General features: G+C 73.2%; 84 protein-coding genes and 3 tRNA genes. 26 read left to right on the forward strand and 61 right to left on the reverse strand.

Features of this window, described 5'->3' with window-relative positions; translation table 11 throughout:
• Window positions 1–5,070, reverse strand: a 5,070-nt coding sequence (locus tag K304_RS0109710; protein WP_027763590.1) for a type I polyketide synthase, incomplete at its 3' end; no start/stop codon positions are given.
• Window positions 5,071–5,476: 406 nt separating this feature from the next.
• Between K304_RS0109710 and K304_RS0109715 the strand changes: the two genes are divergently transcribed.
• Entirely contained in the window at window positions 5,477–5,770 is a 294-nt protein-coding gene (locus tag K304_RS0109715) for a DUF1905 domain-containing protein (RefSeq protein WP_027763591.1), read from the forward strand.
• Window positions 5,771–5,817: 47 nt separating this feature from the next.
• Here K304_RS0109715 and K304_RS0109720 read toward each other — a convergent pair whose 3' ends face one another.
• The 20 genes from K304_RS0109720 to K304_RS33315 all read right to left on the reverse strand — a co-directional run bounded on the left by K304_RS0109720 (window position 5,818) and on the right by K304_RS33315 (window position 44,728).
• Window positions 5,818–7,029 (reverse strand): cation:proton antiporter, encoded by a 1,212-nt coding sequence (locus K304_RS0109720; RefSeq protein WP_027763592.1) that lies wholly within the window; start codon window positions 7,027–7,029, stop codon window positions 5,818–5,820.
• A gap of 168 nt (window positions 7,030–7,197) precedes the next feature.
• Window positions 7,198–16,614, reverse strand: a complete 9,417-nt coding sequence (locus K304_RS28195; protein WP_078528863.1) for a non-ribosomal peptide synthetase — start codon at window positions 16,612–16,614, stop codon at window positions 7,198–7,200.
• On the reverse strand, window positions 16,611–23,852 hold the full coding sequence (locus K304_RS31670) for a non-ribosomal peptide synthetase (protein ID WP_051308198.1): 7,242 nt from the start codon (window positions 23,850–23,852) through the stop codon (window positions 16,611–16,613). Before K304_RS31670 ends, K304_RS28195 begins: the two co-directional genes overlap by 4 nt.
• Window positions 23,845–24,753, reverse strand: coding sequence for a 3-hydroxyacyl-CoA dehydrogenase family protein (locus K304_RS0109735; RefSeq protein ID WP_486591615.1), 909 nt, complete (start codon window positions 24,751–24,753; stop codon window positions 23,845–23,847). The genes K304_RS31670 and K304_RS0109735 overlap by 8 nt, the downstream gene beginning before the upstream one ends.
• A gap of 33 nt (window positions 24,754–24,786) precedes the next feature.
• Window positions 24,787–30,423, reverse strand: coding sequence for a condensation domain-containing protein (locus K304_RS28205; RefSeq protein WP_051308200.1), 5,637 nt, complete (start codon window positions 30,421–30,423; stop codon window positions 24,787–24,789).
• A 49-nt stretch (window positions 30,424–30,472) separates the two neighbouring features.
• The gene (locus K304_RS28210; protein WP_051308202.1) at window positions 30,473–32,410 is read right to left on the reverse strand and encodes a non-ribosomal peptide synthetase; all 1,938 of its coding nucleotides are present in this window, start codon (window positions 32,408–32,410) and stop codon (window positions 30,473–30,475) included.
• Window positions 32,411–32,425: 15 nt separating this feature from the next.
• Window positions 32,426–33,502 (reverse strand): HAD-IIIC family phosphatase, encoded by a 1,077-nt coding sequence (locus K304_RS0109750; RefSeq protein WP_051308241.1) that lies wholly within the window; start codon window positions 33,500–33,502, stop codon window positions 32,426–32,428.
• A complete protein-coding gene (locus K304_RS28215; RefSeq protein ID WP_486591616.1) occupies window positions 33,499–34,683 on the reverse strand; it encodes an acyl-CoA dehydrogenase family protein in 1,185 nt (394 codons plus the stop codon). The genes K304_RS0109750 and K304_RS28215 overlap by 4 nt, the downstream gene beginning before the upstream one ends.
• Entirely contained in the window at window positions 34,680–34,937 is a 258-nt protein-coding gene (locus K304_RS0109760) for an acyl carrier protein (protein WP_027763595.1), read from the reverse strand. Before K304_RS0109760 ends, K304_RS28215 begins: the two co-directional genes overlap by 4 nt.
• On the reverse strand, window positions 34,934–35,914 hold the full coding sequence (locus K304_RS0109765; RefSeq protein WP_051308243.1) for a 3-oxoacyl-ACP synthase: 981 nt from the start codon (window positions 35,912–35,914) through the stop codon (window positions 34,934–34,936). The genes K304_RS0109760 and K304_RS0109765 overlap by 4 nt, the downstream gene beginning before the upstream one ends.
• A 182-nt stretch (window positions 35,915–36,096) precedes the next feature.
• Window positions 36,097–36,315, reverse strand: coding sequence for an MbtH family protein (locus tag K304_RS0109770; RefSeq protein ID WP_027763597.1), 219 nt, complete (start codon window positions 36,313–36,315; stop codon window positions 36,097–36,099).
• 46 nt (window positions 36,316–36,361) lie between these two features.
• Window positions 36,362–37,183, reverse strand: a complete 822-nt coding sequence (locus tag K304_RS0109775) for a hypothetical protein (protein WP_027763598.1) — start codon at window positions 37,181–37,183, stop codon at window positions 36,362–36,364.
• Window positions 37,180–38,661, reverse strand: coding sequence for a phytoene desaturase family protein (locus K304_RS0109780; protein ID WP_027763599.1), 1,482 nt, complete (start codon window positions 38,659–38,661; stop codon window positions 37,180–37,182). Before K304_RS0109780 ends, K304_RS0109775 begins: the two co-directional genes overlap by 4 nt.
• A complete protein-coding gene (locus tag K304_RS0109785; RefSeq protein ID WP_027763600.1) occupies window positions 38,658–40,382 on the reverse strand; it encodes an ABC transporter ATP-binding protein in 1,725 nt (574 codons plus the stop codon). Before K304_RS0109785 ends, K304_RS0109780 begins: the two co-directional genes overlap by 4 nt.
• Window positions 40,379–41,137, reverse strand: a complete 759-nt coding sequence (locus K304_RS0109790; RefSeq protein ID WP_051308203.1) for a class I SAM-dependent methyltransferase — start codon at window positions 41,135–41,137, stop codon at window positions 40,379–40,381. The genes K304_RS0109785 and K304_RS0109790 overlap by 4 nt, the downstream gene beginning before the upstream one ends.
• 67 nt (window positions 41,138–41,204) lie before the next feature.
• Window positions 41,205–41,786 carry a hypothetical protein gene (locus tag K304_RS0109795; RefSeq protein WP_027763602.1) on the reverse strand — a complete coding sequence of 194 codons (582 nt, stop codon included), beginning with the start codon at window positions 41,784–41,786 and terminating at the stop codon, window positions 41,205–41,207.
• Window positions 41,783–43,516, reverse strand: coding sequence for an alpha/beta fold hydrolase (locus tag K304_RS28220; RefSeq protein ID WP_078528867.1), 1,734 nt, complete (start codon window positions 43,514–43,516; stop codon window positions 41,783–41,785). Before K304_RS28220 ends, K304_RS0109795 begins: the two co-directional genes overlap by 4 nt.
• Before the next feature lie 349 nt (window positions 43,517–43,865).
• Window positions 43,866–44,057, reverse strand: coding sequence for a hypothetical protein (locus tag K304_RS0109805; RefSeq protein WP_027763603.1), 192 nt, complete (start codon window positions 44,055–44,057; stop codon window positions 43,866–43,868).
• Between the two features lie 71 nt (window positions 44,058–44,128).
• Complete coding sequence (locus K304_RS0109810) at window positions 44,129–44,323, reverse strand: hypothetical protein (protein ID WP_027763604.1); 195 nt, start codon at window positions 44,321–44,323, stop codon at window positions 44,129–44,131.
• A 102-nt stretch (window positions 44,324–44,425) separates the two neighbouring features.
• A complete protein-coding gene (locus K304_RS33315; RefSeq protein ID WP_158687324.1) occupies window positions 44,426–44,728 on the reverse strand; it encodes a hypothetical protein in 303 nt (100 codons plus the stop codon).
• An 87-nt stretch (window positions 44,729–44,815) separates the two neighbouring features.
• Here K304_RS33315 and K304_RS0109815 point away from each other — a divergent pair, with 87 nt between their 5' ends.
• From K304_RS0109815 to K304_RS28230, 4 genes are all read left to right on the forward strand, one after another.
• Window positions 44,816–46,396, forward strand: coding sequence for a hypothetical protein (locus K304_RS0109815; protein ID WP_158687325.1), 1,581 nt, complete (start codon window positions 44,816–44,818; stop codon window positions 46,394–46,396).
• A 96-nt stretch (window positions 46,397–46,492) separates the two neighbouring features.
• The gene (locus K304_RS28225; RefSeq protein ID WP_037789827.1) at window positions 46,493–47,431 is read left to right on the forward strand and encodes an ABC transporter ATP-binding protein; all 939 of its coding nucleotides are present in this window, start codon (window positions 46,493–46,495) and stop codon (window positions 47,429–47,431) included.
• Window positions 47,432–47,572: 141 nt separating this feature from the next.
• The gene (locus K304_RS0109825) at window positions 47,573–48,376 is read left to right on the forward strand and encodes an ABC transporter permease (RefSeq protein WP_027763606.1); all 804 of its coding nucleotides are present in this window, start codon (window positions 47,573–47,575) and stop codon (window positions 48,374–48,376) included.
• Window positions 48,377–48,421: 45 nt separating this feature from the next.
• Window positions 48,422–49,717, forward strand: coding sequence for a histidine kinase (locus tag K304_RS28230; RefSeq protein ID WP_051308207.1), 1,296 nt, complete (start codon window positions 48,422–48,424; stop codon window positions 49,715–49,717).
• Between the two features lie 43 nt (window positions 49,718–49,760).
• Here the strand turns inward: K304_RS28230 and K304_RS0109835 are convergent, their stop codons facing one another.
• On the reverse strand, window positions 49,761–50,423 hold the full coding sequence (locus K304_RS0109835; protein WP_027763607.1) for a potassium channel family protein: 663 nt from the start codon (window positions 50,421–50,423) through the stop codon (window positions 49,761–49,763).
• On the reverse strand, window positions 50,416–51,783 hold the full coding sequence (locus tag K304_RS0109840; RefSeq protein ID WP_037789830.1) for a potassium transporter TrkG: 1,368 nt from the start codon (window positions 51,781–51,783) through the stop codon (window positions 50,416–50,418). Before K304_RS0109840 ends, K304_RS0109835 begins: the two co-directional genes overlap by 8 nt.
• A 551-nt stretch (window positions 51,784–52,334) precedes the next feature.
• On the opposite strand from K304_RS0109840, the gene K304_RS0109845 reads away from it, so the two are divergent.
• Together K304_RS0109845 and K304_RS0109860 are read left to right on the forward strand one after the other, a co-directional pair.
• The gene (locus K304_RS0109845) at window positions 52,335–52,586 is read left to right on the forward strand and encodes a hypothetical protein (RefSeq protein WP_027763609.1); all 252 of its coding nucleotides are present in this window, start codon (window positions 52,335–52,337) and stop codon (window positions 52,584–52,586) included.
• A 1,852-nt stretch (window positions 52,587–54,438) separates the two neighbouring features.
• Entirely contained in the window at window positions 54,439–54,648 is a 210-nt protein-coding gene (locus K304_RS0109860; protein ID WP_158687326.1) for a helix-turn-helix domain-containing protein, read from the forward strand.
• 51 nt (window positions 54,649–54,699) lie between these two features.
• On the opposite strand, the gene K304_RS0109865 is transcribed toward K304_RS0109860, so the two are convergent.
• The 5 genes from K304_RS0109865 to K304_RS0109890 all read right to left on the reverse strand — a co-directional run bounded on the left by K304_RS0109865 (window position 54,700) and on the right by K304_RS0109890 (window position 56,529).
• Window positions 54,700–54,945 carry a hypothetical protein gene (locus tag K304_RS0109865; protein WP_027763612.1) on the reverse strand — a complete coding sequence of 82 codons (246 nt, stop codon included), beginning with the start codon at window positions 54,943–54,945 and terminating at the stop codon, window positions 54,700–54,702.
• A 14-nt stretch (window positions 54,946–54,959) separates the two neighbouring features.
• The gene (locus K304_RS0109870; protein ID WP_027763613.1) at window positions 54,960–55,415 is read right to left on the reverse strand and encodes a hypothetical protein; all 456 of its coding nucleotides are present in this window, start codon (window positions 55,413–55,415) and stop codon (window positions 54,960–54,962) included.
• 76 nt (window positions 55,416–55,491) lie between these two features.
• On the reverse strand, window positions 55,492–55,893 hold the full coding sequence (locus K304_RS28235) for a hypothetical protein (protein WP_037789835.1): 402 nt from the start codon (window positions 55,891–55,893) through the stop codon (window positions 55,492–55,494).
• 109 nt (window positions 55,894–56,002) lie between these two features.
• Complete coding sequence (locus tag K304_RS0109885) at window positions 56,003–56,191, reverse strand: hypothetical protein (RefSeq protein ID WP_027763614.1); 189 nt, start codon at window positions 56,189–56,191, stop codon at window positions 56,003–56,005.
• Window positions 56,188–56,529 (reverse strand): DUF6415 family natural product biosynthesis protein, encoded by a 342-nt coding sequence (locus tag K304_RS0109890; protein ID WP_027763615.1) that lies wholly within the window; start codon window positions 56,527–56,529, stop codon window positions 56,188–56,190. The genes K304_RS0109885 and K304_RS0109890 overlap by 4 nt, the downstream gene beginning before the upstream one ends.
• A gap of 106 nt (window positions 56,530–56,635) precedes the next feature.
• Here K304_RS0109890 and K304_RS28240 point away from each other — a divergent pair, with 106 nt between their 5' ends.
• A complete protein-coding gene (locus K304_RS28240) occupies window positions 56,636–57,826 on the forward strand; it encodes a helix-turn-helix domain-containing protein (protein ID WP_037789838.1) in 1,191 nt (396 codons plus the stop codon).
• The gene (locus K304_RS0109900) at window positions 57,820–58,266 is read left to right on the forward strand and encodes a GNAT family N-acetyltransferase (protein WP_037789840.1); all 447 of its coding nucleotides are present in this window, start codon (window positions 57,820–57,822) and stop codon (window positions 58,264–58,266) included. Before K304_RS28240 ends, K304_RS0109900 begins: the two co-directional genes overlap by 7 nt.
• A gap of 514 nt (window positions 58,267–58,780) precedes the next feature.
• Here K304_RS0109900 and K304_RS33320 read toward each other — a convergent pair.
• Window positions 58,781–58,876, reverse strand: a tRNA-Sec gene (locus tag K304_RS33320).
• Between the two features lie 90 nt (window positions 58,877–58,966).
• Here K304_RS33320 and selD point away from each other — a divergent pair.
• The 7 genes from selD to K304_RS0109935 all read left to right on the forward strand — a co-directional run bounded on the left by selD (window position 58,967) and on the right by K304_RS0109935 (window position 63,764).
• Window positions 58,967–59,965, forward strand: a complete 999-nt coding sequence (selD, locus tag K304_RS0109905; protein ID WP_027763617.1) for a selenide, water dikinase SelD — start codon at window positions 58,967–58,969, stop codon at window positions 59,963–59,965.
• Window positions 59,966–60,162: 197 nt separating this feature from the next.
• Complete coding sequence (locus K304_RS0109910) at window positions 60,163–60,864, forward strand: hypothetical protein (protein WP_027763618.1); 702 nt, start codon at window positions 60,163–60,165, stop codon at window positions 60,862–60,864.
• A gap of 13 nt (window positions 60,865–60,877) precedes the next feature.
• On the forward strand, window positions 60,878–61,507 hold the full coding sequence (locus tag K304_RS28245) for a MauE/DoxX family redox-associated membrane protein (RefSeq protein WP_486591617.1): 630 nt from the start codon (window positions 60,878–60,880) through the stop codon (window positions 61,505–61,507).
• On the forward strand, window positions 61,504–62,061 hold the full coding sequence (locus tag K304_RS0109920; RefSeq protein WP_486591624.1) for a hypothetical protein: 558 nt from the start codon (window positions 61,504–61,506) through the stop codon (window positions 62,059–62,061). The genes K304_RS28245 and K304_RS0109920 overlap by 4 nt, the downstream gene beginning before the upstream one ends.
• The gene (locus K304_RS0109925) at window positions 62,058–62,996 is read left to right on the forward strand and encodes a peptidoglycan-binding domain-containing protein (protein ID WP_027763620.1); all 939 of its coding nucleotides are present in this window, start codon (window positions 62,058–62,060) and stop codon (window positions 62,994–62,996) included. Before K304_RS0109920 ends, K304_RS0109925 begins: the two co-directional genes overlap by 4 nt.
• On the forward strand, window positions 62,997–63,179 hold the full coding sequence (locus K304_RS0109930) for a hypothetical protein (RefSeq protein ID WP_027763621.1): 183 nt from the start codon (window positions 62,997–62,999) through the stop codon (window positions 63,177–63,179).
• A gap of 117 nt (window positions 63,180–63,296) precedes the next feature.
• Window positions 63,297–63,764, forward strand: a complete 468-nt coding sequence (locus K304_RS0109935; RefSeq protein WP_106965563.1) for a hypothetical protein — start codon at window positions 63,297–63,299, stop codon at window positions 63,762–63,764.
• 57 nt (window positions 63,765–63,821) lie between these two features.
• Here K304_RS0109935 and K304_RS28250 read toward each other — a convergent pair whose 3' ends face one another.
• The gene (locus K304_RS28250) at window positions 63,822–64,871 is read right to left on the reverse strand and encodes a penicillin-insensitive murein endopeptidase (RefSeq protein ID WP_078528869.1); all 1,050 of its coding nucleotides are present in this window, start codon (window positions 64,869–64,871) and stop codon (window positions 63,822–63,824) included.
• A gap of 292 nt (window positions 64,872–65,163) precedes the next feature.
• Between K304_RS28250 and K304_RS0109945 the strand changes: the two genes are divergently transcribed.
• Complete coding sequence (locus K304_RS0109945; protein ID WP_027763623.1) at window positions 65,164–65,910, forward strand: M15 family metallopeptidase; 747 nt, start codon at window positions 65,164–65,166, stop codon at window positions 65,908–65,910.
• Window positions 65,911–66,048: 138 nt separating this feature from the next.
• On the opposite strand, the gene obgE is transcribed toward K304_RS0109945, so the two are convergent.
• The 16 genes from obgE to folC all read right to left on the reverse strand — a co-directional run bounded on the left by obgE (window position 66,049) and on the right by folC (window position 87,249).
• Complete coding sequence (gene obgE, locus K304_RS0109950) at window positions 66,049–67,488, reverse strand: GTPase ObgE (protein ID WP_027763624.1); 1,440 nt, start codon at window positions 67,486–67,488, stop codon at window positions 66,049–66,051.
• A 178-nt stretch (window positions 67,489–67,666) separates the two neighbouring features.
• Window positions 67,667–67,924: a 50S ribosomal protein L27 gene (gene rpmA / locus K304_RS0109955; RefSeq protein ID WP_027763625.1), complete on the reverse strand. Its 258-nt coding sequence runs from the start codon at window positions 67,922–67,924 to the stop codon at window positions 67,667–67,669.
• Window positions 67,925–67,938: 14 nt separating this feature from the next.
• Entirely contained in the window at window positions 67,939–68,262 is a 324-nt protein-coding gene (rplU, locus tag K304_RS0109960) for a 50S ribosomal protein L21 (protein ID WP_027763626.1), read from the reverse strand.
• A 261-nt stretch (window positions 68,263–68,523) separates the two neighbouring features.
• Window positions 68,524–72,705, reverse strand: a complete 4,182-nt coding sequence (locus tag K304_RS28255; RefSeq protein WP_037789844.1) for an Rne/Rng family ribonuclease — start codon at window positions 72,703–72,705, stop codon at window positions 68,524–68,526.
• Between the two features lie 251 nt (window positions 72,706–72,956).
• Entirely contained in the window at window positions 72,957–73,739 is a 783-nt protein-coding gene (locus K304_RS0109970) for a TIGR03936 family radical SAM-associated protein (RefSeq protein ID WP_027763627.1), read from the reverse strand.
• 225 nt (window positions 73,740–73,964) lie between these two features.
• Complete coding sequence (locus tag K304_RS0109975; protein ID WP_027763628.1) at window positions 73,965–74,498, reverse strand: GNAT family N-acetyltransferase; 534 nt, start codon at window positions 74,496–74,498, stop codon at window positions 73,965–73,967.
• Between the two features lie 99 nt (window positions 74,499–74,597).
• Window positions 74,598–76,526 (reverse strand): TIGR03960 family B12-binding radical SAM protein, encoded by a 1,929-nt coding sequence (locus tag K304_RS0109980; protein ID WP_027763629.1) that lies wholly within the window; start codon window positions 76,524–76,526, stop codon window positions 74,598–74,600.
• A 94-nt stretch (window positions 76,527–76,620) separates the two neighbouring features.
• Entirely contained in the window at window positions 76,621–78,153 is a 1,533-nt protein-coding gene (locus K304_RS0109985) for a CYTH and CHAD domain-containing protein (protein WP_027763630.1), read from the reverse strand.
• A 70-nt stretch (window positions 78,154–78,223) separates the two neighbouring features.
• Entirely contained in the window at window positions 78,224–79,423 is a 1,200-nt protein-coding gene (rodA, locus tag K304_RS0109990; RefSeq protein WP_027763631.1) for a rod shape-determining protein RodA, read from the reverse strand.
• Window positions 79,420–81,603, reverse strand: a complete 2,184-nt coding sequence (gene mrdA, locus K304_RS28260) for a penicillin-binding protein 2 (RefSeq protein ID WP_078528870.1) — start codon at window positions 81,601–81,603, stop codon at window positions 79,420–79,422. Before mrdA ends, rodA begins: the two co-directional genes overlap by 4 nt.
• A 55-nt stretch (window positions 81,604–81,658) precedes the next feature.
• The gene (gene mreD / locus K304_RS0110000) at window positions 81,659–82,387 is read right to left on the reverse strand and encodes a rod shape-determining protein MreD (protein ID WP_027763632.1); all 729 of its coding nucleotides are present in this window, start codon (window positions 82,385–82,387) and stop codon (window positions 81,659–81,661) included.
• A 5-nt stretch (window positions 82,388–82,392) separates the two neighbouring features.
• A complete protein-coding gene (gene mreC / locus K304_RS28265; RefSeq protein WP_051308209.1) occupies window positions 82,393–83,463 on the reverse strand; it encodes a rod shape-determining protein MreC in 1,071 nt (356 codons plus the stop codon).
• 96 nt (window positions 83,464–83,559) lie between these two features.
• Window positions 83,560–84,579: a rod shape-determining protein gene (locus tag K304_RS0110010; RefSeq protein ID WP_027763633.1), complete on the reverse strand. Its 1,020-nt coding sequence runs from the start codon at window positions 84,577–84,579 to the stop codon at window positions 83,560–83,562.
• Window positions 84,580–84,881: 302 nt separating this feature from the next.
• Entirely contained in the window at window positions 84,882–85,295 is a 414-nt protein-coding gene (gene ndk / locus K304_RS0110015) for a nucleoside-diphosphate kinase (protein WP_027763634.1), read from the reverse strand.
• A gap of 80 nt (window positions 85,296–85,375) precedes the next feature.
• The gene (locus tag K304_RS0110020; protein WP_027763635.1) at window positions 85,376–85,723 is read right to left on the reverse strand and encodes a DUF4233 domain-containing protein; all 348 of its coding nucleotides are present in this window, start codon (window positions 85,721–85,723) and stop codon (window positions 85,376–85,378) included.
• 5 nt (window positions 85,724–85,728) lie between these two features.
• Entirely contained in the window at window positions 85,729–87,249 is a 1,521-nt protein-coding gene (gene folC, locus K304_RS0110025) for a bifunctional tetrahydrofolate synthase/dihydrofolate synthase (protein WP_027763636.1), read from the reverse strand.
• Between the two features lie 257 nt (window positions 87,250–87,506).
• Between folC and K304_RS0110030 the strand changes: the two genes are divergently transcribed.
• A complete protein-coding gene (locus tag K304_RS0110030) occupies window positions 87,507–88,154 on the forward strand; it encodes a helix-turn-helix transcriptional regulator (RefSeq protein ID WP_486591618.1) in 648 nt (215 codons plus the stop codon).
• A gap of 47 nt (window positions 88,155–88,201) precedes the next feature.
• Here K304_RS0110030 and K304_RS0110035 read toward each other — a convergent pair whose 3' ends face one another.
• The 3 genes from K304_RS0110035 to K304_RS0110045 all read right to left on the reverse strand — a co-directional run bounded on the left by K304_RS0110035 (window position 88,202) and on the right by K304_RS0110045 (window position 93,674).
• Complete coding sequence (locus tag K304_RS0110035) at window positions 88,202–88,774, reverse strand: hypothetical protein (protein ID WP_051308211.1); 573 nt, start codon at window positions 88,772–88,774, stop codon at window positions 88,202–88,204.
• A gap of 10 nt (window positions 88,775–88,784) precedes the next feature.
• Complete coding sequence (locus tag K304_RS0110040) at window positions 88,785–90,734, reverse strand: alpha/beta fold hydrolase (protein WP_486591619.1); 1,950 nt, start codon at window positions 90,732–90,734, stop codon at window positions 88,785–88,787.
• 300 nt (window positions 90,735–91,034) lie between these two features.
• The gene (locus tag K304_RS0110045; RefSeq protein ID WP_027763640.1) at window positions 91,035–93,674 is read right to left on the reverse strand and encodes a valine--tRNA ligase; all 2,640 of its coding nucleotides are present in this window, start codon (window positions 93,672–93,674) and stop codon (window positions 91,035–91,037) included.
• A gap of 129 nt (window positions 93,675–93,803) precedes the next feature.
• On the opposite strand from K304_RS0110045, the gene K304_RS0110050 reads away from it, so the two are divergent.
• Window positions 93,804–94,760, forward strand: a complete 957-nt coding sequence (locus K304_RS0110050) for a hypothetical protein (RefSeq protein WP_027763641.1) — start codon at window positions 93,804–93,806, stop codon at window positions 94,758–94,760.
• A gap of 77 nt (window positions 94,761–94,837) precedes the next feature.
• Here the strand turns inward: K304_RS0110050 and K304_RS0110055 are convergent, their stop codons facing one another.
• The gene (locus K304_RS0110055; RefSeq protein ID WP_027763642.1) at window positions 94,838–96,301 is read right to left on the reverse strand and encodes an aminotransferase-like domain-containing protein; all 1,464 of its coding nucleotides are present in this window, start codon (window positions 96,299–96,301) and stop codon (window positions 94,838–94,840) included.
• Window positions 96,302–96,374: 73 nt separating this feature from the next.
• Between K304_RS0110055 and K304_RS0110060 the strand changes: the two genes are divergently transcribed.
• The gene (locus K304_RS0110060) at window positions 96,375–97,202 is read left to right on the forward strand and encodes a DMT family transporter (protein ID WP_037789896.1); all 828 of its coding nucleotides are present in this window, start codon (window positions 96,375–96,377) and stop codon (window positions 97,200–97,202) included.
• Between the two features lie 92 nt (window positions 97,203–97,294).
• On the opposite strand, the gene clpX is transcribed toward K304_RS0110060, so the two are convergent.
• The 5 genes from clpX to K304_RS0110085 all read right to left on the reverse strand — a co-directional run bounded on the left by clpX (window position 97,295) and on the right by K304_RS0110085 (window position 102,072).
• Complete coding sequence (gene clpX / locus K304_RS0110065; RefSeq protein WP_027763644.1) at window positions 97,295–98,584, reverse strand: ATP-dependent Clp protease ATP-binding subunit ClpX; 1,290 nt, start codon at window positions 98,582–98,584, stop codon at window positions 97,295–97,297.
• Between the two features lie 137 nt (window positions 98,585–98,721).
• Window positions 98,722–99,411 carry an ATP-dependent Clp protease proteolytic subunit gene (locus tag K304_RS0110070; RefSeq protein WP_027763645.1) on the reverse strand — a complete coding sequence of 230 codons (690 nt, stop codon included), beginning with the start codon at window positions 99,409–99,411 and terminating at the stop codon, window positions 98,722–98,724.
• 68 nt (window positions 99,412–99,479) lie between these two features.
• On the reverse strand, window positions 99,480–100,085 hold the full coding sequence (locus tag K304_RS0110075; protein ID WP_106965565.1) for an ATP-dependent Clp protease proteolytic subunit: 606 nt from the start codon (window positions 100,083–100,085) through the stop codon (window positions 99,480–99,482).
• 403 nt (window positions 100,086–100,488) lie between these two features.
• Window positions 100,489–101,889: a trigger factor gene (tig, locus tag K304_RS0110080; protein ID WP_027763647.1), complete on the reverse strand. Its 1,401-nt coding sequence runs from the start codon at window positions 101,887–101,889 to the stop codon at window positions 100,489–100,491.
• Window positions 101,890–101,995: 106 nt separating this feature from the next.
• A tRNA-Pro gene (locus K304_RS0110085) sits at window positions 101,996–102,072 on the reverse strand.
• Between the two features lie 118 nt (window positions 102,073–102,190).
• Here K304_RS0110085 and K304_RS0110090 point away from each other — a divergent pair.
• A tRNA-Gly gene (locus K304_RS0110090) sits at window positions 102,191–102,261 on the forward strand.
• A gap of 46 nt (window positions 102,262–102,307) precedes the next feature.
• Here the strand turns inward: K304_RS0110090 and K304_RS0110095 are convergent.
• Window positions 102,308–102,502, reverse strand: coding sequence for a hypothetical protein (locus K304_RS0110095; protein ID WP_027763648.1), 195 nt, complete (start codon window positions 102,500–102,502; stop codon window positions 102,308–102,310).
• A gap of 501 nt (window positions 102,503–103,003) precedes the next feature.
• Here K304_RS0110095 and K304_RS28270 point away from each other — a divergent pair.
• Window positions 103,004–104,230 carry an acyltransferase family protein gene (locus tag K304_RS28270; protein ID WP_486591620.1) on the forward strand — a complete coding sequence of 409 codons (1,227 nt, stop codon included), beginning with the start codon at window positions 103,004–103,006 and terminating at the stop codon, window positions 104,228–104,230.
• A gap of 108 nt (window positions 104,231–104,338) precedes the next feature.
• Here the strand turns inward: K304_RS28270 and K304_RS0110105 are convergent, their stop codons facing one another.
• Entirely contained in the window at window positions 104,339–105,496 is a 1,158-nt protein-coding gene (locus K304_RS0110105; protein WP_027763649.1) for a PP2C family protein-serine/threonine phosphatase, read from the reverse strand.
• A gap of 160 nt (window positions 105,497–105,656) precedes the next feature.
• Between K304_RS0110105 and K304_RS0110110 the strand changes: the two genes are divergently transcribed.
• Window positions 105,657–106,898, forward strand: coding sequence for a GNAT family N-acetyltransferase (locus K304_RS0110110; RefSeq protein WP_027763650.1), 1,242 nt, complete (start codon window positions 105,657–105,659; stop codon window positions 106,896–106,898).
• Between the two features lie 46 nt (window positions 106,899–106,944).
• On the opposite strand, the gene K304_RS0110115 is transcribed toward K304_RS0110110, so the two are convergent.
• The 3 genes from K304_RS0110115 to K304_RS0110125 form a co-directional block, all read right to left on the reverse strand.
• Window positions 106,945–107,757 carry a DNA-formamidopyrimidine glycosylase family protein gene (locus K304_RS0110115; protein ID WP_027763651.1) on the reverse strand — a complete coding sequence of 271 codons (813 nt, stop codon included), beginning with the start codon at window positions 107,755–107,757 and terminating at the stop codon, window positions 106,945–106,947.
• 19 nt (window positions 107,758–107,776) lie between these two features.
• Window positions 107,777–108,268: a ribose-5-phosphate isomerase gene (locus K304_RS0110120; RefSeq protein ID WP_027763652.1), complete on the reverse strand. Its 492-nt coding sequence runs from the start codon at window positions 108,266–108,268 to the stop codon at window positions 107,777–107,779.
• A gap of 278 nt (window positions 108,269–108,546) precedes the next feature.
• On the reverse strand, window positions 108,547–109,155 hold the full coding sequence (locus K304_RS0110125) for a biotin transporter BioY (protein WP_037789852.1): 609 nt from the start codon (window positions 109,153–109,155) through the stop codon (window positions 108,547–108,549).
• A 273-nt stretch (window positions 109,156–109,428) separates the two neighbouring features.
• Here K304_RS0110125 and K304_RS28275 point away from each other — a divergent pair, with 273 nt between their 5' ends.
• On the forward strand, window positions 109,429–111,024 hold the full coding sequence (locus tag K304_RS28275; protein WP_199779588.1) for an amino acid permease: 1,596 nt from the start codon (window positions 109,429–109,431) through the stop codon (window positions 111,022–111,024).
• 129 nt (window positions 111,025–111,153) lie between these two features.
• The gene (locus tag K304_RS0110135) at window positions 111,154–111,795 is read left to right on the forward strand and encodes a superoxide dismutase (protein WP_027763654.1); all 642 of its coding nucleotides are present in this window, start codon (window positions 111,154–111,156) and stop codon (window positions 111,793–111,795) included.
• 145 nt (window positions 111,796–111,940) lie between these two features.
• Here the strand turns inward: K304_RS0110135 and K304_RS0110140 are convergent, their stop codons facing one another.
• Complete coding sequence (locus K304_RS0110140; protein ID WP_027763655.1) at window positions 111,941–112,570, reverse strand: mycothiol-dependent nitroreductase Rv2466c family protein; 630 nt, start codon at window positions 112,568–112,570, stop codon at window positions 111,941–111,943.
• A 167-nt stretch (window positions 112,571–112,737) separates the two neighbouring features.
• On the opposite strand from K304_RS0110140, the gene pepN reads away from it, so the two are divergent.
• Window positions 112,738–115,341, forward strand: a complete 2,604-nt coding sequence (pepN, locus tag K304_RS0110145) for an aminopeptidase N (RefSeq protein WP_027763656.1) — start codon at window positions 112,738–112,740, stop codon at window positions 115,339–115,341.
• Window positions 115,342–115,343: the final 2 nt, after the last annotated feature.

A 115,343-nucleotide genomic window follows, 5' to 3' on the forward strand; every position in this document is an offset into this window, starting at 1 on the left:
AACCGACGAAGCAGCGGAAGCAGCAGCCGGCGCGGCAGCGGCCGGAGCGGCGACAGGTGCGGCGGCGGGCAGCGCCGCCGGGGCGACGGCGGGCTGCGGCACGGCGGGGGTGAACTCCCCGGCGCCCAGGTAGCCGAGCAGGACGTCACGCTGGGCGCTGACCATCTCCCGGCTGGTGCGCAGGAACTCGGCGATCAGCGCGTCCGGACCGGACTGGGGGGCGCCGGTGGTGGCGGGGGTCTCCGACACGATCACTCCCGTGATGGGGCGGGCGGGTTGCAGGGCGTTGGGCGGGTAGGTGCCGTCGGCGCGGCGGACGAGGTGGCCGTCGACCGTCCAGCCCGCCGGGGGAAGGGCGGTCTCCGTCTCGGGGTCACGGGTGTCGCGCCCCTGGAACAGCCGCCCGGTCCGCACGTCGGTCCCGGCGACGGCCAGCTGGGCCAGAGCGGTGAGGAAGTCGGTCAGCCCCGAGTTCGGGGAGCCCTGGAGGGGGACGGTGCGGTGCGGCCGGTCTCCGAGCACGTCGTCGACCAGGCGGGAGAGCACGCGCCCGGGGCCCACTTCGAGGAACGTCCGTGCTCCGGCGGCGTACATGGCCTCGACCTGGTCGGCGAACCGCACCGGCGCGCCGATCTGGGCGGCGAGCCCGGCCCGTACCGCGTCCGCGTCGGCCGCGTAGGGCTCGGCGGTGCGGTTGGCGAAGACGTCGAGGCCGGGCGCGCGGACCGTCAGCGCGTCCAGCCGCTCGGCGAAGGCGGCTCCCGCACCGGCCACGAGCGGGCTGTGGAAGGCGCAGGCCACCTGGAGCTGCTTCACGGAGTAGCCGGCGTCCCGCAGCCGGCCGACTGCGGCGGCCACCGGCTCCGACGGCCCGGAGATCACGGTCTGCCGGGGGGAGTTGCGGTTGGCGGCGACGACGTCCCCGTCCAGCTCCGACAGCCGCAGCACCTCGGTGACCTGCTCCGGTGTGGCGGTGACGGCCGCCATCGACCCCGGATCGCCCTCGCGGACCTCCGCCAGTATGGCCTCCGCCCGCTGGGCGCTGGCCGTCAGCAGGTCCTGCGGCGACAGCGCGCCGGAGACGGCGAGCGCGACCAGTTCGCCGTAGCTGTGGCCGGCCGCCATGCCGGGACGCACCCCGACGCCCGACAGCAGTTCCGCCGCGGCGAGTTCGACGATGCCGAGCGCGGGCTGGGCGACGGCGGTGTCGGTGATCCGGGCGAGCTGCTCGGCGCGCGCCCGCTCGTCGAAGGCCGCCGGCGGATAGAGCGCCTCCGCCCAGTCCGCACCCAGGTGGAGGTAGCGCTGGAGTTCGGGGAAGGAGACGAACAACTCCGCGAGCATGCCGGGACGCTGGCTGCCCTGCCCGGGGAACAGGAAGGCGAGCGGCCCGGCGCCCGTCGTGTCCCCCTCCGGGGTGAGGTCCGCGGTGAACACGCCCTCGGGCGGGGTCCCGGAGCCGTCGCCCGCCGCGTGGCGCAGCTGCGCGGCCAGCATGTCCAGGTCCTTCGCGACCAGGGCGATCCGTACCTGCTCGCCGCGAGCGGCCGCCAGGTCGCTGCGCCGGGAGGCGCAGCGTGCGTAGTCCCGCAGCCGCCAGGTGCCGCCGCGCTCCGTCAGGGAGAGCAGCGCCTTGGCGGCGCGGCGGGCCCCCGCCGTGTCCTGGCCGCGGAAGGTGAACAGTTCGGCGGGCCACTCGTCGCGGGAGTGCGCGGGCGGCACGTCGTCGTACGCGCGCAGCACCACGTGGAAGTTGGTGCCGCCGAATCCGAAGGCGCTCACGCCCGCGATGCGTTCGGCCGCGTCGGCGGCCCAGGGGCGTGCGGCGTCGTGGAACACGAACGGGCTGCGGTCTCCCTCCCAGGCCGCATTGGGCTGCCGGATGTGCAGCGTCGGCGGCTTGACCCCGTGGTACAGGGCCAGGGTGGTCTTGATCAGGCCCGCCAGTCCGGCGGCGCACTTGGTGTGGCCGATCTGCGACTTCACCGAGCCGACGGCGCAGGTGCCCGGCGCGGCACCGGCTTCGGTGAACACCTCGGTCAGGGTGGTCAGTTCGGTCCGGTCGCCGACGACCGTCCCGGTGCCGTGCGCTTCCAGCAGGCCCACGTCGGCCGGGGAGACCCCGGCGTTGCGGTAGGCGCGGGTGAGCGCGGACCGCTGACCTTCGGGACGGGGCGCGGTCAGCCCGAGGGCGCGGCCGTCGCTGGCGCTGCCGACGCCGTCGATCACGGCGTAGATCCGGTCGCCGTCGCGCTCCGCGTCGGAGAGCCGCTTGAGGACCACGCAGGCCACGCCCTCGCCGAGGGCGATGCCGTCCGCGTCGCCGTCGAAGGTGGCGGAGCGGCCGGACGGGGAGAGGGCGTGCACCGAGGAGAAGAGCAGGTAGTCGTTGATGCCGTTGTGCAGGTCGGCGCCGCCGCAGAGCACCATGTCGCTGGTGCCGGTGATCAGTTCCTTGCACGCCACGTCGACGGCGGTGAGCGAGGACGCGCAGGCGGCGTCGACGGTGTAGTTGGCACCGCCGAGGTTGAGCCGGTTGGCGATCCGGCCCGCGATGACGTTGGCCAGCACGCCGGGGAAGGAGTCCTCGGTGAGCCGGGGCAGCTGGGCGTCCAGTTCGGCGGGGAGCGTGCCGACGTACGAGGGCAGCACGGTGCGCAGCACGCTCGCGTTGGACAGGTCGCTGCCGGCCTCGGCTCCGAACACCACCGAGGTGCGTGCATGGTCCATGGGCGCCTCGTAGCCGGCGTCCGCCAGGGCGCGGCGGGCCGCTTCCAGTGCGAGGAGCTGCACCGGCTCGACGCTGGTGAGGGAGGCCGGCGGGATGCCGAACCGCAGCGGGTCGAAGGGGATCTCCGGGAGGAAGCCTCCCCACCGGGACGGCGTCTGCTCGCCGTCGCCGTCCGGCGCGTAGTAGAGGTCGGTGTCCCAGCGCTCGCCGGGGACCTCGGTCACGCAGTCGCGGCCCGCCAGCACGTTGGTCCAGAAGGCGGCGGTGTCCGGGGCGCCGGGGAACATCCCGGCCATGCCGACGACGGCGATCCGCAGCGGCTCGGGGGCGGTGTCCTCCGCCGGGGCGATGCCCAGTTCCTCGCGCAGCCGTGCGGCCCGGTCGCGCAGCCAGCGGGCGGCGCCGTCCCCGACACACTCGTGCAGCGCGGCGACGGTGGTGACCTCGCTGCGCAGCACGCAGACCTCGCCGGCCATGAACATGCCTTCGCCGGCCTGCCGGTCCTCGTCGACGGGGCGCAGTTCGGCCCCGACCCGCTCGATGCCCTTGCTGGCCAGCCGGAGCCTGCCGACGTTGAACCGCTCGAGCTGTTCCCACGCCTCCCGGTCGGGGACTCCTCCGGCGCTCAGTTCCTCCTTGAGCCCGGCGAAGTCGGCGGTGAAGCCGCTGTGGGCGCAGCGGGTGGCGTGCCCGGGCGCGGTCTCGAGCAGGTCGGTGCGCTCCGCGGCGAGGATCTGCCGCTGGAACAGGGGCCGGATCGCGCCGGCCGCCACCGCCTCCTCGGTGAAGAGGTAGGCGGTGCCCATCAGCAGCCCGCAGGCGACGCCGGCGCGGGTCAGCGGTGCGGAGAGCGCCGCGACCATCGCCGCGGACCGCTCGTCGTGCACGCCGCCGGCGAACAGCACGGTCAGCCGGGCGGCTTCGTCCGGGCGCGCGGTCTCCAGGTACTCCAGCAGGACGCCGACCTGCGCCTCCCAGAGCGGGAAGCTGTTCCGCGGCCCGACGTGCCCGCCGCACTCCGCTCCCTCGAAGATGAACCGGCGTGCGCCGGCGGCGAGGAACTGGCGCAGCAGGCCGGGGGACGGCACGTGGAGGAACGCGGCGATGCCGTCCTCCTCCAGTGCGGCGGCCTGTGCGGGGCGGCCGCCGGCGATGATCGCGTGGGTCGGGCGCAGTTCGCGCACGATCTCCAGCTGGGCGGAGCGGATCTCTTCGTCGGCGAATCCGAGGATGCCGACGCCCCAGGGCGCGTCGCCCAGTGCGTCGCGGGTGCGTTCCAGCAGGGTGCGGGTCTGCTCCGGGCCGGAGAGGGCCAGGGCGAGGAACGGCAGCGCGCCCTGGCCGGCCACGGCCTCGGCGAACTCCGCCTGGTCGCTGACGCGGGTCATGGGGCCCTGGGCGAGGGGCAGCGCGGTGCCGAGGGCGCGCGCCCCCGGTGAGCCGGCGCCCAGCGCTCCGGCCGGTGCGTCGTCCTCCAGCGCCGCGGTGAGCGCCGCGCGCATGCCCCGTGCGACCTCGCCGACGGTGGACCAGCGCGCGGCGAACTCGGAGGCGAGGAAGACGTCCTGTCCGACCGGCAGGAACTGCTCCCGGAGGTCGTCGCCGCCGACCCGGGACAGGAACTCCGCCCGGTCGCGGGGCAGTTCCGGGGCGCCGGGGCCGCGGCGCAGCAGGACACGCGTCCCGTGGTGCAGGGTGGTCTCCGAGCCGTCCCGCCTGCTCACCGCGTCGGTGACCTCGGCCGGCAGCGCGGCGTCGTCGAGCAGTGCGAGCTGGGTGTCGAGGACGACGCCTGCGGCGCCGCCCGCGAGAGCGGCGGCGGCCGTGCACGGGCCGATGCCGCCCCAGGCCCAGACGGGCAGCGTCAGCCCGGTGTCGGCCAGGACGTGCTGGAGCAGCACGAAGGTGCTCAACTCGCCGACGCGACCGCCTGCTTCGGCGCCGCGGACGATCAGGCCGTCGGCTCCCGCCGCTGCGGCCCGCCGTGCCTCGTCCCGGTCGACGACCTCGACGAGCACCCGGCGTCCGGCGAACTCCGACGGAGAGCGCTCCGGGTCGGCGAGCAGCACCGTCTCGGCGGGGCCGGGCAGGTCGTCGCCCGTCACGGTGCAGCCGGGGCGCACCCGCACGCCGAACGGGGAGGGAGCCCATCGGGTCGTGAGGTCGAGCACCTCGCGTGCTGCGCCCGCACCGCCGAGGGGCAGTTCGAGGACGCCGAGGGCACCCGCGCGGGCTGCGGCGGCGGTGAGGCGCGGCGAGGGCCGCTGCACTGGATTCACGGCGATGAGCACACTCGCTCGCGACGACGCGACGGAGGTGCCTGACTCATGCGTCCGCATGAATGCTCCCGTACTACACGAATCGACGAAACTGACGCTTGCCTGAAGTTCCCCCGGCGAGGCGCAGCCCGGTGCGGACCGGCTGACTACTCGTGGGTACTGACCCTCCGTCATGCACTCCCGGGTGGTCGAACCAGGAGGGCGCACAGCCGGAAAGACCAGGGTCCCCACTAGGACTCTTCTGCCACGCTTCTGACTGGCTGTCAGTGAACAGGTCCGGCACGGATTGTCATGTGCATGGAATCACAGAGTGACGACCGGCGGGTAACTTTGTGGCCAACGTCACAGCAACCTTTTCCGAGATCGTTCGTCCGCGCGCGAGGGCGCGTCTTGCCGTCTCCGCCGTGTGCCGGCCGTGGGAGTACGCTGAGCGGGCCCGGTCACGGCCACGACGAACGGACCCACCATGGACGTCTCCTTCGCCGGCCGTGTCGTCGAATGGCGGGGGCCCGCGCCGTTCTTCTTCGTCCCGGTGCCCGAGGAGCAGTCCGCCGACATCCGGGAGGTGGCGGCGGCCGCCACGTACGGCTGGGGCGTCATCCCCGTCGAGGCCCGGATCGGCACCGTCGACTTCACCACTTCGCTGTTCCCCAAGGACGGCGGCTATCTGCTGCCGCTCAAGAAGGCCGTGCGCGCACCGCAGGGCCTCGCACCGGGGGACGAGGTCTCCGTGGAGATGACGGTCCGCCTGGGACCCTGACCGCGCGACTCCGGCGTGACCCGCCCGGGGCGTGCGCCCCGGGGGCGTCACCAGGCCTCGGACTCCCCGGGAGCCTGCGACTCCGGCCGGGCTTTCTTCCCGGACCGCAGCCCCATCGCCGACAGGGGGAGCAGGAGCACGGAAAGCATCGCCGCGCCCACCAGCGCGGCCGCCTCCGGCGTGCCGATGACCTTCTGGTCCGTGCCGATGGTCGTGAGGGCGACGACGAGGGGCAGGCAGGTCGAGGCGAACAGCGCGAGGGCGGCCCGGTCGGCCGTGCCGAGGTCGCGTGGCGCGAGGAGGTACACCGGCGCCCCGCGGACCAGCAGGAAGAGCACCAGGAAGACCGGCACCAGCAGCAGGGCGCCCAGGTCGTCGAGCAGCGCCTGGAGGTCGAACTCGATGCCGGTCACCACGTAGAACAGCGGGACGAGGAAGCCGAACCCCATCGCCTCCACCTTGCCGAGCACCTCGGCGCTGCTCGCGGGTGCGGCGTCGTGCATCACGAGGCGGGTGAGGACGCCCGCGGCGAAGGCGCCCAGCAGCACGTCGAGGCCGAAGACCTCGGCGAGGCCCAGCATGCACGCCAGCAGGAGCATGACGAAGCGGACCGCGAACTGGCCGCTGCCGTGCAGGGTGACCTCCGTCAACCGGGCGAACCAGGCGGGCCGCGGTCGCAGCGCCCAGAGCACGGCGACGGCCGTGATCGCCCCGAACGCGACGAGCAGCAGGGCAGACTCGGCCGGCCGTCGTCCGCTGAGCAGGAGCGCGATGGCGATGACGGGTCCGAACTCGCCCACCGCGCCGAAGCCGGACATCACCGTTCCGAACCGGCCGTGCAGCTGACCCCGGTCCCGGAGGATCGGCAGGACCGTACCGAGCGCCGTGCTGGTCAGCGCGGTGCCGATGACGAAGCTCTCGAACGTCTCGCCGCCGCTCATCAGCAGGGCGATCCCGAGGGCGAGGACGAGGGAGATCAGCCAGGCGCAGGTGGAGCGGCGCAGGGTGTCGCCGCGCACGGCCGTGAAGTCGATCTCGTACCCGGCAAGGAAGATCAGCATCGCCAGTCCGAGATCCGCCAGCGTGTCCAGGACCTGGCCCGTACGCGCCCAGCCGAGCACCTGCGGCCCGACGAGGATGCCGAGGGCGATCTCGAAGATGACCAGCGGCACGGGCACGCGCCGTCCCACGCCGTGCGCGAGAAGCGGCGCCAGCACGGCGACGGCCATGATCAGGATCAGCGTCCCCGGGTGCGTCACGGGCCGCGGCCGTCCCGCCGCGCCGGGGCACGGCCGGGTGCCCGTCGGCCGTACCGCGGGCGGTGACCGGGCACAGGGCGTCTCCCTCCAGGGCGGCGTGGGGGGCCGTGGCACAGCGGCTCCACCCGTGCCACTCTCGCCCCGCAGCGCGTGGAGCGGCCACCGGTTCTAACCCGTCCGGGGGACCGGTACGTGGCGGACGCCTGCGTCCTCCGGGCCGGCGGGAGCCGCCCTCAGCACGTCGCGGACCATGCGCTCCGGCGCGGTGGCGAAGGCCCGCAGGACGTCCTCCAGGTCGGCGGCCAGCGTCTCGACGCGGGCCCGGGGGACGACGTCGGGACGGTGGTCGAACCGGAGCGCCAGGCCGCCCTCGCCGGCGAAGGCGACCAGCGTGAGGGGGTAGTGCGCGGCGTCCCGCCCTTCGATCGCCTGGACGCGGAGGCCCGGAGCACCGTCGTGCAGCCCGGCCTCGTCCAGGGGGTAGTTCTCGAAGACCACATGGGTGTCGAACAGCTCGCGTCCCGCCAGCCGCTGGATGTCGCTCAGCCCCAGATGGTGATGGGGCAGCATGCGGGTCTGCTCCCGCTGGAAGCGCTGGAGCAGGCCGGAGACCGTCTCCTCCGCATCGAGCGCCACCCGTACCGGGACCGTGTTGATGAACAGCCCGATCATCGCGTCCATGCCGGGCACTTCGGGCCGGCGGCCGGAGACGGTGACGCCGAAGGTCACGTCGTGTGCCTCGGCACGGCGGGCCAGGACCATCGCCCAGGCGGCCAGCAGCAGGTTCCCGAGGGTGAGGCCCTCCCGGGACGCTGCACGTCGCAGGGCGTCCGCCGGCGGATCGGCGAGGACGAGGGGCATCGACCGGGGCGGGAGCGTCCCCACGCCGGCCGCGCCGGAGGTCAGCCCGGCCGACTCCGCGATGCCGGACAGCTCCTCCCGCCAGGCCTCGCGCGCCGCGTCCCGGTCCAGCTCCGCGAGGGCGGCCAGGTGGTACCGGTAGGGCGTGACCGGGGGCAGCGCGCCGGCGTCGCCGCGGTGGGCGTACAGGGTGAACAGTTCGCGCAGCAGCAGCGGCATCGACCAGCCGTCCAGCAGCAGGTGGTGGTTGGTCAGCACGATCCGGTGGTCGTCGGCGCCGCAGGCGAACAGGGTGAACCGGAGCAGCGGTGGCCGGTCCAGGGGGAAGCGGCGGCGCAGGTCGGCGTGCGCCAGACGGGCGAAGACGCGTTCCCGCCGGCCGGGTGCCACGCCGGTCAGGTCGACCTCCCGCCAGGGCGGTTCGACGTCGCCGGAGACCACCTGCACCGGCCGGCTCGTGCCGTCGTACACGAACGCCGCGCCGAGGTGGGGGTGGCGTGCCAGGAGGGCGCGCGAGGCGGCGCGCAGCCGGTCCGGATCGGGTCGCTCTCCGAGCCGGACGACGAACTGGGCCTGGTAGACGTCGGGGCTCTGCGGTGCGAACAGCGCGTGGAAGAGCAGCCCCTCCTGGAGCGGCGTCAGGGGCAGGACGTCGGTCACCGGCGGGTACGCCGCCTCCAGCCGCTCGATCTCCGCCTGCCGCAGCCGCACGAGGGGCAGGTCGGAGGGCGTGAGTCCGCCGGCGTGCGGGCCGGCGGCCAGGGCGACGAGCCCGTCCAGGGCGGCGAACCACAGTTCCGCCAGCTCCCGGATCTCGCTCGTCCGGAAGAGTCCGGCCGTCCAGGACCACTCCGCGCTGAGCACCGGCCCGTCGGGGCCGTCGGCCGTCAGCGCGTTGAGGTCGAGGCAGTGGCCGCCGGGCAGCGCGGACGCGTCCGGCGGCGGGGCGTCGCCGGCGGGTGCGGGGACGTCGTCGCCGGGGGCGTCGTCGCCGGGGCCGAGGGCGTCGCCGGTGACCGACCAGTCCTCCTCGGCGGACGCGGCGAAGCGGCCGAGGTAGTTGAAGCCCAGCTTCGGGCTCGGCAGGCCGGCGAGCCGGGGTCCGGTCCGCGGGTCGAGATAGCGCAGCACGCCGTAGCCGACTCCCCGTTCGGGGACGGCCAGCAGCCTCTCCTTCACCTCCTTCAGTGCGCGGCCGAGGGCCGGCCCGGCGCCCAGCACGTCGCTCCAGGCGCATCCCGTCCGCGGCAGCCGTACCGGGTGGACGCTGGTGAACCAGCCGACCGTGCGGGAGAGGTCGACGCCGTCCGTTTCGGGACGGCCGTGGGACTCGCGGTCGAGGAGGACGTCCCCCTCGGCGAGTCCGCGGCGGCGGCGCCACTCCTCCACGGCGAGGGCGAAGCCGGTGAGGAGGACCGGTTCGACACCGCAGCGGAAGGCGGCCCCGACCTCGGTCAGCAGGGCACGGGTCCGCTCGGGTGGCAGGTGTGCGCGCAGCCGGCCCACACCGCCGCCGTGCGCGGGGGTGTCGGCCCATTCCGCGGCGCCGCCCGCGAGGGCGGCGGTCCACAGGGCCGTCTCCCGCGCGCGCGAGCCGTTCTCGCCCTGGGAGGCGAGGAGGCGTGCCCACCGGGTGAGGGAGGTGCCGGCCGGGGGCGGTTCGGGGCGCCGCCCGGAGATGAGGGCGGCGTCGGCCGCAGCCAGATCCGGCAGCAGGATGCGCCACGACACCCCGTCCACGGCGAAGTGGTGGACGGCGAGCACGACGCGCCCGTGCCGGTGCGGCCCCCCGTCGACGTACACCGCCCGCACCATGCGCCCGGCCCGCGAGTCGAGCGCCTGCTGCACCTCGTGCGTGGCCCGGGCGAGTACGGCCGCGGGCAGCCGTTCGCCGTCCTCCGCACCGGTGGTGAGCGTCGGGGCGACGCAGTCCTCGGCCCGTACGGCGCCTGCCGGCTGGACGTGGAGGCTCCACGGCGCGGTCCGCTCCGCAGGCCCTTCGGGGGCGTCGAAGCGCAGCCGCAGCGCCGGGTGGTGGTCGAGGACCACCTGGAGGGCGGAGACGAGCCGGTCGCGGTCGAGCCCGAGGGGTGCCCGCAGCGTCATGCACTGGCTGAACCGCACGGTCTCGCCGCCGTGTTCGCGCCACCAGCTCATCACCGGGGTGAGCGGAACCGGCCCGCCTTCCTCGGGGCCGGGCGCCGCCGGACCGCCGTCCGCGCTGCGCGCGTTCCGCCCCCCGGACGCAACGGCCCGTGCGACGGTGGCGAGTTCGGCCACGGTGGGGTGCTTGAAGACGTCCCGGACGGTGAACCGCAGTCCTGCGGCGCGCGCCCGGCTGACCAGCTGGATGGCGGTGATGCTGTCGCCGCCGAGGTCGAAGAAGCGGTCGGTGACGCCCGGCTCGGGGACGCGCAGCAGGTCGGCGACGAGGTCGCAGAGCACCTTCTCGCGGTCCGTGGCCGGGGCCGTGCCGGTGGGCTGGGGCGCGGCCGGGTGGGGCGCGGGGAGCGCAGCCCGGTCCAGCTTGCCGTTGCGGGTCAACGGCAGCCGGTCCAGCGTCACGTGGGCCGCGGGCACCATGTAGTCGGGCAGCAGCCGTTCGGCGTGGCTCCGCAGGGCGGGCCAGTCCACCGCCTCTCCCTCGGCCGGGACGACGTACGCGACCAGGCGCCGCTCCCCCGGCCGGTCCTCCCGGACCACGACAGCCACCTGGCCGGCGCCGCCGTGGCCGGTCAGCGCGGTGGCCACCTCGTCCGGTTCGATGCGGAACCCGCGCAGCTTCACCTGGTCGTCGGCGCGGCCGAGGAACGCCAGGGCGCCGCTCGGGAGCCACTTGACCAGGTCGCCGGTGCGGTACATCCGCGCCCCGGGCGGCCCGCAGGGGTCGGCGACGAACCGTTCCGCGGTGAGGCCGGGCCGGTGCAGGTAGCCGCGGGCCACCCCGGCGCCCGCCACGTACAGTTCGCCCGCCACACCGGCGGGGACGGGCCGCAGCGTGTCGTCCAGCACGTGGACCCGGGTGCCGTCCAGGGGGCGCCCGACGGGAATCCCGGATCCGCCGTGCGGCTGCTCCACGTCGCCGGCGGCGAGGGTGTGCCGGGTGGCGAACGTGGTGGTCTCCGTGGGGCCGTAGCCGTTGACCAGGCGCGTGGACGGGCAGTGCCGACGCACTGCGCGGACCGCGGGCGGGGAGACCACGTCGCCGCCGGTCCACATCTCCTCGAGGGTGCGCAGCGCGCCGGGCTTCTCCTGCGCGACCAGGTGGAAGAGTCCGGCCGTCAGCCACAGGGTGGTGACCTTCTCCTCGGTGACGACCCGTTCCAGCCGTTCCACGTCCAGGTCGCCCGGTGGAGCCACCACGACGGTGCCGCCGGTCAGCAGCGGTCCCCAGAGTTCGAAGGTGGCGGCGTCGAAGGAGTGCGGGGAGTGCAGGAGGGTACGCCGCGGCGTCCGGTCCGGTGCGGCGCCGTCGAGGGCGAGGGCGACGATGTCGGCGTGGGTGACGGCGACGCCTTTCGGAGTGCCCGTCGAGCCGGAGGTGTACATCACGTAGGCCAGCGCGGCGGGGTCCGGTACGGGCGCCGGGTCCGGCTCCGTCGCAGTCCCGGCTTCGGGGTGCGCCGGGTCCGTCGCGGCGCTCACGGCGACGACGCGGGGCCCGCCCGGCCACGCCCGGTCGCCGTCGCGCCCCTCCCGGGTGACCAGCAGCGCGGCCGCCGACTCGGCGACGACCCGTTCCCTCCGGGCGCGGGGCGCCCGCGGGTCGAGCGGCACGTAGGCTCCCCCGGCCCCGAGGACGGCCAGCAGGGCGACCACCAGGTCCGTGGAACGTTCCAGGTCGACGGCCACCGGCGTCTCGGCCGCCACTCCGCAGCCCGTCAGCCGCCGGGTGAACTCCGCCGCGCGCGCCTCCAGTTGCCGGTAGGTCAGGGTCGTGCCGGCGGCGCGCACCGCGACGGCGTCCGGGGTCGCGCGCACCTGTGCGGCGAAGCGCTCGGGAACGGAGCACCGGGCGGAGCCCGGCAGGGGCGCGCCGGTGCCCCACGCGGCCAGGAGGCGGCGCTCGTCGGCGTCCCGCACGTCGAGGCGGTGGACCGGCCCGTCGGGATCGGCCGACGCCTGGTCCAGCAGCAGCCCCAGCCGTCGGCTGATCGCCGCGGCCGTGGCCCGGTCGAACAGGGCGCTGCGGTATTCCAGCCGGCCGTCCAGCCCGCGGCACCGCCCGTCGGGGTCGCGGTGTTCGTGGACGCTGAGGCACAGGTCGAACTTGGCGGTGCCGGTGGCGAGGGCGCTCACGGAGGTGTCCAGCCCGGGCAGGGACAGGTGCTCGGGCAGAGCAGGCGTCAGGGTGAGCATCACCTGGAAGAGCGGCTGTCCCGCCGCGCTGCGTTCCGGGTCGACGGCGTCCACCACCAGGTCGAAGGGCACCTCCTGGTGGGCGAAGGCGGCGAGGTCGGACGCGCGTACGCGGGCGAGGAGTTCGCGGAAGGTGACGGCTCCGGAGGTGTCCGTGCGGAGGACGACGGTGTTGACGAAGCATCCGACGAGGCGGTCCGTGCCGACATCGCCGCGGCCCTCCACGGCGGTGCCCACGGGGATGTCCGTGCCGGCGCCGAGGCGGGTCAGCAGGGCGGCCAGGCCGGCGTGCACCACCATGAACAGGCTGGCTCCCCCGGCGGCGGCGAGGTCGGCGAGGCGCTGGTGCACCCCGGCGGGCACCTGGAAGGGCACGCCGTCGCCGGCTCCGTCGTCGCCGTCGGGGGACGGGGCGCGGTCGGTGGGCAGCGGGAGCCGCCGCGGCAGGTTCTCGAGGGCGGCGGTCCAGTGGTCCAGGCCGGCGGCGGGCTCCGGTGGGGGGAGCTGCCGCCGCGTGTGGTCGCCGTAGTGCACGGGCAGCGGAGGCCAGTCCGGCTGCCGGCCGGCGCGGCGTGCGGTGTAGGCGGTGGCCAGGTCGGCCAGCAGCGGTTCGAGCGAGGCCGCGTCGCAGGCGATGTGGTGGAGCAGCAGAAGCAGGGCGTGTCGCCGGGGGCCGCGGGCGAACAGCTGGGCCCGCAGAGGCGGTTCCTTCTCCAGGTCGAACGCGTGGCGGGCGGCCGCTGCCAGCGCGTCGTCCAGCTCTTCGGGGCCGGTGACGGCCTCGGGCTGCCACAGGGCCGCGGTCGAGGGGTCGAGCACGTGCTGCTCGGGGTGGTCGCCGCGGGTGGTGACGACGGTGCGCAGCGGTTCGTGGCGGGTGGCCACGTCGAGCACCGCGCGGCGCAGCGCGGCCTCGTCGAGAGGGCCCGATGTGCGCAGCACGAGCGGGATGTTGTAGGCCGGGTCGGGGCCGGTGAGCGACTGCTGGGCCCAGAGGCGGCGCTGCGCGGGGGACAGCGGGGCGCGGCGCGGTCGGGGGCCTGCGGCGGGCGCCGGCCGCTGCTCGGCCGGGGCGGCCGGGCGGGGGCGGAGGCGGAGGCGGGCGGCGAGTGCGGCGACCGTCGGGTGGGCGAACACGTCGCGCACGTCGATGTCGGCGTTCATCTCGGCGCGCACGCGGGCGACCAGGCGGGTCGCGCGGAGGCTGTCGCCGCCGAGGTCGAAGAAGCCGTCCTCCGGTCCGGCCCGCTCCACCTCGAGCACCTGCGCGTACAGCGCCGCCAGTTGCCGTTCCCCGGCCGTCGCCGCGCGCTGCGGTGCCGGGTGGGCGGAGGGGCGCACGCCGGGGTCGGGCAGTGCCGCACGGTCCAGCTTGCCGTTGGGGGTCAGCGGCAGACGTCCGGTCCGGACGAAGACGGTGGGCACGAGGTGGTCGGGAAGCCGGTCGCGGAGGTGGGCGCGCAGCCGGGCCTCCCAGCCGCCGGGCTCCGTGACGGCGCCGGGCTCGCCGACGCCGCCGGGCTCGCCGCGGTCCCCCGGCACGACGTAGGCCACCAGCCGGGCCTCCTCCCCCGTGCGGCCGGTCTTCGCGGCGACCGCGGCCTGTGCCACGCCGGGCGCGTCCGCGAGCGCGGCTTCCACCTCGCCGGGTTCGATGCGGAAGCCGCGCACCTTGACCTGGGCGTCGGCCCGCCCCGCGTATTCCAGTCCGCCGTCGGCACGCCACCGGGCCAGGTCGCCGGAGCGGTACAGCCGCGTGCCCGGAGGGCCGAAGGGGTCGGCGACGAACCGGGCGGCGGTCAGCCCGGGCCGGCCGAGGTAGCCGCGTGCCACGCCGGTGCCCGCCACGTACAACTCGCCCGTCGTGCCGGGTGGTACGGGTCGCAGCCGGTGGTCGAGGAGGTGGAGCCGCAGTCCCGGCAGGGCGGTTCCCATCGGGCTGCCGCGCCCTGCGAGGTGGTGCGGTGCGAGGTCGAGCCGGGTCGCGTGGACGGTGGTCTCGGTGATGCCGTACATGTTGGTCATGGCGGGCGCGGCGTCGCCGTGCCGTCGCCGCCAGGCCCGCAGGCGTTCGGGGTGCAGGGGCTCGCCGCCGAAGATCACCTGACGGAGCGCCAGGCCACGTTCCGGGCCGGCGTCCTCGGCGTCGGCGCGGTCGAGCGAGTGGAAGGCGGACGGCGTCAGGTTGAGCACGGTCACGCGCTCGCGGGCGAGCAGGTCCAGCAGCGCGCGGGGCGAGCGGGCGTCGTCGTGGTCCACCACGACGACGCGGCCGCCGTGGGCGAGGGCGCCCCACATCTCCCAGACGGAGAAGTCGAACGCGCAGGAGTGGAAGAGCGTCCACACGTCCTCGGGGCCGAAGCGGAAGGAGGCCGCCGCGTCCCGGAGGAGCGACACGACGGCGTGGTGCGGGACGACCACGCCCTTCGGGCGTCCGGTGGAGCCGGAGGTGTAGATCACGTACGCGGGATGCGCGGGGGCCGGCGGGTCTGGGCGGCGGTCCGCGTCCGTGGGGCCGGCCGGGCCCGCCGGGGCCGGCTCGCGGTCCAGTACGGCGAGGTCGTCCGGCGTGAGGGTGTGGACGGGGCGTGCGTCGTTCAGGATCGTGCGGAGGCGTTCGGCGGGCCAGCGGGGGTCGAGCGGCAGGTAGGCGGCGCCGGTCTTGGCCACGGCGAGGAGCGCGGTGACCAGGTCGGCGGAGCGCGGCAGCCGGACGGCGACGGTCCGTTCCGGTCCGGCTCCCCGGTCCAGCAGCGACCTGGCGAGCCGGTTGGCGCGGTCGTTGAGCCGACCGTAGGACAGCACGGTCCGCCCCGCGGTGACCGCCGGGGCCTCCGGGGTGCGCGCGGCCCACTGCTCGACGAGCTGAGGGAGCGTGGCGGGAGAGGGCGGGGGCGGGGCGGGAGAGGGCGCGGCGGGGCGCGGCACGAACAGCCGCCGTTCGCCGGGGGTGAGCGGATCGATCCCGTCGGCGGGCAGGTCGGGGGCGCAGGCCAGCCGGCGCAGCAGGTGGGCGAACCGGCGTGCTTCACCGGCGGCTTCGCCGCCGGTGAAGCCGGCCGGGTCCGCGTCGAGGACGACGCGCAGTCCGCCGCCCAGCCCGTCGCGGTGGACGGTGAGGGACAGGTCCTCGACCGGGCCGACGGCGATGTTGCGCATGACCATGGGCCGTCCGGCGAACGTCCCGCCGTAGTCGAAGGGCAGGACGTTGACCGTCATGGCGAACAGACGCCGTCCGCCCGGCCCCCGGCGCGGTCCCGCACCGGTCAGGCCGAGGTCGCGGCGCAGGTCCTCGATGCGGTACCGCTGGTGGTCGAGGGCTGCGGACAGTTCGGCGTCGGTCGCGCGCACCAGGTCGGGCACGGGCAGGCCGGCCTCGGCCGGCAGGCGCAGCGGCACCACGTTCGAGAGCATGCCGGGGGCCGTGCGGACGGCTTCGCCCGCCCGGCAGGTCACGGGCAGACCCACCGTCACCTCACCGTGGCCGTCCGCGCCGTGACCGTGGCCGCCGGGGTCGGCGTGCGTGCGGGCGCGCAGGTGGAGGGCTGCCGCGGCAGCGACCAGCGCGGGCCAGCGCACGTCGAGCCGCCGGGCCCGCTGCCGCACCTCCCGCCAGGCGGCCGCCGGGAGCACGGCGTCGCGGCGCAGCGCGAGACCGGACGCGTCGCCCTCCCCGTGACCGGACGGGGTGCTCCAGCGCAGGTCGCCGGCGTCGGGCCGGTCGGCGGTACGCCGCAGCCAGTACGCGCGGTCGGCGGTGTACGCGGGCGAGTCGCGGTAGGCGGCCTCCTCTTCGAGCAGTGTCGTCAGCGGCGCCAGGTGGCCCGCCGACGGTGGCGGCCGTCCTGCCTCCAGGGCGGCGTAGACCTCGCCGAGCCTGCGGGCGAAGAGGGACGAGCTGAAGCCGTCGAGCACCAGGTGATGCGCGCCCAGATACCAGCAGGAGCGGGTGCCGGAGAGCTTCAGCAGCGCGCCGCGGAACAGCGGCCCCCGCTCCAGGTCGAAGGGGCGCGCCAGGTCGGCGCGCATCCATGCGCCGGCGGCGCGCCGGGGGTCCGGCTCGCCGCCGACGTCCACGCACGGAACGTCCCAGCCGGGCAACGGGCCGAGGTGCTGGCGGGGTTCGCCGTCGGTCGCGACGGCGAACCGGACGCGCAGTCCCTCGGCTTCGGCGATCGTCCACTGGAACGCCGTGCGGAACGTGCCGGCGTCGAGCGGTCCGTCGACCTCGACGCCGATCCCCACGTGATAGCGGGCGGAGTGCGGCGCGAGCGCCTGGCCCAGCCACACGCCGGACTGTGCCGTGGTGAGGGGCACCCCTGGGTGCCCCTCCCGTGCGGCGCCCGGGGAGGGGAGCACGCTCATGCGCCCGTCCCTCGCAGGCGCGGCAGCAGTGCCCGGCCGATCCCGGCCAGGGCGTCGGCCCGTCCCATCCGGCCGTGGGTGTGGTCGACGGGGACGACCTCGGGTTTGCCGCCGTCCAGGTACGGCAGCCACAGGTCGGCCGCCACCTGCGGGTCGGTCTCGCTGGCCGTGAAGACCAGCGCGTCACCGGCGAACCGCCCGGGGGTGTGGGAGCGGGCCAGGATGCCGTTGTTGAGGGAGATGCGGCAGATGGCCTCGATGCGCGCCTCGTCGAACAGGGCGAGCTGACCGGTGCGGTCACGGGTGATCTCCATGAACCGCGGGTAGGTCAGCGTCTCGCCCGCCCAGGTCGCCTGGTCGTAGCCGAAGAGTTCCAGGACCATGCTCAGCACCGCGCCGACCCCGCCGTCCGCGGGTGCGGCGCCGTCCTCGGCCCGGCACGCGTCCCGGTCCTCGGCCCCGCCTTCGCCGGAGCCGGCCGGCGGACCGGCCGGGTAGGCGTCGAGCAGCGACAGCAGGCCGACGCGCGCGCCGTCGCGCTGGAGCTGCACGGCCATCTCGTGGGCGACCAGCCCTCCGAACGACCAGCCCAGGAGGTGGTACGGGCCCTCCGGTTGCACGCGCCGCACCTGGGCCAGGTAGTCGGCGGCCATGTCCGTCAGCGTCGCGGGCAGCACCTCCGGCGCCTCCAGTCCGCGCGCCTGGAGTCCGTAGAGCGGCTGGTCCTCGCCCAGCGAGGTGGTGAGCCCGGCGTACGACCAGGCGATCCCGCCCGCGGGGTGCACGCAGAACAGCGGTGCCCTGCTCCCGGACTCGCGCAGCGGCAGCAGCACTCCGGTGCCGCCGGCGTCTCCCCCGGCGGGCTCCGGAGCCGTCCGCCGGGCGTCGCCGCGCCCGGTCCGTGGCGGCTGCCCGCCGCCGGTGCGGGCGGTCTTCGCCCCGGCCTCCTCGTCCCGTACGTCGCCCAGGCTCCGCGCCGGGTCGGTGGCCGCCGTGGTCAGCAGACGCACGAAGCGGTCGGCGAGGTCCTTGACCCGGTCGCGTTCGATCAGGTGCGGGCGGTGGTCGAAGCGGAGGAAGAGGCGCTCGCTCCGCGCCGAGACGATGAGCCCGAGCGGGTAGTGCGGGGCGTCGTCGCCGCTGGCGCCGGTGAGGGTGAGCCCGGGCGCCGGGTCGGCCAGCACGCCTTCGATGGGGTAGTTCTCGAAGGCCATCACCGTGTCGAACATGTCACCCATGTCCGTGATACGCCTGATGTCGCCGAGCCCGATGTGGTGGTACGGCATCAGCCGGGTCTGCTCCTGCTGGAGCCGCACGAAGAGGGTGCCCAGCGAGTCCCGCGCGTTCAGCCGTACGCGGGTCGGCACGGTGTTGATGAAGAGTCCCACCATCGTCTCGACGCCGGGCAGTTCGGCGGGCCGTCCGGACACCACGGAGCCGAACACCACGTCGTCGCCGCCGGTCGTCCCGCCCAGCAGGACGCCCCAGCACGCCTGGAGCACGGTGTTGAGGGTCACGCCGTGCCGGCGGCTCATGTCGACCAGGGCGGTGGTGGTCTCCTCGGTGAGTTCGGCCGTCACGTGGGACGGCGGCAGCGGCCTGGTGCCGCCCTCGTCCGCCGCGAGACGGGTCGGCGTGGTCAGCCCGTCCAGCGCCTCGCGCCAGCTGGCCTCCGCCTGGGCGGTGTCCACCTGCTGGAGCCAGGCGAGGTACTCGCGGAAGGGGGTGACGGCGGGCAGGCCGGCGGCGGTGTCCCCGGCGGGCTCCAGGGCGTTGCGGTAGAGCGCGAACAGCTCGCGCACCAGCACCGGCAACGACCAGCCGTCCAGCAGGATGTGGTGGGTGCTGAGCACCAGCGTCCAGCTCCGCTCGCCCGTGGTGACGAGCATCATGCGCAGCATCGGCGGCGTGGCCGGGTCGAACGGGCGGCCCCGCTCGACCCGCATCAGCCGCCGCACCTCGCGCTCCCGCTCGTCCGCGGACAGCGCGCTGACGTCCTCCTCCCGCCAGGGCAGCCGGGTCCCCCCGCAGATCACCTGCACGGGCTGGCGCAGCCCCTCGTGGGCGAACGCCGCCCGGAGGTTGCCGTGGCGCCGCAGCAGCGCCTGACCGGCGTCGCGCATGCGTGCCGCGTCCACCGCGCCCTCCAGGTCGAGCGCCAGCTGCACCGTGTACAGGTGGACCCCGTCGTCCCCGGGGCTCTCGTCGTCCGCGGCGTCCGTCCCGTCCCAGCCGTCGGTCTCGTCCCGGCCGTCGGTCTCGTCGGCCATCTCGCCGAGCAGGACGTGGTAGAGCATGCCGGCCTGCAGCGTGGACAGCGGCAGCACCTCCTCCAGGTCGGGGTGCGCCTGCTCCAGCGCGTCGACCTCCCGCTGTTCGAGGGTCACCAGCGGGAAGTCGGACGGCGTGCGCCCGCCCGCGCCGGGCTGCGCCGCGTACGCCGACAGCGCGTCCAGGGCCGCGAACCAGGCGTCGGCGATGCGCCGCACGACCGGTTCCTCGACGACGCCGTCCGGCCACACGAACGAGACGGCCAGTTCCGTGCCGTCGGCGGCGTCCTGGGTGAGGACGTTGATGGACAGCGGGTGGGTGAGCGGCATCTCGGCGTCGGCGCCGGCGCTCATGGTGGTCTCCGGCGCGGGAGCCCAGTCCCTCTCCCCCGCGGCGGCGGGCAGCATGAAGCGCCCGAAGTAGTTGAAGCCGATGTCCCTCGGGGGCGCGGCGGCGAGGCGGCCGGAGGTCCGCTCGTTGAGGTAGCGCAGCATGCCGAAGCCGATCCCCTTGTCCGGGATGGCCCGCAGCTGCTCCTTGATGCGCCGGAGCGCCGCTCCCAGCGCGGGTCCGTCGTCCGGCGCGGCCTCGCCGGGCGCGAGCCGCACGGGGTACATGCTGGTGAACCAGCCGACGGTGCGCGAGAGGTCCGCGCCGGGGACGACCGGTTCCCGGCCGTGCCCCTCCACGTCGATCAGCACGTCGCCCTCGGTGCCCAGGGTGTGGCGCACGGCCAGGCTGAGCGCGGTGAGCAGCACGTCGTTGATCTCGCAGTGGAAGGCCGCCGGGAGGGTGGTGAACAGGTGCCGGGCGCGTTCGGCACCGAAGGTGAGCACGTGGGAACGCGCATGGGCGGTGGTGTCCCGCGCCGGGTCCAGCGGACGCTTCGCGAGCTCGGGCCCGGAGGCCGCCAGCATGTCGGTCCACAGCGGCAGTTCGGCGAGCCGCTCCTCTTCGTTGGCCTGCGCGGAGAGCGCACGGCTCCACTGCCGCAGCGAGGTCTCGACCGGCTGGAGCCGCGGCTCGTCCCCGGCCTCGAACGCCTCGTAGGCGGAGGACAGGTCCGGGACCAGGATGCGCCAGGACACGCCGTCGACGCTGAGGTGGTTGCCCATGAGCATCAGCCGGCCCGGGGTGTCCTGGCCGGCGTCCAGCCACAGCAGCCGCACCATCGTGCCGGCGCGGACGTCCAGCTCCCGCTTGGCCCGTGCCGCCTCCCGGCCGATCGTCGCGGCGAAGTCGCCGTCCAGCCCCGACACGTCGATCCGCCGGAGGCAGGCCGTGGCGCGTACCGAGCCGGGCGGCCGGACGACGAGACGCCAGGCGCCGTCGTCGGAGACGTGCAGCCGCATCCGCAGCGCGTCGTGGTGGTCCAGGAGCGTCTGCAGCGCCTTCGTCAGCAGGTCCTCCCGGAGCCCGCCGGGGACCTGGAGCAGGGCGGCCTGGTGGAAGCCGTCGACGGGGCCGCCGAGTTCCCGCAGCCAGTGCACGATCGGGGTGAGCGGCACGTCGCCCGTACCGGACGAACCGCGGCCTCCCGTCGAGCGGGCGGTCTCGCGGGCGACCGCCGCGAGGGCGCGAACGGTCTTGTGCTCGAACACGTCCTGCGGGGTGAGGACCAGACCGGCCTTCCGGAGCTGGCTGACCAGCTGGATGGAGACGATGCTGTCGCCGCCGAGGTCGAAGAAGCCGTCGTCGGAACCGACTTCGGCGACGCGCAGCACCGAGGCGAACGCGGCCGCGACCATCTCCTCACGGGAGGTGGGCGCCGGGGCGGGCTTCTCGACAGGGGTCCCGGCGGTGGTCTCGGCCGAGGTCCCGGCCGGGACCTCGGCAGGAGTCCGGGCGCCGGTCTCGGTCTGGGGCTGGGTCTGCGGCTGGGTCTGGGGCTGGGTCTGGGCGGATGCCGTCGCCCGCTCCGGCGGGTCGGGCGTCCACCGCAGTTCGGGCTGCTCGGGCCGCTCCGGCTGCTCCGGCTCGGTCCGGCGGTCCTCCGCAGGCGTCGGGAGGGCGGCGGGGGCCGTACCGGCCGCCGCGGCGGCGTCGGCGCCGGCGCCGGGGCCGGGGCCGGGGTCGGGGCCGGGGTCGGGAAGGGCCTGGCGGTCGAGCTTGCCACTGGGCGTGCGCGGCAGGGTGTCGAGAACCGAGACGTGGGCGGGGACCAGGTGGGCGGGGAGCCGGTCGGCCAACCAGGCCCGCAGCGCGGCCGGCTCCGCACCGGCCGGCCCGGCGGGTACCGCGTAGGCGACGAGGCGGGCTTCGCCGGCCGCGTCGTCCCGTACCACGCAGACCGCCTCGGCCACGTCGGCGTGGCGGCCCAGCACGGCCTCCACCTCGCCCAGTTCGATCCGGAAGCCGCGGACCTTGACCTGCCCGTCCATCCGGCCGAGGAAGTCGAGCCGGCCGTCCTCCCGCCGGCACACGAGGTCGCCGGTGCGGTACATGCGCTCGCCCGCGGGGCCGAACGGGTCGGCGACGAAGCGGCCGGCCGTCATCCCGGGACGGTGCAGGTAACCGCGGGCCAGCCCGGCACCCGCCAGATACAGCTCCCCGGGCCGTCCGGCCTCGACCGGCTGCAGCGCGGTGTCGAGCACGTAGGCGCGCACGTGGCCCAGCGGGTGGCCGACGGGCGGGGTCAGCCCGTCGGGGTCGGGCCCGTCGGTCCACGCGGTGGCGTACACCGTCGCCTCGGTCGGCCCGTACACGTTCATCAGCCGGGTGCCGGGCAGGGTGGCGCGGACCCGGTCGGCCAGCGGGGCCGGCAGCGCCTCGCCCCCCAGCGCGAGCGTCGCGGCGGACAGGTCGAGGTCGCCGCCGTCCAGCAGCTTGGCGAGGACGGACGGGATCGCGCACACCAGCCCGCCCGACCAGCGCGGCGGGTCGCCGTCCATGAGCGACAGCAGGTTCCGGACGACCTCGACCCGGCCGCCGTGCGCCAGGGTGGGGAAGATCTCGGCGACCGACACGTCGAAGCTGAACGACGTGGCCGCGAGGGTGTGTGCGAGGCTCCGGGGCCCGAACTCCGCGAGGCCCCATGCGACCAGGGCGGCGGCGTTGCGGTGGGCGACGACCACGCCCTTGGGCGTGCCGCTGGAGCCGGAGGTGTAGATCACGTACGCGGGGTGCGCGGGCAGCAGCGGGGCGCGGCGGTCGGCGTCGGCGAGCGGCGCCGGGGAGGCGTCGCGCAGCTCGGCGGCGGTGCCCGGCGCGTCGAGGGTGAGGACCGGCGCGCCGGAGAGCGCCTCGTCGTGGCCGGCTGCGGTGTCCGTCACCACGCAGCAGGGCCGCGCGTCGCGGAGCATGAACCGCAGCCGTTCGGCGGGGTAGGACGGATCGAGCGGCAGGTAGGCGGCGCCGGCCTTGAGCACGGCGAGCATCGCCACGACGGTCCGGGCCGAGCGGGGCAGCAGCAGCCCCACGGTCCGCTCGGGTCCCGCGCCGCGGGCCACGAGCAGCCGGGCCAGCCGATTGGCCTGCTCGTGCAGTTCGCGGTAGGTGAGGCTGCCGGAAACGTCGCTGACGGCCACGGCGTCCGCGTGCCGGGCGGCCGCGGAGTCGAGGAGTTCGAGCAGGGTGCGGGGGCGCTGCGTGCGGCCGCCGCCGTCGCTCAGGGTCAGTGCGGAGCGCCGCTCGTCGGCGCCGAGCAGGTCGAACGCGGCCACGGCGCGCCCGGGTTCGGCGGCGGCACCGGTCAGCAGCCGTGCGAACCGCTCGCGGTGGGCGTCGGCCTCGGCGGCGGTGTAGCGGTCGGCGGCCCCGACGAAAGCGACGGACAGCGTCCTCTCCGCGGTGTCCTCGTCGACGACGATGCGCAGGTCCGGAGCGTGCGGGCCGCCGAGACGGCGTACGCGGGCCGGGTGGTCGCCGAAGCGCACCTCCTGGGCGTGCAGGCGGACGTCGACGACGGGCCCGTACAGCGGACCGCCCGTGACGCCGAGTTCGCGGCACAGCTCCGCGTGACGGAACCGCTGGTGCCGGCGGACGTCGGCGATCTCCCGGGCGGCCTGCCGCGCCAGGCGCGTGAACGACGTGCCGGGGCGCACGGTCAGGCGCAGCGGTGCGACGTCTCCCGCGGCGCCGGGGACGCGCCGGGACGCGCGGGTGGTGCGGCCGTCCACGGGCAGGCCGAGGACGACGTCGGTGCTGCCGGTGAGGCGGTGCACGTACGCGGCGACGGCCGCGACCAGCACCGCGACGGCGTCGGTGCCGGTGCTCCGGGTGGCCGCCCGCACCCGGGTGCTCTCCTCGGCGGAGAGGGGCGCGGGGCGGGACGTGACGGGCTCGCCGTCGGCCGCACCGGATCCGGCCGGCCCGGTGGCCGGGGACGCCGGCTCGGGGCGGTCGGCGTACCGCGCCAGCCAGTGGTCGCGGTCCGCGTCCCGCAGGTCGGAGGCGCGGTACGCCCGCTCCTCGTCCCGCAGCAGGGACAGCGGGGGGAGGGCGTGCTCCTGGTGCGGCCATCCCTCGGTCCGGGCGGTGTGGACCTCGGCCACGCGGCGGGTGACCAGGTGGCAGCCGAAGCGGTCCAGCACGGCCGGGTGGTGGCGGTGGAACCAGTGGAAGCGGTCCGGGCCGAGCCGGAGCAGGGCCTGCCGCGACAGCGCCTCCCCATCCCCCGGGGGCCGGGCCGTCTCGGCGCGCACCCACTCCGCGGCGGCGGACTCCGGGTCGGGGTCGGCGCCGAAGTCGATCACGGGGAGCGGGAGGTCGGCGTCGGGGTCGGGCCGGAGAGCGGCGTGACGTCCGTCGCCGGGGCCGTCGGCGTCGTCGGCTTGCCCGGCCCGGCGCATGCGCAGCGCGTCGCTCTCGCGCACCACGGTGCGTACGGACTCCTCGAAGGCCGCCGTGTCGAGCGGTCCGCGTATCTCCACGACCTCGGCGACGTGGCCGCCGCCGTCGGCGGACGGAGTCCACGCCTCCCGGCCGGCCTCGGACATCGCGGTGCGCGCAGTGTGGTGGTCAGCCATGGCTGGTCTCTCCCCGTGCGACAAGAGGGCTCTGCGGATAGGAGTGGAAGCCGCGGCCGGCCTTGCGGCCGACGCGTCCTTCGGCGACGAGCCCGGCCAGCAGCGGGTAGGGCCGGAAGCGTGCGTCCCCGGTGTGCGTGCGGAGGACGTCGAGCGTGTCGACGACGGTGTCCAGGCCGATGAGGTCGCCGGTGCGCAGCGGCCCCATCGGGTGGCCGAAGCACTCGCGGAAGACGCGGTCGACCGTCTCCGCGTCCGCGGTTCCCTGGTCCAGGACCGCGGCGGCTTCGTTGATGGTCAGCATGAGGACGCGGTTGGTGACGAACCCGGGCCCGTCCCCGACGACGACGGGCTTCTTGCCGATCGCCGCCAGCAGGTCCCGGGTGCGCCCCAGCGTCTCCTCACTCGTGCGGGCCGAACACGCCACCTCGACCGCGTCCTTGACCGGTGCGGGGTTCATGAAGTGGGTGCCGATCACCCGGTCGGGGCGGCCGGTGAAGGACGCCAGCCGGGCGATGGGGATGGCCGAGGTGCAGGACGCGAGGATGGTGTCGGGCCCGCACACCCGGTCCAGCTCGCGCAGGATCTCCTCCTTCAGCGGCTCGCGTTCGCGCGCGCACTCGACGACGAAGGACGCCTGCGCGAGATCGCCCGGGTCGGCCGAGAACTCGACCGGGGCGGCGTCGGCCGGGGCCGCGTCCCCGCCGCCGCCCAGAAGCCGCCGCAGCCGCATCCCGGAGCGCAGCCGGGCCGCTCCGTCGCGGCGGGCCGCCTCGTGGGGGTCGACGACGACCACGGGCCGGCCGGCCTGTGCGAAGCACTGGGCCACGCCGGCGCCCATGGTCCCCGCGCCGACGACGCCGATCGGTGCAGGCGCCTCGATGTCTTGGTGTTCGCCCACGGTCGCGGGCCTCCTTCTGGTCCGTCGGGCAGGTCAGTCGGCGAACGCGGTGTCGTCGGCGAGCCAGAGGGCGCTCAGCGGCACCTCCGGCTCGCGGCACCCCCGGCGCAGCAGCGCCGTCAGGTCGGCCGCCGTGGCGACCACCGTCTCCTCGTCGAAGAGTTCGGTGCGGTAGGTGACGGAGACGGTGAGGGCGCCGGGCTCGGGCCCTTCCAGCACCGACCAGGCGAGGTCGTGCCCGGCGGTGGCCGCGGGCAGCAGCAGACGCCCGTCGCCCGCGCCGGGCCGTACCTCCAGGCCGGCCGCAGCGCCGAGGTCGCTCGGCAGCCGGTGGTGGGCGTAGGTGAGGTCGAACAGCGGCGCGCGCCCGGGCTCGCGGGGCGGCCGCAGCGCGTGCACGACGTCCTCGAACGGCACGTCGGCGTGCGCGGAGGCTTCCTCGACGACGGCGCGTACCCGCCGGGTCAGCGTCGCCAGGCCGGGGTCGTCCGCCGTGCTGATGCGCAGCGCGAGCGGGTTGGCGAACGGGCCGACGGCCTCGCCGGGGCGGGGGCGGCCCGGGCCCTCGGAGGTGGAGTCGGTGTCGGGGGCCGCCTCCGCCAGCCCGACGACCGTCTCGTGGGTGCCGGAGCGCCAGGCGGTGATCGCCGCGATGCCCGCGAGCAGGCGTTCCCGGGTGCCGGCGCGTGCCAGCGCGTGGGCGAGGTCGGAGGGAATCCGGAGGGTGTGGGTGGCGCAGGCGTGGGTGCCGGACGTCGGGCGTGGCCGGTCGGTCGGCAGCCCGCCGGAGGGAAGCGCAGCCAGGGTCCGTCGCCAGTGGGCGAGTTGTCCGTCCAGCAGGCCGTCGGCGCGCAGGTCGCGCTGCCACCGGGAGTAGTCGCCGTAGGAGACGGGGAGCGCGGGCGGCGCGGGCTCCCGGCCGCAGCGCGCGGCGTAGAGGGCCAGCAGGTCGCCGAAGAGCAGGCCGGGCTGGGCGCCGTCGTACGCGTCGCGGTGGGTGGTGACCACCAGCAGATGGCTGTCCGGGCCGGTGGTGACGAGCAGGGCCCGCGCGGGTGCGCCGGTGTCCGGGTCGGTCGCCGTGCGGCCGTGCGTGCGGGCCAGTTCCCGGGCCGCGGCGGCGGGGCGCGGGCGGTGGGAGACGTCGAGCGTGCGGAAGCGGCCCTCGCCGCTCCGCGGTGCTGCGAGCTGCTCCTGCTGCTCCTGCTGCTCCTGCGCCGGGAGGCGGGTGCGCAGCACCTCATGGCGTTCGGTGAGGTCGTCGAACGCCGCCCGCAGGGCGTCCTCGTCGACGACACCGCGCAGCTCCAGGCACGAGGAGACGGCGTGGTCGTCGGGGAGGGAGACCGGCCGTGACGCCCGCTCGGGACGGGCCGCCGCAGGGGCGGTCCGGTCGCCGACGGTGGCGGGGCGGCGGTCCGGTGGGCCGGCGGGCAACCGGTCGTAGCCGGTGTCCTCGTTCTCGGCCGCGGCCCACAGCAGGTCCAGCAGCGACTGCGCCATGGCGGCCACCGTGTCGCCGTCGAAGAGCCGGGTGCTGTACTCCACGGCGACCTCCAGCTCCTCGTGGTCGGGCCGTTCCGCCATGACCACGGTGAGGTCGAACTTGGCGGTGCCCGCCGGGAGTCCGGGGAACTGGGGGGTCTCGTCGTCCCCGCCGCCGGGCCGGCCCGGGTTGAACGTGGTCTTCTCCCCCAGGGCGAAGTCCGGCGGCAGCGTCTGGTGCACGTACATCACGTCGAAGATCGGATTGCGGCTCGGGTCGCGGTCCGGGGCGACCTCGCGCACCACCCGGTCGAAGGGGATCTCCTGGTGCTCCATGGCCTCCAGCACCACGGTGCGCACCCGGCGCAGCAGGTCGCGGAAGGTGACGTCGCCGGAGAGGTCGGAGCGCAGGGCGATGGTGTTGTTGAAGAAGCCCAGCAGCCCCCAGAGTTCCGGGCGGCTGCGGCCGATCGTCGGGGTGCCGACGACGACGTCGCGCTGCCCTGACCAGCGGGAGAGCAGCACCTTCAGTCCGGTCAGCAGGACCATGAACAGGGTGGCGGTCTCCCGGCTTCCCACCGCGCGGAGCCGGCGCACCAGCTCGGCGGGGACGGTGAAGCCGTAGGTGGCGCCCGCGTAGTCCATCCGTGCCGGGCGGGGCCGGTCCGTGGCCAGTTCGAGGGCGGGCGGGTCGGCCAGCTTGCGGCGCCAGTAGTCGAGTTCGCCGTCGAGCAGGGCGCCTTCGAGCAGGTCGCGCTGCCAGCGTGCATAGTCGCGGTACTGCACGGGCAGCGGCTCCGGGCGGTGCTCACGGCCCTGGCAGCGGGCCTCGTAGAACCGGATCAGCTCGCCCATGAGGATCTGCGGGGCCCACCCGTCGTTGACGCCGTGGTGCATCGTCCAGCAGAAGAGGTGGTCGCCGGGGGCGATGCGGACGACGGCGACCCTGACCAGCGGGTCGTGCGCCACGTCGAACACCCAGTCGGTCTCGTCGCGGACGGCGGCCCGGGCCGCGGCTTCCGGATCGGGTTCCGCGGAGACGTCCAGCACGTGGAAGAAGTCGCCCAGTTCGGGGCGGATGGCCAGGCCGGGGCGGCCGTCGGACTCGACGAAGTTGGAGCGGAGCACCTCGTGGCGCCGGGCGAGGTCCTCCCATGCCAGCCGCATGGCTTCCAGGTCGAGTTCGCCGCGCATGCGCGTGGCGCCGGGCAGGTTGTAGAGCCGGGTGTCCGGGTCCAGCTGGTGGTGGAACCACATCCGCTCCTGGCCGTAGGAGAGGGTGGGTTCCTGGCCGGGCCGGATCGGCGGCAGCCGGTGGAGTCCGTCCGCGTCGGCCGCCGTCGAGGCCGTGGTGCGGCCACCGGGGGCGGCAGGCTCGACGGCGGCGCCGGAGGGCTCGGGAAGGCGTGCGGCGATGGAGTCGGCGAGGTCGGAGACCACGGGGTGGGTGTAGATGTCGACCAGCCTGAGCGCCACGGCGTACCGGCTGATCACCCGCTCGACGAGCTGGAGGGCGATCACCGAGTTGCCGCCGATGGAGAAGTAGTCGGCGTCGGCGGCCACGTCGTCGGCGTACAGCAGCGCGGCCATGGCTTCACGCAGCCACGGCAGCACCGTGGCACCGGTCTCGGCCGCCCGGCCGGGAACGGCGGACTCCGCCTCCGGTTGCGGTTCCGGTTGCAGTTCCGCCGGTGGCTCCGCTGTTGGTTCCGGTGCGGCCGCGGTCCGGGCCGGTTCCGGTACGGTCTCGGCCCTGCGGAGGTCGGCCGGCTCGCGGCCGGGCGAGTCGGAGGCGGGGGCCAGCACGGAGACGGTACGGCCCGGCGCGGCCGCGGCGGGCCGTGGCGGCGGGACCGCCTCGGCCGGTGCGGACGCCGCCGGGGTCGGCTGTGCGGGCGGTTCGAAGCGGATGACGTCGCCCTCCTGGCGGGCCCAGCAGCGCACGCCGCGGAAGGGATGGCCGGGAAGCGGTACCAGTCCCGGCCCGGGCCGCCCGTACCCGGTGTCCGGCCGGAGCGCGGACCAGTCGAGTGCGACGCCGCTCTCGTAGAGGCTGCCGAGCACGCCCAGGACGTCCTCGGCGTCCGCACCGAGCCGGACCACCCGTGCGTCGGCCCGGCCGGCGAGGTGGTCGCGGAGCAGGTCGCTGATCTCGCCGCGCGCCGCCGGCTCCACGAAGACCACCGGACCCGCGGCGAGTTGCTCCTCGACCGCGGCGCGCAGCCGCTCCGGCCGCACCGGGCCGCCGAAGGCGTCGCCGTACTCGCCGGACCCGTCGCCGGACCCGGTGTCGCGGGCACGCCGCAGCGCGGCGGTGTCCTCGGCCGTGAGCCTGCCCTGGAGGTGGCGCGCCGCGTACCGGGAGACGCCCGAACTCATCAGCCCGGCCGGCCGCACACCGGCCGCGGTCAGCGCGGCGTGGGCGGCGAGCTGGCCGCGCACGCGGTCCGCCGGGCCGGGCGGCAGCGGCAGTCCGTCCGGCAGCGCTGTCCCGGGACCGTCGGGCAGGCCGGTGGCGTCGCCGGAGAGGAGCAGCACCACGCGGGGCGGGCCGGAGGGTCCGGAACCGTCGGCCCGCCCCCCGGTGCCGCTCCCCGGCTCACGTCCGTCACCCGGCGCGCCCTCGTCCTCCGTCGCGTCCAGACGCGTCCAGAGGGCGTGCGCGGCGAGCTGCGTCGCCAGTTCGGCGGTCGTGCCCGCCACCACGCTCCGGCGGTGAGGGTGGTGGTCGCGCCCCTCGTTGAGGGTGCGCGCCACGTCGTCCAGCGGCGGGTTCTCGTCGCGCAGCACGAGCGACAGGCGCTCGCAGAGGAGCACGAGGTCGTCGGCGGTGCGGGCGGACACGCCGACGAGTCGCCGTGCGCGGTCCGCCCGCGACGGCCGGGACGGGCCGCCTGCGCCGGTCGCCGCGGGCGGCTGCTCCACGACGCAGTGCGCGTTGATGCCGCCGAGGCTGAAGGAGCTGACACCCGCGCGTCGGACGTCCGCCTGCCAGCTGCGCGTGCCCGTGACCACCTCGAGGCGGGCGGCGCGCAGGTCGACGTCCTCGGCGGGGCGGTCGAAGTGCAGCGAGGGATACAGCTCGCCGTGGCGGACGCTCAGGACCGTCTTGACGAGTCCCGCGATGCCGGCCGCGTGGTCGAGGTGCCCGAGGTTGGTCTTGACCGAGCCGACCGGAAGGTCGCCGGCTCCTTCGGGGACGCCGGTACGGGCGAGCGCCAGCCCTTCCACTTCGACGGCGTCGCCGAGGCGGGTCCCCGAACCGTGCGTCTCCAGGTAGCCGGCGGTGCCGATGTCGGCTCCCGCGTGCTGCCAGGCCCGGCGGATCACCTCTGCCTGGGACCGGGCGGAGGGGGTCGCGATGGTGGCCGAGTGGCGTCCGTTGTGCACGACGGCGGTGCCGCGGATCACCGCGTGGATGAAGGCGCCCTCGCGCAGAGCGCGGTCCACGGTGGTGAGCAGCAGCACGGCGCCGCCCTCGCCGGCGCCGGCGCCGTCGGCCTTCTCGTCGAACGCCCGGCACCTCGCGGTGGGCGAGGCGATGCCGGGGAAGGCGGCCACGGCGGCTTCGGGCGCGATCACGTGGCGCACGCTGACGCCGCCCACCACGGCGTAGTCGGCGTCTCCGTCGCGCAGTTCGCGGGAGGCCTGGTGCACGGCGACCAGCGAGCCGTTGCACCCGGTGTCGACGCCGTAGCAGGGGCCGGTGAAGCCGAACAGGTGCGAGACGCGGGCCGGCAGCCCGCAGGGGATGTTGCCGATCATGCTGAGGGTGCCGACCTCGCGCACCAGCGGCAGGTAGCCGTTGCTGGGCGAGCTGAAGACGACGGCCGTGCGCGAGTCGCGCATGCGGGAGGCGGCGTAGCCGGCGTTCTCGAGTGCCTCGCGGGTCAGTTGCAGCGCGATGCGGTGCTGGGGGTCCGTCACCTCGGCCTCGCGCCGGGACAGGCCGAAGTACGCGTGGTCGAACAGGTCGATCCGGTCCAGGTAGCCCATCTGCGGGTACACCGCGTCGGGGTCCAGACAGGTCGCCTCCCTGCGCTCCGGCGGCATCGGGCGCACGGAGTCGCGGCCGGCGCGCAGGTTGGCCCGGAACCGGGTGATGCCGTCGGCCTGCGGAAACCGGGCGGAGATGCCGATCACCGCGATGCCGGGCCGGCCGCGTGTCGCGCTTGTCCCGCTCATATCGCCTTCCCGTTCGCTCGTCGCCTGGGGTGCCACGGGTGGGTCCGCCTCACAGCTCATAGGCGGTGGGGGTGTCGTCGTCCGGCTCGGACGTCCCGCCGAGCCGTGCCGTGAGGGCTTCCGCCTGGGCCGTGATGGTGGTGAGGTCGAACAGCTCCCCGACGCGCACCGCGCCGGGCCAGTGCTGCTCCAGGCGCTTGTGGAGTTCGAGCACCTTCAGCGAACTGCCGCCGACCGCGAAGAAGTTGTCGCGGGGGCCGGTCTGCTCGTGCTGGAGCACCTCGGCCCAGACCCGTGCCACCTCCCGCACCCGGTCGTCGGGGGCGTCCACGCCGTCCGCCGCGCCCCCGGTCTGCTCGCCGTCCGGTGCGGCGGGATCACCGCGGAGCAGCGCCTGGAGTTCCGAACGATCGGCCTTGCCACTGGAGTTGAGGGGCATGCGGGCGAGCTCCCGGAAGACGGCGGGGACGGCCTGGGCGACGAGGTACTCGGCGCAGTGCGTGCGCAGGTCGGGCCACGACGGCAGCGGGGCGTCGGCCGACGCGGGCGCCAGGAAGGCGACGAGCCGTGGTTCGTCGGCGCCGGAGGTGTCGTGCAGGACGACGGCCTGACCGACCCGCGGGTGACGTTCGAGAGCGGCCTCGACCTCGCCGAGCTCGATCCGGGTGCCGCGGAGTTTCACCTGGTCGTCCGTCCTGCCGTGGTAGTGGAGGGCCCCGGACGCGTCGGCCTGCGCGACGTCGCCCGTGCGGTACAGGCGCGCGCCGGGGCGGCCGAACGGGTCGGCGACGAACCGCTCCGCGGTCCTGCCCGGCTGCCCGGCGTATCCGAGCGCCACGAAGGTGCCGCCGATGTACAGCTCGCCGCGTTCCCCGGCGGGCACCGGCCGCAGCCGGTCGTCCAGGACGTGTGCCTCGGCCCCGGCCCAGGGCATGCCGATCGGGATGCGCGGCCAGGAGGGGTCGGGGTCGGGCTGAACCGTGCAGGAGATGGTGGTCTCGGTGGGGCCGTACTCGTTGACGAGGCGGGTGCCGGGCAGCAACCGGTGGTGGCGGCGCACGAGTTCCGGGGTGCACGCCTCGCCGGCGACCACGACCAGCCGCAACGTCTCCGGCAGCAGCCGGCTCTCCTCCAGCAGCGCGCGGTAGTAGGAGGGGACCACGATGAGGTGGGTGGCCGCGTGCCGGCGGGCCAGCCCGGCGAGTTCGTGGACCTGCCGGAGTTCCTTCTCGTCGGGGAGCACCAGGGTGTGGCCGCCGGTGAACGACCAGAACATGCCGCCGAGCATGCCGTCGAAGGACAGGCGCATCGCCATGACGAACGTGGAGGGCTCGGTGCCGTACACGCGGTACCGCGGGTGGATGGACGCGGCCAGCTGCGCCCGGCTCACCATCACCCCCTTGGGCGCGCCGGTCGACCCGGAGGTGCAGACGACGTACACGGGCGCCGACTCGGGGACCTCGGCGTCCCCGGACTCCCCCGCGTCCACCGGCCCGGCGGACGCGCGGTCGCCCAGGTCGCTCAGGTCGCTCAGGTCGCTCAGGTCGAGGATGCCGGGCGGCTGCGGCAGGCCGGCCGGGAGGGGGTCCGGGCCGGCGGTGACCAGGACGGCGCAGTCGGTGTCCGCGAGGAGCGCGCGGAGCCGGTGGGGCGGCTGGTCCGGCTCGACGACGGCCCAGGCGGCCCCGGCCCGCAGGGCGCCGAGCATGGCGATCACGGCCGTGGCGGTCTGCCGCATCCGTACGCACACCAGCCGGCCCGGGCCGGCGCCTCGTCGGCGCAGGCGCCCGGCCAGGGCCGCCGACGCCCGGTCGAGCGCGCCGTACGTCAGCCGTGTGCCGCCGACGATCAGCGCGGTCGCGGAGGGGTTTCGCGCCACCTGCCGCCGGAACCCCTCCAGCACGCCGGGCACGCCGGTGCCGGCAGGGTCGGCCGGGGCCGGGCCCCGGCCGGGCTCGTTCGTGCTCTGCACGGTCTGCTCGCGCATGGTCGCCGCCTCCCCTCAGTCCGTACCGCGGACGACGTGGACGTGGCTCGGCTTCGACGGCCCCAACTGCTCCGGGTCGACGGCGAGAACGAGCGGACTGCCCTCGGTGGTGACCGGCGTGTAGCCGGCGAAGCGCAGCGTCACCAGCATCGTGCGGTTGACGTCGGTGGGCGCGAAGTGCGCGACGGGACGGCGTCCGGCCGCCACCGCCTCCCGCGTCAGGTGGTCCAGGAGCACGCTGCCGACGCCGCGTGAGGCGACCCGGCAGGACATCAGCAACAGCAGCAGCACGGACTCGTCGGCCGTGCGTTCCGTGACGGCGAGGCCGATGATGCCGTAGTCGCCGTAGTCGTCGCGGAGCCTGGCCACCTGCACGCGGTGGTGGGGCGAGGCCGCGAGCGCACGCAGTTCGGCGGCGTCGTAGGTGACCCCCGAGGTGTTGAGCTGGTGGGTGCGCACCGTCAGTTCGCTGGCGCGGGCCAGGTCCTGCTCGGTCGCGTCCCCGACGGTCATCACCAGGTTCAGCGAGGCGAGGAAGCCCTGCCGGTCGCCGCCGAAGGACTCCTCGGCGGCCTGCCGGCGGTGCTCGGTGCGGTAGAGCAGCCTCCTGCCGCCGGCCTCCTCGGTGACGCACTCCGGCTGGAACTCGGGCAGCCCGGCCAGCTCCTGGACCTGGTCGGCGCGGTAGCAGCGGACGACGGGGAGGGCGGAGGCGACCTCGGCCCGCTCCACCGGGTCGTTGTCGACGAACGCGATCGTGTCCAGGCCGATGTTCAGCCTCTCGGCGATGCGCCGCACCGCGTCCGACTTCGCTCCCCAGCCGACCTGGAGGTCGCAGAACCACTCCTCCAGGTCGTGGTGTTCGAGGTGGCGGCGGCTGACGTCGTACTCGCCGCGGCTGGCGGCGGCGTGCAGGATGCCGCGCTCGTCCAGCGTGCGCAGCGTCTTCAGGGCGGCGGGGAAGGGAACGGGCTCGTCGTTCTCCAGGACGACCCCGTCCCACAGGGTGTCGTCCAGGTCCCAGACCAGGCACTTGACGACGGCCGCGGCGCCCTCGGCGGTGTTCCCGGTGGTGTCCTTCGCCGTGGTCATCGCGCCACCGCCCCGCCGGCGGCGCCGGCCGGCGTGCCGTTCGCCCGGGGCGGCGTGCACCGGCGCATCACGTGTTCGGCGATGTGCTGTTCGGCCACCTGCTGCGCTCCTTCGATGATCTCCATGACCTTGGCGTCCCGGAAGTGGCGGGCGACGCGGCTGTCGGGCTCGCAGCCCGCCGAGCCGAGGATCTGGACGGCGTCCCGGCCGGCGGCTGCGGCGGCGTCGGCGGCCGCGTACTTGGCGAGGACGGTCTCGGGGATGCCGCGCCGGGTGTTACCGCTGCGGGCCTCCGCCGCGCGGCGGCACAGGGCGCGCGCGCCCGCGGCCCGGACGGCCGCGCGGGCGAGCAGCGCCCGTACCGACTGGTGGTCGGCCAGGACCGCATCCCCCTGCGCGCGGGTGGCGGCGTGGGTGGCGGCGTCCTCGACGCACGCCTCCGCCATGCCGACGCAGCCCCAGGCGACGGTGAAGCGCCCGTGGTCGAGCGCCGTGGCCGCGACGTGGGAGAGCCCCAGACCGGCCGGGGCGACGAGGTTGCCCGGCGGTATCCGGACGGACCGGAAGTCGACGTGGGCGATGCGGGCGGCGCGCATCCCCAGCTGGTCGCGGACCGGTTCCCGGCCGACGCCGTCGCGCCACCCCTCCACGAGCGCCGTGACGGGCCTGCCGCCGTCCTGACCGAGGACGAGGAACACGTCGGCGACCTGCCCGAAGGTGATCCACTTCTTGCGGCCGGTGACCACCACGTCGGCGCCGTCCCGCTCGATCCGGGTGGTCACGGCCGACAGCGCGCTTCCGGCGGCCTGTTCGGTGGCGGCGAACCCGGCGGTCAGCTCGCCGTCGGCCAGTCGCGGCAGCCACCGGGCCCGCTGCTCCCGGGTGCCCCACCGGTGCAGTGCCGCGCCCACCATGCCCTGCACGGTCACCAGGCCCCGCAGCGCGCTGCACACGCCGCCCAGGTGGGCGCAGAGCTCGCCCAGTTCGGCCGGGGTCGCGCCGGCGCCGCCGTACTCCTCGGGCAGATCGGCCGCCAGCAGACCGGCGGCGGCGACCTCGTCGCGCACGGTGTCCGGCAGGCCGCCGTCGCGGTCCCAGACGGCGGCCCGGTCGCGTACGTCCGCGGCCAGGCCGGCCGCCGCCGCGACCGGCGAGCTCAGCCGTCCGGTCCGGGTGCTCACGGCGCCTCCGGGTGGGCTGCCGCCCCGGACTTGCGCTGCACGAAGCCGGTGATGCGGTCGGCCGTCCGGAAGCTGTCGAGGTCGAGGTCCTCGACCTCGACGGTGAGCGAGAAGCGCTCCTCGACGAAGGTCACCAGCTCGAGGGCGAAGAGGGAGTCGGCCAGGCCCAGGGCGAAGTAGTCGTCCTCCGGCCCGACCTCGCAGCGGAGCGCGTCGGAGAGGAAGGCGGTGATCTCCGAAGTGATCAGGTTCATGACATCTTCTCCTGCGGTCCCAGTTCGACCAGCAGCACGCTCCACGCGGCCACCGGACTCACGTTGATCAGTACGGCACGGTCGCCCTCGACGAGCTGCCCGCGCTCCCTCGCCGTGTAGAGGTTGAGGAACACGTCGTTGGGGCCCAGGTGGCCGAAGCGGCGGAGGTTGTCCCGGCAGACCGGCAGCAGCTCGATCCCGAGCGACTCCTCGGTGAACCGGAAGCCGGCCGCCGACAGGTTCTGGCTGACGTAACCGCGGACGTCCCCGGGCCCGAGGCCGTTGCGCTCCAGGAGGGAGGACAGCAGGGCGGAGAGTCTGCCGCGGGTCTCCATGGCGAGGCGGAACGAGTACGTGGGGAGGTCCCGGCACTCCTCGCGCCACTGGTCGGCGGGCCGGTCCCGGTAGGCGACGCGGAACAGGTCCCAGTGGTCACCGTTGGTCTCCTGGACGATGTCGAGCAGCCGTACCGGGCCGCGGCGGGACACCAGCAGCGCCTGCCCGCCGTCGCCGTTGACCGTCACCGGATGCCGGTAGCGGCCCGCACCGGCCGGCTTGCTCCCGTGGACGACGAGCACGTCGCCCAGGCCCGCGTCGGCGCACAGCAGTCCGCGCGCGGCGAGCAGCGCCGGGGTGACCGAGACGCAGCCGAGGCCGCCCACGGTGAAGGTGATCGCCGCGTCGGCGCCGAGCCGCCGCTGCAGCCTGGTCGCCTCCGAGCTGAGCAGCGTCTCCGGCGCCCGCGACTCCACGACGATCAGGCCGCCGAGGTCCCCGGGCGGCAACCCCGCCTGGTCCAGCACCTGCCGCGCGGCTCCTTCGGCCAGCGCGGTGGCGTCGAGGGCGTCGTCCGTGTGGACACGGTCGACGCCGAGCGCCAGGCAAGCCCGGCGCTCGTCCTCGTTCAGCGACGCGAGCTCGGGCAGCTCGGGGACCGGCGTGGCCGCTTCGGGCACATGCCAGGCCGCTCCGCGCACGGCTGCCGGGCAGGCCCGTGCCGCGTCGCCGGTGACGTCCGGTGCCACGTGTTCCCCCCTTCGAAGGTCGGTGCACTTCCCCGCGGTCGGCGCGCGGACGTTCCCGGCCGCGCGCCGACCGCGTACTGCTCCCCCGCCGTGCCGCCGCCGCGGCGGCGGCACCGCGTCACAGCGTCACAGCGTCACGCCTGCGGCTGCTCCATCTGCCGGGCGAGGCTCGCCGGACGCATGTCGGTCCAGTTCTCCTCGACGAACTCCAGGCACCTCGGGCGGCTTTCCGGTCCGAGGGCGACGGTCCACCCCTCGGGCACCTCCGCGAAGGCCGGCCACAGCGAATGCTGGTGCTCGTCGTTGACGAGCACCAAGAACTCGCCGTCCTCGTCGTCGAACGGGTTACTCATCTGTTCCCCTCCGCTGGTGGGTTCGCGGGTGCACGGCACACGCCTCCTACTGCGCGCCGTACGCCGGTTCGCGGAGCAGGCGCACCTCGCACACCCGGCCGTCGGTGGCGAACCGGCCGAAGACGAAGAGCTCCTCGCGCTTGCGCTCCTGCCGCTCGTCGTCGGGCCAGGTGCTGTAGCGGGCGGCGAAGCGGTCGCCGTCGCGCAGCGCCTCGTGGACCTCCACCGGCCAGGTCCGGCCCTTGCGCCGCGCCTTCTCCATGTCCTGCACGATGTCGGCGCGCCCCAGTGAGCGGCGGCCGGCGTGGTGGACGGCGTCGGGCGCGTGGAAGCGGTCGTGGACCTCGCCGGCCGGTTCCTCCGAGCGGAAGGCGGCCTCGGCGTAGGCGCGCAGGTAGTCGGCCGGGTCGGGGGCGGAGGCGGGCGCGGGTGCCGACGGGCGGGCGTCGCCCTCGGCGGGACGCTCCCCGAGGCCGTTCCAGCCGGGCCGGCTCGCGGAGAACGTCGTGGTCGAGGCGACGCGCCCGTCCTGGGCCAGCTCGGCGAAGAGGTTCGTCTCGGCCGCGGTCTCGAGCTTGCCCAGCATGGTGTGGTGGAGGGTGAACCGGGCCGCGGCGCGGCCGCCTTCGACGAGCACCTCGTGCACGTGCACGGCCGTCGGGGAGTCGGCCTCCCGGCGCTGCCGCACGCTCTTGATGATCTCGTCGCGGTCCCAGGGGCGGCCGTTGACCGTGTGGGTTCCCCCAGGGGTGTGGTAGCGGTCCCACACCTCCTCGGGACTGCCGGGGCCGTCGGCGGCCTCGGCGTAGTAGGCCCGCAGGTATCCGGCGAAGTCCTGGGCGGCGTCGGGTCGGTGGGCGGTGCTCATACGGTTTCCCTTCCTGCGTGATCTCGCGCTCCGGCGGGCGGACCCAGCGGCGGAGCGGAACGGACGCCGAACTCCCGGCGCAGGACGTCCAGAGCGGCCAGATGACCGCACATGCCGTGGACGCTCGGCCCCGGAGGAGTGGAGGCTGAGCAGAGGTATACCCCCCGCAGCGGCGTGCGGTACGGATGCCGGCGCGGCACGGGCCGCAGCAGCGACTGGCGCAGCGTGATGGCGCCCGATCCGATGTCTCCGCCGACGTAGTTGGGGTTGTAGTGCTCGTAGGCGGCGGCGGAGACCCCGCGGGCGGCGAGCACGGTGTCGGCGAAGCCCGGCGCGTACCGCTCGATGCGGCGGGTCAGGAGCGGCACCGGGTCGCGCGTGTCGCCGTTGGGCACGTGGGCGTACGCCCACACGGGGCGCCTGCCGTCCGCGGCGGCCCGCGACGGGTCGGTGACGGCCGGGTCGACGACCAGGGCGAAGGGTTCGTCGGTGGCCTCGCCCGCCGAGGCGGCCCGCTCCACCGCGAGGGTGTGGGCGTGGGTGCCGCCGAGGTGGACGGTTCCCGCCCTGCCCACCTCGGGGTGCGCCCACGGGATCGGTCCGGACACCAGGAAGTCGGCCTTGGCCGCCCCCGGCCCGTAGCGGAAGCGCAGGAGCGCGCGGCGGGCGCGCGGCGGCAGGCGGTCGCCGGCCAGGTCGACGAAGGCGCGGGGCGTGGTGTCGAGGAGGACGACGGGGGTGTCGAGTTCGGCGAGGTCGGTGACGTGGTGACCGGTCTGCACGGTGCCGCCGTGCGCGCGCAGGTCGTCCAGGAGGGCGTCGGCGATGCGGCCGCTGCCGCCCTGCGGGAGGGGCCAGCCGGTGGCGTGCGCGAGGTGCCCCAGCAGCACGGCGATCGCCGCCGACGGCAGGCTGGGGAGCGGCCCGACGGCGTGTGCCGCGACGCCGGAGAGCAGCGCCCGGGCCTCCTCGGTGCGCAGCCCGTTGCCGCGCAGCCGGTTGCCCAGGACGCGGGGGGCGAGCAGCGCGGCGATCACCGGGTTCGGCGGGGTGCGCTGCGTGGACAGCAGCAGGTCGGTGACGCCCTGGCTGCGGTGCACCAGCGGCTCCATCAGCCGCCGCCAGCGCGGGCCGTCGGTGCCGAGCCCGTCGCAGGTGCGCGCCAGGTCGCGGTGGGCGAGCGCGGCCCGGCCGTCGTCGAGGGGGTGCGCGTAGGTGAGGTCGGGGTGCAGCATGCGCACGCCCCGCGCCGGCAGGTCGAACGCGCGGAAGAAGGCCGAGGCGGCCGCCATCGGGTGGACGGCGGCGCACAGGTCGTGGGTGACGTCGCTGTCGAAGAGCGCGGCGCCGCGCAGTCCGCCGCCGACGGTGCCGGCCCGTTCGTGCACCCGCACGCGCAGGCCCGCCCGTGCGAGGGTGACGGCGGCGGCCAGCCCGTTGGGGCCGGCACCGACCACGGCGGCGTCTGCGGACGTCACGACAGCACGCTCTCCGGGCCGAGCTGACGGGTGGCCAGGCGCCGGTACACCTCGTCGTCGGCCATCAGCGCCTGATGGTCGCCGGTGGCGCGTACCCGTCCTTCCTCCAGGACGATGATGCGGTCGGCCTGCGCCACCGTGGAGATGCGGTGCGCGATGGCCAGGACGGCGCACTCGCGGGCCGCCTCGGTCACGGCGTCACGCAGGGCCGCCTCGGTGTCGGCGTCCAGGTGGGCGGTGACCTCGTCCAGCAGGATCACGCGGGGCCGTTGCAGCAGGGTCCGCGCGATGGCCAGACGCTGCCGCTGACCGCCGGAGAGCCCGGAGCCGCGTTCCCCCAGCACGGTGTCGAGGCCGTCCGGCAGACCGGCGACGACGTCCTCCAGGCAGGCCATGCGCAGGGCACGGGCGACCTCCGCCTCGTCCGCGTCGGGCTGGGCGTAGAGGAGGTTGTCACGGACGGTGCCGCTGAGCAGCGGGACGTCCTGCTCCACGTAACCGACCAGGGAGCGCAGGTCGTTCAGGCGGGTCGCGGTCACGTCGCGGCCGGCGACGCTCACCGTGCCGGAGTCGGCCTCGCGGAAGCGCTCGATGAGCTGGAAGAGGGTCGTCTTGCCCGCACCGGAGGGCCCGACGATCGCGGTCAGGCCGCGTTCGGGCACCGCCAGCGAGACGTCCCGCAGGACGGGCCCGCCGGCCCCGTAGCCGAAGGTGACGTTCTCGAACCGCACCGCGGACGCGGACGGCTCGGCCGCCGGGGACGGCTCGGGCAGGCGCCGGTCGTCCTCCTCCTGGGGGATCGCGGCCAGTTCGACCACACGCTGCACGGCGGCCCGGCCCTGCTGGATCTGGCCGACGGCCATGAACAGCATGACCAGCGGCGACACCAGGTAGAAGAGGTACATCACGAACGCGGTGAGATCCGCGGCCGAGAGGGATCCGGTGGCCACCCGCGCCATGCCCCAGGCGATGACGACCGCCAGCGACAGCTGCGTCCCGACGTTCATCACCGGCATCAGCAGCGCGTTCAGGCCGGTGACGCGGATGCCGCTGCGCCGCGCCCTGCCCGCCAGCCGGGCCAGTTCACCCGTCTCGCGTTCCTCGGCGCGCGACGCCTTGACCGTGGTCAGCGCGCCCAGCACGCGTTGCAGGCCGGTGCCGAAGGCGCCGACGTTGGCCCGGTTGGCCAGCGCGGCGAGGCGGACCTGACGGGCCACCAGCAGCGACACGATGCTGGCGGCCGCCAGGCAGCCGACCGTGGTCAGCAGCAGTCGCCAGTCGAGCCGCGCCATGAGCACCACGCAGCCCACCACCATGAAGAGCGAGGTGAAGACCTGCGCGAGTGCCTGGGCGATCACCAGGCAGGCGATCGAGGTGTCGGAGACGGTACGGGAGAAGACGTCGCCCTGCTGCAGCCGCTGGAAGTCCCGGATACGGCTGCGCAGCAGCCGGGCGCCCAGGATGCGGCGGGCGTCGAAGACGATGTTCTCTCCCGCCCGGCCGATGACGTAGGCGTGTCCGGCGCCCAGTGCCGCGTCGAGGAGGAACAGCGCAGCGATGGCGACGATCGTCCCCGCGATCGCCTCGCCCGCGGACACCGACTCGATGAGGCGGCCGATCAGCCAGGGTTGCGCGAGCGTGGCCGCCGTGCCGAACAGGCCCATCAGCACGCCGGTGATCAGCAGCCCGCGGTGGTCCGCCGCGATCCGTCGCAGGTTCATCGCGACGCCTTGGTGTAGGTGGTGACGAAGAGCGGGGCGGGCTCGGCGTAGGGCGCGCCGGACCAGCCGGAATGCCGGCCCTCGGGGGTGAGGCCGGCCGCCTCGGCGTAGGCGTCGACGTCGTCCGGGGTGAGCAGCGCCGCGGTCTCCGTGCCGATGCGGTGGGTGCCGTCCGACTCGAACCAGATCGTCGAGCAGTGCCAGATCCGCCCCTCGTCCAGCAGCGTGCCGTGCAGTTGCAGGCCGGTGTTCGGCTCGGGGTAGGGAGCGAACACGGTGGCGTGCGCGCGGCCCTCGTGCAGGGCGTGGACGCCGGGACGGTTGTGCGTCTCGACGACCAGGCGGCCACCGGGGGCGAGCGCCTCCGCGGCACGGGCGACGGCTTCGCGCCGGCCGTCGGCGTCCAGGATCTGGGAGAGCGTCGAGCAGACGCAGTAGACCAGGCCGTAGGTGCGCTCGGGCCGGTGTGCGCGGATGTCGGCGTGCTCGGCGGTCACCTCGCCCTGGTCGCTCTTCTTGTCCAGAGCGGCGAGCATCTCGGGAGACGAGTCGAGGCCGTGTATCGCTCCGACGCGGTGGGACAGCGGCAGCGCGATCCTCCCGGTGCCGACCCCGAGTTCGAGCGTCCCCGCGGACGGGTCGGGGTGAAGGGAGGTCAGGGCGTCGACGGCCTCCGCCACACCGGCGTCGCCGCGGAAGACGCGGTCGTACCAGCCGTCGAACTGTTTGCCGTAGCCGATGTCGGCGATGCTCATGAGTCCTCCGATGTCGTGGATCCACCCGGTCCGGGGCGCCTGGGGGCGGGCCCCGGACCAGGTGGGTTCAGGCGGCCGCCGGTACGGGCTTCGCGGCGGCCGAGTCCAGCGGCTGGTAGGCGGAGACGTACAGGACCTCGGGCTCCTCGCCCTCGTCGTGACCGGACGCCCGGACGATCGCGAACTGGTAGCCGCGGACGTGGGAGGCGTTGGGCGCGTCCAGGATGAGCTTGGAGAAGAACGCGGCGAGCACCCGGAACGGCGCGGTGGGGGTGGGGTCTTCACCCTTGCCGATGCCCTTGAGGATGGCGCTGCAGATGTCGAACACCGCCTTCTCCCGCCGCCGGGAGGCGAACCAGAACGCCTGGCTCATGCGCCGGTCCTTGATGAGTTCCAGTTCCACCCACTCCGACGTCTCCCGGTTCTCGTCGAGCGTCCGGTAGAGGTAGTGGAAGTCGTGGGTGGCCGGATTGGGCGCGAAGAACTTCCAGTTGGGGATGAAGGAGAACAGGTCCCTGTCCCGGGCCCGCTCGAAGGCGGGGTGGGGGTGCTGGGACGCCAGCGTGGTCACCAGCAGCGCCGCGCCGGCCAGCCGGGTCACGGTGCCGTGGCCGGTGAAGGCGTCCCTGATCAGAGTGCGCGGGCTCATTCGGTCTCACTCCCCGTCGGCAGCTTCGCGGACTGCAGCTTCTCGTTGGTCCCCTGCGCGCCCCCGGGGACGTGGTCCCGGACGAACGCCGCGATGTGGTCGGCCACGGTGCGGGCCTGGCGGGCGTCGGTGAGCATCGTGTCGTGACCCGCGCCCTCGAGCACGGTGACCTCGCCGCTCTCACCGGCGGCCTGATGGGTCTTGGCGATGTCGTGGTACATGAGCAGCTGCTCGGGGTCGACGTCCACGGTCATCTGGGCGGCGAGCACCAGGCCGGGGGCCTGCAGCGGCCCGAGGTTCTCCGACCAGCCGTCGAACTCGGCCTGGACGGTGTTCCACTCGCGGGACGCCGCGCTCCACATCCGGGAGTCGGTGTACATCGCGAACACCTTCTCGCGGTACGGGCGGGGGAGGTCGTCCACCCACTTGGGCCGGGCCATCAGCGCGCCGAAGCCCATCCGCGTCCACCGCGCCAGCTCCTGGATGGAGTCGGTGAAGAGCTCTCCACCCTTGCGCTGCTTGTCGGACCGCACGAGCTGCGCGGGGTGGGTCGGGTCGAGGTGGACGACGCCGGCCACGCGGTCACCGAGCTGCGCCACGGCGCGCCGGTTGAACTCCGCGCCCAGGGAGTGGCCGACGAGGACCACGGGACGCCCGGCGGGTACGGCGGCCTCGACGAGGTCGACGATGTCGTCGGCGGACTCCTGCAGCGTGTAGCCGGCGGTCCGGTGCCGGCGGCTGGGGCCGTAGCCGGCGCGCGAGTACGTCACCAGCGGCAGGTCGAGGTCGAAGGTCAGGCGCTCGGCCATCCAGGAGAAGTGCTCGGCCGTGGACGCGAGTCCGTGGTTGAAGACGATGACCGGGCCGTGGTCGGCCTTGCTGCCTCCGGCGTCGTAGCTGAGCACGTTGCCGTGCCGGGTGGTGACGGTGCGCGAGTGCGGCCAGCCGCTCACGACGCGGGCGCGGCGCGCGGCCATCAGGGCGGACGCCGCCGTCACACCGCCGGCGAGGAGCACCAGAGCGGTCTTGGCCATGCGGTCGTCCCGGCCGGCCACGGCGGGGTGGCTGCGGGGCGCCGTCGTGTAGGCGAGCACCGGGTGCATCGCCGGAAAGGCCGTCATGAACCGGCCCAGGCCCATGACGAAGGCGTTGGCGACGTGGAAACTGCCCGCGGCGGCGACCAGCGGACGGGTGAGGCGCCCGCCGAAGAGATAGATGACGGGGAATCCGCATTCCATGGCCAGCACACCGTGCTGGACCAGCTTGCTCGTGCGGGGGTATTTGCGAAGGAGTTCGTACGCGGTCCCGAATCCGTAGGTGCGGGTGCGCATCACTCCGGGAAGTGCCGAACCGTCACGCCACTTCTCACCGGCCAGCTTCGCCCAGCCGGAGCAGGCGTAGGACATCGTCGCCTGCAGCGCCAGGTACCACATCAGCGCGTCCTTGGTCTCCGGGCGCGACACCAGACGCGCCAGCCCGGTGACCGTCTGCACCTGGGTCGCCACCTGGTCCGAACCGTCGGTGCCGTACCTGTGGCGGGCCTGGAGGAGGGTGGTGCTCGCCGCCAGGAACAGGCTGCCGACCGCACGCCGGCGATGGTCGCCGGGCAGCAGCATGGCGGTGCTCGCGGCGACGCGCGCGGCATGGATGGCCAGGGTCGTCCGGCGACCGCTCACCGCGTGGGTGGCGCGCTGGATCAACGGAGACTTGCTCTCGGGCCTCCTCCGCATGATCTCCCAGTCATTGAGGCCACCGGGCTCGAGGCTCTTGTACTGGGAGAGGTATTCCAGCGAGGAGGAGAGACTCGAGAGTGCAGCAAGACGTTCCGCGACACCTATTGCCTGGTCTCGACTCACCGGTACCGGCGAGAACACAGAGGAAGCTATCTTCTTGACCAACTTCATACCGATGGTTTCCTTCGCACTGCAGCAGGCCGACGCACGTGGGCGTACGATGACGAATGGGCTGCCGGGCCGCGATTGCGGCGCGGCCCGGCAGCTTTCCTCCGTGTCCGGCCCTCGCAATGTGTTACGAAATACCGACGGAGTTTCTCAGTGCTGAACCGTCAAAGGGGACGGGTCAGTCGTTGACGCCGGCCTCGTAGGCCTGCACGCCCAGCCAGGCGACGCCCGCGCCACCGGCGAAGCCGACGCCGAAGGCCACGAAGCCCGGGGTCGCCTGCACCGGCGCCATGGCGCCCAGCTCGGTGGTGGCACCGTCGTCCAGCTTCTCCGGGGTGACGGCGATCACGCTCTCGGTGATACGGCTCATTGCACTCTCCTCTGCTTGATGCGGTTCACGAAGGTGATGGTGCGGGGGTCGAGCAGACCGGCGGGGGCCGGTCAGCCGTTGGCGACGCCCCAGGTGTAGGCGCCGACGACGGCGCCCGCGCCGGCCACGCCGCCGGCGACGTACCAGCAGGTGGCGACGGCGGCCACGGGGGTACCCATGACCGGGGCGGGCGCGGTCTCGTGGAAGCCGTTCTCGAGCGAGCCGAACTCCTGCCCGTTCATGAACGTGGCGATCTTCTGCTCCATGCGGAGCCTCCTGTGTCTCGGTGGAACGCGATCACCGGGACGGCTCGGTGCCGCCTCGGCCACACCCGGCGATTACCGCCGGGCAGCTCTGGGGTTCGGCCATCAGTTCCGGGTGGCGGTGGTCCGCTCTTCGAGAGGGAGCCGGACGCAAAGTCCGGACCTTTTCCCACCGCGCAGGGACATGAATCCACGATCGCCGGGCGTCGCCTCGTCGTTGAATCCTGGACAGCCCTTAACCTGCGCGTAAGCCATGAGAAGAATCCCCCAACCAATCGGAGAAAGATCATCACCTTGGGTGCCCTGGTCGAGGGACACCGTGAAGTCGAACTCATTTCTGATGGCGCGCAGTTGACGATAAGCGCAGTTAAAGACCCGGCCAAGGGGGCCCTCTGTGATCTGTATCACACTAGGGAAATTACTAGCTCTTCCTGTGGGCACACAATTTGCGCCGCAAAATAAGATTCTGCTGGCGGATCTGGGAACACTGCGGGCATGTATCTCAGGAAGACACAGCGAAAGAACCGTGACGGCCGCGTCGTGCGCTACCTCCAGATCGCGAGGAATCAGCGCGTGGGCGGCACGACGCGAGCCGAGATCCTGCTCAGCTTCGGCCGCGAGGACGCCCTGGATCCCGGGGTGCTGCGGCGCCTGGCCGACTCCATCCACCGCTACCTCGGCGAGACGTCGGACGCGACACGGCCGCTCTCCGAGAACCTGCCGCAAGTCGAGGCCGCGCGCCCGGTCGGCGCCGCCTGGCTGCTGGACGGTCTGTGGCGGGCCCTGGGCATCGGGCCGGCACTGACCCGCCTGCTGGGCGACGCCGACACGGAGCGCGTCGTCTTCGCCCTGGTCGCCAACCGCGCCCTCGCCCCGGAGTCTCCGAGACCCCTGGACCGGTGGGCCGCGGAGGAGGTGGTGGTTCCGGGCCTGCCCGAACTGGGCGGCAACGGCGCCGCGCTGGCCGCCATGGACCTCCTCCTGGAACGCGAGGCGGACCTCCGTCGCACGGTGCGGGAGGGGATGGCACGGGCAGTTGGTGCGCCGAAGGCGTGGGCCTCGTCCCGGCAGCGGGACCTGGTGTTCTTCGACGTCCCGGGCACCGACGGGCTGCCCCCGCTCCTGGTGGGTCTCGCCGTCACCGACGAGGGACTGCCGGTCGGTTGCTGGTCGTGGCACGCGGAGGACGCGGCCTCCGCCCCGGGCGACTGCCTCGCGGACGACCCGGGCTCCGCGGCGGCGGACTCCCTGCGCACCGTCGTCGTGCGCAGCTCCAGACGCTCCCAGCTCCTCGCCTCCGAACCGGGTTTACGCCCCCTCGTGGTGACGGGCGAGAGCCTGCGGACGAGCCCCGAGGCGGGCGAGACCCTCCCCCATCTGGAGGGCCGCCACCGCCGCGTCGGGACGGACCTGACGGTCCGCGACCTGCGCCTGGGCGAGGACGGCCGGCGCCGCCGCGTGCTGTGGCGCAGTGCCCGGGAGGCCGAACACGAGGCTGTGCAGCGCGCCGCGCAGCTGGACCTCGTCGCAGCGGAGCTGGCCAGGACGACGGCTGACTCGTCCCGCCGGGGCGGCCCGGACTCCTCCGCACAACAGGAGCTCCTCGGACACCCGCTCCTGGGCCGGTGGCTCACCCGGTGTCCCGGCACGGGCTCGCTCGTCGTCGACCCGGACGCGATCGACGGGGACGCCCGGCTGGACGGCGCCCACCTGCTGACGCCCCTGACCTCCGACGTGGGGACGGAGCAGGCGGCAGCGGGCTACGCCGCCCTGCTCGGCACCGAGCGGGCCTTCTCCGCCATGGCCTCTCCCCGCTACTTCCAGCCGGTGTACCACCGCCTGGAGGACCGGGGCCGGGCACACGTCCTGCTGTGCTGGCTCGCTCTGCTCCTGACCAGCGTCGCGGAGCTCCGCACCGCCCGGCCGTGGGCGAGCATCGCCGGCGAGCTGAACCGCGTCCGGAAGCTGACCTTCCGCCATGACGGCGGACGCCGCCATCGCCTCTCGCGCGTGGACGCTGCGCAGGAACGGTTGTTCGCCGCCTGCGGGGTGCCGGTGCCGTCCCGCGCCGGGTAGCCCCGGCTCGCGCCGGGCCCCCGGCATGACATACCTCATGTGACGTCGTGACGACACGCACTGCTCCTCATCCTCCGAGAACGGAAAGCTGGAGACATGAACGCGATCGAAGTGGACGAACTGAAACGCAGTTACGCGGAAGGCTTCGAAGCCGTGCGCGGCATCAGCTTCTCCGTCCGTGCCGGCGAGGTCTTCGCCCTCCTCGGGGTGAACGGGGCGGGCAAGACCTCCACCGTCGAACTGCTCGAAGGGCTGGCCCGGCCGAGCGGTGGAAGCGTGCGCGTGCTGGGGCACGACCCCTACTCGGAGCGGGCGGCCGTCCGCCACCGGACCGGGGTGATGCTCCAGGAAGGCGGGTTCGCCTCGGAACTCACCGTCGCCGAGACCGCCCGCATGTGGGCGGGGTGCACCAGCGGCGCCCGTCCCGTCGAGGAGGCGCTCGGCCTGGTGGGTCTCGCCGGCCGGCGCGCCGACGTCCGCGTCAAGCAGCTCTCCGGCGGCGAACGGCGACGCCTGGACCTCGCGCTCGCCATGCTGGGCCGGCCGGAGGTGCTGTTCCTCGACGAGCCCACGACCGGCCTGGACGCCGAAGGGCGCCGTGACACCTGGGAGTTGGTCCGGGGGCTGCGCGACGAGGGCACCACGGTGCTGCTCACCACGCACTACCTCGAGGAGGCCGAGGAACTCGCCGACCGACTGGCGATCATGCGGGACGGCCGGATCGTCGCCGCGGGGACGCCCTCCGAGGTGACCGCCGCGCAGCCCGCCCACATCCGCTTCCTGCTGCCCGCGGGAGTCGAGGAGGACCGGCTGCCGCAGGCGCTGCGCGCGACGGTCGAGGGGCGCCGGGCCGAGATCCGCACCACGACGCTGCAGGAGACCCTGAGGGCGCTCCTGCAGTGGGCACACGAGCAGAACGTCACGCTGGAGGCGCTGGACGCCCGCTCCGGAACGCTCGAGGAAGCCTTCCTGGACATCGCACGCGCCGACGACGGCGAGTCGGGAACGGCCAAGGCGGAGGTCGCGCATGCGTAGGGCGCGCTGCCCCGTACCGGCACACCCCGAGACGGTGCCGGCCCAGTCCGACGCGGTGCCGGCACCGGACCGGCAGCCGCGCCCCGCTCCGAGCGTGCACAGGAAGCGCAGGCGGGGCCTCCCTGGAGAAGGTGGTATCGCATGAGCACGACGACTTCCCCCGCCCCGGCGGGCGTGGCCCGTACGACCAGCGGCGGCAGGCTGGGCGCCCTCAGCCGCGCCGAACTGACCCTGCTGCTGCGCAACAAGACCGCGCTCGTGGTCGCCCTGCTCCTCCCCGTCGCCCTGACCTTCCTCGTGCGCAGCACCGTGGAGAACGTCGACCTGGGCGGCACCGGGCTCTCCGTGGGCTCGGTGATCCTCGCAGCGTCCATCGGGTTCGTCCTGCTCTTCAGCGTGTACGCGAACCTCGTGGGCTTCTTCGTGGTGCGCCGGGAGGAACTGGTCCTCAAGCGGCTGCGCTGCGGCGAGCCCCGGGACGCGGAGATCCTCGCGGCGTGCGCGCTGCCGACCGTCGTCCTCGCGCTGGCGCAGATCACGCTGCTGACGGTGGGCGCGGTGATCGCCTTCGACGTCACCGCGCCGCAGCAGGTGGTGCTGTCCCTGCTGGGCCTGGTGATGGGGCTGGCACTGGCCGTGGCGGCGGCCGCGGTGACGGCCATGTGGAGCCGATCGGCGGAGGCGGCGCAGATCACGACGCTGCCGCTGATGCTGATCACCTTCATGGGATCCGGAGTGGTCATCCCGCTGGAGGTGCTGCCCGACACGTTCGAGACGGTGTGCGGCTTCCTGCCCTTCTCTCCGATCATGGAACTCGTCAGGGGAGGCTGGGCCGGCTCCCTGGACGTGGGCGAGTGGCTGCGCGCGGTGGCCGTGGGTGCGGCCTGGATCGCGCTGGCCGCGTGGCTGGTGTCGGCCAGGTTCCGCTGGGAGCCGCGCCGCTGAGGGCCCGGCCCGAGGACTGGACGAGGACAGGACGAGGAGACAGGCGTGTACGGGTGGGCTCAGGAGAGACACCGGCAGTGGCACGACCGCAGCAGGCATGCGCAGGTCGAGGCGTCGACGCGGTGGATGCTCGGCGCGATGCCGTGGCTCGTGTTCCTGGCCGGCGGTCCCCAGCTCCTCGCCCTCGCAGGCCGCTCCCCGCTGGCCGCCTCCCTGGCCTGGGGCGTCCTCGTCCTCGGCCTCGCCCAGTGCACCCTGGCGACCAGGCTCACGGGCCCCGCGCTGGACGTGTACCTGGGTCTCGGCTCCCTGGCGGGGATGCGCCTGTTCCCCCTGCTGGTGGTACTGGCGGTGAGCACGATCCTGGCCACCGGCCCCGTGACGGTCGCCGAGACCGGGGACGGAGTCCTGCACGGCCTGGTGTTCCTCAGCATGAGCGCCCCGGTGCTCTGCGTCCTCGCGCTGGTCGTCCGGATGCGCACCTACCTCCTGCTGCACGCCGGCTTCGTCGCCTTCGCCATGGCGTCGGCGGCGGCGGGCGGCCGGGCCTGGTCCGACCTGGCGACGACCACCGTCGTCGCCCTCGCGGTCGCGCCCGCGCTGCTGTTCACCCAGCGCTCCACCGGGTGGTACGTCGCCGTGCTGCGGGAACTGGCCGCCGCCCGGGAGGTGCAGACCCGACTCGCCGTGGCGGAGGAGCGCCTGCGCTTCGCACGCGACCTGCACGACGTGCTGGGACGCAATCTGGCCGTCATCGCGCTCAAGAGCGAACTGGCGGCGGAGCTGGCACGCCGCGGCGTCGAGGACAAGGCGACGCGACAACTGGACGAGGTGCAGCACCTGGCCCGCGACTCGCAGCGCGAAGTGCGCGACGTCGTACGTGCCTACCGCCGCGCCGACCTGTCGGCGGAACTCGCCGGAGCGCGCCGGGTGCTGAGCGCCGCCGGGGTGAAGTGCCGGGTCGCCACCGATGACGTCCCCGACGTCGAATCCCTCACCGAGCCGGTGCAGTCCGCGCTCGGCTGGGTGGTCAGGGAGGGCACGACGAACGTCCTGCGGCACGCGCACGGCTCGGCCGTCTGCACCGTCTCGCTGCGGATCACCGGCCACGAGGCGGTGCTCGTGCTGGAGAACGACACGGGCTCCCGCACCGACGCGGCCGGCGACGGTGGGGACGGGACGGGCCTCACCGGCCTCCGCGAGCGCCTGGCGGCACTCGGCGGCACGCTGGCCGTCCAGCGGCCCACCCGCTCCACCTTCCGCGTCACCGCCCGGGTGCCCGTGACCACCGCCCTTCCCTCCCCGTCCCCGGGCCCCGGCCCCCACCCCTCCCGCGCCTGACGCCGCGTCGCCCGCCGCACGCCGCTGTCGCGGGTCCGCGCGGTCAGTTGCTCGCGGCGAAGCGTTCGACGTCGTCGATGCGGCCGAGGACGAGGATGACGTCGGAGTAGTTCAGGACGGTGTCGGGCGCGGCGTGGCTGTACTCGCCGTCGGTGGTCTTCACCGACACCACCGTGAGCCCGTAACGGCTGCGGACACGGCTCTCCCGCAGGGTCACACCGACCAGGTCGCGTGGCGGTTTGAGTTTGACGATGGCGTGGTTGGGGTCGACCTCGACGTAGTCCAGCATGCGGCCGGAGACCAGGTGGGCGACGCGCTCGCCCATGTCGTGCTCGGGAAAGACGACGTGATGGGCACCGATGCGATCGAGGATACGGCCGTGCTGGCGGCTGATGGCCTTGGCCCAGATGTCCTCGATCTCCAGCTCCACCAGGAGGGAGGTGGCCAGGATGCTGGATTCGATGTCGGTGCCGATCCCCACCACGGCCTTGGAGAAGTCCGGCACGCCGAGCTGGCGCAGCGCCTCCATGTCGGTGCAGTCGGCCGCCACGGCGTGCGTGAGTTCACCGGACAGGGCCTGCACCACCTTGGGGCGACTGTCGACGGCCAGCACCTCCGTGCCGCGTTCCGTCAGTTCCAGGGCCAGGGCGCTGCCGAAGCGGCCCAGCCCGATCACGACGACGGGTTCGTCCCTGTGGTCAGCCAACGATGGTCCTCTCCTCGGGAAGTTCGTAGCGACGCGTGCGGTTCCGCAGCGCCAGGGCGGAAGCGAGGGTGAGCGGGCCGATGCGGCCGATGAACATCAGCGCGACGAGGACGCACTGCCCGGCACGCGGCAGGTCGGCGGTGATTCCCGTGGACAGGCCCACGGTCGCGAACGCCGAGACGGCCTCGAAGAGCAGCCGGTCGAGACCGTAGTCGCTCACTCCGAGCAGGACGAAGGTCGCGCAGACCACGACCCCGACGCTCATCAGCACGATGGCGAGGGCCTGACGCTGATTGGCGTCCGGGATGCGACGCCGCCCCACCGTCACCCCGGGCTCGCCCCGCATCTCCGCCCAGATCACGAAGGCCAGCACGCCGAACGTGGTGACCTTGATACCCCCGGCGGTGCCGGCGCTGCCTCCGCCGATGAACATCAGGATGTCCGTCGCGAGCAGGCTCTCCGGTCCCTGGGCCGCGACGTCGATGCTGTTGAATCCGGCGGTGCGGGCGTTGACGGAGGCGAAGAACCCCGCCAGCCACTTCTGGGGGGAGGACAGCGGCCCCAGGGTGCCCGGGTTGGTGTACTCCGCCAAGGTGATGACCAGGGTGCCCGCCACCAGCAGCGCGCCCGTCAGGCCCAGGGTGAGGCGCGTCAGCACCGACCACGTGCGCGGGCTGCGCCAGGACCGGAGCAGCTCGAAGATCACGGGGAAGCCGAGACCGCCGACGACGACGGCGACGCTGATGGTCAGGCTGACCCACGGATCGCCCACGTACCGCATGAGGCTGTCGCTGTTGAGGGAGAACCCGGCGTTGTTGAACGCCGAGATCGCATGGAACACCCCGTCGTAGAGCGCCCGGCCGGGCGGCTGGTCGTGGCCGGCCACGAACGCCGTGGTCAGGACGGTGGCGACCACGGCCTCGGTGCCCAGGCTGAACAGCACGATGTTGCGGACCACGCGGCGCAGGTCGCGCAGGGTGAGGGACTTGGTCTCCGCCTGCGCCAGCAACCGGGCACGCAGGCCCAGGCGCCGGGAGACCAGCACGGCGAACAGGGTGGCCAGCGTCATGATCCCGAGCCCTCCGGCCTGGATCAGCACCAGGATGACGACCTCCCCGAAGGTCGACCAGTAGGTGGGGGTGTCCACGGTGATCAGACCGGTCACGCACACCGCAGAGGTGGACGTGAACAGCGCGTCGACGTAATCCGCACGGGTGCCCGACTCCGTCGCCACCGGCAGCGAGAGCAGGACCGAACCGGCCAGCACCGCCGTGGCGAAAGCGGTGGCGATCATCTGGGTGGGGTGGCGCAGCCCGGCCATCCCCGGCGCCCGCCACGCGCGGCCCGCCTTCCGTTTCACCCTCGCTCCTCGTCCTGGCCCGTCACCGCCCCCGTTCACAGCACGGGAGAGGAGGCCAGCACACGCTACTCCCGCTCCGTGAGCCGGGCGCGGCGGAGGCCCCGGAGCGGAACGAACGCAGAACCGCCCACCACATTGATCGCCCGGCCCGGTGACCGCGGGGTTGCCAGGAGTCATCGTCTGTGGGCGAGACAGGCCACCGCGCTCACGTGGCTGCCGCCGCCCCGCCCGCACTCCTGCGGCCCACGGAGCGCTGCTCACCGCTGCCGTCTCCTCCCACATCGCGGTGGCCATCACCGCATACGCGCGGCGTCCCGCCCAGGACGTCGCCGCGTACGCCGGCACTCTGCCGGCCCAGCCGTGCTTCCGGCATGGGCCTCCCAGCGCGCCCGCAGCGCCAGGCCGGCGAGGTGACGGCTGATCTTTTACTCACGCCGCTGCGTCGCGACCTTCCGGGCGACGTGGCGGGCAGGCCCTTCGCAAAGAGAGGGCCTGCGGTCGTATCGAGGTTCACCGCCAGAGGGCTGTTGGGGCCGGCGCGCACACCACGCATGGACAAGACCGAACCCGGCGCCGTCGGCGTGCTCAACGGCTTCCGCGGCGTCGTCACCACCGTCAGCCCGGACGGGGAACGGATCCAGTGGCGCCGCAACGGCGACGACGGCCGCCCCCAGGTGTTCTCGGCGGAACTGAGCGCCGCCCAGATCGCCGCCGGCGCCCTCTCCCACGGCTACGCCATGACCATCGCCGCCGCCCGGGGCCTCACCACCCAGGTACGCGCTGGCGCACGGCGTGGGCACTGAGGCCAACACCCTGTATCCGGCGCTGTCCCGGGCGAAGGTCGAGACGCATCTGTGGCTGCCCGCCGACGTGGTCGAGGACGGCACCCACCCGCCGCCGACTCGGCCAGGCTCGCAGCGAGACCGAGTTGCTGCAGCGCGCCGTCGCCGCCTACGCCTCCTCCCTCGAGGGCGACCGTCCCGACCGGATGGTCCCCGACGCACTCGCACGTCCGCCCACATCACCCGTGCCCCACGAGGTGCCTGCACCTGCCGCCGGCGACAGCCTCAGCGCGCTGGAGCACCGCGCGGCCATCGCCCGCGCCACGTCCCGTCCCGTCCCTCGACCGCTCGCAGAACACACCGCCGCACGGCGAGACATCACCACCTCCGGTGGCCACACCGTGAGCCCCTCGACCCGCCCGTGCCGCCCTGGCTGCGGCGCCCGTTCGGCGACCTCGCCACCGGCCAGCTGCTCACCCGGACCCAGGCCACCGACCGCGACGCCGCACACGCCGACAAGCGCGCCGGGGAGACCGCCGCCCAAGTGACCGCGCTGCACCGCGAGCTCGGTGCTCTCCTGGTGTGCCGAGGCAGTCGGGACGGCGGACTTCATGTTCACGTTCAAGTACGTCGCGCGTTGCAGGGTTCAGAAGCGGCTCTCGTCAGGCCCTTTGTGGAACTTAGCTCCTGAGCGGCTGGATGCTCGTACGAGACAAAGAACACCTCCATGGGCTTGCGTGGTGTGATTTACACAACTCTTGCCTGTGCGCCTGGCACTGAGTCCCCGACAGCCCCATGGACCCCTCGGCAGGTCAACTGCATGACCTCCTGCCGGTTTTGGTGACGGGGCATCAGCTCCGCGGCACTCGGTGTCACTCTTCGTGCCGACTTCGCTTTGGGCTTCCGCTAGTTGGCGTGCCGAGCCTTCAACGCCCGGGCCGGTACTGTGTTGGGTCATCCACCACCTCCGGTGGGGCCTTCGGCTTCGTGGGTTACTCCATGGGGTCCACGAAGGGGCCCCATGGAAGGAGCCCGGAAGGGCTCCAGAAGGAGGTGACCCGATGGCTGCCAGGCCGGAGGGATGCCGCTGCGACGACAGCACGGCGGGCCGTTGGTACAACCGGATCCGTTGGCTGGGCCCGCTGTACACGGCCTACAGGGCCGGGCGGGAGTTCCTGGAGAGGATCTCTAGGGACTAGCAAAGCCCCGACCAGAGGTCGGGGCCTTGCCTGCAGACGGTATGGGAGAGAGGGCCTCGTCCTCTTGGTTGCTTGGCCGGCACCGAGGGCGGGGCTCTCGCCATGTCTGGGCGCTGAGCAACGGTGCTCCACGGAACGTGTGACGTGAATCACACCAGAAGCAATGCGCAAGGCCCATCTTGCACGCACGCAACCCCTCAAGTCGACCTCCCTGCTCGCTCGACCTAGAGAGACTGACAAACCGTCATGTGTATTTTTGCAGGTCAGGAGCAATGAGTGTGACTCACGCCATGACTCCTAATACTTCTTTCAGGGTGACGCATATGACACACGGGGGACCGAAAATGAGCGGTTCTAGTGCTCTTCTGAGGCGTACTGACGGCTTGACCGCGCCGCCTTCCTTGCCTCGTCAGGGCTCCTGACTGTAGAAGCGGGTGCGCGTGCACACGCACGTACGTAGGTGAGGCATCGAATTCGTGCTCGGCCGGGCCGGTCTGCGGGCCGGGGCATGCGATCAGGGACGGCTGGGGCTGCCTTCGAGCCGCGGCTTGGCGTACCCGGAGAAGCGGCGACCGCAGCCCGCGTCGTGCTCACACGAGCCGGCCACCGCAAAGTCGATGCTCACGGCAGCGCTCGTAGATCGGGTGCCTGTCCGATCCGAGCCGAGCGACCGCGTGGCTCGCGAGCGCCTGCGCATCGGCCGGAACATCGCCACCGCCCGCATGCTGGCGAATCTCACGCAAGAGGGCCTCGCCGCCGCGGCCGGGATCTCTTCCGACACGGTGTGGCGGATCGAAACCGGCAGCCGGTCCGCACGGCTGGACCACCTCATCCAGATCGCGGACGCACTCCGAGCTGACCTGGCGGACCTCGTCGGCCGGTGAGGCCCCGTCCATCCGCCACGGGGGAAGCAGACGGACGGGGCCGGTCTCGGGTCAGCCGCGACCGGCGTCGGGGAAGACGAAGCCGCGCACCGGGCGGCCGTCGTGCCATCCCGGCTCCAGCCGCTCGCCGCCCAGGCGGGCGATCAGCGCATCGAGGGAGGGCAATGTGACGTCCTGGCCGTCGTGCCAGATCCGCCACGCGCCGTCCGGCGTGGCTCCGTCGGCGGGCCCGGGCTCACCGGGCAGACCGATCAGCTCCAGGGCGCGGGCGACCTTGCGGGCTTCGTCTTCCGTCACGGTGTCTCCTCTGGTCAGCCCTTGGGCTTCGGCATGGTCACGATCGGCCCGCCGTCGTCGGAGTGCTGGCAGTCCGCCGCGACGGACACCAGCTCCTTGCCGGGCGCCGTCCACAGGTCGTAGTCGACGGTGAACCCGGCCTCCTCGATCAGGCTCGTGGTGCGGTCGATGACGCGCGGGTCCCAGCGCTCCGGGTCGGGACGCTCAGGGTAGTGGTGCACGAACCCGCCCAGCTGCTCGCACATCTGCGCGTACAGGGCGGTGTGGAGGATCAGGGCGTGCCAGCCCTCGTCCACGACGCGGGACGGGGCGATGCGCGCGTCCGGGAACTGGGCGCACGCGGCGACCCACTTCACGGCCTCGTCCACGATCCGCGTGGCCATGGGCATCTGCATGCCCTTGTTGTTGTCGAGCACGGTGGCGACGACGTCGACACGCTGCTCGGGGGTGAGAAGCTGGTGGATGTCCACTGGTCTCCCTTGGTCGGATGATCTGGTGGTCACCGCCCCCGGGGTCGTCTTGGCGGATGCGCCCCGGGGGCGGGGTCTATGGGCGGTAGCCGCGCAGGACGCGGCGGGGCCGGAGTTCGTAGGTGGTGCCGTCGCCGAGGTACAGGCGCCGGCCCCCGCCTCGTAGGGCGTGCAGGGCGGCCACCCGGAGTGGGGGCCGGTCGCGGCGGAGGTGTACGTGGTCGCCGACGCGGATGGTCGATGCGGTGATCCGGGCGGGCGGCACGGCCGCGGCCCGGCGCGGTGCCCGCTGCTGGCGGGTGGGTGCGGCCAGGGCGTGCCGTACCTGCACCCGGAGGCGGGCGACGCACGCCGCGCAGGCGAACGTCGGGAGCTCCTCGCCCTTCCAGGGGACGTACCCGATCGGCGTCACCAGGATGTCCCGCCGCTCGCACCAGAGCCAGCAGGCGCCGCGCACCCACGACAGCTGCGCGGTCATGTGGTTCGGCCCCACACGGCGAGCACGACGACGGCGACGCAGGCGGCGGTGATCGTGGCGGCGAGGAGCGGGCCGGCCGCGCTGGAGATGGCCTCTCGGGGCGTGCGCCTCATGCGACAACCCGGAGTGGGCGGGCCAGCCGCGCGGCCCACGCGGGGACGTGCGTGGCGTCCTCCCGCGTGAGGTGCGCCAGGCACGGCGGGCAGGCCCACGGGTCGTCGGCGCGGTGCTCGTGCGGCTCCAGCAGCGCAGGCAGCCCGCAGGTCCGGCAGATCCGTACTGTCGGCTCGGTGCTCACCGCCCGGCCTCCACGCAGCGGAGGAGTGCGCGGGCGTCGTAGGCGAGCTCGCGGACGTGAACCCGCGCGGACACCAGGCCCTCGCCCATCCCCTCCTTCAGGTGCACGCGGGTGGAGGCGAGCAGGTTCCGCGGCGCCCCGGCCTCCTGCGCCTCGGGCAGGAGGAGTTGCACGTGCCCGCGCAGCAGGCCCTCCAGCTCCTCCAGCGTGGCGTAGCGCGGCGCGGGCCCTTCGGCCAGGGCCCGGCTGATGGTGGCGCGGATGGTGTCGACATCCACCGGCAGCGCGTCGACCGGCGGGGTCGGATTGTGCCGGATCGGGTCCTTCGTCGCGGTCATGCGAGTAACGTCTCTCACCTGCACGGTCACGCACAGGAGTTGACCGTCCGCTGATGTCCGCTCCCTTGCGGACAGCGCGGACACTGCGGACAGAGAGGAGCAGGCCATGAGCCAGACGTTCGGAGACCGACTCCGGGAACTACGCGGCAGCCGCTCCCTGCGAGACGTCGCAGCCCTCGCCTCCGTCGGGAAGTCCTACGTCTCCGACCTGGAGCACGACCGGCGGCGACCGACCCGAGCCATCGCCGACGCACTCGACCACGCCCTCGACGCAGGCGGAGAACTCACCGCCCTGGCGTCCGTCGACCCGGCCGCGACCGTTCAGGCCCGCGCTGGCGCGCTGCAAAAAGGGCTCCACGACGCGCTCGCCGCCGGGCCGATGACCGATGCCGGCCTGGACGACTGGGAGTACACCGTCGCCCGGCACGGCCGCGCCACCCGTACCCGGCCAGAGGGCAACCTGCTCGCCGACCTGGTGGACGACTTCGCCGACCTGCGGCTGGTGCTCACCCACCGGCACCCCGCCCCCGTGCGGCGGCGCCTCACCCTCGCCAGCGCACACATGGCCGGCCTGATGGCCCTGACGCTGTTGAAGATGGGCGACCCGACGGCGCGGGACTGGTGGCGCACTGGGCGGGCCGCTGCTGCCGCCGCCGAGGACCGGGCTGCCATGTCGTGGATCTACGCCCACCAGGCGTACCAGGCGTACTACCTCGGCGACATGGACAGCGCCGTCGAACTCGCCGCGCGCGCCCAGCAGCTCGCCGGTGGCCTGCCGTGCGTCGGCCCCGCGCTGGCGGCGCCGCTGGAGGCCCGCGCCCTGGCCGTGCTCGGCCGCCCAGAAGCGGCGGCGGGTGCGCTGGAGCGCGCCGAAGTAGCGCTGGAACGGCTCCCCGAGCAGGGGCAGATCGGATCGGCGTTCGGCTACTCGGAGAACCAGCTCCGGTTCCACGCAGGGAACGCGTGGACCCACCTCGGGGACACCGCGCGGGCCGCCGAGAACCACGGGCAGGCGCTCGCCCTGTACCCGGCCGACGACCTCACCGACCGCACCCTGATCCGCCTGGACCAGGCCATGTGCATAGTGCAGGACGGCGACCTCGCCGGGGCAGCTATCACCGCGACCGCCGCCATCGAGGAACTGCCCCGGGAGCACCGCTCCGCCCTGATCATCTACCGTGCCGAACAGCTCGCGGATAGGGTTCCGCGGCAGGCACAGACGGTGCCGGAGGTGCGGGTGCTCCGCGAGACGCTGGCGCTGCCCTCCGGACGAGGGAGGGACTGGCCCACATGGTGACGATCGACCGGGCGACCGAGACGGACGCCGAGACGATCTCCACGCTGCTGGGGGAGATCGAGGCGTACTACGGCGGCGACAACGTGCCCGGCGATCTCGCGCAGGTACGGGCAGCGCTGTTCGGTGACCGGCCTGCCGCGACGGTGCTACTCGCCCGCGATCGTGGGCAGGTCCTAGGGATGGCGTCGTACACCTTCCTGTGGCCGGCCTCTGGCGCTGAGTCGTCGCTGTACTTGAAGGAGCTGTACGTGCGCGAGGGGGCACGGCGGCGCGGTATCGCACGTGCGCTCATGGACGCGCTTCGGGACGAGGCAACGGACACTGGCTGTTCCCGGGTGGAATGGACAGCGGACCGCGACAACCCGACGGCGCTGGCCTTCTACAAGGCGCTGGGCGCCGAGGAGAACCGGGGGAAGGTTTTCTACCGGTCGGAGAAGTAGCCGCGCGCGGGCATGACGAGAGCGCCCCCGCCCGGCCCGTGAGGGCCAGACGGGGGCGTGGTGCTCGAGACGGGGCCGGGCTGTGACGGCTGCGCGCCCTCGGGCAGCGATGTGACGCGCTGCGTGCCCGGCCCCGTGAGGAGGCGCCCGCGGCTGCGTGCGAACGGGCGCCCACTCCCCGGCCGGGACGCTAGTGGCATATGCCGGATTGTGCGGGACGGGCACGGCACGGTCGGCCAGGTTCACCCAGCCGGTCAAGCGTGCGACGGGAGCCCACCGGGGGCGCGCGGCAGGGAAAGGGCGCCCCCGACACGAAACGGCACCGACCGGCTCGAAGGCCAGGCGAGGGATGGCACGGGCGTGCCATCAGACGGTCGGGCTTGTTGAGTTCGCCCACGGCGGGTGGTTCTTCGCCCGTCTTCCGTTCGGGCTCTTCGGGTCGGCTCTTCGCGCCGTTCTCTCGGCGCGGCAAGGTGGAAGATCGGGCGGTTGCCGCTCGTCAGGGAGAAGAGGCTGGCGGAGGCGTACGGGAATCGAACCCGCCTGGCCGGGATGCCCGACCACATCGGTGTTGAAGACCGTGAGGGCCACCAGGCGCCTGCCCGCCTCCGCGCCGGAGTCTACGTCCGGCATGATCGTCATACCAGGGGTGTGGACAAGCGTGGGCACGACGCCGCTGGTCGCAAGTAGGTTACCGGGCATGGAAGGCTTGAGACTGACGGAGTACGCCGGTGGCGGCGGATGCGCGTGCAAGCTGCCGCCCGGCGAACTGGACGGGCTGGTCGGCGGGTTGGCCGAAGGGCCGGCGCGACCGGCGGCGGAGCTGCTGCTGGGGCTGGCCGGCGGCGGGGACGACGCCGCCGTGGTGGCGCTGGACGGCGAACGGGCGCTGGTGACGACGGCGGACTTCTTCACGCCCGTGGTGGACGATCCGTACGACTGGGGCCGGATCGCCGCCGCCAACGCGCTGTCGGACGTGTACGCGATGGGCGGCACGCCGTGGGCGGCCGTCAACCTGCTGGCGTGGCCGCGCGACCTGCTGCCGATGGAGGTCGCGGCCGAGGTGCTGCGCGGCGGGCGGGACGTGGCGCACGAGGCGGCGTGCCACGTGTCGGGCGGGCACAGCGTCACCGGGCCGGAGCCGTTGTACGGGATGTCCGTGGTCGGGGTGGTGGACCGTGCGCGGATGATGCGGCTGGACGCAGCGCGCCCGGGCATGCCGCTGACGCTGACGAAGCCGCTGGGCACGGGCGTGCTCAACGCCCGGCACAAGTCGACCGGCGAGGTCTTCGAGCAGGCGGTCACGTCGATGACGGCGCTGAACCGGGACGCCTCCGGGGCGGCCGTCGCGGCGGGCCTACAGGCGGGCACGGACGTGACCGGCTTCGGTCTGCTGGGTCACGCGTACAAGCTGGCGCGCGCGTCGGGGGTGACGGTCACGCTGGACGCGGGAGCGGTGCCGTACCTGCCGGGAGCGCGAGAGGCGGTGCGGGACGGGTTCGTCAGCGGCGGCACCCGGCGCAATCTGGAGTGGGTGGCGCCGCACACCGACTTCGCGGGAGTGCCGGAGGAGGCACGGTTGCTGCTGGCCGACGCGCAGACGTCCGGCGGGCTGCTGCTGGCGGGAGAGATACCGGGGCACCCCGTGGTCGGGGAGGTGACGGCCGCCGGGCCGACAGCGGTCGTGGTCCGTGGCTGAGGGGTGGCGATGCCCGGCTTCGGGGGTGCGGCCGAGCTCCGCGGCGACACGGCGGGGAACCGGGCGGAGGTTCTAGGACGATCACCGGAGCGCCGCAGCGTGTATTGACCGTACATGGTCAAGCTGCTGTGATGGGGGATCGTCCGAGTGGTCCAGACCCTTATGGCGACCACACGCCGGTCCTCCTGGAGGTCGCCATGGCTCCGTCCGCCGTCGCCCACCGCGCGCTCGACGGCGTGTCGTACCGCATCGAGGGCACCGACCTCGATCTGAGGTCCACCGCCACCTCCGCGGTCGAACTCGTCGTCGGAGGCCACCTCTTCGAGTTCACGGCCGGCCCGGCCGCGCTGGCCGAAGGGATGGCCGCCTCCCTCGGCATCGACGCGTTCGACACCGAACTCGCCTTCCAGGGCGGCACCCTGCGCACCGCCACCACCCGCGAGTACGACCCGCAGTCCCAGCTGGTCGAGACGCCCACACTGATCGCCTGGCAGGGCAGGAACCACAGCCTCGTCACGCGCCTGTACCGCTCCGGCATCGAGGACGTGCTCGCGCTGCTGCGCACCTTCCGCATCACCGAGCACGACGACGGCCTCTCCCTCGCCCCGGACGCCGGCTCCGACTGCCGGTTCGCCGGGCCGGCCGCCGTCCTCAAGGAGGTCCCCGGCCTCGGCCTGGTGGAGATGTCCCGCCGTACGAAGGAGCGCTCGGCCCAGCTCCCGCCGTGGCAGGGCGGCAAGGTGCCCACCGGCGAGCTGTACCGGGACACGCTCAGCGACGGACGCCCGTTCTTCGTGCTGTCCGGCTCCCGGCTGTGGGCCACCGTGGTCCCGCTCGCCGACACCACGGTGGACGACGTCCCGGGCCTGCTCGCACGCTGCACGCTGCGCGCGGTCTGAGGCGGCCGTTCCCGTGACCACGTTCCTCGCGACGGCCACCGCGGGCGCGGCGCTGCTCGCGCTGCTCGCCGGCTGTGCCGGGCACCTCTCCCGGCCCGCCGGGCTGCCCGACGCCCTGCACGCCCACGGCGTTCTGCCCGCGGGAGCCGTGCGTGCGGCCGCTGCCGCGGTCACCGTGGCCGAAGGGCTGCTCGGCCTCGCGGGCGCCACCGCACTGGTCGCCGGCGCCCGCGACGCGCTCGCCCTGGTGCTGGGCGCCGCGGCGCTGCTGTTCGCCGGGTACGCGGTCTACACCCGCCACGTCCTCGCCTCCGGCCGCGGCGGGCCGTGCGGTTGCGCCCGCAGCGAGCTGCCGCTCAGTGGCTGGGTGACGGTACGCGCCGCCGCGCTGGCCGCCCTCGCCGCCACCGGCGGGGTGCTCACCGGCCTCGCCGGTGCGCCGACGCTGCCGGGAACCACCGCCCAGACCGCCACCGCCGCGCTGGCCGCCGCCGCCTTCGCGCTGCTGCTGTGGACGCTGCCGGCCGCGCTGCACGACCCGGAGGCCCACCCCGCGTCCTCCCCCGCGTCCTCCCCCTCGGCCTCGCCCACTTCCGCCCCCGCTCCCCTTCCCGCCTCCGGAGGCCGCACGTGGACTTCATGACCAGCGCCCTGATCGCCTCCTGGGTGGCCATCCTGCTGCTCGCCCTGGTGGTCTCCGGGCTGGTGCGCCAGGTGCACCAGCTCTCCCGGGGCGCCACCTCCCCCGTACGGACCGCCGCCCCGCTGGGCCCGGCACCCGGGAGCGCCGCACCGGAGGCGGCCGAACTGCTCGGCCCGCAGGCGCAGCGGGACGGCGGCGTGCTGCTCTTCCTCAGCGCGAACTGCCGCACCTGCACGGGCGTGCTCGCCGAGGCGCGCAAGGCCGCCGGAAGCGAGGACGGCCCCGCTCTGGCGGCCCTCTACGCCGGCCCGGCCCCCGAGGACGCCGCACGCGAGGACCACGCCCGCGAGGACGGCAGCGCCCCCGGCACGACCGTGCCCGTGCACGCCGGGCGCGACGACCTGTTCGCCACGTACGACGCCGTCGCCACCCCGTTCGCGGTGGCCGTGGACGGCGCCGGACGCGTCCTGCGCGCCGTCCCCCTGGGCTCGGTGGCCGCGCTGTCCGAACTGCTCGACGAAACCTTCCCCCGCCGGCTGAGGAGCGCGCGATGACCACCCTCGAACAGGTACCGATGCTCCGCACCCCCGGCCCGGACGCCCGGCCCGCGCGCCGCCGCCGCGCCGGACGCGACCCGGAGACCGCCGCCTTCGCCGGGCTGGTGCCCACCCGCCGCCGCATCCTCCAGGCGGCCACCGCCGTCGGGTTCGCCGCGCTCGGCATGTTCCCCGCCGCCCGCAAGGCGTACGCCGACGGGTACGACATCTGGACCGGCTCCTGCCCCAGCTACGCCTCGGACCACAACTGCTCGCCCGGCTGCGGCCCGAGCACCGTCTTCGCCGCCGCGTGCGCCACCACCGGCGCGCACGCGGGCTTCCACAAGAACGACGGCGTGACCTGGACGCTGCGCCCCAACCAGTGCTACTCCGGCAGCTACGACGGCTGGCTGTGGCGGTACAGCAAGGAGTGCGGCACGTGCGGCTGCGGCATCGAGCGCCGCTGCCACGACGGCTACCACAACACCGGCTCCGGATGGGTGCGTTCCATCTGCCGGCACACCACCGACTGCGGATGCCCCGGTGCCGTCTCCTGGCCCTCCACCGGCAGCGGCACCACCGGCCCCGACGCCTACACCGTGCAGCACCTGGTCACCCACCACGGCTTCGCGACCGAGGCGGACGGCATCTACGGCCCGAACACCGAGGAGCAGGTCACCCTCTTCCAGGAGCAGGCCGGCCTCGACGCCACCGGCACCGTGGACGAGCAGACCTGGCCGGAGCTGGTGCTGACGGTGCGGCGCGGCGACATCGACGACGCCGTGCGCGGCGCCCAGCGCCAGCTGCGCAAGCACGGCCACGACCTCACCGTGGACGGCAACTTCGGGCCGCGCACCGAGCAGGCCGCACGGGCCTTCCAGACCGCGCACGACCTCACCGTGGACGGCGTGGTCGGCTCCGTCACCTGGCGGCACCTGACGGGGACGGTGTAGGTGGACCACTCCCCCACCGCACCCCCGGGGGCGCACGGACGAGGGCGGGCGCGGCTCACCGGCCCGCTGGTGCCCGTGCTGCTGCTGGCGGGCGCCGCGTCCGTCGCGGTGGCCACCGTGCCGCCGCTGACCTGGGCGGTGATCGGCGGCCTCGCGGGCTGGTCGCTCTCCGGCTCCGTTTGAACCCGCAACAGCGCCTACGCGCTGGCCTCGCCAGGTTGGCGAGCGATTCACCGGCAGGCCCTCATCCTGGGCACCCTGACGGCCGGGCTGCTGCTGGGCGGCCTTCTGTCGGCGACGGTGCTCTGGCTGGCGTCCGGCCTGCTCTCCCCCGCACCCGAGGTGGTGCGGCACGTCGCCGCGGTGCTCTGCGCGCTGCTGTGCGTCCTGCGCGACACCGGAGCCGTACGGCTGCCGCTGCCGCAGAACGCGCGGCAGATCCCGCAGGAGGTCCTGCAGCGCCATCTGCTGCGCGGCACCCTGCAGTTCGGCTTCGAGCTGGGCACCGGCGTGCGCACCTACGTGACGGCGAGCGCGCCGTACGCCCTGGCCGCCGGGCTCCTGCTGTGGGGCGGGCTCGGCACGGTCCTGCTCGCCGGCGCCGGCTTCGCCGCCGGACGCGCGCTGACGCCCGTGCTGCGGCTGCTCTCCGGCGACGTCGCCGACTGGGACGTGCGGCTGGAGGACAGGCGCCGCGCGCTGAAGGTCAGCACCTCGGTCACGGTGCTGCTCGCGGTGCTCGCCCTGACGGTGGTCACCTGGCCGTAGGCGGCCCGGCCGTGCGGGGTGGCGCAGGACGTCCGGCGCCACCCCGCACGGGTGCGTTCAGCAGTCGTAGAGCGAACTGGGGTGCACCCGCTCGCAGTAGCGGACGTGCAGGTGGTTGTCGTGGTTGGGGTACTCGGTGGTGAGGCCCTCGGCGATCAGCTGCGGGTCGTTGAAGAAGATCAGCTTCACGTGCCCGGGCGCGGTGTTGCGGATCGCCTGCGCCAGCTTGCGGGTGGCCGCCCGGTCGTAGGCGGCGGAACGCCAGGTGATGCGGCCGGCGGAGCACTGCGCGGAGTCGGTGCGGATGGGCCACAGGTCGACGTCCATGCCCTGTTCGTGGCTGGCGTGGCCGGGGATGTCGCCGCCGTGCTCGAAGCCGGCGTCGCCCAGCGGGACCTGGCCGTTGCCGCCGCCGAACGCGGAGGCCGCGGCCTCCACCTGGCCGATCGCCGCGGCGGTGCCCCAGTTGGCGTTGCCGTTGCCGTCCGGGTCCTGGTCGCACAGCGGGCCGCCGAAGTCGGCGGCTTCGTAGTGCCAGAGCAGGTTGCGCCAGGTGGTCGGGCCGACGATGCCGTCCGCTCCGATGCCCGCGTGGCTCTGGAAGGTCCGCACGGCGCCGGCCGTACCGCCCCCGAAGATGCCGTCCACCGCGAGGCCGGAACCGCGTTTGGCGTTCAGCAGGTGCTGCACGGCCCTGACCGCCGGACCCCGGTCGCCCTGCCGCACGGTCACCTGGAGCGCGGACCAGGTGTTCGGACCGACGATGCCGTCGTCGGAGAGACCCTTGGAGCGCTGGAAGGACTTCACCGCGGCGTCGGTGCCGGAGCCGAAGACGCCGTCGGCGGACAGGCTCGCCCCGTGCGCGTTGAGCAGGTACTGCAGCGCGACGACGTCGGAGCCGCGGTTGCCGCGGTCCTGGGTCGGATTGAACGCCTGCGGGTACGCCTGGGCGGGCGCGGCGACGCCGAGCAGCAGGGTGAGCACCGCCGCCAGCAGCAGCCAGCCGCGGGGGCGGCCGCGGCGCTGCCCGCGGCGGTCACGGTGCGGGGGTCCGGCGGGGTGCGGGGGTCTGCCGCGCTCCGCGGTGGGGGTGCCGGATCGGCGCATGGGGGTCCTCCTCGGGTTCCGCCTCGGGGGGCGATCGGGCCGTGCCACCGCTGTCTTGTACCGCGCGGGGCGCCACGCGTACAGAACGTGCGGAATTCTCGGGGGACTTTCAATGGTCGGGCCTTTGAACGGTATTCCGCTTTCCCCGCGAATTTCGTTCTTCTCCAGGGGATTCACCAGGTCACCCGGCCGATCGTCCCGAGTCGTCTTGACACAGGAATGATTCCTCCTAATGTGCATGACAACCTGAAGACGGGTGTGCCGAGAAGCGCCCGTCCCCCTTGGAGGAGACATGACCCGACGCCATCGTGGCCTGCGTGCCGCTCTCGCCGCGGCCATGCTGGTGGCCGGCGGTGTCACGGTGAACGTGGCCACCGCGGAGCCCGCCGTCGCGGACAGCTGCTACACCTGGAACCGGAACCTCAGCAATGGAGCCAGCGGCAGCGACGTCGCCCAGCTTCAGGAGCGTATCGCCGGCTGGGCGGCGAGCGGCCAGAACATCGCCATCGACGGCGCCTTCGGCCCGGCCACCGAAGCCGCCCTCAAGCGCTTCCAGTCCGCCTACGGCCTTTCGGCCGACGGCGTCGCCGGCCCGAACACCTACAGCAAGATCTACTCGCTGCAGGACGGCGACTGCTCGCCGGCCCACTTCAACTTCAGTGAGTTCGACGACAGCTGCGGCGAGAACGACTTCACCGGCGGACGCGTCTCCGCTGCCGCCGCCAAGCAGAACATCCGCCGCATCATGTGGCAGCTGGAGGCCCTGCGCCACAAGCTCGGCGACCGGCCGATCGTCATCACCTCCGGTTTCCGCAGCGTCTCCTGCAACAGCAGCGTCGGCGGCTCGTCCAGCAGCCTCCACATGTCCGGACAGGCCGCGGACCTGGGCCTGGGCAGCGGCCCGTCCCAGTGCTCCATGTACAACACGGCCAAGACCTCCGGCTTCGAGGAGATCCTGAGCCAGGGCTACCCGGGACACAACGACCACACCCACGTGGGCAACAAGGGCAGCCGCTTCTGGAGCGCCCCCAACTGCTGACCCCTTGACGGGTCACGCGACGTCCACGGGGCGGGGTCCGTGACGGGTGCACCCGTCACGGACCCCGCCCCGTGCGTGCGTGTGCGAGGCGCCCCGGGGCGACCGCGGAAGCGGTGGCCCGGGCGGGCCGTCGAACCCCTACGCGAAGGGGTCGAACTCGTCGTAGGCGGACTGCGCCTCGTCGCGTTCGGCCTGGCGGTCGCGGCGGCGCTGGGCGGCGGGACGGGGCGTGTCCATGCGGTGGTCCTCGCCCCGGCGGCCGAGCATCTCCGCGCCGGAGGCCATCGCCGGCTCGAAGTCGAAGACGACCGCGTCGTCCTCGGGACCGATGGCGACACCGTCGCCCTCCCGGGCGCCCGCCTTGACGAGGGCGTCCTCGACGCCCAGGCGGTTGAGGCGGTCGGCGAGGTAGCCGACGGCCTCGTCGTTGTTGAAGTCGGTCTGCCGCACCCAGCGTTCCGGCTTCTCCCCGCGCACCCGGTACAGCGCGTCCGCCTCGCGGCTGACGGTGAAGCCGGCGTCGTCCACCGGCTTGGGACGGATGACGACGCGTGTCGCCTCCTGCTGCGGCTTGGCCGCACGGGCCTGCTCGACGATGCCGGCCAAGGCGAAGGACAGCTCCTTCAGGCCGCTGCGGGAGACCGCCGACACGTCGAACACCGAGTAGCCACGCGCCTCCAGGTCGGGGCGGATGATGTCGGCGAGATCCTTGCCGTCGGGGATGTCGGTCTTGTTGAGCGCGACCAGCCGCGGACGGTTGTCGAGGCCGCCGTACTGGGTCAGTTCCCGCTCGATGGCGTCCAGGTCGGAGAGCGGGTCGCGATGCGACTCGAGGGTGGCGCAGTCGAGCACGTGCACCAGCACCTCGCAGCGTTCGACGTGCCGGAGGAACTCCAGGCCGAGGCCACGGCCCTCGCTGGCGCCCTCGATCAGGCCGGGCACGTCGGCGACCGTGTAGACGGTGCCGCCGGCCGTGACCACGCCGAGGTTCGGCACCAGGGTCGTGAAGGGGTAGTCGGCGATCTTCGGCTTGGCCGCGGAGAGCACCGAGATCAGCGACGACTTGCCCGCCGACGGGTAGCCGACCAGCGCCACGTCCGCGACCGTCTTCAGCTCCAGCACGATGTCGCGGCTCTCGCCGGGCTCCCCGAGCAGCGCGAAGCCCGGCGCCTTGCGACGCGCGGACGCCAGCGCGGCGTTGCCCAGGCCGCCGCGGCCGCCCTGGCCGGCGACGAACGTGGTGCCCTGACCCACCATGTCGGCCAGCACCTCGCCCCTGCCGTCGAGCACGACCGTGCCGTCGGGCACCGGCAGCACCAGGTCCGCGCCGTCCTTGCCCGACCGGTTGTCGCCCTCGCCGGGACGGCCGTTCGCGGCCGTCCGGTGCGGCCCGTGGTGGTACTCGAGCAGCGTGGTGACGTCGGTGTCCACGACGAGGACGACGTCGCCACCGCGCCCGCCGTTGCCCCCGTTGGGGCCGCCGAGCGGCTTGAACTTCTCCCGATGCACGGAGGCGCAGCCGTGGCCTCCGCTACCCGCGGCGACGTGCAGCTCGACGCGGTCCACGAAGGTGGTCATGACGGGTGCCTCCTGGCGGTGCGGTGCGGTGCGGGTGCTGGTTCAGCGGTGCGGGGACGGGAGCGGCGGGAAGGGACAGCGGTCCGGGCGGGGCCGCGAACACGGCGAGGGCGGCCCCGCTCCCCTGCCGGGGAACGGCGGTCCGCCCTCGCGTGTGTGTCGGTGTCGAACCGGGGCCTTACTGGCCGGCCGGAACGATGTTGACGACCTTGCGGCCGCGGTGGGTGCCGAACTGCACCGCACCGGCGTCCAGCGCGAACAGGGTGTCGTCGCCGCCGCGGCCGACGCCCGTGCCCGGGTGGAAGTGGGTGCCGCGCTGGCGGACGATGATCTCACCGGCGTTCACGACCTGACCGCCGAAGCGCTTGACGCCGAGCCGCTGGGCATTGGAGTCGCGACCGTTCCGGGTGGACGATGCGCCCTTCTTGTGTGCCATGTGTTCTCAGTCCCTTACTTCGCGGCCGGGGCGGGGATGTCGGTGATCTTCAGCGCGGTGTGCAGCTGGCGGTGACCGATCCGCTTCTTGTAACCGGTCTTGTTCTTGTACTTCTGGATCCGGATCTTCGAACCCTTGTGGTGGTCCACGACCTCTGCCTGGACCTTCACGCCCGCCAGCACCCAGGGGTCGCTGGTGACGGACTCGCCGTCGACCACGAGCAGGGTCGAGAGCTCGACGCTGTCGCCGACCTTGCCGGTGGAGATACGGTCAACCTCGATGACGTCGCCGACAGCAACCTTCTGCTGACGGCCGCCGGTGCGCACGATCGCGTACACGGTGAAGCTCTCTTTCGCTCGGTTCGGGGCCCCTGATGCCAGCCGCTCGCGCAGGAGTCCCGCGACTGTCCCACTGAGGAGTGAACGGCCTCTCCCGCTCCGGGTTCCGGTGCACGGCCCCGGCGGGAGGGAGTTGCTCAGAAGCACGGCGCACCCTTGACGACACGCCGACGGTCAAGATTACGGGGCAGCGACCAGGGGGTCAAACCGGCCCCGCCCGCTCCACGACCGGAACGAACGGGGCCGGCACGGCCGTACGGCTCAGTCCTCGGCCGGAGCGGAGACCGACGGCGGCGTCTGCTGGTCGGCCGCCGCCGTGCGGCGCGAGGAGCGAGAAGAAGCGGCCTTCTTCTCGCCGGTGGCCGACTTCCGGGCCGTCGACTTCTTCGCCGCCTTCTTCGCAGTGGTGCCGCTCTTCTTGGCCGTCGCCTTCTTGGCAGCGGTCCGGGCCGCCTTCTTCGCGGTCTTGGCGGCCCCGGGCGCGTCCGCTCCCTCCACCTCGGAGCCGTCCGTCTCGGAGCCGTCCACGCCGTCGGCGCCCTGCTCGTCACGCGCGGCGGGCAGCACGATGGCGCCTTCGCCGTCGGCGCCTCCGGGCGCACCGGACGGAGCGGAGACCGTGCGCGTGACCCGACGGCGCGACCGCGCGGGCGGCGCCACCTCGGCCGCGGCGGGGGCATCCGTCGGCTCCGGGGCCGGCGCACCGGCGTCCCCCGGACCACGGTCCACGGTCGGCAGCACGATGGCTCCGGCCTCGTCACCACCGCCGCCGACGGGTGAGCCCGCCGGAGCGGACACCGCGCGGCCGGCGCGGCGCCGGGCGCGGGCGGGCGGTGCGGCCTCCGCCGCCGGGCCGGCGTCGGCAGCGGACGCGGCGACGGGCCCGGAGGGCGCCGCGGCGGGCTCACCGGCGGAAGCCGCCGCGGGCACCACGATCGACCCTGCGGCCTCCGCCGCCTCCCCGCCCTGCGGGGCACCGGCGGGCGCCGACGCCTTACGGCCGGCCCGGCGCCGGGTGCGGGCGGGCGCGGCCTGGTCCGGGTCCCCCGCCTCGTCCTGCGCACCCTCGGCGTCCGCGACCTCGGCGTCCGCGACCCCGGCGGCCTTCGGCGGGCCGGCGGGCGCGGACGCCTTGCGGCCGCCCCGGCGGCGCGTACGGCCGCCGCGGCTCGCCGCTGCCTCTGCCTCGGCGGCGCTGCTGTACAGCTCCTCGTCCGGCACGAAGGCGGGCTCCGGCAGCTTCTTCGGCTCGGCGGCCTCCGCTGCGACCTCGGCGGCGGTCTCCGCCTCCTCCGACGCGGTCTCCGCATGCTCTGCGGCGCTCTCCGCGGCGGACGCCGCGGCCTCGGCCTCCACTGCGGCCGCCTGCGCCGCCGCGGCCTTCTGCTTCTTGCGGCTCTTCTTGCCGCCACCGCCGCCACCGGCCGCCTGCGCCTGCTCGACGTGCACGATCACGCCGCGCCCGTTGCAGTGCACGCAGGACTCGGAGAACGACTCCAGCAGGCCCTGGCCGACCCGCTTGCGGGTCATCTGCACCAGGCCCAGCGAGGTCACCTCGGCCACCTGGTGCTTCGTGCGGTCCCGGCCCAGGCATTCGAGCAGACGGCGCAGCACCAAGTCCCGGTTGGACTCCAGCACCATGTCGATGAAGTCGATGACGATGATGCCGCCCAGGTCGCGCAGCCGGAGCTGGCGCACGATCTCCTCGGCCGCCTCCAGGTTGTTCCGGGTGACCGTCTCCTCCAGGTTGCCGCCCTGGCCGGTGAACTTGCCGGTGTTGACGTCGACCACGACCATCGCCTCGGTCCGGTCGATCACCAGCGAACCACCGCTGGGCAGCCACACCTTCCGGTCGAGGGCCTTCGTCAGCTGCTCGTCGATCCGGTGGGTGGCGAAGACGTCCACGTCGGACGTCCACTTCTGGAGCCGTCCCACCAGGTCCGGCGCGACGTGCGAGACGTAGCCGTGCACCGTCTCCCATGCCTGCTCGCCGGAGACGATGACCTTGGAGAAGTCCTCGTTGAAGATGTCGCGCACGACCCGGACGGTCATGTCCGGCTCGCCGTACAGCAGCGTCGGCGCGTTGCCCTTCTGCGCCTTCCGCTGGATGTCCTCCCACTGCGCCTGGAGCCGCTCGACGTCACGGCGCAGCTCGTCCTCGCTGGCGCCCTCGGCGGCGGTGCGGACGATGACGCCCGCGTTCTCCGGCACGACCTGCTTGAGGATCTGCTTCAGCCGGGCCCGCTCGGTGTCGGGAAGCTTCCGGCTGATACCGGTCATCGAGCCCTCGGGCACGTACACCAGGTAGCGGCCGGGCAGCGACACCTGGCTGGTCAGACGGGCGCCCTTGTGGCCGATCGGGTCCTTGGTGACCTGAACCAGCACCGGCTGGCCGGACTTCAGCGCGGTCTCGATCCGGCGCGGCCCGTTGGCCATGCCGAGCGCCTCGAAGTTGACCTCGCCTGCGTAGAGCACGGCGTTGCGGCCCTTGCCGATGTCGACGAACGCCGCCTCCATCGAGGGCAGCACGTTCTGGACCTTGCCGAGGTAGACGTTGCCGACGTAGCTCGTCGACTGCTCCTTGTTGACGAAGTGCTCGACCAGCACGTCGTCCTCGAGCACGCCGATCTGCGTCCGGTCGCCGTTCTGGCGCACGACCATGACCCGCTCGACGGCCTCGCGGCGCGCCAGGAACTCGGCCTCGGTGATGATCGGCACGCGCCGACGGCCCTGCTCGCGGCCCTCCCGGCGGCGCTGCTTCTTCGCCTCCAGCCGAGTGGAGCCCTTGATCGCCTGCACCTCGTCGGCGGGCTCGGAGTCCTTCTTCTTCCGGGGCTCGCGGACCTTGACGACCGTGCGCTCCGGGTCGCCGTCGGTGGGCCCGTTGTCGGACGAGTCCCCGCTGCGACGGCGACGACGGCGACGACGGCGCGAGCTGCTGGAGCCGCCGCCGTGGCCGCCCCCCTCGTCCTCGTCGCGCTCCGCGTCGTTCTTTCCGGACTCGTCCTCGTCCTCGTCACCGTCGGAGTCGTCCGACGCCGAGTCGCCGCGGCCGCCGTCGTCCGCGCCCTGTGCATCGGCGGACTCGCCCCGCCTGCGGCGACGCCCGCCACGGCGGCGACGGCGCGCGGGGCGCTCACCGGACTCGTCCGAACCCTCGTCGTCCGAGCCCTCGTCGTCCGACTCGTCCGACTCGTCCGACCGGGCCTCGTCGCCGGTGCCCTCCTCGTCCCCCGGCCCGGCGGGACGGGACGCGTCGCCCTCGGACTCTCCGCGACGACGGCGACGGCGGCTGCGCGAGGCGGGCGCGGTGGTCTCCGGCTCCTCCTCGTCCGTCTCCTCGTCCTGGTCCGCGGCGGCCTGGGCGGCGGCGCTCTGCGGCGTCTGGAACGTCGGCTCGGTGAACACCGGCGCCTGGAACATGGCCACCGGCGGCTGCGCCGCACGCTTGCGCCCGGCCGGCGCGGTGGGGGCCTCGACCGGCAGTGCGGGCTCGTCGGAGGCGGGCGACCGGCCCGCGCCCTCGGCCTCGTCGGCGACGTGCTCGTGGGCCGGCGCGACGGCCTTGCGGGTGGCGCGACGACGGCTGCGCGCGGGCGCCGCCTGCTCCTCGTCCGCGGCGGTCGGCGTGTCCGCGGCGGCGGTCCCCTCGGCCGGGGCGGCTTCCTTGCGCGCGGCGCGGCGGCGGCCCCGGGCGGGCGCCGGCTCGGCCTCCTCGCTGACCGCGACGGCCTCTCCGCCGGTGCCGGTGCCGGACCCGGCGGCGTCGGCGGCCTGCTCCGGCGCCGATGCGGCGGCCTTGCGGGTCGCACGACGACGGCTGCGCGCAGGCGCCGCCTGCTCCTCGTTCTCCACGGCACCGTCCCCGGCACCGGGGCTCGCCTGCTCTGCGGCCTCGGGCGCTCCGGCCGGAGCGGAGGCCCGCCGGGTCGCCCGGCGACGGGTACGCGCCGGGGCGGGCTCGGCCTGACCGGTCGCGGGCACGTCGGCGACCGGACCGTCGGCGGACGCCGAGGCGTCCGCGGCGGGAGCCTCACCGGCCGCGACCGCGGCGGCACCGGACGCGGTCGCCCCGGTGGCACCCTCCGTCACAGAGGGGGCACCGGCAGGAGCGGACGCGCGGCGCGTGGCACGACGACGGGTACGCGCCGGGGCGGGCTCCGACGGGTCGGCGGCGGGCGAAGCGGCGGCGTCGTGGGCGGCCGGCGCGGCGGCCGGCAGCGTGTCCGGGGCGGGCGCCTCGGGCGCGGCCGGGGGCGCGCCCGCCGGGGCGGACGCGCGGCGCGGCGCACGGCGGCGCGGCGGCAGGGTGTCGCTGGGGCTTCCGTTGTCGGCGGAGGCCGCGGCCTGCTGATTCGGTCCGTCCGACGACGCGCTCACGGGCGGCGTCCTCGGGTCCTTCGCGGTGTTCTCCGCGGCTGCGGAGTCCTTGGGCTCGGGCATGCGGGCAGTTCTCCCGTCACGCTCCCGGGCGCCTCGCCCCGCCGGTCGCGGCCGGGCGCGTCGTACGCCTTGCTGCCGCGTCCCGCCGGGCGCGGGCGCCGCTCGGGAGCTGTTCGTTGTCGCTCGCCGGTTCCGTCCCTGCGGGCTCGGCTACGGCGAAAGTCTGCTGTGGCGGTGCGCTCGCCTGCCGGTCGGCGGCCCGGGTGGCTCCCTGGCGCCTGCGTCGGCGGCGGCACGTTTCGGCTCCGTACCTACGCGGTGACGGCCCCGGTCGTGTCCGGGGCGACCACGCTCGGCCCCGTCGCGGCGGGGGATGCGTCGCGGTCGGGAACCAGCGGGTCGGTCACCGTGCCGGTCTCCTCATCGAGCGGCCCCTGCGCCAGCCTGGTCACCGCTGCCGGGACCGGCGGCGCCAGGTCGGCCGTAGCTCGGAGGCCGGACAGGACGTCGTCGGGTCGTACGGCAGGTGTCAGGTGCCGCACTACCAGCCGCAGTATCGCACAGGGATGCTGCTGGGGCCTATCATCCTCGCTCTGTGTGACGCCCTCGCTCTCCAGCGAGGCGACGGCGGCGCGGGCGTCGAAGGTGCGGACCCCCTTCTTTGTCTGCCGCTGCACCTCGACCGTTTCGGCGGCGAGGAACGCCTCCACGGCCCGGCGCGCGTTCTCGACGGCGACGCCTTCGAGCCGCAGCTCCCAGGCGGACGCCTGGAGGCGGTCGGCGAAGTCGGACGTCCGGGCCTCGACCGCGTCGGTCAGGTCCAGACCGTCCGGCATGCACGCGTCGAGCCCGCGGCGCAGCGCCTCGGGGTCGCGGTGCGTGGTGAGGGCGATCTCCAGGTACTCGGCCTCGCTGGCGGTGCCGGTGGGGGCGGCGTTGGCGTAGCTCACCTTCGGGTGCGGGGTGAATCCGGCCGAGTACGCCATGGGCACCTCGGCGCGGCGCAGCGCCCGCTCGAAGGCGCGCTGGAAGTCACGGTGGCTGGTGAACCGGAGGCGGCCGCGCTTGGTGTAGCGCAGTCGGATGCGCTGCACCGCGGGTGCGGGCGGCGGGCCTTCGGGCTGTCGCTTGCCCAGGGGTCTCTCCTCGGTGCAGGGCGGCACGCCCCGGGCGGCCGCCCTTGGGTGTACGGGGTGCAAGGGGGCGGAAGTCCGCGCGTCCGCTCACGCGTGCCGCGGCGCGGGAGCGCGGAGAATCCTGCCGCCCAGGGTACGCGCCCCTCTCCCCGTCCTCTCCCCGTACCGGCGTCCCCTTCCGGCTCAGGCGGTCGGCACCCAGTACCGCAGCTTGTCCCCGCGCCGGTCCTCGAAGACCCCTCCGCCGCCCTCGACGACCTTCCGGGAGGCGGTGTTGTCGTGCTCGCACGTGATCAGCGCCGGATCGATGCCGAGGGCGCGGGCGTGCACGAGCCCTTCCCGCAGCATGGCCGTGGCGTGGCCGCGCCGCCGTGCGGAGGCGCGCACGTCGTAACCGATGTGCCCGCCCTGTTCCAGCAGGAAGTCGTTGAGCCGGTGCCGGATCGCGAAGCGGCCGAGGAAGGCGTCGCCGTCGACGTACCACAACGTCGTGCACGCCACGTGTCCCGCGGTCCGCACGGTCTCCTCGTGTTCCTCGGCGCGGAGCGCCGCGACGTACGCGGCGAACCCTTCCGGCTCGTGCCAGCGGTCGCCGAACTCCTCGATCTCCTGCCCGATGGAGCTGCCGTCCCCGGCGCGTCCTTCGGTCTCGAACTCCTTCATGGCGGCGACGAACGACGCATGGACGGCAGTGGTGGGAAGGACGAGTTTCGGCATGACGGAAGTCTGCCGACCATCGGGCGACGGCACCAACGCTTTTCCGGCTGACGCCCCTCCGAGAGCCCGATGACGGGGCACGCGGAGGGGCGGACGAACCTACTTGTCCACGACGCTCAGCGGCAGCAGCTTCTTGCCGGTGGGGCCGATCTGGATCTCGGTGTCGAGCTGAGGACACACGCCACAGTCGAAGCAAGGGGTCCAGCGGCAGTCCTCGACCTCGGTCTCGTCGAGGGCGTCCTGCCAGTCCTCCCAGAGCCAGTCCTTGTCGAGGCCGGAGTCGAGGTGGTCCCAGGGCAGGACCTCCTCGTAGGTGCGCTCGCGGGTGGTGTACCAGTCGACGTCCACGCCGTACTCCGGCAGCGTCGCGGCGGCGGAGTCCATCCACAGGTCGTAGCTGAAGTACTCGCGCCAGCCGTCGAACCGGCCGCCGCGGCGGTGGACCTCGCGGATCACGGAGCCGAGGCGCCGGTCGCCCCGGGAGAGCAGGCCCTCGACGATGCCGGGCTTGCCGTCGTGGTAGCGGAAGCCGATGGAGCGGCCGTACTTCTTGTCGCCGCGGATCTTGTCGCGGAGCTTGCCGAGCCGGGCGTCGGTCTCCTCGGCGGAGAGCTGCGGCGCCCACTGGAAGGGCGTGTGCGGCTTGGGCACGAAGCCGCCGATGGACACGGTGCAGCGGATGTCGTTCGAGCGCGACACCTCGCGGCCCTTGGCGATGACGCTGGTCGCCATGTCGGCGATCTGGAGGACGTCGTCGTCGGTCTCGGTCGGGAGGCCGCACATGAAGTACAGCTTCACCTGCCGCCAGCCGTTGCCGTACGCGGTGGCGACGGTGCGGATCAGGTCCTCCTCGGAGACCATCTTGTTGATGACCTTGCGGATGCGCTCGCTGCCGCCCTCGGGGGCGAAGGTGAGGCCGGACCGGCGGCCGTTCCGGGTCAGTTCGTTGGCCAGGTCGATGTTGAACGCGTCGACCCGGGTGGAAGGCAGCGAGAGGCCGATCTTGTCCTCTTCGTACCGGTCGGCGAGGCCCTTGGCGACGTCGCCGATCTCGGTGTGGTCGGCGGAGGACAGCGACAGCAGGCCGACCTCCTCGAAGCCGGTGCTCTTCAGCCCCTTCTCGACCATGTCGCCGATGCCCGTGATGGACCGCTCGCGGACCGGGCGGGTGATCATGCCGGCCTGGCAGAAGCGGCAGCCGCGGGTGCAGCCGCGGAAGATCTCCACCGACATCCGCTCGTGCACGGTCTCGGCGAGCGGCACCAGCGGCTGCTTGGGGTACGGCCACTCGTCGAGGTCCATGACGGTGTGCTTGGACACGCGCCACGGCACGCCGGAGCGGTTGGGGACGACGCGGGAGATGCGGCCGTCGGCCAGGTACTCCACGTCGTAGAACTTCGGCACGTACACCGACCCGGTCTTCGCCAGCCGGAACAGCAGCTCGTCGCGTCCGCCGGGGCGGCCCTCGTTCTTCCACGCGCGGATGATCTCGGTGATCTCCAGCACGGCCTGTTCGCCGTCGCCGACGACCGCGCAGTCGAGGAAGTCCGCGATGGGCTCGGGGTTGAAGGCGGCGTGCCCGCCCGCGAGGACGATCGGGTGGTCCTCGGTGCGGTCGGCGGCCTCCAGCGGGACGCCGGAGAGTTCCAGCGCGGTGAGCAGGTTGGTGTAGCCCAGCTCGGTCGCGAAGGAGACGCCGAGCACGTCGAAGGCACCGACGGGGCGGTGCGCGTCGACGGTGAACTGCGGGACGTCGTGCTCGCGCATGAGCTTCTCGAGGTCCGGCCACACGCTGTAGGTGCGCTCGGCGAGGACGCCCTCGCGCTCGTTGAGCACCTCGTAGAGGATCATGACGCCCTGGTTGGGCAGGCCGACCTCGTACGCGTCGGGGTACATCAGCGCCCAGCGGACGTCGGTGGCGTCCCAGTCCTTTACGGTGGAGTTCAGCTCGCCGCCGACGTACTGGATCGGCTTCTGGACGTGCGGGAGAAGGGCCTCCAGGCGCGGGAAGACCGACTCGACTGGCATGGGTGGTGTCCTCGGGGCAGGGTGCGGCGTACTCGATGCGGTGACCCCTCAGCGTAACGCGGACGGCGGACCGCTCCTCCCCGCCTGTGGACGGCTAGAAGGGTCCGCGTTCGGTCACCGAGCGCCACAGCTTCGGAAGCCGCCGCTCGTACGTCGCGGCGAGGGCGCTCTCCCGGGCGTGCAGCACTCCGTAGGTGAAGGACGGCTCACCGGCGTCGTGCGCCTGGAGGGCGAGGTCACGCAGGGCCTGTCGGGCCACGACGGCGTCCTGGTGTTCGCCGAGCAGCTGCTGCACCGCCTTCATCCGCTTGACGTGCTTCGCCGCCCGGCCGCCCAGGGCGGGGCGGGCGACCTCGGCGGAGTAGCGGGCCCGCTTGGCGGCTTTGCGGGCTTCGTGGAGCGCGCGGTCGCGCTCTGCACCGGGCGGGAGGTCCAGGGCGCGCCGGATGCGGGCGGACAGCCGGCCGGTGTCGCGGCGTACGGCACGGTCGAGGATCTTCCGCGGCGACCTGTCCGCCGCGGGCTTCAGGGGAGGGGCGGCCAGCAGGGCGTGCAGCGCGTCGAGGAGGGCGAGGTACCGGTCTCCGTCGAGCACGGCGGTGACGCGGTTGCGGCTTCCGGCGCGCCGGGCCCGGTCGTAGGTGCGGAGGCGGCCGCTGACGGGTCCGAGGCGGAGGCCGCGCGGCAGGCGGGCGAGGTGGTCGGTGAGCCGGGCGAGCAGTACCTCGCGGTCGCGGTCGTGGCCGAGTTCGGCGGCCAGCCGGCGCAGTTCGGCGCCGAGCGGGTCGGTGGCACGGCGGTCGAGGACGGAGCGGTAGGACCGGAAGCAGCTGCGGAGTCGCCGGGCCGCCACGCGCATCTGGTGGACCGAGTCGGGTTGGTGTCGGCGTACGGCGGGGTCGAGGGCGACGAGGGCCTCGACCTGGGTGCGCACGTAGGCGAGGACGTGGTGGCCGGCGGTGTCCGGGGCCGCTCCCCGGGCGCCGGCGCCCGGTGTGCCGGGCGCGTCGTCCGCCCTTGCGGCCGTGGTCGGCGCCGTCTCCTGGAGCGCGCGCTGCAGCTTGGACGCGGACCGGGCGGGCCGCAGGCCGGCGGCGCGCAGCCGCTTCTCGATCCGGTCGAGGAGTTTCGGCCGTCCGTCGTGCAGTTCGGCTTCGATCTCGGTCCAGGTGGCGGTGCCGTCCTTCCCGTGTCCGGGCCGGGTCGCGGTGACCCGGTCCCGTGCGACTTCGGCGAGTACGGTCCCGCCGGTGTCGCCGAGCCTGTGGACGCGGCGCCGTGTGGTCAGCTCCATCACGGGCACCAGGGCCGCGGTCCGCACGCGGGAGCGGACGAGCCTGGTGAGGGCGCGCGGCGGGGTGTCGGCGAGGGGTGCGCGGACCTCGTCGCGTACGTGGCGCCCGACCGGGAGTTTGAGGTGCCAGCCCTCGTCGTCGCCGCCGGTGCGGCGGCGCAGCGTCATGCCGGCGGCGGCCAGCCGGCCGTCCTCCGTGTCGTAGTAGACGGCTTCGAGCAGGGTCTCGCCGCCCTCGGTGACCGCGGCGACGCCCTTCACCTCGAGGTCGGGGAGCCGCGTGTCGTCCGCGGCCTCGTACTTCCGCTCGGTCTCGCGCACCACGTCCGCCATGTTCGGAACGTAGGCGCCCTCCCCGGCGCGGGCAACCGGTGCGGCGCGGGGGAGGTGCCCGCAGGCGTCGCTAGGCGGACACCGGACGTTGCACCTTGATCGATTGGAGGAGGCCGACGGCGATCCAGACGGCGAACATCGAGGTGCCGCCGTAGGAGACGAAGGGCAGCGGCAGGCCGGCGACGGGCATGATGCCGAGGGTCATGCCGATGTTCTCGAAGGTCTGGAAGGCGAACCAGGCGATGATGCCGGCGGCGACGATGGTGCCGTACAGCTCGGTGGTGTTGCGGGCGATGCGGCAGGCGCGCCAGAGGACCACGCCCATGAGGGCGATGATGGCCGCGCCGCCGGCGAAGCCGAGTTCCTCTCCCGCGACGGTGAAGATGAAGTCGGTCTGCTGCTCGGGCACGAACTGGCCGGTGGTCTGGGTGCCGTCGAAGAGGCCCTTGCCCCACAGGCCGCCGGAGCCGATGGCGATGCGTGCCTGGTTGGTGTTGTAGCCGACCCCGCGGGGGTCGAGGGAGGGGTTGGCGAAGGCGGCGAACCGGTTGATCTGGTACTCGTCGAGCAGGCCGAGCATCCAGACCGCGACGGCGCCGCCGACGCCGGTGACGACGAGGCCGACGACCCAGCGGTTGGAGGCGCCGGAGGCCAGGAGCACGCCGAGCACGATGACGACGATGACCATGGTGGAGCCCAGGTCGGGCATCAGCATGATCACGACGATGGGCAGCGCGGCCATGCCGAGGGCCTGGAGCACGGTGCGGTGGTCGGGGTGTTCCCGGTCGCCCGCGTCGACGCGGGCGGCCAGCAGCATCGCCATGACCAGTATCACGGTGATCTTGATGAACTCGGCGGGCTGGAGGGAGAGGCCGCCTCCGAAGTCGAGCCAGGCGCGGGAGCCGTTGATGGTCGCGCCGAGCGGGGTGAGGACCAGCAGGGCGAGGACGACGGAGATGCCGTAGAGCACGGGTACCGCACCGCGCAGGCGCCGGTGGCCGAGCCACACGGTGCCGCCCATCAGCGCGAGGCCGATGAGGAGGCTGAGCAGGTGCCGCCAGAGGAAGTGCTGCGGGTCACCGTGGTTGAGGGAGTCCCGGGTGCGGGTGGCGGACCACACGAGGAGGGAGCCCAGCAGGGACAGCGCGACGGCGGCCAGGAGCATGGGCCAGTCCAGCCGCCGCACGAGGCTGTCGCGGGCGGTGGCCCGGCGCCACGCGGACTTCTGCTGGGGCCCGTAGCCGTCGAGGGAGTAGGAGCGGGTGCTCACTCTGTGCCCCCGTCGTCCGTCGGGTCGCCCTCGGCCTTCGCCGCCGCCTTCTGTTCCCGGGCTTCGAACTTCTCGGAGAATCCGGACGCGATCTGACCGTGCTCGTTGATCTCGGGGAGGGACTTCTGCGGGTCGGGCAGCAGCGCCTTCTTCTTGTCGATCGAGCCGTCCTCCTGGACACCGTAGATGGCGTCGTAGACGTTGCGGACGGCCGGGCCGGAGGCACCGGAACCTGTACCACCCTGGGAGATCGTCATCACGATCGTGTAGTCCTCGGTGTAGGTGGCGAACCAGGAGGTGGTCTGCTTTCCGTAGACCTCGGCGGTACCGGTCTTGGCGTGCATCGGGATCTTCTTCTGGGGCCAGCCGACCTGGGTGAAGCGCCAGGCGGCGGTGCCGCGCGTGGCCACGCCTTCGAGGGCCTCGTCCATCTGCTTGAGCGTCTTCTTGTTCAGCGGCAGCTTGCCGTGCGCCTTCGGTTCGATCATCTCGACCTGGGAGCCGTCGGGGCTGACGACGGCCTTGCCGAGGGTGGGGTCGTAGAGGGTGCCGCCGTTGGAGATGGCGGCGTAGATGGTCGCCATCTGGATCGGCGTGACGAGGGTGTCGCCCTGTCCGATCGAGTAGTTGATCGTGTCGTAGGCGTGCAGCTTGAATCCCTCGAGGCAGCCCTCACGCGCCAGGGTGATCTGGTAGCTCTTCTTCTCCGGCCACTTCTCGGCGGTCTTGCACCAGGAGTCCTTGTTGGCCTTCCAGTAGTTCTTCTTCCACTGGCGGTCGGGGACGCGGCCGGTGACCTCGTTGGGCAGGTCGATGCCGGTCTCCTCGCCGAGACCGAAGTCGTGAGCGGTCCGGTAGAACCAGTCCTCCGTGTTCTTCTTCGGGTCGATCCCGCCGTCCTTCTTCCACTCCTGGTGCGAGAGGCGGTAGAAGACGGTGTCGCAGGAGACCTCCAGTGCCCGGGCGAGGTTGATGCTGCCGTGACTCTGGGACTCGTAGTTCTTGAAGGTGTTGTTGCCGACGGTGTAGGCGCTGGTGCAGGGGTAGCTGCCGTTCCAGTCGTAGCCGGCGCGGACGGCCGCGGCGGAGGAGATGACCTTGAAGATCGAGCCGGGGGCCGCCTGCCCCTGGATGGCACGGTTCAGCAGCGGGTAGTTCGACTTCTTGCTGGTGAGCCGCGTGTAGTCGTCGGCGGAGATGCCGCCGACCCAGGCGTTCGGGTCGTACTGCGGGTTGGACGCCATGGCGACGACACGGCCGGTCTTGGACTCCATGACGACCATGGCGCCGGCGTCGGCCTCGTAGTTGCGGCCGGTGTTGTGGTCGTGCTGCTTGCGGGCTTCCTTCATGGCCGCCAGCAGCTCGCGCTCGGCGACGGCCTGGATGCGGGAGTCGACGCTGGTGATGAGGGTGGACCCGGGTTCGGCCTTCTCGCTGAGCTTCTGTCCCATCACCCGGCCGAGCTTGTCGACCTCGTACTCGGTGACGCCCGCGTCGCCGCGCAGGGCCGTGTTGTAGCTGCGCTCCAGCCCGGAGCGGCCGATCTGGTCGGAGGGGAGGAACGGCGAGTCGGTGTTCTCGGCCTCCTTGATCTCCTCGTCGGTCACCGGGGAGAGGTAGCCGAGGACCTGCGAGGTGTCGGCTCCGTACGGGCTGGGGTAGCGGCGTACGGCCTTGGGCTCGGCGAGGATGCCGGGGAAGTCCTCGGAGCGCTCACGGATGGTCAGCGCCTGCTGGGCGGTCGCCTCGTCGGTGATGGGGATCGGCTGGTAGGGCGAGCCGTTCCAGCAGGGCTTGGGGGTCTCGGCGTTGCACAGCCGCACCCGCTGCCGTACGTCCTTGGCGGGCATGTCGAGGACCTTCGCCAGCCGGCCGAGGACGGCGTCGCCGCCGTCGTCCATCTTCATCAGCGCGGTGCGGGAGGCGGAGACGACCAGGCGGGTCTCGTTGTCGGCGATCGGCACGCCGCGGGCGTCCAGGATGGAGCCGCGCACGGCGGGCTTGACGACCTGCTGGACGTGGTTTCCCGCGGCCTTTGCCGAGTACTCCTCGCCGTTGCGGATCTGGAGGTACCACAGCCGCCCGCCGAGGGTGAGCAGCAGGGAGAACACCAGGATCTGGATCGCCACCAGGCGGATGGTGATGCGGGGGGTGCGTCCGGTTTCCGGGATGTTGCTCATGCGGCTCCCCTGTGGTCCCTGTGGTCCCTGCGGTCGTCTGGTGCCGGCTCGGCGCTCACAGCCGCTTGACCCCCTTGATGGTGGTGGCCTTGTTGCGGGCGGACCGGCCCAGCAGCGAGCGCCGGGAGTTGCCGGCGAAGGAGGCGGGCCGGCTGCTGCGGACACTGCGGACGCTGCGTCCGGCGAGCAGGCCGGAGCGGAGGCTGGCGCCGGCGGCGAGCCAGCCGTAGGCGCCCTCGCCGCCCTTGGCGCCGCCGGCGGAGCTCTCGGAGCCGAGCGGGTCGCGCGCGGTGCGGCGGGCCAGCGCCATGATGAGCGGGACGGTGAAGGGGGCGAGCAGCAGGTCGTAGAGGATCGCGGTGAGCAGCAGGCTGGTGATGCCGACGTGCAGCGCGGGGGTGTCACCGACCAGGGCGCCGACACCGGCGTAGAGCAGGGTGGAGCCGACGGCGGCGCCGGCGACGACCAGCATCGGCACCGACGCGGAGCGGTGCTGGCCGTTGTCGGGCTTGGTGAGGCCGGCGGCGTAGCCGACGACGCAGAGCACCAGGGCGTAGCGGCCGACGGCGTGGTCGGCGGGCGGGGCCAGGTCGGCGAGCAGTCCGGCGCCGAAGCCGATGAGGGCGCCGCCGACGTGGCCGTAGACCATGGCGAGGCCGAGAACGGTGAGCAGCAGCAGGTCCGGCACGGCGCCCGGGAGCTGGAGCCGGGCGAGGACGCTGACCTGGATGATCAGGGCGAGGACGACGAGTGCGGTCGACAGCAGGATCCGGTTGGCGCGCATCACGGTCACTCAGCTCCAGGGGCCGGCTGGGCGGGGTCCACGGGTTCGGCGGGCTGCGCCTGGCCCTGCGGGGCGAGGGTGTCCCCGGGGTCGGGCTGCCCGCCGGGGGCGGCGGACTCGCCGGGCGCGGTCTGCGCGTCGCCTTCCTCGCCCGGGGCCGGCGCTCCGGGGGTGGCGGTGACGGTCACCGTGGGGGTGGGCTTGGGCTTCTTGGGCGGGTCGGGGCGCAGCACCGTGTCGCGCGGGTCCTTGCGCGGCGGTTCGACGACGACGCCGACGATGTCGAGCTGGGTGAACTCGGCGAACGGGTGAATGCGCAGGGTGCGGGTGAGGTCGCCGGTCTGGCGCTCGACCTCGGTGACCTCGCCGACGGGGACGCCGGGGACGAAGGGGGTGCCGTTGTGGGAGCCGAAGGTGACCAGGCGGTCGCCCTTCTGGACTCTGGCCTTGCCGTCGAGGAGCTGCACGGTCATGGCGTTTCCGCCGCGTCCGGAGGCGAAGCCGAGTTCGGCGCTGCCCTCCATGCGGGTGCCGACGGTGAAGTCGGGGTCGTTGGCGAGCAGCACGGTGGAGCTCGAGGCGCCGACGGTGGTGGTGCGGCCGACGAGTCCGTCGCCGTTGATGACGGTCATGTCGGGGGCGATGCCGTCCTCGCTGCCGACGTCGATGGTGACGGTCCAGGAGAAGCCCTGGGCGGCGCCGATGGCGACGACCTCGGCGGCCTTGATGCCGTAGCCGCCGGCTCCGGCGGTGCGCAGCAGGCCGTCGAGTTCCTTGGCGCGGGCGCGGTTGCGGTCGTCGGAGCCGAGTTCGCGGCGCAGCTCCATGTTCTCCTGCTGGAGCGCCTTGATGCGGTCGTGGCGTGCGCCCGAGTCGCGGACGGCGGCGATGGCGTTGCCGACCGGGTCGACGGCGGTCGCCACCCCTTCCTGTACCGGTCCCAGTGCGGAGGCGGTGGTGCGCCGTGCGCCGTCGAGCGGGGACTGCCCGCCTCCCTGGAGGTCCACCGTGATCAGTGCGAACGCGATGGCGACCAGCAGGACGAGCAGCAGCCGGCTTTCTCGGGAATCCCTCACGTGCGGCGGCCGTGCCTTTCTCAGTCGGACCGGGCGGGTGTGGCGGGTCGGTGCCTGGTGATGCGGTGAAGTTGTGGGTGGAGCGTGCGGTGCCGGTCAGCGGCGCGGCTGGGAGTCCAGGACCTGCTGGAGGGCCTCGAACTCCTCGACGCACTTGCCGGAGCCGAGCGCGACCGAGTCGAGCGGGTCCTCGGCGATGTGGATGGGCATGCCGGTCTCGTGCCGCAGCCGCTCGTCGAGGCCGCGCAGCAGGGCGCCGCCACCGGTGAGAACGATGCCGCGGTCCATCACGTCACCGGACAGCTCCGGCGGGCACTTGTCGAGGGTGGTCTTGACCGCGTCGACGATGGCGTTGACCGGCTCCTCGATGGCCTTGCGGACCTCGGCGGCGGAGATCACCACGGTCTTGGGGAGGCCGCTGACCAGGTCGCGGCCCCGGATCTCGGTGTGCTCGTCCTTGTCCATGGCGTAGGCCGAACCGATGGTGATCTTGATGCTCTCGGCGGTGCGCTCGCCGAGAAGGAGGCTGTACTCCTTCTTGATGTGCTGGATGATCGCGTTGTCCAGCTCGTCGCCGGCGACCCGGATGGACTGCGCGGTGACGATGCCGCCGAGGGAGATCACGGCGACCTCGGTGGTGCCGCCGCCGATGTCGACGACCATGTTGCCCGTCGCTTCGTGGACGGGCAGGCCGGAGCCGATCGCGGCCGCCATCGGCTCCTCGATGATGTGCACCTGACGGGCGCCTGCCTGCGTGGACGCCTCGATGACGGCGCGGCGCTCGACTCCGGTGATGCCGGAGGGGACGCAGACGACGACCCGGGGGCGAGCCAGGTAGCGCCGCTTGTGGATCTTGAGGATGAAGTAGCGGAGCATCCGCTCGGTGATCTCGAAGTCGGCGATGACGCCGTCCTTCAGGGGCCGGACCGCGACGATGTTCCCCGGGGTGCGGCCGATCATCTTCTTGGCTTCGGCGCCGACCGCGAGGATGCCGCCGGTGTTGGTGTTGATGGCCACCACGGACGGCTCGTTGAGAACGATCCCGCGACCCCTGACGTACACCAGCGTGTTGGCGGTCCCGAGGTCGACAGCCATGTCACGGCCGATGAACGACATGTTGTTCGCCATAGGATACGTCTGGCCTTCCAGCTGGAGCGATGGGTGGGGGACGGCAGGGGGGAGCTGCGGAAACCGCCACGAGAGGAGCGAGGTTCCATCGTAGACGCGGACCTCGGGAACCGCAGCGAGGGCTCCTCCGCCATTGTCGGCGGAACGCCGTTCGTCCCCCGTATTGGTGACGTCGCGTCCGAGTGAAGCGTTCCCCGGAACAGCCCACAATATGCCTGCGGGCGACCTGAGGGAACAGGTCGCCCCAGGTCACCGGGGGTCCCGTGCACTGACCCCGCGTCAGGAGACGATCAGACCGCTTCCGGGAAGAACAGTTTGAGCTCCCGCTCCGCGGACTCCTCCGAGTCCGAGGCGTGCACCAGGTTCTCCCGGACGATCGTGCCGAAATCACCCCGGATGGACCCGGGTGCGGCGGCGATCGGGTCGGTGGGTCCGGCCAGCGCGCGCATGCCCTCGATCACCCGCTCGCCCTCGACGACCATCACCACGGACGGACCGGAGGTCATGAACTCCATCAGCGGGGGGTAGAACGGCTTGTCCGCGTGCTCGCCGTAGTGCTGCTCCAGGAGGGGCCGGCCCAGGGTGCGCAGCTCCAGCGCGGTGATGGCCCATCCCGCCTTGCTCTCGATGCGTCCGACGATCTCGCCGATCAGGCCACGGCGGACGGCGTCGGGCTTGAGCAGGACGAGCGTGCGCTGGCTCATGTGCGGACTCCTCGGGGTACAGCGGTGGAACGCGCGATGTCAGGGGTGGTGAGAGGCTACACGGGCGCTTCGACGGCCCCTCAGGCAGTCTCCGCCTCGGCGGCCGCCGCACGGGCGGCCTTCGCCTCGTCCACTTTCCGACCGAAATGCACCGAGGCCCACCACAGACCGGCGAAGCAGGCGCCGAGGAAGAACATGGCGGGAACCACGAAGCCGCTCGCGATCAGGCCGATCTGGAGGGCCCAGCCGAGCTGGACGCCGCCGGGCCGGCCCAGCATCCCGCACAGCAGCAGGGACAGCAGCATCCCGGTGCCGCTCACCGCCCAGACGGCGGTCGTGGAGACGTCGCTGAGCTGCATCGCGACCAGACCGGCGAAGCCGATCACGAAGAACTCGCCGATCAGGGTGCTCGCGCACAGGGTTCGCACTGCCTCTACCCGTTCCTTCCCAGCAGCAGCCGGGCCTCGCCGACGGTGAACACCGAACCGGTGACGAGCACGCCCGCTCCGGCGTACTCGCCCTCCTCCTCCGCGAGGGTGATGGCGGCCTCCACCGCGTCGTCCAGGCGCGGCTCGACCTGCACCCGCTCCTCGCCGAACACCTCGACCGCGAGGGCCGCGAGTTCGTCGACGTCCATGGCGCGGTGGGTGGCGTTGCGGGTGACGACGACCTCGGTGAAGACCGGCTCGAACGCCTCCAGCAGTCCGCGCACGTCCTTCTCGGCGCTGCACCCGACGACGCCGACGAGCCGGCTGAAGCCGAACGCCTCGCCGATCGCGGCGGCCGCGGCCTGTGCGCCGGCCGGGTTGTGCGCGGCGTCCAGGAGCACGGACGGCGAGGACCGCACGAGCTCCAGCCGGCCGGGGGTGGCGACGGACGCGAAGCCCTGGCGGACGGTGTCCACGTCCAGCTCGCGGGCGTGCTCGGTACCGACGCCCAGGAACGCCTCGACGGCCGCGAGGGCGACGGAGGCGTTGTGCGCCATGTGGGCGCCGTGCATCGGCAGGAAGAGATCCGGGTACTCCCCGCCGAGTCCGCGCAGCGTGATGAGCTGCCCGCCGACGGCGACCTCGCGGGAGACCACGCCGAACTCCATCCCCTCGCGGGCGACGGTCGCGTCGACCTCCACCGCGCGGCGCAGCACCACGGACGCGGCCTCCACCGGCTGCTGGGCGAGGACGACGCGGGCGTCGGTCTTGACGATGCCGGACTTCTCGACGGCGATCTTCTCCGGAGTGTCGCCGAGCCGGTCGGTGTGGTCGAGGGAGATGGGGGTGATCACCGCGACGTCGGCGTCGATGACGTTGGTGGCGTCCCAGGTGCCGCCCATGCCGACCTCGACGACCGCGACGTCCACCGGTGCGTCGGCGAAGGCGGCGTAGGCCATCGCGGTGAGCACCTCGAAGAAGGACAGCCGGTACTCCTGGCGTTCGTCGACCATCGCCACGAACGGCTCGACGTCCCGGTAGGTCTCCACGAAGCGTTCGGCGGACAGCGGCGCGCCGTCCACGCTGATCCGCTCGGTGATCGACTGCACGTGGGGGCTGCTGTAGCGGCCGGCCCGCAGGTCGAACGCACCGAGCAGGGCTTCGATCATGCGCCCGGTGGAGGTCTTGCCGTTGGTGCCGGTGATGTGGATCGAGGGGTAGGCGCGCTGCGGTTCGCCGAGCACGTCCATCAGCGCGGCGATACGTGTCCGGGACGGGTCGAGCTTGGTCTCGCCCCAGCGGGTGGCCAGCTCCTCCTCGACCTCGCGCAGCGCGCGGTCCGTCTCCGGGTCCTCCGGCCGCGTCGGCACGACGTCCGGCTGGGGCGGTCCCGCCTGGGCGCGGAGGGTACGGCTGCCGGCCTCGATCACGGCCAGGTCGGGGTCGCGGTCGGTCTCTTCGCCGACGATCTCCTCGAAGGGGTCGTCGGGGGTCGGATCGTCGGATGCTGGGGACTGCTCGCTCACGTGCGCCAGTCTACGGAGGAACCCGCGCGGACCGCCGCCCGGTCGGGCCGGTGGGCCGGCGCGACCGCCGCCCGGTCGGCCCCGGCGGGCCCGCCCGCCCCGGCGGGTCGGCCGGTGCGGGCGCGCACGGGCCGGAAATCGGGCACGACCCGGTCACGATCACGCCCGAGGCGGACATTCATTACCGCCGGGTACCGGGGTAGGAAGGTTCTGAAGAAACTGCCGGGATTCAGCGAGGTGATCCACCCGTGCTGTCCGTGGGCTTGATAACGAGCGACAACAAGCACCTGTCCCACGTCCTGGGGCTGGCGCTCGACCGGTTCCACATAGAGATCACGCTGACCCGTGCCACACCCGCCGAGGCTCTGGCGCATCCGAAGGCGCCCAGCGTCGACATCTGGCTCGCCAGGCTCCCCGGCGAGCGGGCCGAGAGCCTCAGCACGCTGCTTCCACGACGTTCCGACCCCTCCGAACCCGGCCCGCTCGCCGTGGTCTGCGACGGGAGCCGTACCCAGGTTGCGGCCGCGATGGCGAACGGCGCCTCGGCGATCGTGCTGCCCGACGACACCGTCTTCGACACCGCGGCCGCCATCCATGCGGCCGCCTCGTGCGCCTTGTTCGTCTCACCACGGCTGCTGCGCCGGGTGGACGGGCGGCTGACCGACGTGCTGACCGCGCGCGTGCCCAGCCCGAAGGTGCTCACCAAGCGCGAGGAGCGCGTGCTGTCCCTGATGTACACCGGGATGTCCAACACACAGATCGGGCGCACGCTGTTCATCTCGCCCACGACCGTGTCCACGCACGTCGGGAACATCCTTCGCAAGCTGGGAGCCGACAACCGCACCGCCGCGGTGATCACCGCGCTGGAGATGTCGCTGATCGCGCCGCCAGTCCCCCGCGGCTGAGCGAGGCGGCGGCGCGTGTCCGTGCCGGGGCGGGGTGCCCGGCACGCTCAGGCCAGCGGATGGAAATCCGAGGCGAACAGGGTGCGCAGCCTCTCGTTCTCGTGGTCGCCCGCCGAGGAGACGATGAGGAACTGCACCTCCCGCGCCCCCTCCGGGTGCTCACACGTGTGAGTGACGAAGTCCAGGAGGGACAGGTACGGCGTGCTCCCCCGGAGGTGCCGCACCCGCTGCTCGTCGACCGCCACCTGAGTCAACTCCGAGACGGCGTCCGTCAGCAGCCGCTCGACCCTCCTGTTCGGATGCCACAGCATGTGACGCACCGATCGACGCTCGCGGAGCGGGTACTCCTGGCAGGCGGTGACCCGGCCGTCGGCCAGCTTGGCGCGCCGGAGCAGGTGAATGTCGGGCGCCGCCGGGTGCGGTGCGGGCAACCTCGTCACCGGTACGGCCGTGCCGACCGGGTCGAGACCCGTGACGGAGCCGGACTCCGGTTCCTTCCGGAACTGCCGGGCGACGGTCAGTCCCGCCCAGGACACCAACACGGCATAGAGTCCGCCGCGGGCGGCCGTGGCCGCGAGCGAGGTGCCCGGCACCCGGGACACGGGGGTCTGGGAGATCATGACGGACTGCTCACCTCGTCCTTCCGGTGGTCTTCGCCGGGGCGTCGGCCACGGCGGCCCGGGCACGGACCCAGTCCACGGCCCGGACGACGTGTGCCGCGTGCCGCTCGTCGAGCAGCAGCGTCTCGTGACCGGCGTCCTCGGCGACGTCGTGCCAGGACACCTTCGACAGCAGCGCCAACTCCTTCTGGAGCCCGAGGTGCGCCGGGTCCCTGCGGGCACTCTCCCCCGCGGTCAGCACGGCCACCGGCCCGGAGTGCGGCTCCAGCCGCCTCGCGTCCGGCGACCAGCTGCGCTGCGACTCGGAGAGCTCGCGCCGCGCCGCCCGCCACAGCCCGGGACGGGACAGGGCCTCCCGGGTGGCCGGAGCCAGGTCGTTGGGAAGACCGTGCATCCGGTCCGTCCCCCCGGAGCGCCCGAGCAGGCCCAGCGCCGCCTGTGCCTGGGTCGTCGCCATCCGCTGTCTGATCCAGGGCATCGCCTCGCGTTGCTTCGCGGAACGGACGAACTGCTGCGGGTGGAAGGCGTCGACGAAGACCAGCCCGCCAACCAGTTCGGGGTGACGCCGCGCGAAGCTGCGGATCAGGAGTCCCCCTACCGAATGCCCGACCAGCACGTACGGCGGCTCCAGCCCCCGGGCGCAGAGCAGACGCAGCAGCCCGTCGGCGGACTCCTCCGCGTCCCGGCGGCCGCATACCGGAGGGCTCCAACCGATGCCGGGGCGGTCGTACGCCAGATACGGGATGTCCGGGCGCAGTCCGCGCAGCACCCACCCCCACTGGGTGGCCGGCGCGCCGAGCCCGTTCTCGAAGACGACGGTGGGCCCCTCGCAGCGCGGCTCGTCGGCACTGCTCCGGGCCAGCGCGTGGACCCGGCTCTCCCCCACCCGCACGAGTTCGCCGGGCCGCGCGACGGTCATCCGCTGACGTCGTGCCCGCACCGCGCGGCGCGCGGCTACCCCCGCCACCGCCGCGACGCCCAGACCTGCAGCGAGGACCGCCGCCCCACGAGGGGTGGCCGCCGCGCGCACCAGTCCGGCGGCGGAGCCGGCCGGGACGGCGGTCCCCGCCCGGTCACGGGCCCGAGCGGCCCCGGGTCCCGTTCGGGGCCCGAGGTGGCGGGAGACGTGTGCGAGAGCGGGGTAGGTGGAACAGGAGGACCAGATGACCCGGTCGAAGCCCGTGAAGCGGGCGTTGCCGAGGTGGCGCACGATCCCGGCGGCGAGGATGCCCCGGGCCACAGGACGAGGAGCCACCAGCACGAGGGGGAAGGCCAGTTCGCCGGCGATCGTTCCCCAGGCGATCGCCTTGGCGAGAAGCGGGTGCCGGTGCACGACGCGCGAGACCGCGGAGTCCCCCGCGTCGGCGGTGCGGAGGATCTCCGTGATCGCCGAACCGTCGCGCCACACCGGCGAGAACAGCTTCGCGGCGCCCGCCGAGAGGTATCCGCCGCACACCTGCGCGGCCAGGAACCACACCAGCGCCTCGCGGGCCCGCCGGTCGTGTCCGAACGCCTTCTCCACCGCGGCGACGAAGTAGTTGACGTACGCGAGATGGTCGGGGCCGTCGGGGGCACGGCCGTCGGTGCGGGTGCGCAGGCCGTAGGCGGCGGTGCACATCGACGCGGCCAGCAGGCCGCGCTGTGCGCGGGAGGCGCCGGGCAGCACCAGGCCCAGTCCGGACAGGGCACGCGCCTGTTCCAGCCACGCGGCGCCGGCGGGTCCGTCGACGCGGTCACGTCGTGCGTCGCCGGACAGGACGTGGGCGGAGGCGCGGTGTTCGAACGCCTCCAGTGTCGACCCGAACGCGGTGCCGACTTCCAGGATGCGCAGGACGCAGTCGATCTCGTCCCGCCCGCCTCGGCCCTGCCACAGGTCACGGGCTGCGTCGCGGACCTGTGCGACGAGCGGGGTGGGTGACGAGGAGAGCCGTCCCATGGTCCTGCCCCGGGTCTCCTTCATGGCTCTTCCCTTCGTCGGGGATCGCCTTGAGCAAACCACCGCGGGCGGAGCGTCACCATCCTGCATCGTCACCGGAAAGGGGGCGGCAGAGAGGGGAGTTCAGAGGATTGACCCCTCCCCCCGCCTCCTCAGATATGAGGATGTGCTGCGCCCCTCGGACGTGCATGTACACGTTCCGTCACCGGCGGTGACGGTGTGCGAGGGCTCCTCGTGCGTCCGGCGGCGGGGACGAGGGTTCCGGCAGGCCGGAACCGCGCCAACGCGGCTCCGGCCCCGGACGAGCGGCAGCAGCCGACGTCGTCAGCCGGGCAGACCGTCGAGCTGGCCGCGGATGCGGGCGATGTCGGCCTCCGCGGCCAACTTGCGTCCCCGGATCTTCTCCACGACGTGGTCCGGCGCCTTGGCGAGGAACCCCTCGTTGCCCAACTTGGCGTCGGACTGCTTGAGTTCCTTCTCCGCGAGCCCCAGGTCCTTCGTGAGCCGCTTCCGCTCCGCCTCGAAGTCGATCGCGTCGGACAGGTCGAGCGCGACCGTGGCGCCGGCGACCGGCAGGGACGCCGTCGGCGAGAAGTCCTCGCCCGCGGGCTGGAGCCGCAGCAGCGACCGGATGGCGTCCTCGTGCGCGGCGAGTGCCGTGCCGTCCAAGTCGAGCCGCGCCGGCACCCGCTGCCCCGGCTGGAGCCCCTGGTCGGCGCGGAAGCGCCGCACCTCGGTGATGACCTGCTGGAGCGTGGCGATCTCGCGCTCGGCCGCCTCGTCACGGAAACCGGAGTCGCGCGGCCACTCGGCGACGACGACGGACTCGCGCCCGGTGAGCGTCGTCCACAGCGCCTCGGTGACGAACGGGACGACCGGGTGCAGCACCCGCAGCAGCACGTCCAGGACCTCGCCCAGCACGCGGCGCGAGACCTCGGCCGGGCGCCCCCCGGCCGTGAACGTGGTCTTGGTCAGCTCGACGTACCAGTCGAAGACCTCGTCCCACGCGAAGTGCCGCAGCGCGTCGCTGAGCTTCGCGAACTGGTAGTCGTCGTAGTACGCGTCGGCTTCGGCGACCGTCCGGTTGAGGCGGGAGAGGATCCAGCGGTCCTCGGCCGTCATCTCCTCGGGAGCCGGCAGCGGGCCCTCGACCGTCGCGCCGTTCATCAGTGCGAAGCGCGTCGCGTTCCAGATCTTGTTGGCGAAGTTCCGGGACGCCTTGACCCAGTCCTCGCCGATCGGCACGTCCGTACCGGGGTTGGCGCCGGCGGCCAGCGTGAAACGGAGCGCGTCCGAGCCGTACGCCTCCATCCAGTCCAGCGGGTCGACGACGTTGCCGAAGGACTTGGACATCTTCTTGCCGTGCTCGTCGCGGACGAGTCCGGTGAGCGCGATGGTGTGGAACGGCGGGGTGCCGTCCATCGCGTAGAGGCCGAACATCATCATCCGGGCGACCCAGAAGAAGATGATGTCGTGGCCGGTCAGCAGGACGTCGGTCGGATAGAACTTCTCCAGGTCCTCGGTGCGGTCGGGCCAGCCGAGCGTGGAGAACGGCCAGAGGCCGGAGGAGAACCAGGTGTCCAGCACGTCGGAGTCCTGGCGCCAGCCCTCGCCCGTCGGGGGCTCCTCGTCCGGGCCGACGCAGCGGACCTCGCCGTCCGGGCCGTACCAGACGGGGATCCGGTGGCCCCACCACAGCTGGCGCGAGATGCACCAGTCGTGCATGTGGTCGACCCAGTCGAAGTAGCGGCTCGACATGTCGGCGGGGTGGATCGTCACCCGCCCGTCGCGGACGGCGTCGCCCGCGGCCTGCGCCAGCGGACCGACCTTGACCCACCACTGCAGCGACAGCCGCGGCTCGATGGTGGTCTTGCAGCGCGAGCAGTGTCCGACGGAGTGGACGTACGGGCGCTTCTCCGCCACGACGCGGCCCTGCGAGCGCAGCGCGGCGACGATCGCCGAGCGCGCCTCGAAGCGGTCCAGCCCTTCGAACGGGCCGTGCGCGGTGATGACGCCCCGCTCGTCGAGGACCGTGAGCGACTCCAGGTCGTGCCGGCGGCCGATGGCGAAGTCGTTCGGGTCGTGCGCGGGCGTCACCTTGACGGCGCCGGTGCCGAACTCCGGGTCGACGTGCTCGTCGGCGACGACCGGGATCGTGCGGCCGGTCAGCGGCAGCTTGATGCGCCTGCCGACCAGGTGCCGGTACCGCTCGTCGTCGGGGTGGACGGCGACCGCCGTGTCGCCGAGCATCGTCTCGGCACGCGTCGTCGCGACGACGACGGTCTCGTCGCCCTCTCCGTACTGCAGCGAGACCAGCTCGCCGTCGTCGTCCTGGTAGTCGACCTCGATGTCGGAGATGGCGGTGAGGCAGCGCGGGCACCAGTTGATGATGCGCTCGGCCTGGTAGATCAGGCCGTCGTCGTACATCCGCTTGAAGACGGTCTGGACGGCGCGCGACAGGCCCTCGTCCATGGTGAAGCGCTCACGCGACCAGTCGACGCCGTCGCCGAGACGTCGCATCTGGCCGAGGATCTTCCCGCCGTACTCCTCCTTCCACTGCCAGACGCGCTCGACGAACGCCTCCCGGCCGAGGTCGTGCCGCGACTTGCCCTCGTCGGCGAGCTGCTGCTCGACCTTGTTCTGGGTGGCGATGCCGGCGTGGTCCATGCCCGGCAGCCACAGCGACTCGAAGCCCTGCATGCGCTTCCGGCGCGTCAGGGCGTCCATCAGCGTGTGCTGGAAGGCGTGGCCGAGGTGGAGGGAGCCGGTGACGTTCGGCGGCGGGATGACGATGGTGTACGCGGGCTTGTCGCTCTTGGCGCTCGCCTCGAAGTAGCCGCGCTCCACCCAGCGCCCGTACAGCTGCCCCTCTACGTCGGCCGGCGCGTACTGGGTCGGCAGATCTGCGGGGGCTGCGGCGTCGGGCCCGTGCGATGCGGGGCCCTGCTGGGTGTTGTCAGTCACGGGCGCAAGTCTACGGCGGCACATGTAATGGTCTCGAATCGGTTTGTGCCCCGGTGCAGCCGCCCGGCGCCGCGTCCGTCAGGATGTCCGTGCGCATTCACGCACAGCCAACGGAGGGGACGCGCCACCATGAGCCACAACCAGCCGCCACCGGGCCCGTACGGCCAGCAGCCGCCGCAGCAGCCGGGCCAGCCCGGTCCCTATGGTGCGCCCACTCCCCCGCCGCAGGGCCAGCCCGGTCAGCCCGGCTACGGCTACCCCCAGCCCCCGCAGCAGCCGGGTGGCCAGCCCGCGTACGGCTACCCCCAGGGCCAGCCGGGCGTGCCGCCGCAGCAGGGCTACGGCGGCCATCCGACCGCGCCGGGCCAGCCCTACGGCCAGCAGCCCGGCATGCCGTACGGCCAGCCCGGCATGCCCATGCCGCCTGAGGGCGGCGGCAGCAAGACCGGCAAGACCATCGCCATCGTGGTCGGCTCCCTCGCCCTGGTCGGCGCCATCATCGTCGCCATCGTCCTCTCCATGGGCGGCGGCGGTGGCAGCGACATCGCCGACGACGGCGCCCACAAGATCGAGACGCCGGAGACCGTGCTGGGCGAGTACAAGAAGCAGCAGGGCCAGACCACGCAGGAGATGACCACCTCCGACATGGACGATGCCGGCGTCAACGACGGCACTCCGGTCACCGTGGCCTACAGCACCTACGACGCCACCGACACGTCCCCCTCCCCCGAGGACCTTCAGAACATCAAGGCGCTCTCCATCTTCGGAGCCTACGGGGAGGTCGAAGACCCCGAGGGCGCGGTGGACGCCGTCTTCGACGACGCCACCGGCAACGCCCAGGCCGAACTCGTGGGGACCGCCGAGCAGAAGTCACCGACCGGCTTCAACGGATACATGAAGTGTCAGATGGTGAAGCCCACCAGCCAGACGACCCCCGGCGCTCCCAGCGAGATTCCGATCTGCGCCTGGGGCGACAACAGCACCCTGGCGGTCGTCACTCTCGCCGGCATCACCACCATGTCGCTGGACGAGGCCGCCCAGACCACCGCCGACCTCCGCGAGGAGGTCCGCGTTCCCGTCGGCTGACGGCAGTGGATGCGAAAGGGGGCGCCCGGCCGATGGCCGGGCGCCCCCTCTGTCGTTGCTGCGCACCCGCCGCGACCTCACTCCGGCAGCGCGGAGTTCTGCACGAGGGCCTGGCGGAGCAGTCGGATACCCGCCTCCAGTTGCGCGGTGCCCGGCGTGCTGACGTAGCTCAACCGCAGGTGCGGGGCGGGCGCTTCGGCCGTGAAGTAGGGGCTGCCGGCGGTGACCGCCACGCCGAGGCGCAACGCGGTGGCGGTGACGGCGTGCTCGTCGGCACCGTCACGCAGCCGCAGCCACAGGTGGTATCCGCCGTGGGGTGGCCGGTCCGGGACCAGCGAGGGCACTTCGCGGCCCAGTGCGGTGAGCAGGAGGGTCCGGCGTTCCCGGAGCGCTTCCGCCAGCGCCCGGAGGTGTCTGGCCCAGGCGGGAGAGCCGACCAGTTCGAGGGCGGTCTCCTGCAGCGGCCGGGGGACGAAGAAGCTGTCGACGACCTGGATGGCGCGCAGCCGCTCGAACACCGGACCGCGCGCGGCCAACGCCCCGATGCGCAGACTGGGTGAGGCCGCCTTCGTCAACGAACGCACGTGCACGACGACGCCGTCCGGATCGTCGGCGGCCAAGGGCGGTGGCGTGGAAGGGGTGTCGGCATGCACGAGGCGGCGTGCGAAGTCGTCTTCGACCACGAAGGCGCCCGCCGCCCGGGCGATGTCCAGCACCGCCGTACGCCGCTGCGGCGGCAGGACGCTGCCGGTGGGGTTGTGGAACAGCGGCTGGCAGACGAACACCCGGGCCCGGGTGGCCGCGAACGCCTTCCCCAGCAGGTCGGTGCGCACTCCGTCGGCGTCGACGGGCACCGGAACGGGGCGGAGCCCCGCGGCGCGGGCCACGGCCAGCATGCCGGGGTAGGTGGGCGATTCGACCAGGACGACGGCTCCCGGCGGGGCCAGGGCCCGGAGCGCGGTGGTGAGTGCGCCCTGCCCGCCGGCGGTGATCAGGACGTCCGACGCGTCGAGCGAGCCGTAGGGGCCCGCGATGTCACGGGCGAACCAGTCCCGTAGTTCGGCCAGGCCCTCCACCGGTGGGCGGGACCAGGTGCCGGGTCGGCGGCCGGCCCTGGCCAGCGCGGCGGCCAGCGCCCGTTCCGGCTGCAGCGCTGCGTCCAGATAGCCGCCGTTGAGGTCGACGACCTCGGCCGGCGGGGCGTTCAGGGTGGCGAGCACCCCGGTCGCGTCGGTGCCGCGGTTCCCCGCGTCGACCGCGGTGTGCGGGAGGTCCGCGGACAGCGCGACCTCCTGCCAGGAGACGTCACCGGGGGCGGCGGTGCCGCGGCGGGCGGCGGCCTTGAAGACTCCGGAGCCGGGCCGGGAGGCCACAAGTCCCTCGGCGGCCAGCGCGGCGATCGCCCGCGAGACGGTCACCGGGCTGACCCGGTGACGCGTCACCAGGGCACGGTTCGAGGGGAGCTTCTCTCCTTCCGAGTAGCGGTCCAGTTCCTTTCTCAGGGTCGCGACCAGCTGTCCCGTACTGCTACCGTCGTTCATGACAGTTGACGATAGCGCTACTCAGACGGTGGCGATAGCGGTCCGCACCGGTACTCTCCTGGCCGCGCTCGGCGTGACGGCGTTCTCCTTCAGTCTTCCCGCCACGGTGTGGGCCCTGGACGGCTTCGGGCCGTGGACCGCGACCGGTGTGCGGGGCCTGCTCGCGGGTCTGCTCGCGGCGACGTGCCTGTACGCAGCCCGGGTACCGGTGCCCGAACGACGGCACTGGCCCGGCCTGCTCACCGTCGCCGGCGGCTGCGTCGTCGGCTTTCCACTGCTGACCACACTGGCGCTGCAGACGTCCAGCACCGCGCACTCGGCCGTGGTCATCGGCATGCTGCCGCTGGCGACCGCCGCCGTCTCGACCCTCCTGACCGGGCGGCGTCCCTCCCGGGCGTTCTGGACGGCCGCCGGCCTCGGCGCCCTGACCGTGGCCGCGTTCACCCTCCAGCAGAGCCACGGCCTGCCGACACTCGGGGACGTCCATCTCTTCGGTGCCCTGCTGGTGTGCGCCGCCGGATACGCCCAGGGCGGTCGGCTCGCCTCCCACATGCCCGGCTGGCAGGTCATCGCCTGGGGCGTCGTCGCCGCTCTTCCCGTGTCCGCTCTGGTGACGGTCCTCGCCCTGCCTGCGGAACCGGTGCACCCGACCGGGAAGGCGATCGCCGGGATGGCCTACATCGCCGCCGTGTCCCAGTTCGCCGGCTTCGTCGTCTGGTATCGCGGCATGGCACTCGCCGGAGTGCTCAGGGCGAGTCAGATCCAGCTGGCCCAGCCGCTGCTCACCCTCGCCTGGGCCGTCGTGCTGATGGGCGAGAGCCTCTCGCCGCTCGCCCCCGTGGCGGCCCTGATCGTCCTCGGTTGCATCGTGGCCACCCAGCGCACGGGCGGCTCACGGTGACCGGCTTCGCCGTTACCGGACACTCCCGCGTGGCCACCGCGACTTCACTGCCGCAGAACGCGGCCACGCGGGAATGAACGCGGGGCGCGCGCCTACGCGCTCTTCTCGTGGGGTTCGCCGTGGCCGCGGCCACGGTCGCGGGGGACGAGGGTGGGGTTCACGTTGGAGTGAACGACGTCCTCGGTGATGACGACGCGTTCGACGTCCTTGCGGGAGGGCACCTCGTACATCACGGACATCAGCACCTCCTCCATGATGGCGCGCAGGCCGCGCGCGCCGGTACCGCGGAGGATGGCCTGGTCGGCGATGGCCTCCAGCGCCGGGCGGTCGAAGTCCAGCTCGACGCCGTCGAGTTCGAACAGCCGCTGGTACTGCTTGACCAGCGCGTTGCGCGGCTCCATGAGGATCTGGAGCAGCGCCTCGCGATCGAGGTTGTGGACGCTGGTGATGACCGGGAGGCGGCCGATGAACTCCGGGATCATGCCGAACTTCACCAGGTCCTCGGGCATCACGTCCTCGAACTGGTTCTTCTCCTCGATCTCCCGCTTGGACCGGATGTCGGCGCCGAAGCCGATGCCCTTGGCCCCCGCCCGGGACTCGATGATCTTCTCCAGTCCGGCGAACGCGCCGCCGACGATGAACAGCACGTTGGTGGTGTCGATCTGGATGAACTCCTGGTGCGGGTGCTTGCGTCCGCCCTGCGGCGGCACCGAGGCGCTGGTGCCCTCCAGGATCTTCAGCAGCGCCTGCTGGACGCCCTCGCCGGAGACGTCGCGGGTGATCGACGGGTTCTCGCTCTTCCGCGCGACCTTGTCGATCTCGTCGATGTAGATGATGCCGGTCTCGGCCTTCTTGACGTCGTAGTCCGCGGCCTGGATCAGCTTCAGCAGGATGTTCTCGACGTCCTCGCCGACGTATCCGGCCTCGGTGAGGGCGGTGGCGTCGGCGATGGCGAAGGGGACGTTCAGCATCCGGGCGAGGGTCTGCGCGAGCAGCGTCTTACCGGAGCCGGTGGGGCCGAGCAGCAGGATGTTGGACTTGGCCAGCTCGATGCCGTCGTCGCGGCCCTGCGGGGCGGCGTTCTCGCCGGCCTGCACCCGCTTGTAGTGGTTGTAGACGGCGACCGAGAGCGCCTTCTTGGCGGCCTCCTGGCCGACGACGTAGCCCTCGAGGAACTCGTAGATCTCCCGCGGCTTGGGCAGTTCGTCCCAGCGCACCTCGGAGGACTCGGCGAGCTCCTCCTCGATGATCTCGTTGCAGAGATCGATGCACTCGTCGCAGATGTACACACCTGGCCCCGCGATGAGCTTCTTCACCTGCTTCTGGCTCTTGCCGCAGAACGAGCACTTGAGCAGGTCGCCGCCATCACCGATGCGTGCCACGAGGTGCTTCCCCTATCGCCTGGGATCCGTCCCGCACGGGACGGACCGAGGTACGTGCACTGAAGACGGTACCCTCCCGCACCGTCGAAGTGTGCCCCCCTTGGTACGACTGCGTCCAAGGGGGGCTGGTGGGGCGGTCAGCCCCTCAGATCGACGGAACTCTTCCTGGTCGACACGATCTGGTCGACCAGTCCGTACTCCAGGGACTCCTCGGCGGTGAGGATCTTGTCCCGCTCGATGTCGTCGCGGATGGTCTCGATGTCCTTGGTGGAGTGCTTGGCGAGCATCTCCTCCAGCTGGGTGCGCATCCGCTGCACCTCGCGCGCCGCGATCTCCAGGTCGGAGACCTGGCCGCGGCCGGTCTCGCTGTACGGCTGGTGGATCAGGATGCGGGCGTTGGGCAGCGCCATCCGCTTGCCGGGGGTGCCGGCGGCCAGCAGGACGGCGGCGGCGGACGCGGCCTGGCCCATGCAGACCGTCTGGATGTCCGGCTTCACGAACTGCATCGTGTCGTAGATGGCGGTGAGCGCCGTGAACGAGCCGCCGGGGCTGTTGATGTAGATCGAGATGTCACGGTCCGGGTCCATCGACTCCAGGCACAGCAGCTGCGCCATGACGTCGTTGGCCGACGCGTCGTCGATCTGCACGCCGAGGAAGATCACCCGCTCCTCGAAGAGCTTCGCGTACGGGTCGTACTCGCGCACACCCTGCGAGGTGCGCTCGACGAACCGCGGGACGACGTACCGCGCGTCGGGCGACGGCCCGGTGTAGCGCGCCTGCGGGCCGGCCGGCAGGCCGGCGCCGGGAACGGGGGGAAGGCTGGTCATCGCGGTGTACTCCTGGTGAAGGGCTGGCTGCGGAGGGCGGATGCTCGGGCCGTGCGGTCGGTGCGCGCTCACGCGCCCGTACCGCCGCCGCCCGGAAGCTGGGCCGCGGAGCCGTACACCTCGTCGATCAGGCCGTATTCCTTGGCCTCCTCGGCGTTGAACCAACGGTCGCGGTCCGCGTCGCGCGTCCACTGCTCGACGGTCTGGCCGGTGTGCAGCGCGGAGAGCTCGGCCATCTTCTTCTTGGTGCGGAGCAGCTGCTCCGCGTGGATCTTGATGTCCGACGCGGAGCCGGCGAGGCCCGCGGACGGCTGGTGGATCAGGATCTCGGCGTTCGGCAGCGCGAAGCGCTTGCCGCGGGTGCCCGCGCTGAGCAGGAACTGGCCCATGGAGGCGGCGAGGCCCATGGCGATGGTCACCACGTCGTTCTTGATGTACTGCATGGTGTCGTAGATCGCCATGCCCGCCGTGATCGATCCGCCGGGGCTGTTGATGTAGAGGTAGATGTCCTTGTCCGGGTCGGCGGCAAGGAGAAGCAGCTGCGCGGTGATCTTGTTGGCGATGTCGTCGTCGACCGGCTGCCCGAGGAAGATGATCCGCTCGTTGAGCAGTCGGTTGTAGACCTGGTCGCCGAGGCCACCACCGAAGTTGGGCTCAGCGGCGGCGGAAGGCATCGGAAGCGTCACGTGTCCACCTGCTCGTGTCCGGACGGCTGCGATTCGGCATGGCCGTCACTGCGTCGTCTTACGGGCGGCAGCTGTCCGTCGTCCTCGCCCTGCGGGCGGGGCCGTGAGGACAGCTTCGCCCTCGTATCTACGGACCCTAACGCGCTGGTCGGCGGGCGCACTCCCGCACGGGTGACTGTTCGCTGTCAGCGTGGCGCGCGGCGTGCGGGGCCCGGGGGCGGCATCGCGCCGCCCCGCCCTCTCCACCGTTGCCCGGGGCTGCGCCCCGGACGCGGGAGGTACCCCCCTCCACAGCCTCCGGGCGTGGGGGGTGACCCGGCCGACGGCCGTGCGTGCGGGGAGCACGACGGGCCCCGTGCCGTGCATGGCCGGGGCCCGTCGGGGAGGTGCGTCAGGCCTTGTCGGCCTCGGCCTCGGCGGAGGCGGCCTCGGTGTCGTCGGAGGCCCCAGCGTCGGCGGCCACCGTCTCGGCGGTCTCGTCCTCGTCGTCGAGGTCCACGACCTCGCCGTTGGAGTCCTTGACGGTCGCGGCCTCGACCACGACGGCCAGGGCCTTGCCACGGGCGACCTCGCCGACGAGCATCGGCACCTGGCCGCCCTCGACGACGGCCTGGGCGAACTGGTCGGGGCTCATGCCGGAGGACTGCGCACGGCGCATGAGGTGCTCGGTGAGCTCCTCCTGGCTGACGTTGAGCTTCTCGGTGTTGACCAGCTCGTCGAGCAGGAACTGGGTCTTGATGCCCTTCTCCGCCTGCTCCTTGAGCTCGGCGTCGAAGTCCTCCTCGGACTTGTCCTGCATCTTGAGGTAGGCCGCCAGGTCGATGCCCATCTGGGCGAGCTGGTGGTTGATCAGGTTGTTCTTGCGGGTGTTGACCTCGTCCTCGAGGAGCTTCTCGGGGACGGGGATCTCGGCGAGGCCGATCAGCTCGTCGAGGACCTTCTCCTGGGCCTCGGTCGCCTGCTCGTACTTCTTGGACTGGCCGAGCCGCTTGCGGCTGTCCTCGCGCAGCTCGTCGAGGGTGTCGAACTCGCTGGCCAGCTGGGCGAAGTCGTCGTCCAGCTCGGGGAGTTCACGGGCGGAGACGCTGGTGACGTCGACCTTGACCTCGGCCTCCTTGCCCGCGGCGGAGCCGCCCTTGAGCTCGGAGGTGAAGGTGGCGGTGGCGCCGGCCTCCAGGCCGGTGACGGCGTCGTCGATGCCGTCGAGCAGCTCGCCGGAGCCGATGGTGTAGTCCACGCCGTTCGCGACGCCGTCGTCCAGGACCTCGCCGTCGACCTTGGCCTCCAGGTCGATCTTCACGACGTCGCCCTCGGCGGCGGCCCGCTCGACGACGGTGGTGGAGGCGAAGCGCTCACGCAGCTGCTCGACGGCCTTGTCCACGTCCTCGTCGGAGACCTCGGCGGCCTCGACGGTGACCTCGATGCCGGAGTAGTCCGGGATCTCGATCTTCGGGCGGACGTCGACCTCGGCGGTGAACGCCAGCAGCTCGTTGTCCTTGAGCTCGGTGATGTCGACCTCGGGCTGGCCGAGCGGGTTCAGCTCGCCCTCCTCGACTGCGGACTGGTAGAGCCCCGGCAGGGCGTCGTTGACGGCCTCCTCGAGCACCGCACCGCGGCCGAAGCGCTGGTCGATCACCCGGGCCGGGATCTTGCCCTTGCGGAATCCGGGCACCGTGACCTGCTGGTTGATCTTCTTGTACGCCGCGTCGAGGTTGGACTTGAGCTCCTCGAAGGGCACCTCGACAGTGAGCCGAACCCGGGTCGGGTTCAGGTTCTCCACGGCGCTCTTCACGGTCGGTCTCCTTGGGGCTGACTGCTGGGGGTATGAGATGGGCGCCCCGTATGCGGCATGAGAAATGCGGACACGACACAGGCACGCGCGATGAGGCCATACTACGTGGTCGGGGTGGCCGGATTCGAACCGACGACCTTCCGCTCCCAAAGCGGACGCGCTACCAAGCTGCGCCACACCCCGTCGGTGCGACACGTAGCGTACATGCCGTACGATGCATTCCGTGCCGCAGCGGAGACGATGCGGACCGTGACGCGGGCCTGTTCACAGGCCGTGACCGGTCGGGATCACAGCGGCGCACGCGGGCGTAGCTCAATGGTAGAGCCCTGGTCTTCCAAACCAGCTACGCGGGTTCGATTCCCGTCGCCCGCTCCGCGAGTGAAGGGCCCCCGGTTCCGCACCGGGGGCCCTTCGCACGTCAGATGCTGATGTTGTTGATCGTGCTGGCGACGGACTCCAGGAAGTTGTTTATCGGCGGCGCCGCCCCGCTCGCGGCGAGGAAGAAGCCGAAGAGGGCGGCCACGATCGCCGGGCCCGGCTTGATGGAACCGCCCTTGACCATCACGACCAGGACGATCGCCAGCAGCAGGACCACCGACAGCGAAATCTCCACAACCGATCACACCCCTCGCCCTCGTCGGGCCCTCGTACGCCTCACCCGGCCGGGGATCCGCCGCCAGAGCCCCGCTGCGCTCCATCGTGCCACCAACACGCCCGCCGGTGCAGGAGGCTGACGCAGGATCGGCCGACTCTCACCCTCGCGTGTATGCCCGTGATGCCCGAAAGTCATCCGGTCGGGGCGAATTCGTGCAGGTCAATGCCGTATACAGGTTGCGTGATTCACCTTTCCTCCGTGATCGCTCCGTGATCACGACAGAGGCCTGTGGAGTGGGTCACACGGCACCCTCCATCGCAGCCTCACGCGTACCGCTCACGCATTCGACAGAGCGTCTTCGCACTTCGTTCACGACCCTCGCAAACCGCAGGTCAGAGGCCCGTTCCGACAAGACGCGGCGGGAAAAGGGGTGTTGACGGGACGCCTGGTAACCGCTGGGGGCGACATGCTCCGCACCCTGATTTTCGCTCTTCCCGTCCGGCGGCTATGGTGCTGCAGATGTTGCACGCTCGTAATGAGCGGGTCCCGCTCCCCCCGGCCCGCCCCGAGAAGCCGACGGCGAAGACGCCGCCCACTTCCGCCCCGCCGTCCGTGCGCGAGGGCGGAGCCCCGGGAGCGAAGCAACGCGATCCCTTCTTCGACAACGCGAAGTACCTCACGATCCTGCTGGTGGGCATGGGTCACGCCTGGCAGCCGCTGCAGGACGACAGCCGCACGGTCGAGGCGCTGTACCTGGCGGTCTACGCCTTCCACATGCCGGCGTTCATCATCATCTCCGGCTACCTCTCGCGGACGTTCACCGGCAGACCGCACCAGATCCGGCGGCTCATCACCGGAATCGCCGTGCCGTACCTGGTGTTCGAGACCCTCTACACGCTCTTCATGCGCTGGGCGGACAACCCGGACCGCGAGTTCAGCCTGCAACGTCCGGGGTTCGCGCTGTGGTTCCTGGTCGCGCTGTTCGTCTGGCGCATGACCGCTCCCTTCTGGCACCGGCTGCGCTGGCCCGTGCCGGTGGCGCTCGCCGTCGGTCTGTGCGCGAGCGTGACCGAGAGCATCAGCGGCGACTTCAACCTGATGCGGGTCCTGCAGTACCTGCCGTACTTCGTGCTGGGCCTCCAACTGCGGCCCCGGCACTTCGAGATGCTCAAGGACCGCCGTCTGCGGCTGCTGTCCGTGCCGCTGCTGCTGGCGACCGCCGTGTTCTCCTACTGGGCGGTGCCGCGGATGAACCAGGCGTGGCTGCTGCACGACCGCCCCGCCGCGGAGATGGGCGTGCCCTCCTGGGTCGGCGCCGTGATGTACCTGGCCCTCTTCGGCTGCGCCCTGGTCCTGACCGCCGCGTTCCTCACCCTGGTGCCGCGCCGCCACATGTGGTTCACGGCGCTGGGTGCCGGCACGCTCTACGCCTACCTGCTGCACGTCTACCCGATCAAGCTCTCGCGGGAGTTCGACTGGTACGACATGGCCTGGGTGGACCACCCGGCCAGCAGGGTGGTCATCACGCTGCTCGCGGTGGTGATGATGACCGCGCTGTGCAGCGGGCCGGTGCAGCGGGCCTTCCGGTTCGTCATGGAGCCGAAGATGTCCTGGTTCTTCCGCGAGGACCCGGTCGAACAGGCACGGGCGCGCAGCGGCGCGCACGGCGGCGGGGAGCAGCCGGACCAGGGGCAGGACGGCCGGGAACGGGAACGTCGCCGCGAGACGGTGTCGGCCGGCCGCTGAGCGCACCGCGTGGCGTCGGGCCTCGCCCCTCCCGGGGGCGAGGCCCGACGCCGTTCCCCGGAGCCGCCCCGCGCTCCGTCGCGGCAGACGCTCAGCCGCGGCAGACGCTCAGTCGCGGCAGATCAGCAGCAGCGCCCGGTCGTCGTTGACGTCCTTGGCCACGGCTTCGATCAGGTGCCAGGCGGCGCCCTCGAAGCCGCCCGCCACATAGCGGTCCGCCTCGCCGGTGAGGCGGTCGACGCCCTCGTCCAGTTCGCGTTCGGGGGTCTCGACGAGCCCGTCGGTGAAGAGCATCAGCACGTCGCCGCGCCGCAGGCTGCCCTTCACCGCGTCGAAGGCGGCACCGTCGTAGACGCCGAGCAGGGGGCCGTCGGCCGCCTTCTCCTCCCAGGTGCCGGCGCCCGCGTCGCGCTGGAGGGCGGGAACGTGCCCGGCCGAGTAGAGCTCGTAGTCGCCGGTGTCCAGGTCGAGCACCAGGTGCACGGAGGTCGCGAAGCCCTCGTCCCAGTCCTGGCGCAGCAGGTAGCCGTTGGCGGCGGGCAGGAACTCGTGCGGGGGCAGCGACCCCAGGAGGCCCCCGAAGGCGCCGGAGAGCAGCAGGGCGCGGGACCCGGCGTCCATGCCCTTGCCGGAGACGTCCGTGAGCACCACCTCGAGGGTGCGGGCGTCGGCGCCGGTCCGTGCGGCGACGACGAAGTCCCCGGAGAACGACTGGCCGCCCGCGGGACGCAGCGACATCTCGCGGTGCCAGCCCTCGGGCAGGGAGGGCAGCTTGCTCTGCACGCGGATGCGCTCGCGCAGGTCGAACAGCATCGTCCCGCCGCGCCGCCAGGGCACGCCCACCCGGCTGCGGAACTGGGCGACCAGCAGCCCGGACAGGCCCACGGCGGCGACCACCAGGATGGTGCCCGGAGTGACGGCGCCGGCGCCGTCCTCGAGTTCGGCGAGCGCCGCCGCCTCCACGATCAGCGCGACGGCGGCCGCCGCGTACAGGGCCAGCAGGCTGGCCGGGCGCAGCAGCAGTCCGCCGGCGATGACGGGCAGGGCGAGGGTCTCCGGCGCGCACCACAGCGGGTTGACGACGGTGGCGAACGTCAGGGCGGGCACGGTGAGCAGCAGCGCGCCGAGGGCGACCCAGTCGGAGCCGCCGCCGCGGAAGTAGTCCACCGCGGAACGGCGCATGCTGGTGCGGACCCGGTGCCACGCCTTGTTCGCCTGGAGCAGCCGGGCCGCCGGGGGTGTGCTGCCCGCGCGCCGTAGTGCCATGTCCTGGGACCTTAGCGACCTCGCCGCCGAAGCGTCGATTCCCGGTGCGGAAGCGGACCTTCGGCAGATACCGTGCCCGGGTCCGGGAAGCGGCCGCGGGCGGGCGCGGCGAGGCGAAAATCGCTCGCCTCCGGGTCCGCGCCGCTGGTAGGGATGTCCGGTGACCATCGATCTGCGCACACTGACGGACGACCCCGGCGAGCACGAGGCGTGGTGGGCGGTGATCCGTGCCGCGTTCGGGACCACGTTCGACCCGGAGAGCCATGCCCTGTGGGCGGCGCGGATGGAGCCGGGTCGCTCGATCGTGGCCTACGACGGCGACGAGGTGTGCGGCACCACGGGGTCGTTCAGCTTCCGGATGACGGTGCCGGGCGGCGCGGTGGTGCCGACGGCCGGCGTGACGATGGTGACCGTGAAGCCGACGCACCGGCGGCGCGGGGTGCTGACGTCGATGATGCGCCGCCAGCTGGAGGAGGTGCGCGAGCGGCGGGAACCGCTCGCGGCGCTGCGCGCCTCGGAGCCCTTGATCTACGGCCGCTTCGGGTACGGCGCCGCCTCCGACGAACTCGGTGCGCGGGTGGACACCGCGCGGACGCGGCTCGCCCTGCCGGCCGGCGCGGACGCCCTGCGGCTGCGTCTGGTGGACCCGCGCGACCCGGAGGTGCTGGCGGCGTGCGAGGAGCTGTACGCGCGCCGGGTGCCGCTGCGGCCGGGCATGCTGGAGCGCCGCCCGGGCTGGGAGCGGACCGGGGTCCACGATCCGGAGGACAAGCGGGACGGTGCGACGCCGATGCAGTGCGTGCTGGCCGAACGGGACGGGGAGTTGCGCGGCTACGCCCGCTACGCGGTGCGCCCGCACTACGACGCCGCGGACAACCCGGACGGCGAGGTGCTGCTGCGTGACATGGAGGCGCTGGACCCGGCCGCGCACGGCGCGCTGGTGCGCTATCTCTTCGACCTCGACCTGACCTCGACGCTGTGCGTCGAGGGGCGTCCGGTGGACGATCCGTGGCTGCACCTGGTCACCGACCCGCGGCGGTGCGGGATCTCCCGGCGGGACGCCCTGTACGTGCGGGTGATCGACGTCGCGGCGGCCCTGGAGGCGCGTACGTACGCGGCGGGCGTGGACGTGGTGCTGGAGCTGGAGGACGCCTTCTGTCCGTGGAACGCGGGACGTTGGCGGCTGTCCGGCGGCCCGAAGGGCGCCGCCTGCACCCGTACCGGTGACCCGGCGGATCTGGCCCTGTCCGTACGGGAGTTGGGCGCGGTCTACCTCGGCGGCAGCTCGCTCGCGGCGCTGGCGAACGCCGGGCGGGTACGGGAGCTGCGGGACGGCGCGCTGGCGGAGGCCGCGACGGCCTTCCACAGCGCGGTGGCCCCCTGGAACCCGCACGGCTTCTGAGGCGGCCGCCGGTGGCCCCGGGGGGCTTCGGCCGCCCCGGCGCGGTTCAGCGCTGCTGGCAGCCGGGGCACCAGAAGAGGTTGCGGGCGGCGAGTTCGGCGGTGCGGATCGCCTCGCCGCACACGTGGCAGGGCTGCGGGGCGCGCCGGTAGACGTACACCTCGCCGCCGTGGTCGTCGACGCGCGGCGGTCGTCCCATGGCCTCCGGGGTGTGCTGCGGCCGCACGGTGTCGATGCGGCCCAGCCGTACGCCCTCGCGCATCAGGGCGACCAGGTCGGCCCAGACGGCGTCCCACTCCGGCCGGGTCAGGTCGCGGCCCGCCCGGTAGGGGTCGATGCGGTTCCGGAAGAGGACCTCGGCGCGGTAGACGTTGCCGACGCCGGCGACGACCTTCTGGTCCATGAGCAGGGCGGCGACGCTGCTGCGGCTGCGCGCGATGCGGGACCGGGCGCGTTCGGGGTCGGCGTCCTCGCGGAGCGGGTCGGGGCCGAGGCGTGCGGCGACGGACTGCGCCTCGTCGGCGGTGACGAGGGCGCAGCGGGTGGGGCCGCGCAGGTCGGCGTACCCGGCGGGGGTGGCCAGCCGCAGCCGGACCTGCCCCACGGGCGCCGGCGCGGGCCCGGCGCCGAAGCGGAACGTGCCGTAGAGGCCGAGGTGCACGTGCACCCGGGCGTCGTCCCCGTCGAACGCGACGAACAGGTGCTTGCCGTGCGCCTCGGCGCCGGTGAGCGTACGGCCGTCCAGCAGGGCGGCGCCGTCGGCGAACCGGCCCTGGGGGCTGGCGGCGTGCACGGCGTGGCCGCCGAAGCGGTCGCGGAGTTCACCGGCCAGGCGGTGCAGGGTGTGTCCTTCGGGCATGGTCTCCCCCGGCGGACGGTCAGTCGTCCTGCTGCGGGTGGTGGGCGGGGATCGGCGGGAGGGTGCCGGTGACCTCGTAGGTGGACAGCATGTCGATGCGGCGGACGTGCCGTTCGTCGCCGGAGAACGGGGTGCCGAGGAAGGTCTCGACGAACGCCACGGCGTCCTCGGTGCTGTGCATGCGGGCGCCGACGCTGACCATGTTGGCGTTGTTGTGCTCGCGGGCCAGCGAGGCGGTCTCCTCGCTCCATGCCAGGGCGCAGCGGACGCCCCTGACCTTGTTGGCCGCCATCTGTTCGCCGTTGCCGGAGCCGCCGATGACGATGCCCAGGGCCTCGCTGTCGGCGGCGGTGCGCTCGGCGGCGCGGAGGCAGAACGGCGGGTAGTCGTCCTGGGCGTCGTGGAGGTGCGGGCCGCAGTCGACGGGCTCGTGGCCCGCGGACTTCAGCCAGTCCACGAGGTGGTTCTTGAGTTCGTAGCCGGCGTGGTCGGAGCCGAGGTAGACGCGCATGCTGCGCAGTCTAGTGCTGTGGCCGGGATGGTTTGCCGGGTAGCTCGCGGCGTCTGGTGCATGGGGTCTCCCCAGGTCCGCCAGGACCGTGGGGACGCATCGCAAGGCGGAGGATCGCAGCTCGTACTCGTCCGTACGCGCGCGAGGCGACAACGGTGGGGGCACCCCCGTGCCCGAAGGGCCTCGGGGTTCAGGTGCCGTGCCAGTCGCCGCGAGCCGGTGAACCTTCCCGGCCACAGCACTGGTAAGGGCTCGGCCCCGGCCGTGTGCCGGTCCCGTCAGTCGCGTCGGCCGGTGAGCTTCCACGCCGTCGGCAGGGCGCCCATGGCGAGGGCCGCCTTGAGGGCGTCGCCGACGAGGAACGGCACCAGTCCGGCGGCCATCGCCTCGGTCGCCGTCATGCCGGTCGCCAGGGCGAGGTAGGGCACACCGACGGCGTAGATGATCGCGGTGCCCGCGGCCATCGTGCCCACGGTGCGGAGCGGGCTGCGGTCGCCGCCCCTGCGGGCCAGGGCGCCGACCACGGTCGCGGCGAGCAGCATCCCGAGGATGTAGCCGAAGGAGGGCATGCCGAAGCCGGAGGCCCCCTCGGAGAACCACGGCACGCCGGCCACGCCCGCGACGGCGTACAGGCCGAGCGCGAGGAAGCCGCGGCGGGCGCCGAGCGCGGTGCCGACGAGGAGCGCCGCGAAGGTCTGCCCGGTGACCGGCACCGGAGAGCCGGGCACCGGCACGGAGAGTTGCGCGGCCAGTCCGGTCAGCACCGCGCCGCCGAGGACGAGCGCGGCGTCGCGCACCCGGGCGCGGCCGGCGCTCGTGGCGGGGAGCACGTCGGCGAGGACGGCGCCGGGGCGGGTGGTGGTGGCGGGGCTGGACAGCGCGGACATGCTTCACTCCGGTACCTGGTTGCTACACGCGGACGGACCGACGCTAGCCGACCTGCGCGGTGCTTCCGGCCGTCGGACGGCGTGACGTTGGCGACACCGCACGCACAGGCGTCGTGGAGGTCCGCTGGTCAGCGGCGTGACGGCGGGGTGTCCGGATGCTGGAGCGCCATGGTCGACTATTGATGTTTCTCCTGGTCCTGCCGACACTGGGCGGTCGGAACGATCAGTTCCGCAGTCCATCGCCCGGCAGCACCAAGGAACGGCACCTCCTTCATGACCGCAACGGAAAAGTCGACGCCCCCGACCAGGGCCGACGACGCGGCTCACTCCCCCACGAACCTCTCGCACGGCCTCAAGCAGCGCCACCTGTCGATGATCGCCCTCGGCGGCGTCATCGGCGCCGGTCTGTTCGTCGGTTCCGGCACCGCCATCGCCGCGGCCGGCCCGGCGGCGATCCTCGCCTACGCGGCCTCCGGCCTGCTGGTGATGCTCGTCATGCGGATGCTGGGCGAGATGTCGGCCGCACACCCCTCCTCCGGGTCCTTCTCCACGCACGCCGAGCGGGCGATCGGCCCGTGGGCGGGCTTCACCGTGGGCTGGATCTTCTGGTTCCTGCTCTGCGTCGTCGTCGCCATCGAGGCCATCGGCGCGGCCGCGATCATGACGGGGTGGTTCCCGGGGACCGAGTCGTGGATGTGGGTCGCCCTCTTCATGGTGCTCTTCACCGGCTCGAACCTCACCGCGGTCAAGAACTTCGGCGAGTACGAGTTCTGGTTCGCGCTGCTGAAGGTGCTGGCCATCGTCGGCTTCCTGGTGCTGGGCGTGCTGGCCGTGCTCGGTCTGCTGCCGGGCACCGAGTCGCCGGGCGGCAGCTTCCTCTTCGGTGAGGGCGGCTTCTTCCCGAACGGCTCGGAGGGCCTGATCCTGGGCCTGCTGGCCTCCGTTTTCGCCTACGGCGGTCTGGAGACCGTCACCATCGCGGCCGCCGAGTCGGAGAACCCGGTCCGCGGCGTCGCCAAGGCCGTGCGCACCGCGATGTGGCGCATCGCGATCTTCTACGTCGGCTCGGTCGCCGTCATCGTCACGCTGGTGCCGTGGAACTCCGAGGCGGTCGCGGGTGGCCCGTACGCGGCCGCGCTGGACTCCCTGAACGTCCCCGCCGCGGGCACGGTCATGGACGTGGTCGTGCTCATCGCGCTGCTGTCCGCGATGAACGCCAACATCTACGGCGCCTCCCGCATGTCGTACTCCCTGGCCACCCGCGGCCAGGGCTTGGCCTTCCTGGGCAGGGCCTCGGGCGGCGTGCCGCGCCGCACGGTGCTGGCCTCGTCCGTGTTCGGCTTCTTCGCCGTGCTGCTGAGCTTCTGGTGGCCGGACACCGTCTTCACCTGGCTGCTGAACATGATCGGCGCGGCCGTCCTCGTCGTCTGGGGCTTCGTCGCGGTCTCCCAGATCCGCAGCCGTCGCCGGCTCGAGCGTGAGGCGCCGGAGAAGCTGGTCGTCCGCATGTGGGCGTTTCCCGTGCTGACCTACGTGGCCCTGGCCGCGATGCTCGCGGTGTTCGTGCTGATGGCCCGCGAGGAGGGCACCCGGACGCAGCTGTACTTCACCGGCGGCCTGACCGCCGCGCTGGTCGTCGCGGGCCTGATCCGGCAGAAGCTGCTGGGCGGGTCGGCGTCCGTGTCGCCGGCCGGGCCGCGTTCCGCGGCCCCGGCTTCGGCCGCTCCGGACGTCCCCCTCACCAGGACGGAGGCGAAGGCCGACGCCGAGGCGCGGAAGGACGTCGAGGCACAGAAGGGCGCGGACGAGCAGGACGCCGCCGGCCAGGACGCGACCGACAAGGAGACCGCGGCGGCCCGTAGGAGCTGACCAGCGCGTTTCCCCGGCAGCGGAGCGGCCCCTTCACTCGGAGGGGTCGCTCCGCTGCATTGCGCCCTCTTGCTGATAGCTTCTTCTTGCAAGACCATTGCAACAAGGCTGGGAGGGAAAGAAGGAAGCATGGCGACCTACTCACTGCCGGAACTGCCGTACGACTACGCGTCGCTGGAGCCGGTCATCAGCGGCGAGATCATCGAGCTGCACCACGACAAGCACCACGCTGCGTACGTGAAGGGGGCGAACGACACCCTCGAACAGCTCGAGGAGGCCCGCGACAAGGACCAGTGGGGCACGGTCAACGGCCTGGAGAAGAACCTGGCCTTCCACCTGTCCGGCCACATCCTGCACAGCATCTACTGGCAGAACATGACCGGTGACGGCGGTGGCGAGCCGCTGGAGAAGGACGGCACGGGCGAACTCGCGGACGCCATCGCCGAGTCGTTCGGCTCCTTCGCCCGTTTCAAGGCCCACCTGTCCAAGGCCGCCGCGACCACGCAGGGTTCGGGCTGGGGCGTGCTGGCGTACGAGCCGGTGAGCGAGCGCCTGGTCGTCGAGCAGGTCTACGACCACCAGGGCAACGTCGGCCAGGGCTCGGTGCCGATCCTGGTCTTCGACGCCTGGGAGCACGCCTTCTACCTGCAGTACCGCAACCAGAAGGTCGACTTCGTCGAGGCGATGTGGCGCGTCGTGAACTGGCAGGACGTCGCCGCCCGCTACACCGCCGCGAAGCAGCGCGCGAACACGCTGCTGCTGGCGCCGTAACCGGCGCCTCCGGGACTCCCGCTCCTCGTGATCGTCTTCTCACCTTTCACCGGGCACAGCGGGAGAACAGAAAAAGGGGCGGCCCCGGTGTGGATGTGACACACCGGGGCCGCCCTTCTGCGCGTGCAGGGTACGCGAGCCGTGCTCAGTCGAAGCGCGGGGGCTCGTCGCGGGTGCGCTTGATCTCGTAGAAGCCGGGCGTGGAGGCGACCATCAGGGTGCCGTCCCACAGCCTCGCGGCCGCCTCGCCCTTGGGGGCCGGGGTGACGACCGGGCCGAAGAACGCGATCCGTTCGCCGGCCGCCCCCGGCACCGCGATCACCGGGGTGCCGACCTCCTGGCCGACCAGGTCGATGCCCTCCGCGTGGGAGGCGCGCAGCTGCGTGTCGTACTTGTCGGAGTCCGCGGCGTCGGCGAGGGCGGCGGGCAGGCCGGCCTCCTCCAGAGCCGCCTCGACCGTCGCACGGTCCTTCTCCAGGGCCTGGTTGTGGAAGCGGGTGCCCAGCGCGGTGTAGAGCCCGCCGAGCACCTCGGGGCCGTGCTCCTGCTCGGCGGCGATGCAGACCCGGGCCGGTCCCCAGGCCGTCTTCATCAGTTCCCGGTACTTCTCCGGCAGATCGTCCAGCTTGTCCTCGTTCAGCACCGCGAGACTCATCACGTGCCAGCGGACCCGCACGTCCCGCACCTTCTCGACCTCGCGCATCCAGCGGGAGGTCAGCCATGCCCAGGGGCACAGCGGGTCGAACCAGAAGTCGGCGGTCGTCTTCTCGGGCATGCCGGTGGTCTCCTCGCCAGTCGGTGGTGCGGTGGGTCTACCGTTCCGCCCGGGGAAACGTACCGGCGGCCGAGGGCATTCCCCGCTGTGGGGACCGAAACGGGCATGCGATGATCCCACGGTGTCCGGTGTTCGATGTTCGGTATGCGAGACGAGGGAGTCACGACGTGCCCGGTGAGAATCTGACCCGCGAGGAGGCCGGGCGGCGTGCGGAGCTGCTCGCAGTGGACGGATACGAGGTCGCGCTCGACCTGCGCTCCGCGCGGGAGGCGGCCCCGGCGAACGGCGTACGCACCTTCCGCTCCACCACCACGATCCGCTTCCGCTGCACGGAGCCCGGCGCGTCCACCTTCGTGGACCTGATCGCCCCGGAGCTGCACTCGGCGACACTCAACGGGCGCTCGCTCAACCCGGACACCGCCTTCGACGGCGCCCGCCTCACCCTGGACGACCTGGCCGCGGACAACGAGCTGGTGGTCGACGCGCGGTGCGCGTACAGCCGGACCGGTGAAGGGCTGCACCACTTCCTCGACCCGGAGGACGGCGAGGTCTACCTCTACACCCAGTACGAGCCGGCCGACGCCCGGCGGGTGTTCGCCAACTTCGAGCAGCCCGACCTCAAGGCGCCCTTCGACTTCGTCGTCACCGCACCCGCGTCCTGGACGGTGCTGAGCAACGGCGTGCAGACCGGCGAGGCCGAGCCGCTGGACGACGGCGCCTCCTCGGTGCGGCGCTTCGCCCGCACCCAGCCCATCTCGACGTACATCACGGCCGTCGTCGCGGGCCCGTACCACCACGTCACCGACGTCTACCGGCGCCGGTTCGACGACGGCACGGAGCTGGAGATCCCGCTCGGCGCGCTGTGCCGCAAGGGCCTCGCCCGGCACTTCGACGCGGACGACATCTTCACGATCACCCAGCAGGGCCTGGACTTCTTCCACGACCACTTCGACTTCCCGTACCCCTTCGGGAAGTACGACCAGGCTTTCGTCCCGGAGTACAACCTCGGCGCGATGGAGAACCCGGGCTGCGTCACCTTCCGCGAGGAGTTCGTCTTCCGCGGCAAGGTGACCCAGGCGTCGTACGAGGGCCGGGCGAACGTCATCCTCCACGAGATGGCGCACATGTGGTTCGGCGACCTCGTCACCATGGAGTGGTGGGACGACCTGTGGCTCAAGGAGTCGTTCGCCGACTTCATGGGCTCGCTGTCGATGGTCGAGGCGACCCGCTTCTCCGACGGCTGGATCACCTTCGCCAACCGCCGCAAGTCGTGGGCGTACCGCGCCGACCAGCTCCCCTCCACACACCCGATCACCGCGGACATCCGCGACCTCGAGGACGCCAAGCTCAACTTCGACGGCATCACCTACGCCAAGGGCGCCTCGGTGCTCAAGCAGCTCGTCGCCTACGCGGGCCGGGACGCGTTCCTGGAGGGCGCACGGCGCTACTTCAAGCGGCACGCCTGGGGCAACACCCGCCTGCACGACCTGCTGTCCGTGCTGGAGGAGACCTCCGGACGCGACATGGGCGAGTGGGCGAAGGCGTGGCTGCAGACCGCCGGCGTCAACTCGCTGACCCCCGAGGCCACGTACGACGCCGACGGCCGGCTCGCGGAACTCGCCGTCGTGCAGGACGCGCCGGAGGACCACCCGGTGCTGCGCCCGCACCGCGTCGCCGTCGGCCTCTACCGGCTCGACGAGAGCGGGGCGCTGGCCCGCTACGCCCGCGCGGAGGCCGACGTCACCGGCATGCGCACCGAGATCGCGGAGCTGGCCGGGGCCGAGCGTCCGGACCTGATCCTGCTCAACGACGAGGACCTGACGTACTGCAAGGTCCGCTTCGACGACGCCTCGCTGGCCACGCTCCGCGAACATCTCGGCGCGATCACCGACCCCCTCGCGCGGGCGCTGTGCTGGTCCGCGCTGTGGAACATGACGCGGGACGCGCTGATGCCCGCCCACGCCTTCCTCGGCATGGTCCTGCGGTTCGCGGGCGACGAGACCGACATCGGCGTCCTCCAGATGCTGCACGCCTGGTCGCGCACCGCGCTGGTGCACTACAGCGCCGCCCGGCGGCGTGCGGAGAGCGGCCGTGCGCTGGCCGAGGGCGCCCTGCGCCTGCTGCGCGCCGCCGAACCGGGCAGCGGCCACCAGCTCGCCTGGGCCCGGTTCTTCGCCGCGCTGGCCGAGTCCGACGACGACCTCCGGCTGCTGGAGGGCCTCCTCGCCGGGACCGAGCGCATCCCCGGGCTGGACGTCGACCAGGAGCTGCGCTGGACGCTCCTGGAGCCGCTGGCCGTGCACGGCCGGGCGGACGCCGCCGTCCTCGGCGCCGAACTGGACCGCGACGACACCGCGTCCGGCAAGCGGCACCAGGTGCGGCTGCTCGCCGCCCGCCCCTCGGCGGAGGTCAAGGAGCAGGCGTGGGACGCGGTCGTGGCGACCGACCGGCTCTCCAACGCGCTGGTCGAGGCGACCATCGCGGGCTTCCACCAGCCGGAGCAGCGCGAGCTGACCGCGCCGTACGCGGCGCGCTACTTCGCGGCGCTGGAGGAGGTGTGGGAGTCGCGGTCGATCGAGATCGGCATGTCGCTCGTGCGCGGCCTCTACCCGTCGCTCCAGGCGGAGCAGGCGACGCTGGACGCGACCGACGCGTGGCTGACCTCGCACGAGGACGCGGCACCCGCACTCCGCCGCCTCGTGCTGGAGGCCCGCGACGACCTCGCCCGCGCCCTCCGCGGCCGCGCCTGCGACGAGACGGGCGCCGCGTAGAC

The organism is Streptomyces sp. CNS606 (genome assembly GCF_000426325.1).

Bases quoted from the DNA above. Each gene is read 5' to 3' on its own strand.
- K304_RS0109715 (WP_027763591.1), top strand. From the start codon at position 5,477: ATGGACGTCTCCTTCGCCGGCCGTGTCGTCGAATGGCGGGGGCCCGCG.
- K304_RS28195 (WP_078528863.1), bottom strand. From the start codon at position 16,614: ATGAGCGTGCTCCCCTCCCCGGGCGCCGCACGGGAGGGGCACCCAGGG.
- K304_RS31670 (WP_051308198.1), bottom strand. From the start codon at position 23,852: ATGGCTGACCACCACACTGCGCGCACCGCGATGTCCGAGGCCGGCCGG.
- K304_RS28205 (WP_051308200.1), bottom strand. From the start codon at position 30,423: ATGAGCGGGACAAGCGCGACACGCGGCCGGCCCGGCATCGCGGTGATC.
- K304_RS28210 (WP_051308202.1), bottom strand. From the start codon at position 32,410: ATGCGCGAGCAGACCGTGCAGAGCACGAACGAGCCCGGCCGGGGCCCG.
- K304_RS0109750 (WP_051308241.1), bottom strand. From the start codon at position 33,502: ATGACCACGGCGAAGGACACCACCGGGAACACCGCCGAGGGCGCCGCG.
- K304_RS0109760 (WP_027763595.1), bottom strand. From the start codon at position 34,937: ATGAACCTGATCACTTCGGAGATCACCGCCTTCCTCTCCGACGCGCTC.
- K304_RS0109770 (WP_027763597.1), bottom strand. From the start codon at position 36,315: ATGAGTAACCCGTTCGACGACGAGGACGGCGAGTTCTTGGTGCTCGTC.
- K304_RS0109775 (WP_027763598.1), bottom strand. From the start codon at position 37,183: ATGAGCACCGCCCACCGACCCGACGCCGCCCAGGACTTCGCCGGATAC.
- K304_RS0109785 (WP_027763600.1), bottom strand. From the start codon at position 40,382: ATGAACCTGCGACGGATCGCGGCGGACCACCGCGGGCTGCTGATCACC.
- K304_RS0109790 (WP_051308203.1), bottom strand. From the start codon at position 41,137: ATGAGCATCGCCGACATCGGCTACGGCAAACAGTTCGACGGCTGGTAC.
- K304_RS0109795 (WP_027763602.1), bottom strand. From the start codon at position 41,786: ATGAGCCCGCGCACTCTGATCAGGGACGCCTTCACCGGCCACGGCACC.
- K304_RS28220 (WP_078528867.1), bottom strand. From the start codon at position 43,516: ATGCGGAGGAGGCCCGAGAGCAAGTCTCCGTTGATCCAGCGCGCCACC.
- K304_RS0109805 (WP_027763603.1), bottom strand. From the start codon at position 44,057: ATGAGCCGTATCACCGAGAGCGTGATCGCCGTCACCCCGGAGAAGCTG.
- K304_RS0109810 (WP_027763604.1), bottom strand. From the start codon at position 44,323: ATGGAGCAGAAGATCGCCACGTTCATGAACGGGCAGGAGTTCGGCTCG.
- K304_RS0109815 (WP_158687325.1), top strand. From the start codon at position 44,816: ATGTATCTCAGGAAGACACAGCGAAAGAACCGTGACGGCCGCGTCGTG.
- K304_RS28225 (WP_037789827.1), top strand. From the start codon at position 46,493: ATGAACGCGATCGAAGTGGACGAACTGAAACGCAGTTACGCGGAAGGC.
- K304_RS0109825 (WP_027763606.1), top strand. From the start codon at position 47,573: ATGAGCACGACGACTTCCCCCGCCCCGGCGGGCGTGGCCCGTACGACC.
- K304_RS0109845 (WP_027763609.1), top strand. From the start codon at position 52,335: ATGGACAAGACCGAACCCGGCGCCGTCGGCGTGCTCAACGGCTTCCGC.
- K304_RS28235 (WP_037789835.1), bottom strand. From the start codon at position 55,893: ATGACCGCGCAGCTGTCGTGGGTGCGCGGCGCCTGCTGGCTCTGGTGC.
- K304_RS0109890 (WP_027763615.1), bottom strand. From the start codon at position 56,529: ATGACCGCGACGAAGGACCCGATCCGGCACAATCCGACCCCGCCGGTC.
- K304_RS28240 (WP_037789838.1), top strand. From the start codon at position 56,636: ATGAGCCAGACGTTCGGAGACCGACTCCGGGAACTACGCGGCAGCCGC.
- K304_RS0109900 (WP_037789840.1), top strand. From the start codon at position 57,820: ATGGTGACGATCGACCGGGCGACCGAGACGGACGCCGAGACGATCTCC.
- selD (WP_027763617.1), top strand. From the start codon at position 58,967: ATGGAAGGCTTGAGACTGACGGAGTACGCCGGTGGCGGCGGATGCGCG.
- K304_RS0109910 (WP_027763618.1), top strand. From the start codon at position 60,163: ATGGCTCCGTCCGCCGTCGCCCACCGCGCGCTCGACGGCGTGTCGTAC.
- K304_RS0109920 (WP_486591624.1), top strand. From the start codon at position 61,504: ATGACCAGCGCCCTGATCGCCTCCTGGGTGGCCATCCTGCTGCTCGCC.
- K304_RS0109925 (WP_027763620.1), top strand. From the start codon at position 62,058: ATGACCACCCTCGAACAGGTACCGATGCTCCGCACCCCCGGCCCGGAC.
- K304_RS28250 (WP_078528869.1), bottom strand. From the start codon at position 64,871: ATGCGCCGATCCGGCACCCCCACCGCGGAGCGCGGCAGACCCCCGCAC.
- K304_RS0109945 (WP_027763623.1), top strand. From the start codon at position 65,164: ATGACCCGACGCCATCGTGGCCTGCGTGCCGCTCTCGCCGCGGCCATG.
- obgE (WP_027763624.1), bottom strand. From the start codon at position 67,488: ATGACCACCTTCGTGGACCGCGTCGAGCTGCACGTCGCCGCGGGTAGC.
- rpmA (WP_027763625.1), bottom strand. From the start codon at position 67,924: ATGGCACACAAGAAGGGCGCATCGTCCACCCGGAACGGTCGCGACTCC.
- K304_RS28255 (WP_037789844.1), bottom strand. From the start codon at position 72,705: ATGCCCGAGCCCAAGGACTCCGCAGCCGCGGAGAACACCGCGAAGGAC.
- K304_RS0109975 (WP_027763628.1), bottom strand. From the start codon at position 74,498: ATGCCGAAACTCGTCCTTCCCACCACTGCCGTCCATGCGTCGTTCGTC.
- K304_RS0109980 (WP_027763629.1), bottom strand. From the start codon at position 76,526: ATGCCAGTCGAGTCGGTCTTCCCGCGCCTGGAGGCCCTTCTCCCGCAC.
- K304_RS0109985 (WP_027763630.1), bottom strand. From the start codon at position 78,153: ATGGCGGACGTGGTGCGCGAGACCGAGCGGAAGTACGAGGCCGCGGAC.
- mrdA (WP_078528870.1), bottom strand. From the start codon at position 81,603: ATGAGCAACATCCCGGAAACCGGACGCACCCCCCGCATCACCATCCGC.
- mreD (WP_027763632.1), bottom strand. From the start codon at position 82,387: ATGCGCGCCAACCGGATCCTGCTGTCGACCGCACTCGTCGTCCTCGCC.
- K304_RS0110010 (WP_027763633.1), bottom strand. From the start codon at position 84,579: ATGTCGTTCATCGGCCGTGACATGGCTGTCGACCTCGGGACCGCCAAC.
- ndk (WP_027763634.1), bottom strand. From the start codon at position 85,295: ATGAGCCAGCGCACGCTCGTCCTGCTCAAGCCCGACGCCGTCCGCCGT.
- K304_RS0110035 (WP_051308211.1), bottom strand. From the start codon at position 88,774: ATGATCTCCCAGACCCCCGTGTCCCGGGTGCCGGGCACCTCGCTCGCG.
- K304_RS0110040 (WP_486591619.1), bottom strand. From the start codon at position 90,734: ATGAAGGAGACCCGGGGCAGGACCATGGGACGGCTCTCCTCGTCACCC.
- K304_RS0110050 (WP_027763641.1), top strand. From the start codon at position 93,804: ATGAGCCACAACCAGCCGCCACCGGGCCCGTACGGCCAGCAGCCGCCG.
- K304_RS0110055 (WP_027763642.1), bottom strand. From the start codon at position 96,301: ATGAACGACGGTAGCAGTACGGGACAGCTGGTCGCGACCCTGAGAAAG.
- K304_RS0110070 (WP_027763645.1), bottom strand. From the start codon at position 99,411: ATGACCAGCCTTCCCCCCGTTCCCGGCGCCGGCCTGCCGGCCGGCCCG.
- K304_RS0110075 (WP_106965565.1), bottom strand. From the start codon at position 100,085: ATGCCTTCCGCCGCCGCTGAGCCCAACTTCGGTGGTGGCCTCGGCGAC.
- K304_RS28270 (WP_486591620.1), top strand. From the start codon at position 103,004: ATGTTGCACGCTCGTAATGAGCGGGTCCCGCTCCCCCCGGCCCGCCCC.
- K304_RS0110105 (WP_027763649.1), bottom strand. From the start codon at position 105,496: ATGGCACTACGGCGCGCGGGCAGCACACCCCCGGCGGCCCGGCTGCTC.
- K304_RS0110115 (WP_027763651.1), bottom strand. From the start codon at position 107,757: ATGCCCGAAGGACACACCCTGCACCGCCTGGCCGGTGAACTCCGCGAC.
- K304_RS0110120 (WP_027763652.1), bottom strand. From the start codon at position 108,268: ATGCGCGTCTACCTCGGCTCCGACCACGCCGGCTACGAACTCAAGAAC.
- K304_RS0110125 (WP_037789852.1), bottom strand. From the start codon at position 109,155: ATGTCCGCGCTGTCCAGCCCCGCCACCACCACCCGCCCCGGCGCCGTC.
- K304_RS28275 (WP_199779588.1), top strand. From the start codon at position 109,429: ATGACCGCAACGGAAAAGTCGACGCCCCCGACCAGGGCCGACGACGCG.
- K304_RS0110135 (WP_027763654.1), top strand. From the start codon at position 111,154: ATGGCGACCTACTCACTGCCGGAACTGCCGTACGACTACGCGTCGCTG.
- K304_RS0110140 (WP_027763655.1), bottom strand. From the start codon at position 112,570: ATGCCCGAGAAGACGACCGCCGACTTCTGGTTCGACCCGCTGTGCCCC.